Below are 110,672 nucleotides of genomic sequence, written 5' to 3' on the forward strand. Positions count from 1 at the left end.
TCTTCGAGACCGACCCCGACCGGCTCCACGAGCGCAGTCCCGTCTACCTGGGGAACGAGGAACTGGTCGACCGGATCGAAGCGAAGCTGTCGTAGAACCGAACCGCGCTTCTCACCCGTTCGCGCTATCGCCGCCGCCGACCTTTCCGAGGACGAACCGCAACAGCACCACGACGAGCCCCAGCCCGAGCAACCCGCCGAGCGCCATGCCGATGAGGCGCAGCGGGAGGACGGACAAGAACGACAGGAACGAGAGCAGGCCGCCGCCCGCGCCGACGACGACGGGGCCGGCCTGGGTTCCGTTGACCATCACGGTGTGGTTGCCGGTCGTCGAGAAGTTCGTGGTGAACTGCGCCCCGCGTCGCTCGCCCGCGGGCACCGCGACGGTCTCCGTGCCGACGAACGAGACGTTCGTGCCCTGGAGCGTCTGGAGTCCGGCCGTGTAGGTGCCGTCGGCGTCGCCCTCGTTCGCCAGCGTGACGTTGACCGCGACGGACTCGTTGACCGCGACGGCCGTCCGGTTGACGGTGACGTTGCTGACGAATATCGTCGCCTCGCCCGACGGCTCGCCGTCGCCCGACGCCGTCCCGTTTCCGGCCGTCCCGTCGGCGGCGGTGCCGTTTCCGGCGGTCCCGTCGCCGTCGGTGCCGTTCGCGGTCGTTCCGTTGCCGTCGGTGCCGTTCGCGTCGGCCAGCGCCGGGTCGGTCGACAGCGAGAACACCGACAGTCCCGGGGAGTCGACGCGGTAGCGGACGTGCGCCTCGTCGCTCTCGGCGACGCTGGTCCCGATCGCCGACCAGTTGCCCGCCGAGAGGCGGTAGACCGTGAGGTTCGCCGGATCGAGACCGTGTGCGTCGAGGTACGGTCGGCGGACCGACAGGTCGTATGTCACGCCGTCGACGGCGTCGTCGGTGACCGAGTGCTGGACGGTGACGGTCGCGGCGGTCGTCGCCCCGTCGGGACCGCTCAGGGCCGCGCCGGCCCGCTCGCGCGCGACGACGGTCGCCGTGAGGTTCGTGTCGGCGGCGGCGTCGAAGCGCAGGCGCTCGACGGAGACGTTCGTCGTCGCCACGACCGCCCGGGACGCGTTGTCGGGGACGGTCACGGTCGTCCCCGCGGCGGCGCGACGGACCGTGACCGACGAACTCGCCGTCCCCGTCCGCCCGTCCTGCAGCGATTCGACGCCGACCGTCGGCCAGTCGGTCTCGTTCCCGTCGCCCTCCGCGTCGGGTTCGGACTCGTCGACGAACGTCTCGCGGGCGGCGCCGTCGACGGCGAACTCCTCCGTGTGTTCGACGCCGTCGGCGTCGGTCGCGCGGACGATCACAGTCGTGCGGTTGTCGGCGATGGCGACCTCGCGGTCGAACTCGACCCGCTGGCGGCGCGAGCCCGAATGGACGACCTGGTAGTCGAGAGTCTCGCCGGTGGCCGCCAGCCGCGTCTCGACGACGAGGCGCTCGGTGACGCCCTCGAAGGCGGTGCCGGCGAGGAAGAGCCGCCCGTCGTTCAACACGACGGTGCGGTCGCGGTCGACGGCGATCGTCGGCGCCACGTCGCGCTCGGACCGGGGGACCCGCTCGATCTCGACCGTCCGGGTCGTCGTCTTCCCCGTCGCGTCCGTGACCGAGACCGTCGCCTCGTAGGTGCCCGGGTAGAGCGTGTACAGCGACTCGTTGAACGGCACCGAGAGCCGGTCGGAGTCGAGCGCCCGCGAGCGCTCGGCGGCGATCGTCGACTCGCCGGTGACGTTGCCGTCGGGGCCGCGCAGCGTCAGGTTGGCCGACCGCACTCGCACGTCGTCGCCGACGGTCCCGGCGAGGAAGACGCGGTTGCGGGCCGTCTCGTTGGGGAACGGTTCGGTCGAGACCGAGGGAGCGCGACGGTCCGCGACGGCGATTTCGAAATCGTAGATCCGGACGTTGCCGAACTCGTCGGTCGCGGTGAGTCTGAACTCGTTGGTCGCGTTGCCGCCCTCGGCGTAGCCCAGCAGCATCTCGACGGAGAAGTTCTCGCCCACGTCGCGAAGCGCGCGAGTCGAGCGGTCGTCGCCGAACTCTCGGGTGATCCGCAGTTTCTCGACGCCGGTGGACTCGATGACGTTCCCGGCGATCGTGACCCGCGAGCCGTTGGCCGTCCCGTCGTCGATGGGCTTCCACGGCGCCGTCTGATACGGGCTCGTCAGGTAGACGTGGGGCGCCTCGGCGTCCTTCTCGACCGTGAACGCCGTCGCGTCGACCGCCCCGGCGTCGTCGGTGACGATGACCCGGATCTCGTTCTCACCGTTCGACAGCGACGGCTCGACCGTCTCCGTCACGTTCGTCCCGTCGACGGCGATCGACTCGGCGAGGTCGCCGTTGACTCGGACCACGATGTCCGAGAGTCCGGTCCCGTCCGCGGCGGCGTCGCCGACGCTCGCGTCGATCGTCAGGTCCACGTCCGTTCCGGCCTCGTAGGTGTCGCCCTCGCCGATGTCGGTCGACCGGATCGTGACGTCGACCGACGGGTTCGCGCTGGCCGCGCCGGCGGCGACGACCGTCGGCGCCGCGACCGACACGAGAACCAGCACCACCAGCGAGAGTGACCGGTAACGCATTGGCGCGACCTTCGCCGTTGTCCTACTTACCCGTTCGTCCGCGGCTATCAAGTTTGAAATCCCGGTGAGCGCCCCGCCGCCGCTCCGAACGAGGGTCGCAGGTTCCACCCCCGGATGGGGCGGCATATTTTACCGCTAGCGTGCGACGGGGCTGGTATGCGAGTTCGAATCGCCCAGGACGCGAGCGTCGAGGAGGCCGAAGCGATCGCCTCGGCGCTCGAACGGACGGTCCCGGGGGACGGTCGCGTGGAGGTGTACGTCGGCGACGCCGACGAGCCGGCCGTCGTCCACGAGTCCGACGGAGACGGGGCCGCTGGTAGCGTCTCCGGTGGCGGCGAGCCGTCGGGAGCCACGCCGGCGGAGGACCTCGGGCCGACCGCCCGCGAGCGGGCCCTCCGCGAGGAGATCGCGGACATCCGGCGGGGCGGCCCGGAGAAGTACCGCCGGCGCCTGGCCGAGCAGGGGAAGCTGTTCGTCCGCGACCGACTGGAACTGTGGTTCGGCGACACCGACCCGGTACCCGGCGAGGCGTCCGGTGCCGACTACGACCGGACCGCCGACCCCTCGGGGCTGCGGTTCGAGGACGGCACGTTCGCCAACTTCGACGCGTGGCACCCCGACTCGCCCGAGACCGACGGTGCGGAGGACTCGGACGGCTCTGCGGGGGACGGCGACCGACTGCCCGCGGACGGCCTCATCACCGGCGCCGCGGCGTTCGCGGGGCGGGACGTACACTTCATGGCCAACGACTTCACGGTGAAAGCGGGGTCGATGGCCGAACACGGCGTCGAGAAGTTCCTCCGGATGCAACAGCGGGCGCTGAAGACCGCGCGACCCGTCCTCTACCTGATGGACTCCTCGGGCGGGCGGATCGACCGCCAGACCGGCTTCTTCGCCAACCGCGAGGGCATCGGCAAGTACTACTACAACCACTCGATGCTGTCGGGCCGCGTCCCGCAGATCTGCGTCCTCTACGGCCCCTGCATCGCCGGCGCCGCCTACACTCCCGTCTTCGCCGACTTCACCGTCATGGTCCGGGACATGTCGGCGATGGCCATCGCCAGCCCGCGGATGGTCGAGATGGTCACCGGCGAGGAGATCGACCTCGACGAGCTGGGCGGCCCCGACGTACACGCCCGCCACTCGGGCTCGGCGGATCTCGTCGCCGAGGACGAACACCACGCGCGCGACCTGGTCGCCCAGCTGGTCTCGTATCTCCCGGACAACAGCGACGAGAAGCCCCCGCAGACGGAGGGGCGCCCACCGGCGAAGTCGCCCGAGGGAATCGACGGCGTCGTCCCCGAGAAGCCCAACAGGGGCTACGACATGGAGCGGTTGATCGAGCGAGTCGTCGACGGGGATTCCTTCTTCGAACTCCAGCCGGAGTTCGGTCCGGAGATCCTCACCGGTTTCGCCAGGATCGACGGCCGGCCGGTCGGCGTCGTGGCCAACCAGCCCGCACAGCGAGCGGGCGCGATCTTCCCCGACGCCGCCCGCAAGGCCGCCGAGTTCGTCTGGAAGTGCGACGCCTTCGAGGTCCCCCTGCTCTATCTCTGCGACACGCCGGGCTTCATGGCCGGCTCCGGCGTCGAGAAGGAGGGGATCCTCGAAGCGGGCAAGAAGATGATCTACGCCACCTCCGCCGCGACGGTGCCCAAGCAGTGCGTCGTCGTCAGGAAGGCCTACGGCGCCGGTATCTACGCCATGTCCGGGCCCGCCTACGACCCCGAGTCGACCGTCGGCCTTCCGTCCGGCGAGATCGCCATCATGGGTCCCGAGGCGGCGATCAACGCCGTCTACGCGAACAAGCTCGACGACATCGACGACCCCGAGGAGCGCGAGCGCCGCGAGCGGGAGCTCCGGGAGGCGTACCGCGAGGACATCGACGTGCATCGGATGGCCAGCGAAGTCGTCATCGACGAGATCGTCCCACCGAGCGACCTGCGCGAGGAGTTGGCCGCCCGGTTCGCCTTCTACGAGTCCGTCGAGAAGGAGCGACCGGACAAGAAACACGGCACGGTCCTCTGACTCCCGGGGATCGCCCGGTCGCTTGCGCGCGGTCAGTCGTCGGCGGGGTCGCCGAGCAGGCCCAGGTCCTCCGCGACCAGGTCGCGGACCTGGTCGGCGAGCGCCGGGTCGACGCTGGCGACCTGTTCGCCGTCGTGGAGCCCGTCGTTGTGACGCGCGACCGCGTCGGCCACGTCGTCGATCGCGACCGCCGTCTCGGTCTCGCACTCCGAACACACCACCGGCACCGTCGGCTCTGTCTCGTCTGCCATCGGTTCTCGACCCGCTATTGACCGCCCCCCGTGATACATCTCTCGGGTCGCGACCGCGCCGGCCGCCGCCCGCGGCCGCGCCGGTGTCCGATCCCGAACGGCTTACGTCCGGGGTTCGATATCGGGGTATGCGACGCGTCATCGTGGACACGGACACGGCCGGCGACGACACGCAGGCGCTGGCGCTGTCGGTGTTGACCGACCGGCTGTCCGTCGAGGCCGTCACGGTCGTCGCCGGCAACGCCCCCTTCGACCGGCAGGTCGAGAACGCCAAGTACACGCTCTCGCTCGTCGATTCGACCGACGTTCCCGTCTACGAGGGCGCCCGCTCGCCGCTGGTCAAGTCCCACGAACACGCCACCGAGATCCACGGCGAGGGCGGCCTCGGCGGCGATCTCTTCCCCGAGACCGGCGTCGACTCCGCCGAGGGGTTCGCGCCCGAGGAGATCGTCGCCCGCTGTCGCGAGGAACCGGGCGAGATCACCCTGCTCTGTATCGGCCCGCTCACGAACCTCGCGCTCGCGCACGCCCGCGAAGAAGATCTTCCGGCCCTCGTCGACGAGGTGTGGGTGATGGGCGGCGCGGTCGAGCGCCGGGGGAACGTCACGCCCGCCGCGGAGTTCAACGTCTGGGCCGACCCCGACGCCGCGAAACGCGTCCTCGACGCCTTCGACGTGACGCTCGTCGACTGGGGACTCTGTCTGCGGACCGCGCTCGGCCCCGACACGCTGGCGGCGATCGACGCCATCGACACCGACCTCGCCGACTTCTTCCGCGAAGTGACGAAAGTCGTCCGCGACCGCGGCGAAGCCGCAGGTCTCGACGGCATCACCCAGCCCGACGGCCTGACCGCGGCGCTACTCGCGTATCCGGAACTCCGCGAGCGCGTCGGATCGTACGCCGTCGCGGTGGACGAACGCGAGGGGCTCACCCGTGGCTACACCAGCGTCGACTTCGAGGGGGTGACCGGCGAACCGGCCGATACGCGGGTGGTCGAAGCTGCCGATGCCGAGCGGTTCGCCGCGGTGATGCTGGGGATGTTGCGGGAGCGTGAGCCCGACGGCGTCTTCGAGTGACTGCGACTTCACGTTCCATTACTGTTCCACTTTCACTCCGGTCACCTGTCGTTTAATACCCGTCCGAGAAACGAACTGTACAGTGTGGTATGTAACCGAGACAGACGGTACGGGACAGTGAGATGCGCCTGCTGACGGAGCTGTCCGCGCGAGCGGACGCGGCGTTCACGAACGACCACCACCCGAAGATCTGCGGGCGGATCTGGAGCGCACTGGACGGGACCGACTACGACGAGCGTCACGAGAGCGACGAGCCGCCGGGATTCTCGTATTCGCTCGTCTTCCCGCCGCGGGACATGCGCGAGGGCGACGACCGCTATCTGCTCGTCGCCTCGCCCGACGAGGAACTGCTCGCGCACGTCGCGGAGGACCTGCAGGACGAGCGCGAACTCAACGTCGGCGAGATGCCGTTCCGCGTCGAGGACGTGACGGCGCTGGACCCCGACGTGGGCGAACCCGGGACGAGCGGGACGCTCGAATCCGGGACGGGCGTGCTCGTCCGCATCCCGCCGTGGCAGCGCGAGCGCTACGACATCGACGGCGGCCACGGCGATTCGGCGACGTTCTGGCGGCCCGAGCACACGATGGAGCCGTTCCGCACGCAGATCCGGGCGAACCTCGACCGCAAACACGGCCTGTTCGCGCCGGAGTACCTCCCCGGTCCGAGCGACTGCGACGGCGAGTTGTTCGACGGCTACGACCTGCTGAAGACGTACGCGCTCCCGGTCGAGGTGACCGAGGGCCAGCGGATGACCTACGTCCTCAGTAAATGGAAATTGAACTACACAGTCCGAGACGACGACCACCGGCGCCACCTGAATCTCGCGCTCGACTGCGGGATCGGAGAGCGCAACGCGCTCGGATTCGGGTTTCTGAACCTTCAGGAGGACGATGCTGGACGCTGAAGCGCTCCGGAATCTGGACGACGGAACTATCGACGCGGCGCTTCCGGACCGGCCGGTCACGTCGGTTCGAGACCTGCAGTCGCTGTACGGGCGGCTGTACGCGCTCGGTCGCGGCCTGACCGGCGAGTACGGTCCGTTCCTGTCGCCGGACGCCGCGGCGGACTTGGTCGGAGAGGAACGGCTCGTCGTCGTCCGCGTCGAACTCGCGGACGACGAGGTGGCGCTCGCCGACGACCCGGTTCGAGTCGTCCCCTACGTCGAGGAGCGGTCGGGTCCGACGGGTGACGGACTCGTTCCGGACCTGTCCCACGTCGCGCACGCGAAGTTCGAGGCCGCCCGCGGGGTCGACCACAGTATCACGCACCTCTCGGGGCAGACCAACGGTCCCGAGAAGCACGCCGACCACGCGGTCGAGCGGTTCACCCGCTGGCCGAGCGAGGACGCCGTGCGCGAGGAAGCGAGCGACCACGACGACGGCTGGCTGCTCGACGCGCTCGACGAACTCGGAGGGGACGACGACGCGATGGAGCGAGTCGCCGAGGCGGTCGCGGAGGTGACCCGGGAGGGCCAGTACCTCCACACCGTCGCGTTCGGATTCGAGGGCGACGCCGTCGCGACGACCGACCGGTTCGACGCCGACGCGACGTGGCACTTGCCCGGGGAGGTCGAAGTCCTCCAGGAGGCGATGGTTCGCCGCAAGACGACGAAGTTCCGCGCGAAGAACGAGGCCGAGGACGCCAGCGGTGACGGCACCTGTTACGTCGGCGATACCGACGAGGAAGTGTACGGCGTCGTCGACGACCCGCTGAAGTGGTACCTCTCCAAGCAGATGGAGCGGTTCCCGCGGTTCGACCCCGACCAGTCGTGGCGGACGCAGGGGTTGGGCCGCGAGGCGGCCATCGCCGCCCAGAACGCGACGACGTTCCTCGACGCCTGTGCGGAACCGGCGCCCGGTGTGTCGGCGTTCTACTTCCCGTACTTCGAGCGAACACCGACCGTCGGGGACGCAGACGAACTGTACTCGACGCTCGTCAGGCAGACGGAGGGGATCGACGAGAACGCCGTCGCGTCGCTGTACGACGACCTACAGGACGAACCGGGTGAGCCGGCCGAGGACCTCCGCTTCGTTCTCATGGTCGTCGAGAAGTACCAGAAAGACCGGTGGCGACTCCTGGCGTTCGAGCCGAACGGGACGGTCCACTACGGGCTGGAACTCGCAGAGAAGCACCAGGACGCCCTGAACAGTCCACTGTTCGGTGAGGACGGTCCACTGCCGGTCCGCGAGGAGTTCGCCCTGCTCGCACCGGGACGGAATCGCTTGGAGTGGCTGAACGTCGTCACCGGCGTCGGCTACTTCGCGCGGACCTGCGCGCCGCCGGACGACGACGACGAACCGAGCAGCGACGACCTCCGGTTCCGCGCGACCGCGGACGTGGTCGGTGGCCACCGGATCGAGGCGGCGTCGTTGCTCTCGGCGTACGTCGACCGCATCGCGGAGCGGTTCGACCCAGACGACGACTTCCCGTTCCCGGGGACGGCCGTCGCCGAGCAACACGCTCAGCTCACCGCGCTCGCCAACGGCGACCTGTTGGCGACCGACGCGGACACCGACTACACCGTAGACACCACGATGACAGAGACAACGACGGACGACGGCGGAGAACCGAGCCGAACCGAGCGGCTGGACGAGTTCATCGAGCGCCACGACGCGCTGGCCGACGGGGAGCGTCAGGGGGTGTTCGCCCTCGGCGCGCTCGTCGGCCGGATCAGCCGGTACCAGCGGAGCAAAAACCGGAGCATGACCGCCGTCACGCGCCATCCGATCGACAAGATCAGTCGCCACAACGTCACGCAGGTGGCGACCGAGGTGATCGACGCGAACGTCGTCTACTCCGAGGAGGAGGGGTACAACGGGACGATGTACGCGGAACTGATGGACGAAGTCGTCGACGGGTTGCTCGACCGCGACCCGGACGACTGGGACCTGGACACCGCCGACCTCCGGTATCACTACGCGATGGGCATCGCCTACGGACTGAACGACCGCAGCACTTCCGAGTACGACAATGAGTGACGAGACCACCGTCGAGCACCGATCCGAGATCGTCTTCCTGTACGACGCCGTCGACGCCAATCCGAACGGCAACCCCCTCAGCGGAGCGAACCGACCGCGGAAGGACCCCGTGACCGACCAGGCGATCGTCACGGACGTGCGCCTGAAGCGGTACCTCCGCGACCAGCTGGAAGCGGACGGCCACGGCGTCTACATCACGAGCAGCCGCGACGACGGCTACGCGAAGACCCGCGAGCAGATGCTGAAAGACTCCCTCGGTGTCACCGACCCCGAAGACGTGGGCGAGGACGCGTTCGACGGCTTCCTCGACAACGCCGTCGACGCCCGCTATTTCGGCGCGACGCTGAGCATCGACACCGACGACGACGGGATCATCGCCGCCGTCGAGGACCAACTGCCCGACCACCTCACGGGGCCGGTGCAGTTCTCGCCGGGCAAGAGCCTCCATCCGGTCGTCGAGAACGAGGAGTACAACAGCCTCACGAGCGTCATCGGGACCCAGGACGAGAAACAGCAGGGCGGGTTCGACCTCGACGACCACCGGATCAAGTACGCGCTCATCGGCTTTCACGGACTGGTCGACGAGCACGCGGCCGAGGACACGAACCTCACCGAGTCGGACGTTCGTCGGCTCGACACACTCTGCTGGCGTGCCGTCAAGAACCAGACGATCACCCGGAGCAAGGTCGGACAGGAGCCGCGGCTCTACCTCCGCGTCGAGTACGCCGACGAGCGGTTCCACGTCGGCGGACTGACTCACTACCTCGACACGGCCGGCGACGAGTCGGACGCGCGGGCGTACCGGAACGTTCGCGACGTGACCCTCGACGCGACCGACCTGCTCGACAGGCTCGCCGACCACGCCGAGCACGTCGAACGCGTCCACATCGTCGCCGACGGCGCGCTCGACGTCGTGGCCGGCGGCGAGCCGATCGACCTCCCCGCGGCGCTGTCCGACCGACTCGGCTCCGATCGGGTCCGCGAGGTAGACGTGTACGACGAGTCCGAGGCGACGCGGCCCTGAGATGCAGACGGAATTGACCGAACACGAGACGGCGGAGCAGTCGGACGGAGAGTCGCGCGAGCGGTCGGCACGGACGCCACCCGACCGGTGTCTGTCGCTGACCGTCGAGGGTCCGTGGGGCCACTTCCGCCGCGTCGACGGGAACACGATCAAGGCGACCTACCGGCTTCCGCCGCGGACGACGGTCGCCGGACTGCTCGCGGCCGTCGCGGGCTACGAGCGCGACGGCTACTACGACGTGTTCGACCGCGACCGGTCGGGCATCGCCGTCCAGCCCGTCGCCTCGGGCGACGACGCGAGCGAGACGGCGTCGATCCCGCGAACGATGAACCTGCCGGAGAACAGCCTGACGACCTCGAACGAGGGGATGAAGGCCGTCAACGCTCGGGGGAAAGTGAGCGTCCGCTATCCGGACCCCCAGGCCGATCGCCAGCGCGTCAACTACGAGGTGCTGGTCGAACCCGCCTACCGGCTCGATGTCTGGCTGGCGGACGACGCGGCCTACGACCGGCTTCACGACCGACTCGCGGACGGTCGCTCCGAGTACGTCCCGTCGCTCGGGCTCTCGGAGTTCCTCGCTTCGGTGACCTTCCACGGGGAGTTCTCTCCCGAGCAGTTGTCCGAAAGCGACGACCCCGTCGCCGTCGAGTCGGCGTTGCCCGCCCCCGACGGTATCGTTCCCTCGTCCGACCATCCGCACGGGACCGAGCGCTCGCCCGGAGACATGACGACGACCGAGCGCTCCGGGGAGTTCACCGGCCGGAAGACGACGGAGTATCTCCGCTGGGCGTACAGTCGCGATGGGACGGCGCTGAAAGCGACCGGCGTCGACGCGATGCGCGTCGACGGACGAACGGTGGTGTTCTCGTGACCTTGGACGCCGAGGACCCGAACTGGCCGGAGTTGCTGTCCCACCCCGTCGACGACGGCCGAGACGAGACGGTACTCGAACGACACCTTCTGACGGTCGCCGGCCGTGCGAGGGAGGTGACGCCCGAAGACACCGAGACGGCGTGTGGTCGTCCGCTTCACGACGCGGCGGCACTCGTCGGGCTGGCGCACGACTTCGGGAAGGCGACGACGATGTTCCAGACGCACATCGGGAACGACTCCGGCGACGAGGAGCCGTCCCACCACGCGCGCCTGGGCGGATTGATCGCCTACTACGCGCTGAGCCGAATGGGGTACGGTCCGAAGACGTGTTTCGCCGGTCTGGTCGCCGTCGCGAAACACCACGGAACGCTGCCGAACGCCGAGTCGTTCGTCTCGACCGGTCTGGAACAGGACGGGACGTGGGAGTGCTGGGACGACAACCGGGCGGGATACAACGGCCACGCGCGCCAACAGGCCGCGAACATCGAGGAGCATCACCCGGAGTTCGCCCGCGCGGTCGTCGATAGACTCGTCGGCGAAGAGGGGTGCTGGAGCGAGTTCCTCGGACTGCTGGGCGCCACCGAACCCGGCGACGCCGACGACCCTTCGGCGAGTCTCCGTGACTGTCTCCGAGAGCGGTTCATGTACGAGCGGCGTCGTTATCAACCCGATTCGAAACTGTTCGACGACGGGGAGACCTACCTCGACGCGCTGCGCCTGTACGGGACGCTCACCTTCGCCGACAAGACTCACGCCGCCGGCGTGACCGACGACGACGAACGGATCCACGCCGACCAGCTCGACCCCTCGCAGGTCTGGAACCACATCGAAACTCTGGGGGTCGACGACGCGGACCCCGACGCGCTCGAAGCGCGGCTCAACGAGGTTCGCAGCACCGTTCAGGATCACATCGGCGGACGCCGGGACGGCGGCGACCCGGTCGCGGAGTTCCTCGGTTCGGACCGGGACGTGGCGACGCTCACGCTCCCGACGGGATACGGCAAGACGCTCACCGGACTGCTCGCGGCGGCGCGCATCCGAGCGGCGACCGGCGGCGACCGCATCGTCTACGCCTTGCCGTTTACCTCGGTCATCGACCAGACAGCGGCTGTCTTCGACGGTCTGCTGGGAGGCGGTCCCGACGACTCGGACGCTGCCGACCTCGACGAGTCGGACCCGGCGACGGGCCGGCGACTGACCAAACACCACCACCTCTCGGAGGCGCTGACGCTTCCGAACGACGACGAAGACGAACCCACCACCGAAGAGCCGACGGACGAGGAGATGGCCCGGGCGACGATGCTCGCCGAGAGCTGGCGAGCGGGCGTCACGCTCACGACGTTCGTCCAGCTATTCGAGAGTCTCGCGGGACCGTCCAACACGCAGAGTATGAAGCTCCCGGCGCTGTACGACAGCGTCGTCATCGTCGACGAGCCGCAGGCGCTGCCGCTGCCGTGGTGGCCCCTCGTTGCCCGACTCGTCGAAGCGCTGGCCGACGAGTACGGTGCAACCGTCGTGTTGATGACCGCGACGCAGCCGCGCATCGTCGACGACGAGCGGACGGTCCCGCTGCTGGACAGCGAGACGCTCGCTACGCTCGAACGGGAGACCGACAGCGACCTCCCCGACCGCGTCGAGTACGAGTTCCACCCGACGGCGCTCGAGACCGGCGACGACGACGCCGATGTCGTCGACTACGAGACCGCGGCGACTTCGCTCGTCGAGCGCGTGACTGGGACGACCGAATCGGTGCTCGCGATCTGTAACACGATCGACAGCACGGGTGACCTGTTCGACGCCGTCACGGGCGAACTGGAGAACCGTTCCGAGACCGCTGCGACCGACGACGGATTCGTCGACGTCGCGACGCGGTTCGAAGCGGAGATCGTCCGCGACGACACCGACCGGATCGGCGTCCCGCCGACGGACGACGCCGAACGGTATCGAGCAGCGTTCGTTCGGGGGATCGCCGAGACAGCCGGAGGGGAGCGACCGGCCGTCCTGTTCCTCTCGACGCGGTTGCGGCCGTGCGACCGTCGGTTCCTGCTGACCGTCGCCGAGGAGCTGACGGCGGAGTCGATTCCGACGCTCCTGGTCTCGACGCAGCTCGTGGAAGCCGGCGTCGACGTGAGCTTCGACCGCGTGTACCGCGATTTCGCGCCGCTCGACAGCATCGTCCAGGCCGCCGGCCGGTGCAATCGGTCGTTCGAGCGCGCCCCCGAGGCCGGGGAAGTTTCCGTATGGCGTCTCGCCGTCCCGGAGGGCAGCGAGACGCTTCCCTCCGAAGCGGTGTACGCGCGTCGCGACCGGAAGACCGACATGGACCTGCTGGAGCGAACCCGGACGGCGCTCGCGGACGTTCCAGTCGGTGAGGCCGTCCCCGAGTCCGGAGTCGCCGAGGACGCCGTCGAGACGTATCACGACCTGGTCGGCGAGACGGTGGAGACGATGGCCGACGACAACGACCTGCTAACCCAGTTTCGACGCGCCGAGGGGGACGAACTCCGAACCGCGTCGCTCATCGATTCGCCGTTCTCCTTCGAAGTGTACGTCTGCCGGAACGAGGCGGAGTACGACCGAGTCGAGGAGTACCGAGTTGCCGAACGGAACTACGAGTTCGACGAGATGGAGCGACTGAAGTCACAGCTCGGAGAGATCCGCGTCTCGGTGCCGGCTTACCGGCGTGATTCGGACACGGCTCGGAAGTTGACCAACCTGAAACCCCTGTCCCACGACGGCGAGAAACGCGACGCGACCGAGCGGGTACTGCGCCCGGACGACGACCCGTCGTTTTTCGACGCGCAAACGGGGGTCGACGTGCCCGAGAGCACCGTCGACGCACGTATCCTATGAGCGAATCGATCGACCCCGTCGACCGCTTGCTCGCGACCGCACGCGGCGACGCCGCCGCGGACCCGTTCCGCGTCACGGGCGTCATGATGCAGTACTACCACGCCTGTGAACGCGAGCTGTGGTTCGCGAGCCGCCAGCTCGAGATCGACCGCGAGAATCCGGCCGTCGTCCGCGGCACCCGGGTGGACGAGACGGCCTACGGCGGCCGCGAGAGCAAACAGCTCGGGATGATCGCCATCGACCTGCTCGAGGACGGTCGCGTCGTCGAGGTCAAGCCCTCCTCGAAGCTGGTCGAACCGGCGCGGATGCAGCTGGCGTACTACCTCTGGTACCTCGACCGCGTCGCGGGCGTCCAGCGCGATGGCGTCCTCGCACACCCGCGTGAACGCGAGCGCGAGACGGTCGAGCTCACCGACGACCTCGCCGAGCGCGTCGAGGACGCTATCCGGGGCATTCACGATCTCGTCACCGAGGAATCCCCGCCACCGGCCGAGGAGAAGCCCTTCTGCGAGGCCTGTGCGTATCACGACTTCTGCTGGTGTTGACCATGGACAGAAACTACCACGTCTTCTCGAACGGCCGGCTGGAACGACACGAAGACACGCTCAGACTCGCGACCGAGGACGGCGAGAAGAAACACATCCCGATCGAGAACGCCGAAGCGGTCTACCTGCACGGCCAGATCGATTTCAACACGCGATTACTATCGTTCCTGAACGACAACGGCATCGCCGCGCACGTCTTCGGCTGGAACGACTACTACTCCGGGTCGGTGATGCCCGAGCGAGGCCAGACATCCGGTCGAACGGTCGTCTCCCAGGTCCGCGCGTACGACGACCCCGCACACCGGCGCGACCTCGCCGCCGCGTTCGTCCGCGGGAGTATCCACAACATGCGGGCGAACGTCGCCTACTACGACGGGCGGTCGGCCGACCTCGACGCGACGCTAGAGCGTCTCGATACGGTGGCCGACAGCGTCGCCGAGGCCGACGACGTCGAGGAACTCATGGGTGTCGAGGCGACGGCGCGAAAGGCGTACTACGGGACCTTCGACAGCGTCCTCCGGGACGAGTTCGAACTCGGGACGCGGGAGTACAATCCGCCGCCCAACGAGGTGAACAGTCTGCTCTCGTTCGGGAACGCGCTCGTCTACGCCAACTGCGTCTCGGCCATTCGCGCGACGGCGCTCGATCCCGCGGTGAGCTATCTCCACGAACCCGGTGAGCGACGCTACTCCCTGTCGCTCGACCTCGCGGACCTGTTCAAGCCGCTGCTCACTGACCGCGTCCTGTTTCGGCTGGTCAATCGCCGTCAGATCACGACTGACGACTTCGAGACCGAACTCGGGGAGTGTTTGCTCACCGAACGTGGGCGGCAGACGTTCTCGAAGGAGTTCGAGGAGACGCTCGAACGGACCGTCGAGCATCCGGAGCTGAACCGAAAAGTGAGTTACCAGTACCTCCTGCGGCTGGAGGCGTACAAGTTGAAGAAACATCTGCTCGCCGGAGAGGCCTACGAGCCGTTCCGACGGTGGTGGTGACGTGTACGTCGTCCTCGTCTACGATATGGAGGCCGACCGCACCCAGCGGATGCTGAGACTCTGTCGTCGGTATCTCACCCACGTTCAAAACTCCGTCCTCGAGGGGGAAATCTCCGAAGGCGACCTGGCAACACTCCGCGGCGAGATCGAAGACACCCTGATAGCTGGCGAATCCGTCATCGTCTACGAACTCTCGTCGGACACACTCCTCGACCGCACCGTCTACGGTGACGACCCGACCGAGGACAGCCGCTTCCTCTGAGCCGTCGACCCCCCGGGGGGTAGCGGGGTATCGATGGTCGACGGAAACACTGAACTGTGAACGGCCCATAGACCCACTTAGTGCCCGGTTTCGGGCATGGTTCCAGACGAACCCTTGTGGGGTTGAAGCCCGACCCGGTCGAGAGCGTCGCGCCGGGCCGACTGGTTCCAGACGAACCCTTGTGGGGTTGAAGCAAAGCGGCAGAGCCTCGCAGACGCCGGGTTTGAGGGGTTCCAGACGAACCCTTGTGGGGTTGAAGCGTACCGCCCTCCTTGAACGCGACGTAAAGCGGGTCGTCGTTCCAGACGAACCCTTGTGGGGTTGAAGCCCCTGCTCGTCGGTGTGTTCGGTCTCGCCGGTCGGTTCCAGACGAACCCTTGTGGGGTTGAAGCATGTCGATGTTCGTCGGTGACACCGACAATGGTAGTTCCAGACGAACCCTTGTGGGGTTGAAGCCTCTAACTCGGATTCCTCGGTATCGATGAACCACGTTCCAGACGAACCCTTGTGGGGTTGAAGCGTCCCGCGGGGGTGGACGCAGTCGTACCAGTCCGCCGTTCCAGACGAACCCTTGTGGGGTTGAAGCAACTGGGGTCCGAATCAAGAAGCGTGCGGGCCGTGGTTCCAGACGAACCCTTGTGGGGTTGAAGCGCCATCGCGGGCGGCGGCAAGCGCGCGGGCGAACAGTTCCAGACGAACCCTTGTGGGGTTGAAGCACTACGGCGACCACGAGGACGCGAAGCTCGCCGGCTGTTCCAGACGAACCCTTGTAAGGTCGAAAATCACCCAGGAAGGGACAGGTCTAGAGTATCCAGCCCGTGTCCGTCGTTCGATTTACTGCGTTCACGGGATCGGACCTCTCGTCCCATCCGAGCGAGCAGCTATGAACGCACAGTAGCATCTCACCGGTCGATCCTGCAAGAAGTGGGTTGGGGCGGATTTGAACCGCCGGCCTCCTCCATGTCAAGGAGGTGTCATAACCAACCTAGACCACCAACCCGCGCTTGCCTGCTACACTCTCGAATTGAGGACAGGGATAATTGAAGGTTTCGAAGACGGCCCGCGAGCAGGGGTCGATCCGCGGGAGGGCACCCGAGTCCCGCCGGTAGTCGAACCGAGCGCGGACGACCGGGTCCAGCCGGGTGGGAGCGACCTCGGCACGGCCCTCAGAACGAGAAGTCGTCGTCCTCTTCGCGCATCCCCGGGTCCTCGGCGGTGTCCCACATGTCGTCGGCGAACTCGTCGGCCATGTCCGTCTCGGCGACCTCCTCGCCGGTGTCGCGGGTGTAGGCGTCCAGCCCCATCGAGAGTAACTCCTCGACGGCGGCCTCGCGGCTGACGAACTCCTCCTCGGTCATGCGTTCGAGCTTCGTGAATACGTCCTCCGGAAGTGAGACTTCGACGGTGGGCATGGGTTGTCGGTTTACACTCGGGAGTGAAGTGTTTTGAGTATTTGGGCTCTGGGTGCAGATCGAACCCCTCCGTGCCCGGGTAGTGTCGGTCGCGTTACTGACCGGCGGTGATCGACAGTTCGACGGTGGCAGTCGCGCCGCTCGCACCACCGGAAGAGTCGGTCGACTCCGACTCGCCGCTCGTCGAGTCGGTCTCCATCGACTCCGTCGCCGTCGAGTCCCCGCTCGAATCGGTCGAATCGGGCGTCGCCGTCGGGGTCGCCGTCGGCGTCGGTTCGGGCGTCGGCGGCTGAGCACGGCCCATCTCGGAGTTGTCGAAGGTGAGGAAGTACGTCCCCTCGCTGATCCCGGCCGACGAGGACCCCTCCATGTTCTCCTGAACCGTATGCGCGGAGTTGTAGTTGACCTGGTACCCCTGCTCGAAGTAGTTGAACTCGCCGTCGCGGATCATCAGCACGTCGATCGCCGGCCCGCTCGTAACGGTGAAGTTGTACTTGAGGGCGCCGCCGTTCGGGAACGAGAGTTCGTACGCCTTGTGCTCCCCCGTGGGGATCTCGATGGTCTCCTCGATCTCCTCGAAGATATCGGTAACGTCGGTGTTCTCCGGGAACGGACCCGAATTACCGCCGTCGCCACCGCCGCCACCGCCCCCACCACCGCCGCCACCGCCGCCACCGCCACTGCCGCCCCCGCCCCCACCGTTTCCACACCCTGCGAGCGCCGAGAGACTTGCTGCACCCATTGCCAGGACTGCACGACGTGTTCGAACCATGGGGCCAGATACCGCCTTCCATTACAAATATGTGTCGACCACTACCACACGAGTTGGCGGTCGCGGTCGACGGGCCGCCCGCGCGAATATGGTCGCGCTACCGCCACCCCCGAGCGAGGGACCGCGCGTTCGGAGTCGGCTACCGCGGCCGGCGCGGCCCGAACCGGACAGCACGCGGTTCTGGTTAGATATCGAATACTTCACGTGCGAATGGTCGCTAAACAGCTATGTCGGGCGTTTTAGCGGTTTTTCGGGGCCGTTTTCAGCGTTCGTTACTACCGTTCAACCCGGGCTTGAACGGCGAAACCTCCGGTTGAACGGGCGGTTCGGGGAAAACGCAACCCCGGGTTTATGTGGGTAAGCCGGGACTACTCGGGTAGCATCTCGCAGGGGTGTGCGTGTCAGCGCGCCAGAAGAGATGCGGTGAATACACATGGATATCAAGCAACTCTTCGACGACGACGACGCGGTGTCGCCGGTTATCGGCGTCATCCTGATGGTCGCGATCACGGTCATCCTCGCGGCCGTCATCGCGTCGTTCGTCCTCGGTCTCGGGAATCAGGCACAGCAAGGCGCACCGACTGCAACCATCGGCTTCGACTACGAGCAGGTCGACGAGAATCCGACAACTAATTGGGGCGTTCTCTCGATCTCCCACGACGGTGGTGACTCCGTCTCCGATCAGGAACTGTACGTGCGTGGGAGCGGATTCAACGGGACGGATATACATGGTACGGATGTCCCCGCTGTCTCTAAAGATTTAGGGACCTACGTCCGGGACAACGGTGGCTCGCAGATCCACCACAGCAGCGCGGGCCTCTGGAATGGTACCAAGAGCGGTGACGACAGCGCCATCGTCTCGGGCGACCGCGCGAACGTCTACGTCAGCTCGGACTACGAGGTCAGCGTCGTCTATCAGGCTCAGGAGGGCGACACCTCCTCGACCCTGAACGAGCAGGAAGGCCCCGACGCCTAACTCGCGTCACTCTCTTTCCGTTTTATCACACCACGTAGCCGCGGCTCTCGCCGTCGAGAACCGTCCGTTCCGTCGCTACGGAACTCCAAGCCCGGCTTGAACGCGATAAATGTCTCCTGATCGGCCGGTACGCGCGAAAACGGCGTCGTGGACTTATGTACGTAACCGGGAAGCATCCGGATAGCACTGCGCAACGGCGCGGGTGCTGGTGGACACATGCACATCACAGGGCTTCTCTCGGACGACGACGCGGTGTCGCCGGTCATCGGCGTCGTACTGATGGTCGCGATCACGGTGATTCTCGCGGCCGTCATCGCGTCGCTCGTCCTCGGGTACGGGAACCAGACCGGGCCGCAGACACCGACGACGAGCTTCGACGACGAGTACACGCCGGTCCCCGACCACGCCGGGTCGGGCTACGCGACGATCTCTCATCGGGGCGGCGACTCGATCGACTTCGACGCGCTGTACGTCCGCGGGTCGGGCTTCAACGCCTCCGACACCGCCCACGGGAACGTACAGTCGTCGGACTCGCTGGACGTACAGGACGAGTTCTACGAGGACGGCGAGACCGTGGGGCTCCACGTCAACGAGACCGGGTTCTGGCCCGCCGACCGAACCTCCGGCGAGGAGAGCCGAATCGTCACCGAAGACTCGATCAACGTCCCCGTCGACCGCGACTACGAGCTGACGCTGGTGTATCGATCGCCGCACGACGAGTCCTCGTCGGTCGTCTACACGGCCGAGGGTCCCGGCGCCTGACCGCGACACCCGCTTCCGTCGACGATACCGCCGTCGGTTCGCGTGCTGTGCTCCGACAGATGGCGCTCCGTCGGGTAGTGCGTGTAGAAACTGAGTGGGCCAACGCGGGTTCGGCGGATTCGGCGATTGGCGTGCTCTGCGTCTCGTTTTCGGAGGTATTTGCACTCATGATGTTGCCTCAGTTTCGCAGGTACTCGCGTCGCTGTTCCATCTTCTCGCGCTCGGTGCGCCGGTCGTAGTGCTTGTCCAGCACTTTCTGACTCACGTCCATCCGGTCGCTCACGATCTCGACTGGCACCTCGTCGAGCAGGTGGGACGTGATCGCGCCGGAACGCACGTCGTGCGGTGACCGCGACGAAGGGCACTTGCTTGCCAGCGAGTGCTCGGTCGCGTCGCAGTCCTCCGGCTTCCGGTCGTGTGGGCAGGGACCGTACTCGCATGGCCGAGTGACGCCGTACACCGCATTGCGGACACAGGATGTCGAGACTCGGCCCTGCGCAGTGGTCAGTAGCGGCTCGCGGTCGTACTCGTCACGCGTGTCGGCGCGCGGACCGTCGATATAGTCCTCCAGAATCTCGGCCGTCTCCGGTCGGAGAGCAACCCACCGTTCGCCGTGCTCCTTGTTTTTTAGCGGGGTTTCCTGCCCAGGGCGGTGGACCAGCTCGACGCCGGGCGCGTCGCGGTCGAAGTCCTCCAGGTCGATAGCGCGGGCACTGCCCATGCGGATACCGGTACACCAAAGCAACCGCAGGACCACATGGTCGCGACTCGCGTACTGATACTTGCGGAGATGTTCGAGGATATCTGCCGCGCGGTCCTCGTCGAGCGTCGTTCGACTGGCCTGCTCGCTCTCCGGGACCGACGGGAGAAGAATCTTCTCCGCCAGTCCCTCGTGTACCGCGTCGACAGACGCGCAAAACCGGAGGAACATCCGCAGGGTCGATAGCTGGCCCTGGAGGGTCACGGGCTTGATGTCGTCTTCCTGGCGCCGGTAGACGCGGTACGTGTGGAGTTTCCGGCCGGTCAAGTCGTTGAGATTGTGGATCCCTTCGACTTCCTCGCACCACTCCACGAACTGCTCTAGGCGGTAGCCGTGCGAACTGAGCGTTTGCTCCGATACCTCGCCCTTGCGCTGGTCGAGATACAGCTCTACAGCGGGCTCGGGAGCGAGCGGCTCCAAGTTGCTCACGCCGATCCCCTCCGGTCGAGATCTCGGTCGTAGGGTCCGGCGGGCGTCAGAAGCTGCACCTCGTCGCGTGCGTAGTGGTCACCGTTCGTCTTGTCGCGAAGTTCGTGGAACACCCCATCCACACCCTCGGCGCGGGCGCAGGATACACACCAGAAGTGGTGATTCGTGGGCTCCCAGTCGCGATGGCCGCGGGGACAGGTGAATCGCCAACGGTCGTTCTCGTCTTCAATTCGGACGGTCTTCTTCTCGTCTACCGACATAGCCGGGTCGGGCTGACGGACTGGGAGGTAAAAGGGGAAATCCACGGACGCACAGTGAAAGTAAAGTGCCGGAATCCCGCAACTGACCCCTCCGACCGGCGACGTATCGGACGGCTGAACGGCCGAGCCGCCGGTGAAAGTAGTTCCTGCTCGATACCGCTCGCCACCTGGCTTATGCCAGCGTGCATATCTCGTCGTCATGTGTTCGCTCACAGAGCGGACCCGGCCGGCGCGTAGGGGCGTCGGTCGACGACTCTTTCTCGCAACCAACTCGCACCTGACCGGTATCCGCTTCTATCACCACCGTTGTGACGACCTAACTTAAGCTTTGATGCAAGAATTGTAGTCATAGAATGCATGAAAGTTGTTTGAAAACGTGCCACCGGTCAAACTATGAGTAACCCATCTGACAGCGAAAACGAGATGCACCGCCGAGTTGAGTGGCTCAAGCCATCAGACCGCGTAATAGTGTCTGAACTGGCGGATTACGGTGGCTGGATGAAATCGGCGAGCTTGGCCCTGAACATCCCATATACTAACCGTCACATCTCCCGGCGGTGCAAAATCCTCGCTGAACACGGACTACTGGAACGCCACGAGGATACGGCAGGATACCGGATAACAGACTTCGGCCAGCAATTCCTGAACGATGAACTCGATGCTGACGATCTCCGGCTTGACGACGAGTGAGGTTGTCCGGATAAATTTTAGTTCACTGAGATAAGACCTTGATTTGCACCGCGACTGCCGACGGGCAATAGCGTGGGTGGCGTCCGCGTAACTGACACCAACCCCGTCACTGGCGTTCCGCTCTGGTGCGAAGAGATTCACCGCATCTCTCCGGGCCTTGCCCGGTTTTCGGAGATATAAACAATCTCGACAGCATTCAATAGACCCTTGATCTGTTTGTCCCACTGTGTAATTGCCCGATAAGTGTGCTTGAATGGCTCGTGTCGAGAAACAGCAAGTACCCTTTAAGATACTATCCGGATACTGGCCAGTCGCACATGGATCTGAAGCAGTTACTGAACGACGACGACGCGGTGTCGCCGGTCATCGGCGTCATCCTGATGGTCGCGATCACGGTCATCCTCGCGGCCGTCATCGCGTCGTTCGTCCTTGGGCTGGGTAATCAGGCACAGCAGGGTTCACCGACCGCGACGATCGGTTTCGACTATCAAGAGGTCCACGAATTCAGTGATCAAGATAATGTGGGCGTGACCACAGTGTCGCATGATGGTGGCGATTCAGTTAACTCCGAAGAGTTGTACATTCGCGGCAGCGGATTCTTCGACATCAATTCGCTGGGTGATTCGGCGCGTAATGATTGGAGTGACTGGCTCAAAGCGAATGCCAGCGCACCAACCATCGACCACCGCAATGCATCGTTGAACAGTGGTCAGTGGAATGGTACAGCCAGCGGAGATGACAGCGCAGTCGTTTCGGGCGACCGAGCGTACGTCGCGGCCAATTCCACCTACGAATTCAGTGTTGTCTATCAGGCTCAGGAGGGCGACACCTCCTCGACGCTGAACGAGCAGGAAGGCCCCGACGCCTAATCGGAACTTCGATTTTCGCGGTTTTTATCGTCTGACGCACGCTACTTCTGAGCGCTTCGCCAGCCGCACCAGCGGTGACTCACCGCTCATCGGTCGACACCTCGCTCGACCGCGACCGTCTCGTCGACCCGCAGCTCGTAGGTGCCGGGAATTGTGAGCGTCTCCGCGATCTCCCGCTTCTGCGCGACCGTCAGGTCGTCACGAGCGAGAACAGTTCGGATTCGCTCGTCGATTCGCCGGGCGAAGTCCGCTGACCGCATCAATGCGGTGGTCTTGTTGCACCCCCAGAACTCGGCAGCCTGTTCGATGGTGTCCGTCCGGTGCGCGTGCTTGCCGTCTTCGCGGATTCGCATACCGACCGTTCGTGAACACGAAGCCAAAAAGCAGGTCTGAGCGAGTGACTGGAACCCCGATTACTCTTAAAGCTCATACTGGCCCACGGCCCACAGCGTTCGATACCCAGGTTCGGAGCCCTCCCCGGGCACCGAATATGCACACGACCGATTCGCGCTCGTGTGCATATCGCGGCGAGCGTATCTCTCGACGCGCGACCCCTGGGGTTTACGCATAATCATCGAGGCGCTTGACCTGCAGCTCTGTACCTGACTCATTTTCAGCCGGATCTTCATCTACATCTGTAGCCCGTTCATCCTCAGAGGGCATGAAAAGGCCAACTGCCACAAAAAGAAAAAGTTCGACAAAAATGAAGAACGTCAGTTCCCAGACTGAGATTGTCTGCCCGACCGACGAAACTACTGTCCCTGAAGCAATTCCTGCAATGAAGGAATATGTCACTTGCACCGCCCCACTCCGGTTAAAATCAATCTTATCTGTGATCTGGTCCCAAATCTGTGTCATACCCTACACAAAATCTGACAGCACAAGAGTGTTATTGGGAAGTATTCTGGACAGACCTGGCTTTTACTAGACCGTCGCCGAGCGTCGGCCGTCCGCCTGCGTAGGGCGGCTGACCACTATGGTATCCAGAAAGATGGACGCGGTCGACAGTGCGGTTGGTACAGGTTTCGCATTCGCCAGCGGCGCCGGGACGGGCATCGCCGACGTGTCGCTGTTCGGCGTCTCGCTCTCGGACCCGCTGATCACCCTCGGCGCGACGGAGGTCTCCTTCGCGTTCGTGGTCGCTCTCGGGGCGCTGCTGTTCGCCTGGGTCACTAACGACCACGACCTCGGGCAGATGGACCAGCGCCAGATCGTCCTCGTCTTCGGGACGGCCTTCGTGCTGGTCGTGACCACCTTCGTCCCCGGCGCTCGCGAGGCGGTCATCGGCAGCGCCGTCCTGGGGACGCTCGTGGTCATCGTCGAGGCCGTCGGCTACGGCTTCGTCGCCTACTGGGGGTAAGAGAGATGGCTCGACCCAGAGCGCTCGCGCTCGGCATCATGCTGTTGCTCGCGAGCATCCAGGCGCCGCTCGCGCCCGCGCTCGGCCCATCCAGCCCACAGCCCACGGCTGAAACCGACCCCGCCGTCGACGTCATCGCGACGGCGGAAGGTGCCGAGGCCAACGTCTGTTCGCCGTCCGCAGAGTCGCACCAACTGGCGTACATGCTCCTCGGTCCCGGCGTCGGTGTCGCAGGCGCGGCTATCGAGGAGGGCGCCGAGTGGGCGGCCTGTCAGTTGGCCGGGACTCGCGGGGTCAACACGACCCAGACCGACGCCAACCAGACCAAGCTCGACATCTACCAGAGCGCACAAAACTCGAAGGCCAACTACGAGGTGTACAACGCCTCGCTCAACAACTACCTGCAGGATACGCTCTCTATCGCGCTGATGGAGGGCAAGAACGCCTACATCCGCGCGCTCAACAACCAGACCAGCGAGGCCGCCGCGACCACCGCGGCGAAAGAACAGCAAGACGAGTACTACAGCGTCAAAGAGTACAATCTGGTCAACCGCTGGAACAACCAGATCGCGAATCTCGACTACCTGCGGACCAAGGCCATCGAGGAAAAAGGCGTACCCGACTGGTACATCTCCGTTCTCCCTGACCGCGAGCTGTCCGACCCGGGTTACTACACCAGTCCCGGTTCGCCTAAGGAGGCGTACATGAACATCACCGGCTTCGGCAACACCACCTTCACCCTCCAGAACGGGACGAGCGTTCAGGTGCGGACGGTGGATATCCAAGTCGGGTCCTACAACCCCAACTACGGTCCTTGGACCGAAACGGTCACCGTTGACACCGGCGCGGTAGCCGTCGACGGTGTCGACGGTCACAGTAGTTACAAGTACGGCTTCGACGAGTTCGTCGCCTTCCCGCCGAAACCCCAAGACTACAACCGGGTCAACATCACCTCGCTCAGTTCCTACGAGCGCAAGCTCTCCAAGATCGACTCCCAGACCAGCGAGGCACACACCGAAGTCGAGAACTTCGTCGCCAACACCTACGACCAGTACATCGCCGGCGAGATCAACAACTCCGACCTCGTCGACCCGTACCTCGCCAAGCGCGAGTACTCCCCCGGCGGGAGCTTCCAGGCGTGGGCGACCACCTCGCTCACCCTGATGGGCAGTAACACTCCCGAGAACATCGACGAGGTGGGGAAGTTCAAGGTTGTTACCGGTTCCGCGAGTTACGAGGGGATGCTCCTCTCGGACGAGAACCCCACCAGCGGCAAGTTCGCCGCCGGCAACACCTACAACCCCGACACGATCGGCGGTGAACAGATGCTCGTTACGGACTCGCGGATGCTCGAACTCACCCGCAACTTCACCGTCGCCAACATCACGAACGCGCGGGGCGAGCAAGTCCGCAACGTCACCGTCCGCGAGGTCGACTACCAGACCGCCAACACCACCGAGTACAACGAGGTGATGCAGGAACTCGCGGAGATCCGCACGGAAGTCGAAGCCCGCGAGCAACGCCGCGGCGGTGGCGGCGGCGGCCTGTTCGGCGGCTGGGGCGGCGCGAAGGCCGCTCTCGGCGGCAGCGCCCTCGGCATCGTCGTCGGCGCCGGCGCGGTCATCCTCATCCTCGTCGGCCTACTCTCGGGCGGCGGAGGCGGCGGCATGGTCATCCGCGAAGTGAACAACCGCAGAAAGGGGAAGTAACCACACCCATGCGCTATTTTTTGCTCACCGCGACGGTAGTGCTGACGCTCGCGCTCGCCGCTGGCGCAGCTGCGCCCGCGGCGGCCGATCCCGGCGAGTGCGACGACCTCCGCAACTACACGTCCGTCGGCGAGTACCGCGAATGTCTCGTCGACCACACCAGCAAGGCCGACGTACTCACCTACGTCGAGCGCGACCGGGCGAACCTCACACAGAAACAGGTCGATTCCGTCTACGCGGTCTACCCCTCCCACGCCGACGAGTACGGCTTCACGATTGGCGAGGAACGGGAGATCACCGCCTGGATGATGGAGTGGGCGAACGTCTCGATTCCCGAGGCGAACGTCTCCGTCCCGCGGCTGAACACGACGCTCCCCGACGCGAACGTCTCGGTCAACCCCCCGAACGTCACGCTTCCGAACCCCTCCCAGCCCACGCCCACGCCGACCCCGACGCCGACCAGCGAGACGGTCGACGACGCCCCCGACCGCCCGAACGGGACGACCGTCGACGACCATACCACGCTCGTCCGGACGAACTACCACGACGAGCGAGAGACGGTCACCGTCGTCCTCCACTCGGAGACCCGTCAGGTCATCACGGTCAACGACGCGGGCGCGCTCGTCGCCGGCGGGAGCGGCCAGATTCCCCGCCGCGTCGACGCCGTCGAGCCCGGCGAGACGATTCGCGTCACGCTCCCGGTCACTCGCCACGAGGGGTACGTCGGCGTCGCGATCTCCACCGACAACGCGCTGTACGGGCACACTATCGCGGCCGAGTCCGACGCCTTCGAGCGCATCTCGAAGACGACCCCGCAGAAGGCACTCCTCATCGGCGTCGTCGTCGCGCTGTCGTGGGTGGTCATCGCGGGCGTGTCTGAACTCCGTCGCGAGGGCGGCGAACCGGTGGTGGCCTCATGAGTACGTCGAACCCGCTCCCGACGTTCGGCGGCCGCTGGGACCGCCTCACCTACCTGCTGGCCGCCTACAAGTGGCTCGTCTCGGGGTTGATCCTCGGGGTCATCGCCCTGGTCATCTACATCCGTCCGTCGATGCCCGACTTCCCGCCGTGGGTCGGTGCCGGCCTGATGGCCTGGGTCCTCCTAGCCTTCCCCTGCTACCTCGCCGGGTTGCTCATCGTCCGGTGGCTCCGAAAGTGGCGATATCACACGGTTTACCACATCAACGCGGTGACCGACACCCGCGAGAAGTGGCAGGTCCCGCCCGATATCTGGGACGAGAAGACCGTCGACGGCCCGCCGCCGTACCCGGTCAACGACAACCAGGACTTCGAGGTCCGCGAGTTCGAATGGCTCGAAGACATCGGCGAACTCCGAGTCCGCGGGACGTGGATGGGCGAAGCCTCCGACTCCGAACTCGTCACCTCCAAGAGCCACATGAAGAGCATCCACAGCTACCTCCTCGATGCCTTCGAGCAGCTCGTCGAGGCGCGGGCGCTGTGGCACGAGTCGAGTGTCGAACTCGAACAGGAGATCGTCAACGAACACGCCGAGGCGCGCGAGCGTGGGCTGATGGTCGACCAGTCCGCCGCGAAAGAGGTCTGGGAGAACAAGGTCGACGGCATTGAGATTGACGAGAGCGACAAGCCCGAACTCTCGCCGGAAGACCTCCCCGACGACCACACCCCCGCTCGCCCGCCCGAGAATCGCTCGGAAACCAACGCCGATAGCAACTCCGACACCAGCAATGAGTGACGACAACGACGTGTACACGCCCGCACAGTACCGCGAACATCAGGCCGGCTACGGCGTCCGCGACCCCGACGCCGCAGCACACGCCGGCATCGTCCGCGACCCGAAGGTGTCCCGCTACCTCGCGGTTCAGGCCGAACACTACGACCCGGAGAAGGCCGACGACCCCAGCGAGATGCCCGGTCAGGCCCGAGACCTCCGCGAAGTCCAGAAGATCCGCGGCATCGAAGCGACCGAGACGGCCCGCTCGGCGCTTGAGAACGGCGACATGCCGACGCTCAAGCACCTCACGGGCGACCAGAACCAGCGGGCCGACGTGTCCGGTATCCGGGCCATCGGCCAGGTCGACGACATCCTCACCGCGCCGGCGCCGGTCATCGTCATCCTCGGCGAGACGGGCATGGGCAAGACCGACCTCTCGGGCCTCCTCGGCCAGCGCAAGGTCGCGCTCAACGACGGGAAGACGCTCGTCGCCTCGAACATCAAGACCCTCCAAGAAACCGACGAGTGGACCGACCAAGACGGCGAGACGCGCGACGGCTGGGTGCGGGACTTCCCGACGTTCAAAGAGTGGATGGAACAGGACGGCGACCCCGTCCACAACGACCAGACCCACAAGCTGTTCATCGGCGACGAGTTCTCGGTGAGCGCCGGCGGCGTCGGCAGCCAAGGCTACCAGACCCAGACGAAGCTCGCCAAGGCGATCTACCTCGCCCGGAAGTACGGCGTGATGCTCATCATCATCGCCCACGGCCCGCGGTCGGTACACCCGCTGGCCTGGCGTGTCGGCACGATCATCAAGAAGACGAGCAAGAAGTCGGCGGTCCTCGCCGAGCGAGTCAAGCAAGACCGCATCGCGGGGAAAATCGCTGAGATAGACGGTATCCCGCCGACTGACTGGCGATTCGACACCGCCGACACCGCACCCTGGGCGTGGTCCCGATCCGCCGACAGTGACGAGGAACGCGAGCCCGACGAGGTGGCCCGCAACCTCGCTATCTGGACGGTGCGAGAGTGCAAGCACGACAACCTGAGCCACCGCGAGACGGCCCGATACGTCCCCTACGGGAAGGACTGGGTTGGCTCTCGATGGCGCGAGATTCAGGACGGCCAGCACCAGGCGGCCATCGACACCGTGGAGGCACTAACCGCATGACGACGCGGCGGTGTCTGTCTGTCGGCGTCTACACACCCCCCTTTACACACAGCCCATGGCGCCCGCTCGCCGGGTGCGAGCGGACGCGAGTCATGGGCGCCAGGCGGAGAGCGGGCGGCGGAGTCGATATATATGACGCGCGACGGGCGCGTTGTGTGGCTTCGGAGGTAACAGAAAAATGACCGCTTCGAAAAATCGTTCGCATCGCGCGAACCACTACGGAACGCTCTGCGAGCGGAAGGCCGCGAACCGCTACGGCCTCGACCTCGACCGCGCCTCCTGGCGCGACGCGCGGCGGCCGGGCGGCGACCCGGTCGAAATCAAATCGACGATGGCGAACCACGCGGACGGCCAGCCTGGAAACTTTAAGATATACGAGGCGTACCACCGGAAACTCCGCGACGCGAACGGTTGGTACGTGTTCGTCGTCTACCGGCCGCAGGGCCGCGGTGTCACGGTGCTGAACATGGAGATGCGCCACTCGTCGCGACTCCCGCTGCTGACGTGGCACGGCGGCGGCGCCCACCGCGACACCCAGCAGGCGAAGCTCGCCATCGACGACGTGATCGGCTGACCCACCCCCCGATTTTTTCGCGCGCTCCCAAGGGGGCGGAAATCTCGCGCGCTCCGCAAAAGGCGTGCGGTGTATTTTGGACAAGTGGCCTTAGCCACACGACTAAGGGGAAACCGGAAGGCGGTGTTCCGGTTTCCCCTTGGTCGCGCGGCTCGGGTCGCTTGCGATTTGAGCGACCCGAGCCGCGCGCACCTGGGGGTTCGAGGGGAAAATCGGCCAATTTGACCGCAAAAACAGGGTGAACGACAGTGATGCCTCTCGCCAGGCGAGCGCTTACCCGCCGCTACCCCACTCGTCGGCCGGCGGGCACCCGGCTTCCTTCCACGCTTCGAAGTCGAAGATCTCCCGCGCCTGGCGGTTGTGTTTCTCCTGGCGAGACTGGCGCTCGACGGACTTCTGGAAGGCGTCACGCAGGTCTCGCCACCGCTTGCGCGTCCCGTCGGCCAGGGACACCGCGACGTGAACGCCGAAGACGCTCCGCTCGACGCACTCCTGGTAGGTCGTCTTGATCTCCCGAACGATGCTCCGCGCCTCATCCTCGTCGGTCGGTTGGTATCCGACCTTCAACATCTTCCGGCAGTCGTCGCGGTCGACGACACTGATAGCGTACTCGCGGCGGAGACGCGCCCACTCACTGTTCTGACGCTCGTCGGCCGCGTCGGCAAGGTCCATGGCGGCGGTCTCGATGGACTGTTCGAAGCGGTCTCCGGCCGCTCGCACCCGCTTCAGTAACTCCTGCTGGACCTTCTTCGATGTCAGTTCCATCTCGCCGTAGGTGTGGCGAATCAGCCCCTCCATCCGCTCGATGACCGTCCGGACCGTCCGGTAGGTGTTGCCCGTCCGCTCGGCGGCCTCCTGGGGCGAGACCTTCCCGCCGTCGGTCAACAGCAACTCGGTCACGTCGCGGTCGGCGTCGGTCATCTCGCCCCACAGCTGCATCACGCGGTGTTCCTGCTCGCTCTCGATCTCCGGCAGGGGGCACTTGACGAGCTTCCGCGCCTCGTGGGTATCGCCGAGCGTCCAGTACGGGTCGAACGGAACGAACGCGTCGCTCTCGGCGCTGGTCGCGAGTCCGCACCATTCGAGGCAGTTCAATAGCGTCTCCTCAAGCTCTCGGCGAGTGTCCTTCAGGTCCGACCACCGGACGGTCTCGTCGGTGCGAGCGGTCTGATAGGACACCTCGAATTTCGGATGATACGGCGCCTCGTCGGCGTCGAACTCGTCGGGTTCATCTGGGTAGTAGTGCTTGAGTTCCTTCCCCAGCCCATGCCCACGGACGAGTTCGCCGGCCTTCTCGTCCTCGACAGTGGTGGTGACGTAGTAGCCGGGAATCTTGGTGTGGTCTTCGACGTGCTTGCGGTAGCCGCTCCGGTCGCCCTGGATGAGCGTGTGGGTGCGGGCTATCGGACCGTCCGGTGCGTACAGCGGACCGCTCTCGCCGCGGAACAACCGCACGTAGTACGCCAGGTCGTCGATGTGGCTGTCCGGGTGGGGCTGGTCGAAGTACCGCGCAGCGATACCGTAGGCGTCCATCACGCGCTTCACCAGTGTCAGGTACTCCTCGTGTGGGAAATTCGATGCCTGCACTTGCACGTCGATATACGGGGCACCGTAGTCGGGGACTGACACGGGCTTGCCGTCGGAGGTGAGGTCGGGCCACCGCGGGCGCACCGTGATCGTCCCGCCTTTCACGCGGTCGTCGTGGTCGGCGCGCTCGCCGCTGTAGTGGGGCGAGTCCTTCGCGACGAAATAAAACTGGAACTCGCGCACCTGTTCGATTTCGAACTCAGGATTCTCCCAGGGATCGAGACCACTTTTCGAGTAGTCGAAACAGGTGGCCCACGTCTCGCCCATGAACTGGATGTCTTCGGTCGGCTTCCCGTCGGTTTCCCAGCGGTCACCCCAATCTTTGATGAGACTGTCCATCGCATAGTAAGGTGCGAGCCCGTGGTCGGTCACGTGCTCGTCGGGATGGACACCGACCGTGAACCGGATGTCGCCCTCGTGCGGGGCTGCTTTGACGTATCGGGACACGGGTCACCGCTCCCGTTCGGCTGTGGCGACGGCGCGCTGGACCCGCGCCTCGCTTTCTGCGACCGGTTGCTGACCGCCCCAGTCCCAACGGACGCGCTCGCCCGCCTCTACGTCGTACAGACGGGAGGCGCGGACGAACCCGGTCACGACGCCTCACCTCCGTCGAGACGCCGGCGAGCCCGACGTAGGAGGTTCCCGACGGTGCCGGGGGAGCGACCGGTCTTACGGGCGTACTCGCGCATCCCGTAGCCGTCCTGTTCGACCGCCTCGTACACCTCTCGCTGAGCGTCCGACAACTCCGACAGGTCTTTCTCGTAGTGGAACAGCGACGACTGGAACGTCACCGGTCGTCACCTCCGACGCGCTCGACGGTCAGCCGGCCGCGCTTGATCCCGCCCCGAGTGAGCGCGTCCTTCAGTTGCTCGGCGGAGATATCAGCCCGTTCGAGAACGATTCGGTACTCCGAATCGTCCGCAGACTGCTTCCCCGTCACCACCACTCACTCCCGAAACACTCCGGGTTCCCGCACAGACTGTAGTGGGGGTACGCCGCGACGGGAACGTCGGTGAACTCGGCGTCCGAACGGTACTCCGCTTCAACACAGGCCGGCTCGGGCTCGTCGGCGTCGGGGTCGAGCCGGTGGAGCGTGTCGGCGTACTGCGACCGGTTCCGCACGGCCGTCTCCACCTCGGCGCGCGAGTCCGCGGAAGCCGGCTGACTCACGCGGAAACACCTCCGGCTAACGCGAACCGCAAGACGGCGGGGTGGCCGATAGGAAACCTGTTGAACTCCGAATTTTCGCGCTGGTCTCGAACTTGCGCAACGCCAGAATCTCGAACGCTACGGGTCGTTACAGCCGAAACTCTCTCGGACAGTAAACGACCGGTAGCAAGATGGGCCAACGCGGATTTGAACCGCGGACCTCCCGGTTATCAGCCGAGCGCTCAACCTAACTGAGCTATTGGCCCGTGCTGAACGCATCCATACGTTTCCGATGGGGGACTTTAACAGTTACCCTTCGGCCTCGATAGCTCCGCCGTGTGGCGGTTCTGTGGTACCGTCACACAGGGTGGTCCGTCGAGGCGGCGGTCGTCGCTCAGTCGAACCCGCGGCGGTCGTCGCGGTCGCCGTCCTCGAAGTCGATGTCGTAGGCGTCCTCGTCGAGGTCGTAGGCGTCGCCGTCGGAGGGCCCCGCGGGGCCGGGGCCTTGACCCCTGCCGTCGGGTCCCTGGCCGCCGACGTTGGGACCGCCGTCGCCGCCGAACGGGAAGCCGCCGATGTAGACGTTGCCGGTGGCGAACCCGCCGCTCTTGTTGTCCATGTAGGGGACGAGTATCTTCTCGCGGACGAACCAGCGGACGGGCGCCCGGGTGAACGGGACGAGCAGCAGGATGCCGATGGCGTCCGTCACCAGGCCGGGCGTGAGCGTCAGCGCGCCGGCGACGAGCAGGAAGGCGCCGTCGAGCAGTTCGTTCGTCGGGAGTTCGCCCGCGGCGAGCTTCCGCTGTATCTTGCGGATGGTGTGGCGACTCTCGGCGCGGACGAGCAACAGTCCCAGGAGGGCGGTCAGGACGACGAGCAGGATCGTCAGCGGGGCGCCGATCTGGGTCGCGACGAAGACGAGGAACAGCGAGTCCAGCAGCGGCACCAGCAACAGCAACCCCACATACCGGAGCATACCCCGACTTGTTACCGACGCCTCAAACACTTTTCGAGCGGAGCGATTCGATCCTCGACGGCGCTGTTCGTCAGCAGTACCGCGACCAGTGAGGCGACAGCGCGCGCTACGGCGGCCGCTGGTGCGTCTCAGATGTAGTCTTGGCCGCGGAAGTAGCTGAGCATGACGAGCGCGACGAGGAGCATCCCGACCATGACGGCGGGGTAGGCGTAGGGCCAGGCGAGTTCGGGCATGTTGTAGGGGCTCGACCCGAAGTTCATGCCGTAGACGCCGACGACGAAGGTGAGCGGGATGAAGATGGTCGCGACGACGGTGAGGACTTTCATCACCTCGTTGGTGGATTGGGAGAGGGTGTTGAGGTAGATATCGCGCGCGCCGGAGGCCAGATCGCGGTAGGTCTCGGTGAGGTCGACGAGCTGGACGAGGTGGTCGTACACGTCGCGGAAGTACTTCTCCGTCTCCTCGTCGACCTGGGCGGGGTCGCCGCGGGCGAGGACGCCGACGGCCTCGCGGGTGGGCCAGGCGAGCTTTCGGAAGGAGAGCAGCTCGCGGCGGACGCTGTTGATGGCTTCGAGCGTCTCGATGTCGGTGGCGGTCGTCACGGCGTCCTCGACGGTCTCGATGTCGTCCTCGATCTCGTCGAGCAGGGCGAAGTACTCGTCGACGATCACGTCGATGATCCGGTAGGCGGTGAAGTCGGCCCCGCGGTGGAGCAGGCGCTCGTCGCCCGAGTGGACGGCCTGGCGGACCCGGTCGATCGGATCGGCCGGACCGGGCGTGAGCGTGACCAGCCAGTCGCTCCCGACGAAGACGCCGACGGGTACGTCGCTGATCTCCTCGTCGAAGGTGGTCTCGCCGCCGCGGAGCGTGGCGCGCTTGACGACGACGAGGGTGTAGTCGTCGTACTCTTCGGTCTTGGGTCGGACGCCGTTGAACACGTCTTCGACCGACAGCGAGTGGATGCCGAAGGCGTCGGCGACCCGCTCCATCTCGGCGCGATCGACGCCCGCGGCGTGGACCCAGGTCGTCCCCCGTGCGGCGCGGGCCGCCGCGAGGTCGTCGTACTCGGTGACCTCGTCGGCGCGGTAGACGAGCGCGGTCGTCACGATCCGCCCTCCGGCGGCTTCGACCGGCCGATCGCCGCGAGCGTGACGCCGACCATGACGGCGGTCACGGACAGCGACCGCCCGGGATAGGGCGTCCAGACCCCGACGGCGTACCCCACGGTCCCGACCGCCGTGAGCGCGAGACCGACCGGCAGTGCCGCTTTCATGTCCACCTCCGACGACCGCGACCGACAAAAGCGTATGCCGATGGGTCCGTCCGCGCCGACCGTCGGCCGTCACCTGGCTCTCCCGGCGGGACAAGACACTTATCGAACCCCTCGGTGTAGCCGAGCGTATGGTTCACTGCCCTGAATGCGAGACGGAACTCGCGGAGAAGGAAGACGTGGAGTTCGTCGACATGGACGCGAAGATGGCCGGACTGTTCCGCTCCTCCAAGCGCTTCTACGTGGTCGGCTGCGCCGACTGCGGCGCCGCGATCGGCAGCGGCGTCGCCGGCGGCGGCGGCTGATCGAGGCGAGAACCGAGCCGAGACACGACCCGAGCGCGGCCGTCGGCGAGCCCGTCAGGCCGGCGGATGGCGGAGGCCGGCCAGCAGCGCGTCGACTCGCGAGCGCTCGTCGACCGCCTCGGGGTGGACGGCGACGACGGTCACGAAGTCGCCGTCGTGTTCGACGGTCGCGAGGTGGACCGTCGCGTTGGTCTGCACGCCGCCCATCGACCGGGTGGCGGCGTACTCCGAGACCGTCCGGGAGTCACCGAGGAACTCGACCGAGCGGTTCGACCGGAACTCGACGTTCGAGAGGCCCGAGGAGGTGCCGACGAACCGGCGGACGAGCCGCTCGTCGGAGAGCGACCCGATGGGGTTGACCGAGGTGCCACCGACCGTCGCCGCGGGCGAGGTGAAGACGGTCGTCCGCGCGAAGTCGCCCTCGATGCCCTCGGCCAGCGTGACGGTGCGGTTGTACCGCCGGAGCTCGCTGGAGACGACCACCTGGCGAGTCTGGCCCGCCACCGTGATGTTCTGCGTGCTGTTGGGCGAGGCGCTGTGGGCGAGCCGATAGTCGGTCTCCTCCAGCGTCGCGTCGTCGACCGCCGTCGCGTTCGCGGCGAACCCGAGCGGTTCGCTCCCGGTGAGAAAGCCGATGCAGCCGGCGGTCGCCAGCAAGAGGACGAGCGCGATTCCGATACCCGCGTCGCGTGACCGTCTCATGTCACCGACGTTATCGCGACGAGGGATAAACCCGCCGGCACCCCTGTTAGGGGACCGAACGGGAGCTACTCGAAGCGGTAGGTCGGGCCGTCGTCGCCGTCCTCGACCTCGACGCCGATCTCGTCGAGGCGGTCGCGCAGTTCGTCCGCCCGTTCGTAGTTGCCGGCCTCGCGCTCGCGCTCGCGCAGGTCGAGGACGAGTTCGGCCAGCTCCTCCGCGACCCGCACCTCGCCGCCGTCGGCCGTCCCGAACGAGAGGCCGAACACGTCGCCGCCGAGTTCCTCGAAGGCGTCGATAGCGCGCTTGAGCGCGGGGAAGTCGTAGCGCTCGCGCTCGTCGACGTGAGCGTTGACCGCCGACGCGAGTTCGAGCAGCGCCGCCATCGCCTCGCGGGTGTTGAGGTCGTCGTTCATCGCCGCCTCGAAGTCGACGCGGGCGGCGTCGACGGCCGCGTCGAGGTCCGAGTCCGGCGCGTCCGAGTAGGCGTCGACGCTGTCGGCCGCCTCGACCGCCCGCTCGTAGCCGCGTTCGAGTCGCTCCCAGCGCTCCTCGGCCTCGGCCAGCGTCTCCTCCGAGAAGGTCGGGTCCGCCGAGTAGACCGTCGAGACGAAGAACGTGCGGAGCACGTCGACGCCGAACTCCTCGATGGCGCCCCGGGCGGTCGTGAAGTTCCGCAGGCTCGAAGACATCTTCTCGTCTTCGACCTGAACCATCCCCGTGTGGAGCCAGTAGCGCGAGAACTCCCGACCCGTCGCGCACTCGGCCTGTGCGATCTCGTTTTCGTTGTGCGGGAAGACGAGATCCGAGCCCGCGACGTGGATGTCGAAGGTGTCGCCGAGATGCGTCGTCGACATCGCCGAGCACTCGATGTGCCAGCCGGGCCGACCTTCGCCCCACGGCGACTCCCAGGTCTGGGCGCGCTGGGCGGCCTCTTCGGCGGGGGCCGCGTCGTCGTGGCGGTGTTCGGCGATGTCCTCGGGGTCGACGCCGCCGGCCTTCCACAGCGCGAAGTCGGCGGGGTGGCGCTTCTCGGCGAGTTCGTCCTCGTCGCCCTGGACCTCCGACTCGTCGAGGTCCTGGTTCGAGAGCTTGCCGTAGTCGTCGTCGGCGGTCACGTCGAAGTACACCGACCCCTCGGACTCGTAGGCGTAGCCCGCCTCGACGAGCGTCTCGACCATCGCGATTATCTCGTCGACGTGCTCGGAGACCCGCGGGTAGACGTCCGCGCGCTTCAGATTCAGCGCCCGCATGACGCCGACGAACTCCTCGGTGTAGTGGCGGGCGACGCTTTCCTCGTCGTCGCCGACCTCGCCGACGCGGGCGACGATCTTCTCGTTCACGTCGGTGAAGTTCTCGACGTGGCGCACGTCGTAGCCGAGGTACGCCAGCCACCGGTGGACCACGTCGGTGTGGGTCCACGTGCGAGCGTGGCCGACGTGGGCCGGGTCCGAAGTCGTCAGGCCACAGAGGTAGAGGGAGACCTCGTCGTCGTCGACCGGCTCGAAGTCCTCCCGCTCGCCCGTGAGCGTGTTCGTCACCTGAAGCGTCATTACCGGCATCTACGCGGCCCGGCGTTTCAACTTGGCGGATGGCCGTCGGACGGTGGCACGGTCGCCGCGGCGCGGCGGTCCGGCTGTCGCGACGCGGTCGTCGGCGCGCCACCAGTCCTCAAGAGCTTACCCGGAGCCACCACAGCCGAGCGTATGGACGGGGACCCGAGAGGCGTCGTCGGGGAGCGAACCGAGACCGCCAAGCAGGCCGGTCGGTCTATCGGGAGGCGCTCGACGTGCTGCTGACCGAAGTCGTCGTCATCCTCCCGCTCGTTGCGACGGTCTACATCCTCAAGGCCGCGCTGGGCTTCATCGCCGGCGCGCTCCGGCCGTTCATCAAGTTCCTCCAGTCGGCCGGTCTCATCGAGGGCGTCAAACAGGTCGGGTTCGTCGACCTGCTGATCACCGTCGGGATCTACAGCAACGTCGTCGACTTCCTCACGACCATCATCGCGGTCATGATCCTCACGGCTATCGTCGTCAGCGTCGGACTGCTCGCCCGTTTCCGCTACGGCGAGCGGGTGATCGACTACTTCGACTACTTCGTCGGCAACATCCCCGGCGCCGGCTCGATCTATCAGAGCTTCCGGCAGATGGGCGAAGTGGTGCTGGAGAGCGGCGTCGAGAACTTCCAGTCGGTGAAACTCGTCGAGTTCCCCTTCGACGACGTGTACGTCATCGGCTTCGAGACCAGCCGCTCGGCGCCCGCGGTGATGTCCTCCGCCGGCAACGGGGACATGGTCACGCTCTTTCTCCCGCTGGCTCCCAACCCCGTGATGGGCGGCTTCCTCACCCACATCCCGCGCGGCCAGGTCAACGACGTGGACATGACCGTCGAGGAGGCGGTCCAGATCATCATCACCAGCGGTATCGCGACCGAAGACGTCGAGAGCGGGGAGTTTCGCGAACTGGACCCGGGCGAACGCTCGGAGCTGGGCGACGCGACCGTCGCCGGGACGAGAATCCCTCCTCCGGCCGCTCGTGGGCCGCGCGCCGTGACCCGACCGTCCGCGACGCGATCGGTGCCGCCGTCCGGTGACACGGGTGTCACCGGTCGCTTTTGCCGCTGCGGCCGCAACCGGGGAGCATGAACGACGCCGAGCCCGACGCTGGCACCGACGCCGAGACCGCCCGGCCGATCGGGATCTACTCCGACTACGTCTGCCCGTTCTGCTACCTCGGCCGGGCCGCCCTGTCGCAGTACCAGGCCGAGCGCGACGAACCCCTGGAGATCGACTGGTACCCCTTCGACCTGCGGGCGGACAAGCGCCGGCCCGACGGCTCTATCGACCACGCCGTCGACGACGGCAAGGACGCGGACTACTTCGAGCAGGCGAGGGAGAACGTCGAACGCCTCCAGGAGGAGTACGGCGTCGAGATGAGCCTCGCCCTCTCCCGGGAGGTCGACTCGCTGCCCGCGCAGGTCGCCTCCTACTACGTCAAGGAGTCGTACCCCTACGAGCGGTGGCTCGCCTTCGACGAAGCGATCCTCGACGCGCTCTGGAAAGACGAGCGGGACATCGGCGACGCGGACGTGCTCGCGGACCTCGCCGGCGATGTCGACCTCGATTCCGAGGAGATCCGCGACGTGCTCGACGACGAGGAGTGGCGCGACGCGGTCACCGAGCGGTTCGACGCGGCCCGCCGCGAGGGCGTGACTGGCGTCCCGACGTTCACCTACGGCGAGTACGCCGCCCGCGGCGCCGTCCCACCGGAGCACCTCCGGCGGCTGGTCGAGGGGCGCTGAGCGGGGTCGACCGACGGGATCTGAGTGGAGCCGACCGACGGGAGCCGAGCGGGACCGACCGACGGACGACCTCGTCCCCGGGCCCGCCAGTACTTACTACCGGGGGCCCGGAGACGGTGGTAATGCCCGTCAGGGAGCACGCGTCGAGACACGACCGGATCGCCGAGCTGCCGCTGGTGACCGAGTCGGCGACGGTCGTCGAGCGGGAGGCGATGGACCGCGACCGGACGGAGGAGGTCCGTAGGGCCGTCGACCACTGGTTCGAGCGGGAGGGGCTGGCCGACCGCTACGAGAGCGTCACCGACTACGACGACTGGGGAACGCTCGTCGAGGAGCTGCGCGCCGACGGCTACTCGGGGTTCGCGCGCCGCTGTGCGACGCTGCTGGAGCGATTCGAGCGACCCCACCCGATGCTCGTTCGGGTCGCGCTCGAACCCGACGACACCTTCGAATATCTGGCCGGCCAGTACGTCGGCCTGCGCTACTGCGGGGAGTCCCGAGCCTACTCGCTGGCGAGTTCGCCCACCCGCGACAGGGTCGAGATCTGCGTCCGACGCGTCCCGGGCGGGGATCTGTCGCCGCGGCTCTGTCGCGACCTCGCGGTCGGCGACGAGGTGACGATGCGGGGGCCGCGGGGCGAACTCGTCCTCGACGAGCCCTCCGATCGGGATCTCGTCTTCATGGCGACCGGGACCGGCGTCGCGCCGCTGAAGGGCATGATCGACTACGTCTTCGACACCGGCGCCGACGAGGTCGACGGCGAGCGCCGGGACGTGTGGCTGTTCCTCGGCTCCGCCTGGGAGGACGACCTGCCCTACCGCGAGGCGTTTCGCGCGTACGGCCGCGAGCGCGAGAACTTCCACTTCGTCCCCTGTCTCAGCCGCGAGTCCTATCTCAGCGAGTGGGCGGGCGAGACCGACTACGTCCAGCACGCCTTCGTCAAACACGTCGACGAATCTGCCGTGAGCGCACCGCTCGGCCGGGAACTGGAGCGGTGGCTCGACGAGGCGCCCGCCTCCGGGGTCGAGGCGCGTATCGACCCCGGGAGCGCCGAGGTGTACGCCTGCGGGATCAACGTGATGGTCAACAGCCTCGTCGACGCCGCCGAGTCCGTCGGCGTGCCCGGTCGGTACATCGAGGCCGAGGGGTTCGGGTGAGTCGGTGTCGGCAGGTGCGGCGCGCGGTCACCGAAACATTCGTGTGACCGAGCCGAGAGATGTCGGTATGGCGACCGCCCTCTCCAGCCCTCTCAGCCAACGGGTCCGCCGCGTCGACGTGCTCGCGTACGTCTTCGGTCTCATGGGGATCCTGTACGTCGGCGAGTTCGCGGTCGCGGTTCTCACCGCCGGCGCGACGACCTACGAGGCCGGCATGGCCGCCCTCGGCGGGTTCGCGCTCCTCGGGGCCGTCCAGATGTACCGGAACCCGGGCACCCTCCGGAACGGTCTCGAACCCGCTCCCGCGTATCTGTACGTCCTTCCCGTCGTCTCGACCGGGGCGTCTCTCGTTCTGGTCGTCGGCTGGGTTGCGACCCTCGCGTAGCCCGTCGGCCGGGCGGCGACTCTCGCGCTGGGCCACCGTTTCCGAGTCCGAACGCGTGTAGTCCGTTTTATAAGCTCGCCGGTAGAATCGTGGATCGATGGCAGCCGGTCAGGATCCCGAGGAATCGGGGGTGATCTCGTTGCTCGACGACGAGTACGCCCGCGAGATCCTGGTCGAGTCGAGCCGCGAGGCGCTGTCGGCCTCGGCGCTGGCCGAGCGCTGCGACGCCTCGGAGCCGACGGTCTACCGGCGCATCGAACAGCTCCGCGAGTACGACCTCGTCGTCGAACAGCAGCAGCTGGACCCCGACGGCCACCACTACAAGACGTATCGGACACGCGTCGAGCGCGTCACCGTCGAGATCGAGGACGGCGAGTACACGATCGACGTGTCCCGGCGCGAGGTGGACGCGGCCGACCGGTTCACGCGGCTGTTCGAGGGACTCACAGAACCATGATACCCGCGACCTCCCCTCCCGCACTCGTTCCCGCCCCGGACCTCGCTCTGCAGGTCTCGGCGACCGGCGGGTCCGCGGTGCTCGCGGCGCTGGCCCTGCTGAGCCTGGCGGTCGCCGCCGGCCTGTCGCTGCTGATCGCCTACGAGGCGCTGAAGGGCTACCGCGGCACCCGCGACCGGGCGATGCTGTTCCTGGCGGTCGGGATCGTCCTCCTGACCGGCGGGCCCATCGCCCTGCGCATCGCCCTCCCGACGCTCACCGACACGCCCGAGTCCGTCCGGCTGCTCTCGACGACCGTCAGCGAACTGCTCGGCCTCGGCTGCATCCTCTACGCCATCTACGGACGACCATGACCGGACGCACCCCTCACCCCCACGAGCGCGACTCCGACGCCGGCCGCGGCGCCACTCCCAGCGCCCCGGCTCCCCGAGCCCGCGGCCCGAATCAGGAGGTGACGCGATGAGCGATCCGTTCGCTGGGGTCGCGCAGCCGGCGCTCGCACCCCTCCAGGGCGCGGTGAGCGTCACGCCGGCGACGTTCACCGGGGCGCTGACCGCCGCGGTCGGCCTGTTCGTCGCCTACCAGGCCTACCGCGGCTACCGGCGCAACGACAGCCGCCCGATGCTGTTCCTCGGGATCGGCATCTTCCTCGTAACCGTCGCCCCGTTCGTCGTCACGACGCTGCTGGTCTCCGTGTTGCTCGCCAGCGACGCCGCCGGCATCCTCGCGTGGGCGACCCTCGAGATCGTCGGTCTCGGGTCGATCCTCTACGCGCTCACGGGCGCGTGACTCGGGCCCCGGAGGAGTCCGTCCGTCGGAATCGGGGAGTGAGTCGACGGGAGGGGTCGCCCTCGCGGCGGTACGGTCAGTTTTACTACGCCGGCGGGCGAGGCGTCGACAATGAGCCGACTGGTCTCCGACCTCCGGTTCTCGGCCGGACCGCGCGCCCTCCTCCGGCGGTTCCTCGGCGTCCCCCTCCGCCCCCAGACGTACGCGAACCTGCTGTACCTCTCGGCGCTGTTCCCGTTGGGGATCACGTACGTGATACTGCTCCCGCTCGGTTTCGGACTCGGGATCGGGCTGTCGGTGATACTCGTCGGCCTCCCCCTGTTCGTCGCGACGCTGCTGGGCGTCCGGGAGCTGACCGCGCTCGAACGATACGCGGCCGACCGACTGCTCGTCGCCGACGCGCCCGCCGGCGACGCCGAGGTGCCGCCGCTAACCGAACCGGTCGCCCACCTGAAACACGCGCTCACGACCCTCTCGACGTGGAAGGGCGTCGCCTTCCTCCTGAGCAAGGTCTTCGTCGGGACCGCCGCGTTCACGCTGCTGGTCGTCCTCGGAACGCTCTCGCTGTCCCTGCTGCTCGTGCCGCTGTACTACCGGTCGGTCAACGTCGGCGTCCGCCCGGTCTCCGGGGAGATGAACGTCGCGCCCTCGGTCGAGTTCGCGCTCCAGACCTGGGAGATCGGGCTCACGATCCCCTTCCGGCTGACGACGTGGTACGTCACGACGCTGCCGGAGGCGCTGGCCGTCTCGGCGTTCGGGCTGGTCGCGACGCTGGTCTCGCTGCACGTCTGCAACTTCGCCGCGCGGGCCGCCGGCTGGTACGCGTCGCTGCTGGTCGGGGGGACCGACCGGTCGGCGATCCGTCGGACCCTCGACGCGTAGCGCGGTAACCGCCGGACCCCCCGAATCGCTCGACGGCCCCCGGGCCTTATTTACTTGCACCGCCTACGGTGTGGGTAACATCCCGATGAGCCACCTCCTGGCGGACCCGACTGTCGCCCTCGTCGTCGGCGGATCCGCCGACGACCGGGACCGCGTCCGCACCGCTATATCCGACGGCGACGGCGGAACCGTCGCCGGCGTCGTCGTGGACCGCGCCGACCTGGCTGAGACGCTCTCCGAGCGGGACGACGCCGGCTGTATCGTCGCCGTCGACATCGGCGAAGCCGAGTTCGAGGACGTGTACGAGACCGCCAGGGCGGACGGCGACCGCTTGCCGGTCGTCGTCTACGCGGACGGCGAGGCGGTCGCGGCGGTCGTCGCGGAGCGGGCCGACTGCCGGTACCTGCCGCGGTCGGCCTCGCCCGCGACGCTCGCTCGCGTCGTCGACGACGCGGTCGCCACCTTCCGGGAACGGCGACAGACGGCGGCGGACAGCGCCGTCTTCCGGACGCTTCTCGAGGACGGACAGATGACGATGTTCGCCAAGGACGACGAGGGCCGCTACGTCCGGATGGCGGACGTGCCGCACACACCCGGCCCGGAGGCGTTCATCGGCAACACCGACCCGGAGGCGTTCGACCACCGCACGGACGCCGACCGGGAAGCCTACGAGGACGACCTGCGCGTCGCCGAGACCGGCGACCCGATCCGGGGCCAGATCGAGCACTTCGAGACGCAGGGCGGCGACTACTGGTCCGAGGTGACGAAACTCCCCTGGCGCGACGACGACGGCCGCGTGCTGGGGGTGGTCGGGTACGCGATCGACGTGACCGACCGGATGCAGCTCCAGCACCGGCTGGAGGAGCAACAGCGGCGATTCGACCAGTTCGCCAGCTACGTCTCTCACGACCTGCGGACGCCTCTGCAGATATCGGTCGGTGCCCTCGAACGCGCCCGGGAGGGCCACGAGTCCGCGTTCGACCGGATCGAGCGGGCCAACGAGCGCATCGAGGAGATCCTCGAGGACCTCAGCGCGCTCTCGAAGGGCGACCGCTCGGTCGACCTCTCCGAGGAGGTGCTCGACGTGCTCGACGTGGGCGTGTCGTCGACGGCGCTGGGCCCGCTCGTCGAGCAGGTCTGGAGCGTCCACGGGACCGACGAGGCGACGCTCGACGTGGCGGTCCCCGAGGGGACGGAGATCATCGCCGAGACGGAGTCGGTCCGGCCGCTGGTCGAGAACCTGCTGAAGAACGCGCTGGACCACGCCGGCCCCGACGTGACCGTCCGCGTCGGGACGACCGATCGGGGCTTCTACGTCGAGGACGACGGCCCCGGTATCCCCGAGGCGGAGCGCGAGAAGGTCCTCGAAGCCGGGTACACGACGGCCGAGGACGGCACCGGGACCGGGCTGGCGATCGTCACCGAGACCGTCGACCAGCAGGGCTGGGACATCGACATCGGCGAGAGCGAGACCGGCGGGTCGCCGGGCGCGCGCTTCGAGTTCGACGAGTGTCCGGTCGTCGTCCCCGAACCGGTCGAACCGACCGACCCGGTCGCGCTCACCGAGAGCGTCGACGTGGGCGAGGTGTCCGTCCCCGGGTCCGCCGAGACCGGCACGTCCGATCGGTCCTGGCGGGTCGTCGGCAACGGCCGGGACATCTGGCACGACATCGACGAGTTCCACTTCCGCCACGGAGAGGTCAGCGGCCCCGTTAGGATCCAGGGGCGGCTGGCCGACCTGGAGTCCGTCCACGAGTACAGCAAAGCGGGACTGATGGTCAGGGACACCCTCGCCGAGGACGCCGCGTTCGCGTTCGTCGGTGCGACGGCCGACCACGGGACCGAGACGATGTGGCGCGACGAGGTCGGCGCCGCCGCCGGGAGCGACCAGTTCGAGGAGCCGTACGACGCCTATCCGTGGTACCGGCTCGACGCCGTCGACGGCACGGTGACGCTGTCGTCGTCGACCGACGGACGGGAGTGGCAACCCATCGACCAGCGCCGGATCGACCTCGCCGACCCGGTGGTCGTCGGCCTCGCCGTCTGCAGCCACAGCGTCGACGAGACCAGCGAGGCCCGCTTCGAGGACGTGACTGTGACGGAACTCGACCCCGTCGACTGAGTTCGACCGCGCCGACGGCGAGACGCGGTCGGGTCGCTGTACCGTCGACCGACGGGTCAGTCGCCGTCCGCGACGAACGCCTGCACTTCCTCGACGGCGAGGACCCCGTCTTCGCGCGTCGCGGCCAAGGCACCGTCGACGAACAGGAGGAGTTTCGGGACGCTCCGTACGTCGTACTCGTCGACCAGTTCCGGATCGTCGCGGGGGTTCATCGTCGCGACGACCGCTTCGGTCGAGCGGGCGACCGCGCTCAGGACCGGTTCCATCGCCGCGCACTTCCCGCAGCCCTCCGTGTGGAACTCGACGAGGACCCGGTCGTGACTCGCGACCAGGTCGTCCAGTTCGGCCCGGGTCGACGGCGTGACCGGCCGGTCGTGTGTCGCAGCCATGAACGGGGAAACGGGACCGAGCGGTGTAAGCCTCTCGACGGAGCCAACCGAGATCCCGCATCGGATCGACCGGGCCGAACTGAGCAGCGGTCGCGAGGCGAAAGCCAACCCGCTCGCGGGAGGGGTGAAGCCGACTCCGGATACCGTCGAGTTTCCCCACCCAAAGTCACTTTCTCCGGGCGCCCGTACCGTCGGGCGTCATGGTCGCACTCGACTCCGAGGAGGACGCGCTCGACCGCGGCGACGCCGCACCGGCCTTCGAACTACCGGGCGTCGACGGCGAGACCCACGCCCTCGACGACTTCGCCGACAACGAGGCGCTGCTGGTCGTGTTCACCTGTAACCACTGCCCGTACGCCCAGGCGAAGTTCGACGAACTGAACGCGCTGGCCGCGGCGTACGACGACGCCGCGGTCGTCGGGATCAACCCCAACGACGCCGAGGAGTACCCCGAGGACTCCTTCGAGAAGATGGTCGAGTACGTCGAGAGCGGGCGGGTCCAGTACGACGCCTACCTGCGCGACGAGAGCCAGGAAGTCGCCGCCGAGTACGGCGCCGCCTGCACGCCGGACCCGTTCCTGTTCGCCCGCGAGGACGGCGAGTTCCGCCTGGCGTACCACGGCCGGCTCGACGACGCGACGAACCCCGACGACGAGCCCACCGAGCGGGAGATGAAGGAACTCGTCGACCGCGTGCTCGCGGGCGAGGAAATCGACGACGAGTTCAAACCCAGCCGGGGCTGCTCGATCAAGTGGACCGAGGAGTAGGCGGAACTCGTCGTCTTTCGCGCGGTCTCAGGACAGTTCGAGCGGCGCGGCGGCGTAGCGGATCTCGCAGCGGCCGTCGTCAACGTGCGTCGAGGTCAGCTGCAGCAGTTCCGAGCCGTCGGCCGAGGGAAGCAGCGGCGTCGTCCAGCCGACGGTCCCGTGGCCGGTGTCGAACTCGTCGGCGAACGACAGCGGCGCCGCCACCGGTTCCCAGTCGGCGAACTCCGCGAAGTCGGTCGTCGCCAGGAGCGTCCGACCGCTCCCGGGCGCCTGGCCGCCGTCTTCGGTCCGGAGCGTCTTCGCCGACGCGACGACGGCCCCGTCGGGACCGCCCGACTCGTCGGCCTCGTCGAGACCGCCCGCGGGCGTCCACGTGACGTACGGTCCGTTCGTGAGCCGGTGGCCCTCGGCGGTCTCGACGGCCGACCCGAGGGCTTCGGGGTCGCCCCAGTCCCGACCGTCGGGCGAGGTCTTGACGAAGAGGGCGCCCTCGTGGGTCGGCCCGACGACCTCGAACGTGAGCACGTAGCGGCCGTCCGGCAGGCGCGTGACGACGGGCATCCCCGGTCGGTCCGCGCCGTTGGGGACGGCCGCGTCGAACACCTCCTCGTCCCAGGTCCGGCCGCCGTCGACCGAGCGCCGGTGGCCGACGAGCTGGTCGTACCCCTCCTCGCGGTGGCGCTCGTCCGCGAAGTAACAGACGAGTTCGCGGTCGGCGTCCAGCGCGAGTTCGGGTTCCCAGACGGGCGTCTCGTCGGCCTGCGGGACGGCGCGACCGCCCGCGGCGACCGTGCTGACGTACGACCACGAGCGGCCGCCGTCCTCGCTCGCGTACACGTCGATCTTCGTCCGCGAGCGGTCGTCGGGGATCGAGTTGCCGGCGGCGAGCACCGTGCCCGCATCCCACGGGCCGACGGCCTCCGGGAGTTCGAACAGGACCGGCTGGTAGCGCAGCCCCCAGCCGTTCTCGGTGTCCCGTATCGCCGAGAACGCGTCCCACGTCTCGCCGCCGTCCGTACTGCGGTATATCGGGAAGTACGGCCGATCCGCCGGGACGGCCCCGTCGAACTCGTCGGCGAACGGGTCGGCGCAGTCGGGGTCGGCGCTCGCGTAGTGCTCGAAGGTCGCCAGCAGCGTCTCGCCGTCGGCGTCGTCGTGCAGCAATCGCTCGACGCGCGGGTACATGGCTCCCGCGCCCGGCGCGTCCGCCGGCGGCGTGTACAGCGCGTCTCCGTCGCGTGATCGACTCATACCGGCTCGTCCGCCGCCGGCCACATAGAGCCGGGTGATCCGGAGCGGAAAGCTACAAAGGAGTCCGCCGCGGGAGTCGACGTATGGGAACCGCGAACTACGATTTCTCCGACGAGACAGTCATCGTGACCGGCGGCACCTCGGGCATTGGCCGCGAGGTCGCGCTGCGCTACGGCGAGGCGGGCGCGACCGTCGTCGTCGCCGACCTGCGCGAGGAACCGAAAGAGGACGACGTCTCGGCGCCGACGCACGAGGCCATCGAGGACGCCGGCGGCGACGCGACCTTCGTCGAGACGGACGTGTCCGACCCCGAGCAGGTCGGGTCGGTCGTCGAGGGCGCCCGCGACCTGGGCGGCGTCGACGTGATGGTCAACAACGCCGGCATCTATCGCGAGGCCGCCCTGACCGAGACCGACGCCGACGCCTTCGACCAGGTGATGGCGATCAACGTCCGCGGCGTCTTCGCCGGCTGTCGCGCTGCCGCCCGCGACATGCTCGACCGCGGCGTCTCCGGGAACATCGTCAACACCGCCTCGATCAGCTCCGAGTACGCCCAGCTGGGCCACACGATGTACGACGCATCCAAGGGCGCGGTGATGATGATCACCCGCGTCGCCGCGCTGGAACTCGCCCGCCACGACATCCGCGTCAACGCCGTCGCACCGGGCATCATCCGCACCACCTTCGGCCAGGGCAACCCCGACTACGACCGCGATATCGGCGACGGGTTCCTGCTCTCGGACGCCGACCTCCCGGACCTGCGCGACCAGGAGATTGAACCCACCATCCCGATGGGCCGGATGGCGACCCCCGACGAAGTCGCCGGCGCCTACCTCTTCCTCGCCTCCGAGGACGCCTCCTACGTCAACGGCCACCTGCTGTACGTCGACGGCGGCTATCAGATCATCTGAGGACCGTCTTTTTCGCTCGGGGGTTTCCTCGCTCGCTTCGCTCACGGCTCACTTCGTTCGCCGTTCGCATCGAGGTGCTCCCGTCGGTCGCACCTCGCACCGCTCCCTGCGGGGAACCCGGCCGGCAAAAACATGGGTGAAAAAGCGCGGCTCGTTCGCTTCGCTCACTCGCCGCGAAGAACCGCGCGCCGCAGGCGCGCGGATGCTCAGTTGCCTGCGAGGTCCGCCGTCACCACATTTCCGCCCCGCTTACAGGTCGAGTTCGACGCGCCGGCCGCTCTCGGCGGATTCGTAGAGCGCCTCGATGGTGTGCATGTCGACCATGCTGTGTTCGCCGTCGGGTTCGGGGTCGAGCCCGCGCTGGAGGTAGTTGGCGAAGTAGTCGAACTCCTCGCGCATCTGGTCGACCGGTTCCGGTCGGTACTCGCCCTCGATGCCCGGGCCGGACACCCGCAGCACCTTCCGGGTGTTCGGGAAGAACAGCCCCTCGATGGTCAACTCGCCCTCGGTACCGACGAACCGGAGGCTGGAGGTCACCGTCGCGCTGTGGGAGACCGTACACGAGGCGAGCTTGCCGTCGGAGAACTCAAGCTGGAACGCTCCGTGCTCGTCGGTTCCCTCGTAGGCCGGCTGTTCGGACTCCGCGCGGGCGTAGACCGCCTGGGGGTCCTCCTCCAGGATGAACCGGATGGTGTTGGTCGGGTAGATCCCGATGTCGTTGAGCGTCGTCCCGCCGGCCAGGTCGGGGTCGAACCGCCAGCTGTCCTCGCCGACGGCGTCGAGGATGTTGTCTGACATGTGCCCGACTATCGAGACGACATCGCCGATGGCGCCGTCCTGGATCAGTTCTCGGGCGCGACGGGCGGCCGGTTCGGTCTGGAGCCGGTAGGCGACCATCAGCGGCACGTCCGCCTCGCGACAGGCGTCGACGGTCGCACGGGCGTCCTCGACGGTCGCCTCCAGGGGCTTCTCACAGAGGACCGCCTTGTCGTGTTCGGCCGCCGCCTCGACGTTGCCGCGATGGAGGCCGTTCGGCGTGCAGATGTACACCGCGTCGTAGGCGTCGGTCGCCGCGCCGTCGGCCCACTCGTCGTAGGTGAGCGTCGCCTCGATCCCATCCATGTCGGCCGCCACGTCTTCGGCCTTCTCCGTGCTGGAACTGACCAGCGCCGTCGTCGTGCAGTAGTCGGCGTCTTCGACGGCGGGGATCGCCTGCTCGCGCGTCCACCACCCGAGTCCGACCATGGCGAACCGGATCGGGTCGGCGTCGGTCGGCTCCTCCCAGTCGCGGGCACTGAAGCTGTCGAGATCGACTTCCATGCGCGAGGGTTCCTGCCCGCAATAGATAATATTCACGCACGAGATGCCACCGCTGCTACACTCACAGGGGCGACGGAACACTGCCCGACGGACCGGAGCCACAACAGCAAAGTGGAGACCCGCGGATTCCCCGGTATGAAGGCGACAGCGAAGGCCCACCCGATCCAGGGGCTGGTCAAGTACCACGGGATGCGCGACGAGGAGCTGCGCCACCCCTACCACGACTCCATCAGCCTCTGCACCGCGCCGAGCCACACGAAGACGACAGTCGAGTTCGACCCCGAACTCGACGAGGACGAGTACGTCGTCGACGGCGACCCCGTCGAGGGGAGCGGCGCCGACCGCATCCGCACCGTCGTCGACGAGGTGCGCGACCGCGCGGGCGTCGACCACCGCGTCCGCTTCGTCTCCGAGAACTCCTTCCCGACGAACATCGGCTTCGGCTCCTCCGCCTCCGGGTTCGCGGCGGCGGCGATGGCCCTCTCGGAGGCCGCGGGGCTGGACCTCTCGCGGCCGGAGGTATCGGCGATCGCCCGCCGCGGGTCCGCCTCGGCCGCCCGCGCCGTCACGGGCGCCTACTCGCACCTCCGGACGGGCACCGACGACGAGGACTGCCGCTCCGAGCGCATCGAGGTCGCCGACGAGCTGGAAGACGACGTGCGTGTCGTCGCCGGGATGGTCCCCAGCTACAAGGAGACCGACTCCGCCCACGCCGAAGCCGCCGAGAGCCACATGTTCGAGGGGCGGATGGCTCACATCCACGGCCAGATCGCGAAGATGCGCGGCGAACTCCGCGAGGGCGACTTCGACGCCGCCTTCGAGCGCGCGGAACACGACTCGCTGTCGCTGGCGGCGACGACGATGACCGGGCCCTCCGGGTGGGTGTACTGGCAACCGCGGACCATCGAGATCTTCAACGCCGTCCGCGAACTGCGCGAGGAAGGCGTCCCCGTCTACTTCTCCGTCGACACCGGCGCCAGCACCTACGTCAACACCACCGCCGAACACGTCGACCGCGTCGAGGAGGCCGTCGCCGACTGCGGCGTCGACACCCGCGTCTGGGAGGTCGGCGGTCCCGCCGAAGTTCTGGACGAGAGCGAGGCGCTGTTCTGAGTCGTCGGGGATTCACTCCGCCCCGTCGTCTTCGCTCGCCCGGACCGACAGCACGGGAACGGAGACGTTGCGCATCGTCCGTTCGGTCGTGCTCCCCAGCAGCACTCGGTCGAGACCGGTGTGGCCGTGGGTGCCCATGGTCACGAAGTCGACGTCCTCCTCGTCGACGTAGTCGACCAGCATCGACCCGGGCGACCCCTCGCCGACGTCGGTGACCGCGTCGAGCCCCTCGGCGCGGGCGCGCTCGGCGACGCGTTCGGTCGCCTCCTCGCCGTTCTCGATCATGGGTTGCAGTAGGTCGCTGCCGACGGTGCCCGCCGTTCCCGCTCCGCCGGCGCCGGCCGCGACGCCCGCGCCGCCCGCGACCGCGCTCACGTCGACGACGTTGACCGCGTGGACCGTCGCGTCGAAGGCCTCGGCGACGGCGATCCCGTGGTCGACGGCGGCCTCGGCCGCGTCGCTCCCGTCGGTCGGTACCAGCACGTCGTCGTACCCGAGTGGCGACTCGTCGTCGGTCGCCTCCGCATCGCCGGCCGTCGACTCCTCGCCGGCCGCCGACTCGCCCTCGTCGCTCCTGACCGTGACGACCGGAGCCGGCGACTCGCGGACGACCTGCGCGCTCGTGCTGCCGGTGAGCACGCGGTCGATGGCCGACCGGCCGTGCGTCCCGAGGACGACGAGGTCGTGGTCGGCGGCGCGGTCGACGATGGTCTCGGCGGGATCACCTTCGACGACGGTCCCGTCGACGGGAACGTCGCCCGCCCGCTCGGTCACGCCGTCGACGGACCGCCGTGCCTCGGTCTCCAGTCGGTCGAGGAACTCGTCGTCGACGCCGCCGGCGTCGAACGGCCCCGCCGCTTGCGCCGCGTCGACGACGCCGAGCGCCGTCACGGACGCGTCGAACGCCGCGGCCAGCGCGAGCGCGTGGTCGGCGGCCAGGTCGGCCGTCGCACTCCCGTCGGTCGGCGCGAGGATGGACTCGTACATACGCCCGGTTGGGTCGCGAGCCGTTTCAATGACAGGTGGGCGCCGACGCGCCGAGCGTGCCCGTCGAACCGCTCCCGGCTCAGACCGCGTCGCGGCCGTCGAGACTGGCCGTCAGTTGCTGGTGGGTCTCCAGACCGACGTCGAACCGCCGGAGGATCTGCGACTGGTGGTCCGGACAGGCGGTGAGGACGACCATCCCGTCCTCGACGGAGACCATCGGACGGCTCGTGTCGTAGCGGGCGTTCCGGCAGGCGGGGCAGGCGACCCCGCCGGCCGGGTAGTGGTCGAGCACGCGGGCGGAGTCCTCGGTCGTCAGCCCGCAGATCGTCGAGAAGCGGTCCAGGTGCGTCTCGCAGCTCCTGACCGGGATCGTGAGGTGGTCGAGCAACAGGAAGGAGACGGTCCGGTCGCTCTCGTCGTCGATCACCGACTGGCAGGCCTCGCAGTCGACGACCGACCGTTCGCCGCGACCGTCCGGTTCCGACCACGGGAGCTCCTCGTCCGGCATCTACCCCGATCGGAGTCCTCCAGACGGGTAAGTGGTCGGTTGCCGGAATCGGTCCGGCGGGTCGGGTCGAACTCACTCGGAGTCGGGGTGGACGGCCAGCACCGGCACGGACGACCGGGAGAGGATCCGTTCGGTCGTGCTCCCGAGGAGGACGCGGTCGATCCCGGTCCGGCCGTGGGTCCCCATCGTCACGAGGTCGACGCTCGCCTCGCCGACGTAGTCGAGCAGGTCGGCGCCCGGGAAACCGTGTTCGACGGCCGTCACCGCGTCGAGCCCCTCGGCGCGGGCGCGCTCGGCGACGGCCTCGACGGCCGCCTCGCCGGCCTCGGTGTAGCGTTCGAGCTGGCTGGTCGGCGGTTCGACGCCGGAGCCGGCGGCCATCCCGCTCAGGTCGACGACGTGGACGGCGTGGACGGTCGCGTCGAAGGCGTCTGCGACGGCGAGCCCGTGGTCGACGGCCGCCTCGGCCGCGTCGCTGCCGTCCGTGGGCACCAGTACGTCGTCGTAGTCGGTGACGAGGTCGGCGTCGGTCTCACGGGCGGTCAGGACCGGTCGCGTCGTCCGCCTGACGACGTAGCGCGCGACGCTCCCGAAGACGAGCCGCGAGAGCCCGCGCCGGCCGTGGGTCCCCATCGCGATGGCGTCGAACTCGCCCTCGTCGGCGTACTCGACGATAGCCTTCGCCGGGTCGCCGTCGACGACGGCCGTCTCCACCGGCACGCGGTCGTCCGCCAGCGCCGCCGTGTCCTCGACCGCCGACTCGGACGTTCCCCGGACGCGCTCGCGGAACTCGTCGTCGATGCCGCCGGCGCTGAACGCCCCGGCCGCCCGGTTCAGGTCCGCGACGCCGAGTACCGTCACGGTCGCGCCGAACGCCTCGGCCAGCGAGACGGCGTGGCGGGCCGCTCGCTCGGCGTGTGCGCTGCCGTCGGTCGGCACCAGGATCGTCTCGTACATAGGTGACAGTTCGATCCGGTGGTATTTGAAACCGAGTGACGGTTCCCGGCGGACGGGGACCGGTCGTCACGCTGGGGGCCGCCGTCAGTGGGCTTTTCTCGATTCGGCCCGCAGTCCCGGCATGCGCGTCGCCGTCTTCGGCGCCGGATACGCCGGCCTGACACTCGCCCGCAAGCTCGAATCGTCGCTCCCCGAGGCGGTGGACCTCGTCGTCGTCGACGAGGACGCCAGCCACCTCGTCCAGCACGAACTCCACCGCGTCGTCCGGCGACCGAACCTGGCCGAGGAGATCGTCGTCGACCTCGACGACGTGCTGGAGCGCGCGACCGTCCGCGAGGCGACCGTCACCGACATCGACACCGACGCGGGCGTCGCCGCGCTCGACGAGGGCGGGGACGGCGAGGGCGGCGGAGACAGCGGGGACGGGACCGCGGAGCTGTCCTACGACGTGGGCGCAGTCTGTCTCGGCGCCGAGACCAACTACTACGACTTGCCCGGCCTCGCGGACCACACGACGCCGCTCAAGCGACTGGCCGACGCCGAGGCGGTCCGCTCGGACTTCCTCGACGCCGTCGACGCCGGGACGGGCGACGACCCCGCTCGCGTCGTCGTCGGCGGCGCGGGGCTGTCGGGCGTGCAGGTCGCCGGCGAACTCGCCGCGCTCGCCCGCGACGAGGGCGCCCGCGACGAGGGCGCCCGCGACGCCGTCGAGGTCGTGCTGCTCGAACAGGAGGACAGCGTCGCGCCGAACTTCCCCGAGAACTTCCAGCGCGCGGTCCGCGAGGAACTCGACGCCCGCGACGTGCGCGTCGAAACGGGTCGCGCCGTCGCGAGCGCGGACGAGGAGACCATCAGCTTCGCCGACGGCGCGACGGAGGACTACGACGTGTTCGTCTGGACGGGCGGCATCCGCGGCCCGGACGCCCTCCGCGGCGAGCGCCCGGTCGTCCGCGGGGACCTGCGCTACGAGGACGGCACCTTCGTCGTCGGCGACGCCGGCCGGGTCGTCGACACCGACGGCGAGGCCGTCCCCGCCAGCGCCCAGGCGGCCATCCGCGAGGCCGGCGTCGCCGCGGACAACATCGAACGGCTGGTCGACCACGAACTGTCCGGCGAGGGCGGCTTCGAACCCCGCCTCGACGGCTACCGCTTCGACTCGCTGGGCTGGCTCGTCAGCATCGGCGACGGCGCCATCGCGCAGGTCGGCCCCAAAGTGCTGCGCGGCCGGTCGGCCAAGGCGCTGAAGACCACCGTCGGCGCCGGCTACCTCTCCAGCGTCGGCGCCGTCGAGAACGCGGCCGACCTCGTGCGGGAGGAGGTGGGGTGGCCCGACGAGGAATCGGCGCCGGACTCCCCCGGAGCAGACGATTCCGGCCGGATCGAGAAGTGACTGAGGCGCGAACGGACGGGTAGTGTTCGGTACAGAGGAACTACTGAACACTTGTTCCAACGATTCACACGAGCCGAAACAGCGCAATACACCGGTTCCAGTCCGAAGTCTCAGGGCTCGGAACGCTGATTCCTGCTGTGTACGTCCCTGCATCTACAGTCGCCCTCTCGTTGATAGCGTCTACAACCTCTTCAAACGTCCACGAATGAGTCTTTCCGGGAGCGAGTGTGAGTCGCCCGTCACCGGCTGTGCGTTTCTTAATCGGGTTCAATCCTGCAGATTTCCTTTTCATGATAGATCATTGATATGGGTTAAACTCCAGTTCGGCCGATGAGTTGTTGTAAAGCGTCAGGTCAACTGTCCCCGTTGATACGTCCACGGTCGTGTCCGATGGGAGGAGATAGACACTCGCAGTGTCCGTATCAACAGTATGCGAGCAGACAGCGGGGTTTGGAGCGGAATCATGTGGTGGACAATCGAACTCTGAAAGCGGAGTCGATGTAGGTATCACCCCATTCGGTGAGTCGGTGGTTCGGTTTTCCGACCCTGTACCACCGCCTGAACAGCCCGTAAATCCGGCCATTGCTGCAGCGATGGCGGCTAACAATCCTCTACGTTTCATACTCAATACCAATCTCTTAGATACAAAATACTATGCGAGACTAAACGAACCGTTTGAGCGATACGCACATCGAACCGAACGCACTGGAGACGCCCGATACCGTCGACGGAGTCGGGGACGGGAAGCCGATGGATATAACCCGAGCGACCCGCTCTCACACACCCATGGATGCGGCACTGGGTGCGCCGGCGAAGATGGCCGAACGGGAAGACGACCTGACGCCGATGATGGCCCAGTACTTCGAACTCTGCCGGGAGTACGACGACTCGCTCGTGCTCTTTCAGGTGGGCGACTTCTACGAAGCGTTCTGCGAAGCGGCGGAACGGGTGGCTCGCATCTGCGAGATCACGCTGACGAAGCGGGAGGACTCGACGGGGGAGTACGCGATGTCGGGGATCCCGATCGACAACGCCGAGTCGTACATCGAGCGGCTGCTGGAGGCGGGGTATCGGGTCGCCGTGGCCGACCAGGTCGAGGACCCCGACGAAGTGAGCGGCGTCGTCGACCGGGCGGTCACCCGCGTCGTGACGCCGGGGACGCTCACCGAGGACGAACTCTTGCGGAGCGCCGACAACAACTACGTCGCCTGTCTCACCGCGGACGGCCCGGGCGGCGACACCGCGACCCGGGACGCCGGCCGCGCCGGCGGCGGTGCGGGCGCCGAGGGCGACGAGCACGGTCCCTACGGCCTCGCGCTGCTGGACGTGTCGACGGGCGACTGCTACGCGACGGGCGCCGACCGGCTGGACTCGATCGCGGACGAACTCGGGCGGTTCGCGCCCGCGGAGGCCATCGTCGGCCCGGACGCGCCCGCGGACGTGTTCGACGGCGACTGCATGGTCTCGCCGTACGAGCGGACGGCCTTCGACGCCGAGCGGGCGCGCGAGCGGGTCGAAGCGTACTTCGGCGACCTCGGGCTGGCCGACGAAGCCGAGGTCCGGGCCTGCGGCGCCCTGCTGGCCTACGCCGAGTACACCCGCGGCGGCAACCCCGACGCGGGCGATATCGGCGACGACTCGACGGCGGCGGTGGCCGGTCCGGGTGCGACCGCCGGGGGCGACACCGCGGCGGACGACCCGGACGCGAGCGCCGACACCGCGGACGGCACCACCGCGCTCGACTACATCAACGCCCTCACGCGCTACGACCCGCGGGAGTACATGCTGCTGGACCGCGTCGCGCTGGAGAGTCTCGAACTGTTCGACCGGCGGGCGGTTCACGGCGACCGGGCGCTCACCCTCGTCGACGCGCTCGACGAGACGGCCTGCGCGCTCGGCCGGCGGAAGCTCGACGACTGGCTGCGCCGACCCCTCCTGGACGAGGACCGTATCGCCGCCCGTCACGACGCCGTCGCCGAGTTGACCGGCGACGTGACGCTGCGCGAGGAGCTGCACCGCCTGCTCGACGACGTGTACGACATCGAGCGGCTCGTCTCCCGGGTCGCCCGCGGGCGAGCCACCGCGCGGGACCTGCGCTCGCTGCACGACACGCTCGCGGTCGTCCCCGACGTACGAGCGGCTCTGGCTGACGCCGACTCGGCGACGCTGGTCGAGCTGCGCGAACACCTCGACCCCCTCGCCGACGTGCGCGAGTTGGTCGACGAGGCCATCCGGGAGGACCCGGACGCCGACCTCACCGAGGGCGGCATCGTCGAGCCCGACTTCGACGACGAACTGGCCGAGTTGCGGGCCACCGAACGCGAGGGCAAATCGTGGATCGACGACCTGGAGGCGGGCGAGCGCGAGCGGACGGGCATCGACTCGCTGAAGGTCGGCCACACCTCCGTCCACGGCTACTACATCGAGGTGACCGACCCGAACCTCGACGCTGTGCCCGACGACTACCAGCGTCGGCAGACGCTGAAGAACTCAGAGCGGTTCGTCACGCCGGAGCTCAAAGAGCGGGAAGACGAGATCATCCGCGCCGAGGGCCGCGCCGACGACCTCGAGTACGAACTGTTCTGCGAAGTTCGCCGCGACGTTGCAGAGGAGTCCGAGCGCGTGCAGGCGCTGGCCGACCGGCTCGCCCGGCTGGACGTGTTCGTCTCCTTCGCGAGCGTGGCGGCGAAGTTCGACTACACGCGGCCCTGCGTCGGGGCCGACGAGTTCGAAGTGGAAGCCGGACGCCACCCCGTCGTCGAGCGCACGGCGGAGCGGTTCGTCCCCAACGACGCCCACTTCGACGACGAGCACTTCTTCGCCGTGGTCACCGGCCCGAACATGAGCGGCAAGTCGACGTACATGCGCCAGGTGGCGCTCATCTCCGTGCTCGCCCAGGCCGGCAGCTTCGTCCCCGCCGCCGCGGCGCGCCTGCCCGTCGTCGACCGCGTGTTCACCCGCGTCGGCGCCAGCGACGACATCGCCGGCGGCCGCTCGACGTTCATGGTCGAGATGACCGAGCTCGCCGATATCCTTCAGAGCGCCACCGAGGACTCGCTGGTCCTCTTGGACGAGGTGGGTCGCGGCACCAGCACCGCCGACGGTCTCGCCATCGCCCGCGCGGTGACCGAACACGTCCACGACGAGGTGGGCGCGACGACCCTCTTCGCCACCCATCACCACGAGCTGACCGCTATCGCCGACGAGCTGTCGGGCGTGTTCAACCTCCACTTCGAGACCGAGCGCACCGGCGGCGAGGTGGCCTTCGAACACGAGGTCGCCCCCGGCGCCGCCGCCGCCTCCTACGGCATCGAGGTGGCGAAGCTGGCGGGCGTCCCCGCCGAGGTGGTCGACCGCTCGCGCGAGTTGCTCGACGGCAGCGATGCCGGCGAGCGCGGTGAATCCGCGGCCGATGCCGACGGCCACGACCTCGACGGGAACGTCCGCGTGAGCAGCACCGCCGACGGGGGGCCCAGCGGCGGCGACGGCGGTCCGACCTCTGACCTCGAACGGAAACTGGCGGCGCTCGACGTGGCGACGATGACGCCGCTGGAGGCGATGAACGCCCTCGCCGAGTTGAAGGAGTCACTGGACGAGTAGCGGCGAGTCGGTCCGGAGGACGGCGGCCGCTCAGTCGTCGGCGGCCGGCCCGCCGGTCGGCGTCAGCGGCACGAACTCCAGCCCGCGCTCGGCGAGCAGGCGACTGGCGCGGTCGGTGACCGACGGCGCGACGAGGATCCCGCGGATCCGTCGGTCGGCGTGCAGATCCCGCTCCAGCGCGTCGACGTACCGGCCCAGTTGCCCCACGGCGTCGGGGCCGACCCGACGGCGCTTGAGTTCGACGGCGACGGCCCGTTCGTCGGCGTCTTCGCCGTAGATGTCGACAGCGCCGGCGGGCGTCCCCCGCTCGGTCGCCAGCGGGACGAACCCCTCTTCGATCAGCGACGGCTCGTCCAGAATGCGCTGGCGGAGGTCCTCCTCGGTGCCCGAAAGCGAGAGGTCGCGCTCGTCTGTCAGGCCGTAGGCCGACACTTCCAGCACCGCCTCGAAGTCGACCCGGAGGTGTTCCTCGGGCGTCTCGCGGTGGCTCTCGACGACGAGGTGGCCATCCGCCAGGCGGGCCTCGTGGTCACAGTCCGGCGGCTGCCAGTTGACCGGCTGCTGGCCCTCGTCGGTGTGGACCAGCGCCGCGCCGTCGGGTTTGAGCATCACCAGCCGCTCGCCGGGGCCGAGCGTGCTCGACGCGCGGCCCTCGTAGTCGACGGTACAGCGGCCGACGACCGTCACGAGCGCGCCGGTATCGATGGCCTCGGACACGAGGTCCCGTGCTGTCTCGTGGCTCGGCCGCTCGCGCGTCTCCAGCCGGAGTCCGTCCTCGACGGCAGTCACGCCTCTCGATTGGGGGTCGGGGGTGAAAAACCGCGCGACACGGGACGGGTCAGCGCCTCGTGGCGCGCTCACCTCCGTCGATCCACAGGATCGCGTCTCCGTCGGGTGTATCGGGGTGGCGAGCGATCCGAACGGCGAGGTATCGCGTCGCCGCGGGAGCGGGCACCAGGCCGGCGTCGACGGCGTCGCCGAGCACGTCCTTCGCGGTGCGGACGAACCGACGGAGCCGCTCGGCGGCGGCCTCGCCCGGCCAGGGAACGAGCGCCGCCGCGTCGGCTACGGTGGGACCGTCTGCGTCGACGGTGGTGTCGGCGTCGGTGACGTCCCTGGCGACCGCGGTCGCGGCCTCCCGGCCGGTCTCGATGTCCAGCCGGCAGACCAGATACGCCTCGGTTCGGTCGTCGGCGACGACGAACGCCTCGTACTCCCGGGGGTCGAGCGAGTCGAGGAGTTCGTCGACCGACGCGCCCGCGCGGAACGGCTCCGGGTCGACGAGGTCGGGGGGCGCCTCGTCGACCCGGATGAGGTCGACCAGCCGGTCGACGTGCTCGCCGCCCCACTGCGAACGGTGCAGGTCGTACCCGCCAGCGTCGCGTTCGACCGCGACCAGCGTGCGCGCTCCCACGGCGAGGTGGAGTGGTCGCGGACTCCCTCATAAAGTGTCGCACGCGTCGGTCCGGCGGCCGAGCGCGGTCGCCGACGAGCGACCAGCGGTGGGCGCCGACTCAGCCGTCGAACTCGACCAGGCTCTCCAGCGGCACGAGACGGTGCTGGATCTCGGGTTTCGTGTAGCCGGAGGACTCTTCGGAGACGCCCGCGGTGTAGACGGTGACCTTCTGCTGGAGCACGTGCGGTTCCCCGTTGTTGTTCCGGACGACCTCCACCGACCGCCAGGCCTCGTCCTGCATACCCTCACCAGACGGGCCGTCGTTGACATCCTCCCCGCGCTGAAGCGCGAGGATTCCTCCGTTGGGGGTTCGGCTATGCCGATTCCACGGAGGCAACTTGCGGGTTTGTGCGCACTTCTTTGGGACTTTCGTGAGGGTGTGGTTTCCCCGACCAGTCGTGGTCGTCCCACTCGAATCGCACGGGCCGTGCCATCGGCCTGACTTCCGTATCACTGTGTTCTCGAAGGAACGTCTCTGACGCCGTGAGGTCGGCGTGCCCCTCGAAGCCACACGGACACGTCAGCGTATCCCCGTGGCGAACCGTCTCCTCGTGGTCGCCACATTTGGGACACGTCTGACTCGTCCACGCTTCTGACTCGGCTTCAAGGCTGATTCCGTACTCCTCACAGACACACGCGAGACGGTGGATGAACTTCTTGAACGCCCAGAAGTTGTGCGTCTTCTCGTTCACCCTGACCGACCAGTGCGTTTCCAGCACATCGGTCAAATCGCCCACGTACACCGTCGATACGCCCTCCTCGTACAGCCGTTCAACGAGGTCGCGCACTAGCGCGTTCTGTGCGTGGTCACGGCGTTTTGTCCGCTGTCGGTACAGCCGTCGAATCCGTTTGGAACTATAGCGTCTCTCACGTAGTTTCGACTGTAGGCGGGCGATTTCGTCAGTCGTTTCACGGAACCGTCCGAACAACTCCCGACCGTCGTAGAGGTACTGGGAACCAGTAGTCGTGGAACAGGCAACGAGATTGTTTGCGCCAACATCAAGGGCGGCTTCGTGAGAAGCCAGTGGTGAATCCAGTCGAGAATCAGGCACGGTGACTGGTTGAAAAGCCCTGAACGTGTCGCTCACCTCGTCGTACTCAAGTTCCAGACGACCTTGTTCGCCGTCCCACTTCGGGTTGCCTCGGACTCCGAGGCGGAGTCGTTCGTGGTAGCCGAGTCCGTATTCGTCTTTCAGTTCTTGCCCGACGGGGATTTCGAGACGCGACCGCTTGCCCCACTGAATCGTGTACTGGTTGCACCGAATATAGGTACGGAGTTCGTGTCCGTCCTCTTCGTTGCCCCAGTACGACGGTGGGTTAGCGCCCTCGCCTTTCTCTTTGAGGGCGAAGAACGACCGCCACGCTTCGCTGTTCTTGCGTGTGACCTGTTGGACGGTTGCGCTTCCGACGACGCCGTTGTAGCGTCCACGGTATTCGGAAGTGTCCCACACGTCGCCGTCACCGAAGTAGTTCTGACGGCGTTCGTAGGTCAGTTCGTTCCACAGAGAGGCGGACGCATCGAGTAGCCGTAGAAGGCACTCTTTGTCGTTTTCGGTCTGTGGCACCACCTCGAAGGTGTTGACTCGCTTCATTCGTCGCCACCTTCCTGTTCAGCGATGTATCGTTCAACAGCGTCTTTCGAGGTGCTTCCTGCTGTCCCGACATAGTAGGAACGAGTCCACTTCACGCGGTCGTCGTACCGCTGATTGTACTTCCGCGCCGAGATGCCCTTGACCCAGTTGACGATGAGTGAGGGGGCGTTCTTGGGTGGACTCCCGATGAATAGGTGTACGTGGTCAGGCATGACCTCGGACTCGGCCAGTTCGAGGTCTTTGTCCTCACAGATTTCCGCAAAGATGGTTTCGAGACGTTCCTTTGTCTTCCCCGTCAAGTGCGAACGCCGATATTTCGGCACGAACACTATGTGGTAGTAGAGTTCGTATTTCGCGTGACGGGTACTCTTTACCATCTATGTATACTATTGTGACCGAATGGCTTAACGATTGCGTTGGAACCCCGTCTATGCCGTAGTCGGTGGTTGAATACTATTGGTTGGCTTCATCCCCGCGCTGAAGCGCGAGGCTTTCGCCTTGAATTTCCGTAAATCGCTTTGGCGCCGAGCGGTCGTCCCCTGCCGACCCTGTCACTCCGCCGGCGGGCGTAGCGTGAGTCGCCGAAGCTCCCGGCCGGCGTCGTAGAACGCTCGCGCGAGTGTCTCCTCGTCGGCGAGGGCGCCCTCGCCGACCGTCCGGACGGGGACCGTCGCCTCCAGCGGAGCGGTCCCGAACGGATACGGGGCGACCCGGTACTCGCCGTCAGCGACCCGCGTCGGCGAGAGCGTCGCGTCGTCCCCGTCGGTCGTCGGGACGGCCCCGATCTCGCCGTAGCCGGGAGGCGTATCCGTGATACAGAACGACAGCGAGAGGGCGTCCCACGCCTGCAGCCGTCGGTAGTCCGCCCACAGGCGACCGTCGTATCCCTCGGGAACTCGCCTCGCGTGGTGGAGCGACCGCAGGAGGTCGCGGTCCGCGACCGTCACGGGGGCCGGCCCGTCGCGCTCGCCGTGGAGGAGCGCCCCGAGCAGGCGTCGCTGGCGCTCCGCCTCGCGGTCGACGAACTCGCGGTACTCCGGGGGCGTCTCGGGCCACTCCGGCGAGAGGCCGTACCGCCGGTTTCGCAGGCCGGCGCCGTGCATGGAGACGAGCAGACCGGCGTAGGCGTCCATCCCGGCGACGGCGTCGATCCCTTCGTCGTAGAGGCCGATCCACGGCTCGGCGGGCATCTCGCGGAAGTCGACCGGCTCGCCGTCGGTGAGGTGCGGGCGGCGGTCGTAGGCCCGCCAGCCCGTGTCGTGAGCGTACGCCGCGAGCGCGAGCGAGTCGAAGGGGTCGGGGCGGTCGACCGACTCGCCTCCCCAGGCGTCGGCGAACTGGCCCGCGAGGGCGGCGTGGTCGGGCTGGGTGACGAACTGATAGCCGTCGGCCGTCTCGGCGACGATCACGCGTCGAGTTGGGGCGGCGCGGTGAAAGGGGCGTCGGCGGCGGACGCGTCGGTCACCGCACGCCGGAGGCGTCCGCCGTTACCGGTCGCGGTGCCTGTAGTACGACGCCAGCCGCACCGGTATCGCGACCAGGAAGGCGACGAGCGCCGAGAGGACCGTCCAGCCGGGGAACAGCCGGAAGACGGCTTGCATCCCCACGATGAACGCGAAGAGCACGACGAGCCGGCGGCGGTAGTTCGCGGCCCAGAACGACCGCGCCCGCTCGCTCTCGACGGAGAGGACGACGATGGCGGTCCCGACGACCCCGCCGATCAGCGCCGATCCGGCGACGGTCGCCGGCGCCGGGTCGACCGCGACGAACAGCGGTTCGAAGACGGCGAGCGATCCGAAGACGAGGACGCCGGCGACCATCCAGCCGAGGTCGACGAGCGCCCCGTTCACCGATCCGGGTTCGGTCCGGTCCTCTGGGAGGGCGGCCATGCTGTCGGTCGTTCGAATACTCGACGGAAAACCGTTCGCATCGACTGCAGAAACGGAGAGAACGGAACCGCTACAGCAGGTCTTCGACGTTGTCGACGACTTCCTCGGGGGTGTCGCCGACGGGCGCGCCCGCGGATTCGAGCGCGTCGATCTTCGACTGGGCGGTGCCAGTACCGGAGCCGGAGACGATGGCGCCGGCGTGGCCCATGCGCTTGCCCGGCGGGGCGGTGCGGCCGGCGATGAAGCCGGCGACGGGCGTGGTCATGTACTCGTCGATGTAGGCGGCCGCTTCCTCCTCGTCCTCGCCGCCGATCTCGCCGCACATGACGACCGCGTCGGTCTTGTCGTCCTGCTCGAACAGCGCGAGCGCCTCGACGAACGAGGTGCCGATGATCGGGTCGCCGCCGATGCCGATGGCGGTCGACTGGCCGATACCGCGCTGGGTGAGACTGTCGACGACCTGGTAGGTCAGGGTGCCCGAGCGGGAGACGAGGCCGACGCGGCCGGCCTCGAAGATGTTGCCCGGGAGGATGCCGAGTTTGGCCTCGCCCGGCGTGATGACGCCGGGGCAGTTCGGGCCGACGAGGTAGGCGTCGGTCTCCTGCAGGCGGCGGTACACCCGCGAAACGTCCTGCGTCGGGATGCCCTCGGTGATGGTGACGACGAGGTCGAGTTCGTCGACGCCCAGGGCCTCGAAGCAGGCGTCGCCGGCGAACGCCGGCGGGACGAAGACGACGGAGGTGTCGGCGTCCTCGGCCTCGGCGGCCTCGGCGACGGTGTCGTAGACGGGGACGCCGGCGACTTCCTGCCCGCCCTTGCCCGGGACGGCGCCGGCGACGACGTTCGTCCCGTACTCGATCATCTGTTCGGTGTGGAACTTGCCCTCACCGCCGGTGATACCCTGCACGATAACGCGGCTGTCTTCGTCGACCAGGACACTCATGCTTCCACCTCCTCGGCGTAGTCGACCGCACGCTGGACCGCGGACTCCAGGGTCTTCTCGACGGTCACCAGGTCCTCGTTGAGGATCTCCATGCCCTCCTCCCAGTTCGTCCCGGCGAGGCGGACGACGACCGGCTTGGGGATCTCGTCGAACTGTTCGAGCGCCTGGTTGATCCCCTTGGCGACCTCGTCGCCGCGGGTGATCCCGCCGAAGATGTTGAACACGACGCTGTCGACGTTCTCGTCGGAGAACACCATGTCGAGCGCGTTGGCGATGCGGTCGGCCTTGGCGCCCCCGCCCACGTCGAGGAAGTTGGCGGGTTCGCCGCCGTAGTGGTCGACGAGGTCGAGCGTCGTCATGACGAGACCGGCGCCGTTGCCGATGATGCCGACGTTCCCGGAGAGGCGGACGTAGTCGAAGCCGTACTCGTCGGCCTTCTGGTCGAGTTCGCTCTCGGCGAACTCGCCTTCCTCCTCCATCTCCTGGAGCTCGGGCTGGCGGAACAGGGCGTCCTCGTCGACGTTGAAGACGGCGTCGGCGGCGATCACGTCGTCGTCGCTCGTGACCATCAGCGGGTTGATCTCGGCGTCGGCGCCGTCGCGGTCGTCCCACAGCTGGTAGAGCGTCGTCAGGACCGAGGCCACGTCGCGGGCGATCTCGCGGTCGACGCCGGCGTCGTAGACCGCCTTGCGGGCCTGGTAGGGGTGCATGCCGAAGGCGGGGTCGATGTGCTCGCGGGCGATGGCGTCGGGGTCCTCCTCGGCGACCTCCTCGATGTTGACGCCGCCGCGGGTCGAGACCATGGCGACGGGCTTGCCCTCGCCGCGGTCCATCGTCACGCCGACGTACAGCTCGTTGACGAAGTCGACGGCCTCCTCGACGAGGACGCGGTCGACGGTGTAGCCCTTCAGATCCATCCCGAGGATGTCCTCGGCGGCCTCCTCGGCCTCGTCGGCGTCGTCGACGAGCTTGATCCCGCCGGCTTTCCCGCGCCCACCGACGTGTACCTGTGCCTTGATGGCGACCGGATAGCCGATCTCCTCGGCCGCGGCGACCGCCTCGTCGACGGTCCCGGCCAGTTCCGAGGCCGGTGTCGGGATACCGGCGTCGGAGAAGACCTGCTTGGCCTGATATTCGTGCAGTCGCATGTCACTCGAATCCGCGGTCGGCGAGCGCTTAAATCCCGACCATATCGACCGGATCCGAAGTAAGTACACCGGCAAGTATCGTTCACGAAAATTGGCACACGAGGCATTTATCGCCGGCAGAACCGATCACGCGTGTCGGCGCCCGACGGCGCCGCACCCTGCCACCACCCACCCCACCTCATTCCATCCTTTCGTTCCACCGCATCCCCCTTCTTTCCGGGTCGAACTCGCTCGCCAGCGACGACACCGCGCCGTCGGTCAGGCCGTCGCCCGGTCCGCCCCGCCGACGCGGTGGCGGACGCGAACCGCGGCCGCACCGGCGACCAGGACGGCCTGGTGGAGGACCGCGCCGAGCGCGACCGCGGCGACCGCGAGCGCCACGACTGTCCACGCCGCCGCGCCTTCGACGATCAGCACCGCCACGACCAGCACCGCGGCGGCCAGTCCGTTGCGTAGCGCCGCCCGCCGCTCTTCCCGGAGGAGGTCACGGACCGACCGCTCGGCCGCCTCGCCGTTCAGCAGCGATTCGTAGCACATACGCTCCCCTCAGCAGCCGTCACACTTAGTCGTGCGGGCCACCGGGCCGGGTGACTTTTGCCCGTCTCGTCCCTCGGGGACTCCCATGGAACGCGACGACACGACCGGCGGCGTCGACGCGAATGGCGCGGCTGACGGTGCGAGGGCGGACGGCCCGGCAGGCGCCGTGGGACCGGACGACGCGGTACTGACGGCGCTGGCGTCCGAGATCGCCGACGCCGAACGGGTCGTCGCCCTCACGGGCGCGGGCGTGAGCGTCCCGTCGGGGATCCCGCCGTTCCGCGGCGACCCGAGCGACGACGGGCCGGATCCGGTCTGGGAGACTCACGACCCCGCCGACTTCCATCGGCGGCGCTTCGACGCCGACCCGGAGGGGTTCTGGACCGACCGCCTCTCGCTCCGGGAGACGATGTACGGCGACGGCGCCGAACCCAACGCGGCTCACGAGGCGCTGGCGACGCTCGAAACGCGGGGCCACCTCGACACGCTCCTCACGCAGAACGTCGACGGGCTGCACGCGGCGGCCGGCTCGAAGTCGGTGGTCGAACTCCACGGGACGAGCGCTCGCGTGGCGTGCGACCGCTGCGGCGCGACGCGGGCGGCCGACCCCGTCTGGGAACGCGCCCGTGACGGGGAGCGACCGCCGACCTGCGACTGCGGCGGCGTGCTCAGGCCGGACGTGGTGCTGTTCGGGGAACCGCTTCCGGACGAGGCGTTCGACCGGGCCCAGGCCGCCGCGCGGCGCGCCGACGTGTTCCTGGCCGTGGGGTCGTCGCTGACGGTGCGGCCGGCGGCGTTGCTGCCCGAGATCGCCGCGGAGTCGGGGGCGACGGTCGTCGTCTGCAACCTCGGCCCGACCGAGTACGACGAGCGAGCCGACTACGACCGCCGGGCGGACGCGACCGAGGCGCTGCCGGCGCTGGTCGCGGCGCTCGACGGGTAGGACGGTCGGTGGGCGGGAGCGAGATGACCCCTCACTGCCCGGAATCAGAAAACGACGGCTCGCTGGCGTGACGGTCCCGGGAGCGCCGGGATCACAGCTCGACGCCGCTGGGGATGAGGCTGTGCTGTCGGAGGAGACCCCCCTCGTCGTCGTAGACGAGCAGGGTCCGTTTCTCGTAGCTGGCGACCGCCTCGCCGTCGCGCTCGACGGCGACGCGGTAGCAGCCGTCGGCGTCGTCGGGGTCGTCGTCCCGACGGGCGGCGTCGACGAGGTCCCGCACCGACTCCGCGTCGGCGTTGACCTCGACGACGAACTCCCCGGTCATCCGGTTGGTGAGACTGAAGACGCCGGTCGCGTCGTCGTCGACGGTCCGCAGGCGGAATGCGACGTCGACGCGCTCGCGGTCCAGCGGGTCGCCCCCGGCGTCCGTGAGGCGCTCCTCGAGGAGGTCCGACGGGCCGTCGTAGGCCAACACGGCCGTCGGCAGGCGGTCGCCGTCCCGGTCGACGTGACGGAGGTCCAGCGTGACGTAATCGCGCCTCATTCGACACCCCCCACTAGGGAACGGGCGTGCATGAACCTGACGCCGAGCGCGTCCGGTGAGCGCCGGGACCGGCTGGCGACCGCGCCTCCTCTCCGCCCGGGCGTGCCCGCCGCCCGCTCGGCCGCGCCGCCCACCGACGTGCCGCTCGCGGAGCCGGTAGCTTTTATACCCGCCGCGACGCCGGGTCTCCCAGACCATGTGGGTCCGCTCGGAGTACGCCGGCGAACTGGCAGTCCTCGCGACGTGGCTGACCGCCCTCCTGCCGTGGTCGGTCTCGGTCCTGCGCGAGTCACCCTCGTGGGTCGACGGTACCTTCACCGTCGTCAACATCCGCTTCGTCTTCCTCCAGTTTCACTACCTGTTCGGGATCGCCCTGGGTCGGCAGTCGCTCGACGGCCTCGTCCAGTTCGTCTTCGAGGTCCCCGGGTTCGTCCCGACCAATCAGGTTCCCGAGGGACGGCTCTGGCTCGCGACCGCCGGCTTCTTCGGCTGCATGCTCCTGTTGAGTTTCGTCTACTACGCGCGCGACGAGTGGCTCGAAGCCGCCGCCGAGCGGGCCGAAGTGCGGATCGCGGACGCGGTTCCGGACGCGCTCGCGGGCGCCGTCCCGGCGGCCGTCGCGGCCCGTCTGACGCTCGACCCCGTCCGCGTGTTCGGCGCCTGCTTCGCGGTGCTCGCGGTCGCCTTTTCCGTCTCCACCGTCATGTTCTTCCAGCACCAGCCGACCGTCCCGGTCGGCGCCCTCTTCATGTGGGTGTTCGCCGCCGTGCTCCTGCGCGTCGAACGCGCCTGACCGTTCGATCCCGCGCTTCGCGGCTCGACGACACGACGGTCCCTCGCTCACCGACCCGCCGCGAAACCGCCGGAATACGGAGTGATTCCGCCGCTATCCTGTGATTTGTGATCGGCTCACACGCCCAGATCATCGAAATATTTAAGTAGTTTTCGGACTTACGTAGTGTTAGGAAGCGCGGCATCGGATTCTTATGGCTTTCGCCACCGGTGAGCCGCTCCGGAGACCAATCATGAGCGACACGACAATTCGAACCGGCGCCGAGGAACAGACCAGAGAACGACTGCAGGACGAGAACGAGCAGGAATCGACCGACGTACAGGTCTGTCCCGAGTGTGGCGGTCGGGTCGAGGCGGACACCGAGCACGGCGAGACCGTCTGTTCGGAGTGCGGACTGGTCGTCGAAGAGGACGAGATCGACCGCGGCCCCGAGTGGCGGGCGTTCAACCCCTCCGAGAAGGACGAGAAGTCCCGCGTCGGCGCACCGACGACGAACATGATGCACGACAAGGGTCTCTCGACCAACATCGGCTGGCAGAACAAGGACGCCTACGGCAACTCCCTGTCGTCGAACCAGCGCCAGAAGATGCAGCGCCTGCGCACCTGGAACGAGCGGTTCCGCACGCGCGACTCCAAGGAACGCAACCTCAAGCAGGCGCTGGGCGAGATCGACCGCATGGCCTCGGCCCTGGGCCTGCCGAAGACGGTCCGCGAGACGGCGTCGGTCATCTACCGCCGCGCGCTGGAGGAGAACCTCCTGCCGGGCCGCTCCATCGAGGGCGTCGCCACGTCGGCGCTGTACGCCGCCGCGCGGCAGGCCAACACGCCCCGCAGCCTCGACGAGATGACCGCCGTCTCCCGCGTCGAGAAGATGGAGCTCACCCGGACGTACCGCTACGTCGTCCGCGAGCTGAACCTGGAGATCAAGCCGGCCGACCCCGAGAGCTACCTCCCGCGGTTCGTCTCGGACCTCGCGCTCAGCGACGACACCGAGCGCCGGGCGCGCGAACTCATCGAGAGCGCGCGCGACCAGGGGATCCTCAGCGGGAAGAGCCCGGTCGGCCTCGCCGCCGCCGCGGTGTACGCCGCCGCCCTGCTGACCAACGAGAAGGTCACCCAGAGCGAGGTCAGCGAGGTGGCCAACATCTCCGAGGTCACCATCCGCAACCGCTACAAGGAGCTCCTCGAATCCGTCGACGCGCCGGCCTGACCGACCGGATCCTTCGGTTCGACCGCTCCCGTCGCTCGCCGCGCCCGCCGCACCAGTCTTTTTGTACTCGTCGTGTGTGTTGATACCACGCATGGAGGAAGCGTACGTCCGATTGCTCTGTCCCGAGTGTACCAAAGACTGGGAGTCGACGCCGACGGACCTCCCCGAACACACGGCCCTCTATCACTGTCCCAACTGCCACGCGAGCCGGCGGCTCGCGGAGTTCACGCGGACCGACCGCGACCTGCAGACGCTGAAGAGCCTCGGTTAGCCGCTCGTCGCCGACCGCGCGCCGCAGGCCTCACACCGCAGGAGGAGTACCCCGCCCTCGCGCTCGAAGTGCGTGTCGGGGAGCCCGCACTCCGAACAGAGGACGAACTCCTCGGCGTACTCGTCGATGGCGTTGGTGACCCGCCGGTCGCTGAACTCGCCGGTCAGCCGCGCGCGGCCGCTCTCGTCGATGTGCCCGCTGGTCCCCAGTTCGTTCTGGAGGAACTGCATGACGTGGTCGTCCTCGCGGCCGAGGCTGTCGCAGGTGTCCTGGAAGTTCTCGTAGACGGTCACGTTCCCTTCCTGGCGGATGTTCGGGTCGGGTACCTCGAACCGGTCGGAGCTCCCCTCGATCTCCGGCGTCTCCTCCATCGCCCGGTCGAGCATGTCGTCGTAGTCCATACCCGTGAGAAGCCCGTCCCCGCCTAAAAGTCTTTCAACCCCGCGGCCGCCCCGCGTGGACCGCGCGGTCGCCGCCGCGACGGCTTCGCGTCGGCCCGAAACCCGCCGCCGACCGCCACCGAAACTCCTCGTCGTCGAGCCCACCCCCGATCGGAGCCGACCCCCGAAACCGATATCGAGAGGCTGTTGTACACGGTTTTCAAGCAGATGTGTGTTAACGCGACTCAGGATACTACTATTAACCTCCAGTGGCTAGGACCGGTTGACTATGAAAAAGCAGGAGCTCATTCACCTTCACGGCCTGCTTGCTCAGGTGGAGAATCACTACGAGATGGACACAGGCGAGGAGGTAGAACACGACGAGTACACCTCTCTCGGGGTACGGCCGACCTCGATCCACAAATCGAAGACCGACCACAAAAACGCTGTTTTCGCCCTGGCGAAGGGCATCACCTCGGAGATGGAGACGGAGACGCGCGAGCGCGTTCCGGCCTCCGCCGACTGAACGAACCGACCCGTTCTGTCGTACTCGCGACCGTCCAGCCACCGCCCTCTCGCTCCCGTCCCGTCTCGCGCGCGCCGTCCGCGTCTCTCGAACCGCGAAAACAGTGAACTGCAGGCGCCGGGTCGCGCTACGACTCGTCGATGAGCTCCTCGAACTCCGGCAGCACGTCGTCGCCGCGGTCGTCGGTCGACCCCCCGTCACCGCGTTCCTCGGACGACCCGTCCCCGTCGGAGGCCGACTCGGTGTCGTCCGCCGAGGTGTCGTCTTCCTCGTCCTCGTCATCTTCGTCTTCGTCGTCGTCGATCTGCTCGATCTCGAGCACTTCGAGCGGGATGTTCTCGAGGCGCTGGCCGATCTCCTTGCGCGCGATCCGGGCGGCGTGCTCCTCGCGTTCGACGTTGAAGACCGTTATCTCGAGTTCGAGCGCGACGAGGCTCTCGTCGGCGGCGAGGAAGGCGGGTTCGAGCTCCTCGCCGCAGTGGGGACACGACCGCTCGCCCATGTTGATCTCGACGTAGTTGAGGTCCGGATTGAGCATCTCGCCCGTCTTCGAGATTGCGATCCGGACCGCCTCGTCCGCCGTCTCGACGTCGTAGACGGGGACGGCGGCCTCGACGACAACTCTGCAGTTCATGTGCCCGCCTTCGCCTCGCAGTGACATGAAGGTTCGCCTCGATAGCACGACACACACCCATCGAGCCGACGGCCGTCGTCGCGCCGCCGTCGGGCGCCCGTCGAGCGGGTCCCGTCGGGACGGTCTCGAAAGGTCGAAGACGGCCCGACGCCTGGCCCGGGTATGAGTGTGGAACGCGGCGCCGTCGCCCTCGCGGAGTTCCCGGGGCCCTTCGACCTGCAGTCGACCGTCGAGAGCGGCCAGTCGTACCTTTGGGACCGCGCCGACGGGCGGATGTACGAGGAGAGCGGCGCCTTCGGCGGCGACGCCTGGTACGAGACCGTCGTGCGCGTCGACGGCGACCCCGAGGTCGTCCGGGTCCGACAGGTCGACGACCGCCTGGAGTGGGAGTCGTCGGTCGACGCCGCGCCGGTCCTCCGCGAGCAACTGCGACTGGACGACGACCTGCCGGCCATCCGCGCGCTGGCGCCGGACGACGACGTGGTCGAGTCCGCCTTCGACGCCTACTGGGGGATGCGCCTCGTCGACGACCCGGCCTTCCCGTCGCTGATATCGTTCATCTGCTCGGCCCAGATGCGCGTCGCCCGCATCCACGGGATGCAGCGGGAACTCGAACGCGCGTTCGGCTCGACCGTCGAGTTCGACGGCCGGACCTACCACGCGTTCCCGACCGCCGAGCGACTGGCCGAGGCCAGCGAGGCCGACCTGCGCGACCTGGGACTGGGCTACCGGGCCCCGTACGTCCGCGACACCGCGCGGATGGTCGCCGACGGCGAGGCCCGCCCCCAGGAGGCGGTCGGGCTCGACTACGAGGCCGCCCGCGAGTCGCTCACCCGCTTCGTCGGCGTCGGCGACAAGGTGGCCGACTGCGTCCTGTTGTTCGCGCTCGACTACCTGGAGGCCGTCCCGCTGGACACCTGGATCCGGACGACCATCGAGGAGTACTACCCCGACTGCGACCGCGGCAACTACGCCGACACCTCCCGCGCCATCCGCGCGGCCTTCGGCGGCGAGTACGCGGGGTACACGCAGACGTACGTCTTCCACTACCTGCGGTAGCGCGGAGAGGCGGTGAGCGGCGAGCGCGCTATCGCTCGTCGACCGGCGTCCACGAGCGGTCGTGGTCGCCGACGTACGCCGAGAGCGGACGGATGAGTCGGTTGTCGTCGAGCTGTTCGAGCGCGTGGGCGGTCCAGCCGCCGACCCGCGAGACGGCGAAGCAGGCGGTGAACAGCTCCTTGGGGACGCCGACGCCGTCGAGCAGCGCCGCGGTGTAGAACTCGACGTTCGTCTCCAGGTCCCGTCCGGGCTTGTGCTCGGCGAGGGCCTCGACCGCGGTGTCCTCGAACGCCTTGATCGTCTCGAAAAAGTCGGAGTCACCGGCCTCGTCGTAGAACTCGGCGGCGGCGGCCTCCAGCACCGCGGCCCGCGGGTCGCGGACGCGGTAGACGCGGTGGCCGAAGCCCATCAGGCGCTCGCCGGCCTCCAGTTTCCCGCGGACGTACCCCTCGGGGTCGCCCGACTCGTGGATCGACCGGAGCATATCGAGGACGGGACCCGGCGCGCCCCCGTGGAGCGGCCCCTTCAGCGTCCCGACCGCCGCGGTCGCGGCCGAGACCACGTCCGACTCCGTCGAGACGACCGTTCGAGCGGTGAACGTCGAGGCGTTCAACCCGTGGTCGACGACCGTGTTGAGGTACGTCTCCAGCCCCCTGACGGCCGCCTCGTCGGGCTCCTCCCCGTTCAGCATGTAGAGGTAGTTCGCCGCGTGGCGCAGGTCCTCGCGGGGTTCGACCGGCTCCTCGCCCTCCCGGTAGCGCCAGTAGGTCGCGACGATGGTCGGGAAGACGGCGACGACCCGCCGGGCGTCGGCCTCGGGCTCGCTCTCGCCGGTACCGAGGTTCGCCGCCGCGGCGCCCATCCGGAGGGCGTCCATCGCCGGTTTGTCCTCCTCGGCCGCCCGCCGTAGGACCGCCCGCACTTCTTCGCCGATCGCTCGGCGCCCCGCCAGGTCGGCGCGGAACTCCGCGAGTTCCTCGCTCGACGGTAGCCGGTCCTCGAACAGCAGGAAGACGCTCTCCTCGTAGGTGGCGTTGCGCGCGAGGTCGTCGACGGGAAACCCGCCGATCGTGAGCACGCCCGCCTCGCCGTCGATATCGCTCAGTCGCGTCTCGGCGACCCTGATACCCTCCAGCCCGCGGTTCAGATCCTCGTCACTCATGCCCACGCCTGCGCGGGAGACCACCAAAGTACTGTTGGAACACGTCGGAGTTTTCCGCGATCGGACGCGAAGTTCGGACACTGTCCCGGCGAATCGGTGCGGTATTGTCCAGTTGTCGACGCCCATATCGACGTGTGTACAACCCTCGCCGCCGTTCCACTTCGAGGAGTCGCCGGTTCGTCGGCGCGGGGTCGACCGGAACGGGGCGGTCGGGTTTCGGCGAGGACGCGGCTTGGCGCGTATTTTTGAACGGGGGAGCCGTATCGGCGTGTATGGCAGACCGGACGCGAGCACACGTGTACGTCACGGGACGGGTACAGGGCGTCTTCTACCGGGCGACGACCCGCGACGAGGCCCGCGAGCGCGGAGTCGACGGCTGGGTGATGAACCTCGAGGACGGTCGCGTCGAAGCGGTCTTCGAGGGGCCGGCCGAGGCGGTCGAGGCGATGGTCGCGTGGTGTCACGAGGGCAGCGACCGGGCGCGCGTCGAGGACGTGGATGCGGAGTACGGCGACCCCGAGGGGCTCGACGGGTTCGAGATACGGCGGTGACCGACGGACGGCGGCCGGCCGCCGTCCGGGAGAACAGCCGGAACCGACGGCCGGTTGCCCCCACCCTTTTCCGGGGGGCGGGCGAACGCCCGTCCATGATTACGGGCAGCGAGATGGCCGTGGTCGACGAGAACGCCGCGGCGATGGGGGTCCCGCGCAAGCAGTTGATGGAGTCGAGCGGGCACGCGGTCGCGCGCGCGGTCCGCGAGGTCGTCGACGCCGGCGCGAGCGTCCGCGTCGTCGCCGGCCGGGGGAACAACGGCGGCGACGCCTTCGTCGCGGTCCGCTTTCTCGACGACCTCGACGTGACGACCAGCCTGCTGGGTCGCCCCGAGACCATCGCGACCGACATCGCCCGCGAGAACTGGGACGCGCTCGCGGTCGGCGAGTACGACACGGAGACCGTCCGCGACTCCGCCGGCTTCGAACTGGACGGGCCCGACGTGGTCGTCGACGCGATGCTCGGGACCGGCATCGCGGGCGACCTGCGCGAACCCGAACGAACCGCGGCCGCGGCGATCAACGACAGCGACGCGACCGTCGTCTCCGTCGACGTCCCCTCTGGGACGAACGCCGAGACGGGCGAGCTGGCCGACACCGCCGTCGAGGCCGACCGCGTGGTCACGTTCCACGACACCAAACCCGGGCTGGCCGCCCTCGACGCCGAGGTGACCGTCGCGGACATCGGTATCCCCGCGGCCGCCGAGCGGTTCGTCGAACGTGGCGACCTCGCTCGCCTCGACGACCGCGACCCGGGCAGTCACAAGGGCCAGAACGGCGAGGTGCTCGTCGTCGGTGGCGGCCCCTACGCCGGCGCGCCCGCGCTCTCGGCGAAGGCCGCGCTCCGCGCCGGCGCGGATCTGGTCCGCGTCGCCTGTCCGATGGTCGTCGGTCGCGAGCTCCAGGGGTTCGGCGAGGACCTGATCGTCCGCCCCTACCAGGGCAAACAGCTCGAACCCAAACAGGTGGGCTTTCTCCTCCAGATGGCCCGCCACCACGACACCGTCGTCATCGGCCCCGGTCTCGGCGACGAAGACGAGACCCTGGAGGCCGTCGAGGGGATCCTCTCCGGGTACTCGGGGACGGCCGTCGTCGACGCCGACGCCCTCTCGCGCGTTCCGAAGGTCGACACGGAGGCCGACCTGATCTGCACGCCCCATCAGGGGGAGTTCGCCGAGATGGGCGGGCGCGTCACTGACGACTGGGAGGAACGGACCGACATCGTCGAGCGATTCGCCGCGGATCTGGACCAGACGGTCCTCGTGAAGGGCGAGTACGACGTGGTCTCCGACGGCGAGACGACCCGGGTCAACCGTACCGGCAACGCCGGCATGACGGTCGGCGGCACCGGCGACGTACTCGCCGGGATCACCGCCGCGCTCGCGGCGACCCAGGAGCCGGTCCACGCCGCCGCGATGGCCGCCTACGCCAACGGCGAGGCGGGCGACCGCGTCTACGAGCGCCGAAACAACGGCCTCGTCGCCACCGACCTCCACGAGGAGATCCCGAGCGTCCTCTGGACCGACCGAGGTGGCGAGGCGTGAGTGGCGGCGGAGAGGGGGACGACAGTGGGTCCGACGGAGCCGACTCCGCGTCGGCGGCCGACCTCACTCACACCGACGAGTCGGGCGAGACGCAGATGGTCGACGTGGGGGACAAGGCCGACACCGCCCGCCGCGCCGTCGCGCGCGGGACCATCCGCCTGCAGTCCGCCACCGTCGACGCCGTCCGCGAGAACGCGATCGGCAAGGGCGGCGTGCTCGCGACTGCCCGGATCGGCGCGATCCAGGCGGTCAAACACACCTGGGAGACGATCCCGATGTGTCACCAGATCCCGATCACGAACGTCGACACCGACTTCGCCCTCGGCGACGAGACCGTCGAACTCACCGTCGCCGTCGAGACGACCGGCAAGACCGGTTGCGAGATGGAGGCCCTGGAGGGGACCACGACCGGGCTCAACGTCGTCTGGGACATGGTGAAGTCGGCGGAGAAGGACGCCGACGGCGACTACCCCGAGACGGCGATCGAGTCGGTCGAGGTCGTCGAGAAGACGAAGCGACCGCTGGAGTGACCGCCGGCCGCTGTCGAGAGGCGGTCGTAACTGGGCCCGAGTGTTCAAGTACGGGAACGCGACCAGCCCGTAGTATGCGCTGAGACCCGCCGCGCGGCGGCCAGCGGTCGCGCGACGCGACCGCCGCGCGGACTCCGCAGACGCGTCGCCTGCTCGCCACGGAACCCCGGGTCGTTCACCGGGTTCCGCCCACTTTTCACGGTCGTAGCCGTGTGTCCGACCATGCGCGCAGCAGTCTACCACGGCGAACGGGACGTACGCGTCGAGGACGTCGAGCGACCCGAGATCGAGGACCCGGGCGACGCGCTCGTACGCGTGACCCACACGGCCGTCTGCGGCTCCGATCTGTGGCCCTACCGCGGACAGAGCGACCGTGACACCCCCTCGCGTATCGGCCACGAGCCGATGGGGATCGTCGAGGAGGTGGGTGAGGACGTGCGGAGCGTCCAGCCCGGCGACCGCGTCTTCGCACCGTTCGTCGTCAGCTGCGGCGAGTGCGAGTTCTGTCGCCGCGGACTCCACACCTCCTGCGTGAACGGCGACGGCTGGGGCGGGGACAACGGCGGCGCACAGGGCGAGTACGTCCGCGCTCCCCACGCCGACGGGACCCTCGTTCGGATCCCCGACCGCTACGCCGACGACGAGGACTCCCTGCAAGCGGCCCTACCACTGACCGACGTGATGGGCACCGGCCACCACGCGGCGGTCAGCGCCGGCGTCGCGGCCGGCGACACTTGCGTCGTCGTCGGCGACGGCGCCGTCGGCCTCTGTGGCGTCCTCGCCGCGCGGCGACTCGGCGCCTCGCGGATCATCGCCGTGGGCCACCACGCCGACCGGCTCGACATCGCCGAGGAGTTCGGCGCGACCGAGACCGTCCTCGAAGGCGACGGCGGGGTCGACGACGCTGCCGAACACGTCGCCGATATCACGGGCGGCGGCGCCGAGCACGTCCTGGAGTGCGTCGGCGCCGCGGGCGCGATGGAGACGGCCGTCGGCGCCGCTCGCCCCGGCGGCACCGTCGGGTACGTCGGCGTCCCCCACGGCATGGGCGACGGCCTCGATCTCTTCCCCTTCTTCGGCGACAACGTCACCCTGTCGGGCGGCATCGCGCCGGTCCGCGCCTACGCCGACGAGCTGCTCGCGGACGTGCTCGGCGGCACGCTCGACCCCTCACCGATCTTCACGAAGACCGTCTCGCTCGACGATATCGCAGACGGCTACCGCGCGATGGACGAGCGCGAGGCGATCAAGGTGCTCGTGAAGCCGTAACCGGTCCGAACGGGAGGCTCGACCGGGCCGGTAGACCGACAAGCCTCCCGCCCGTCGGTCAGGATATGCCGAACATCAGCGAGACGTACCTGGAGAACCGCTGGCGCGTCCAGCCGAACCACGCCAACAACTACGGCACCGTCCACGGCGGCAACGTCATGAAGTGGATGGACGAACTCGGCGCGATGTCGGCGATGCGCTTCGCCGGCGAACCCTGTGTCACCGCCTCGATCGACCGCATGGACTTCCACCGGCCGATCCCCACCGGCGAGGTGGCCGTCATCGAGTCGTTCGTCTTCGACGAGGGCCGTTCCAGCGTCAACGTCCACCTCCGCGCGACCCGTGAGAACCCCCGGACCGGCGAGCAGGAGATGACCACCGAGTCGCAGTTCGTCTTCGTCGCCATCGACGAGGACGGCTCGCCGGTTCCCGTCCCGGACCTGACCGTCGAGGGCGAGCGCTGCCGGGAACTCCGCGAGCGCGCGCTCGCCTGGCGGGAGGCGAACGACGGAGAGCACTGACTCGCTGCCCGGCACCCCCCCGCTTCAGGCCGAGGCCCCGACGAGTTCGCCCGCCTTCGAGCGCGAGCGCTCGACGACCGCGGGGCGAGCCTCGAACTCGATGACGACTTGGTCGCCGTAGTCGACCGAGTCGACCTGGGCGTTGTCGTGGATCCACGAGACGACCGACATCGTGTCGTCGGTCATCGGCAGGACGAGCCGCTCGCGCTCGTAATCGGGAAGCTCCGCGTGGATCCGTTCGCGGAGGTCGTCGACGCGTTCGCCGGTCCGGGCCGACACCGCGACCGGGTTGGGCGCCAGCGCCGACAGCGCCTCGCGCTTGCGCTGGACCTCTTCGGCGTCGACCGTGTCGACCTTGTTCAGCACCGTCACGATGGGCGCTTCGTTACGCTCGGCGAGCGTGTCGTGACACGTGACGAGCTTCTCGCGGATCTCCTCGACCGGCTCGCTCACGTCGACGACCAACAGGACGAGATCCGCCCGGTAGACCGAGTCCAGCGTCGACTTGAACGACTCGACGAGCCAGTGGGGCAGGTCCGAGATGAACCCGACGGTGTCGGTCACGAGCACGTCCCGCTGGTCCATGTCCGCTCGCCGGGTCGTCGTCCCGAGCGTCGTGAACAGCCGGTCTTCGGACTCGGCGGTCGCGTCCAGGTCGGGGTGGAGGTCCTCGTTCTCGTCCACGTCGACGTCCTCGGCGAGCCGGCGGAGCAGCGTCGACTTCCCGGCGTTCGTGTAGCCGGCAAGCGCCACCAGGTCGAACCCGGACTCGCGGCGCTGCGCGCGGCGGTGTTCCTCGGTCTCCTCGATCCGTTCGAGTTCGTCTCGGATGCGGGAGATCTGGGCTTTGATGTCCCGCTCGCGGCTCTCGTCGTACTCGCCTAGCCCCATGAACCCCGGCCGCTCGTCGCGCCGGGCGAGGCTGGCCTTGGCCTCTGCGCGCGGGAGTTCGTACCGCAGCTCCGCGAGCTCGACCTGTAGCTGGGCCTTGCGGGTCTGGGCACGTTGGCCGAAGATCTCGAGGATGAGCCGGAAGCGGTCGACCAGTTTGACTCCCTCTGGGAGTTCGTTGCCGATGTTGTACGTCTGATACGGCCCGAGCTGGTTGTCGAAGACGACGACCGTCGCCTCCGTCTCCGCAACCGTGCGCGCGAGCGTGGCGACCTTCCCCTCCCCGATGTGGGTCGCCGGGTCCTCTTTCCTCGTCTGGGTCACCTCGCCGACCACGTCGTAGCCGGCCGCGCGCGCCAGATCGCGGATCTCCGTCGTGTCGGGCCGTCCGCTGTCGACGCGTTTGGCGACGACAGCCCGGCGGTGGGTTCCTGTCTCCGTCACTCGCGCGTGGCTACGGCGCCCGCGTATTTAAACTCTGGTCGGACGCGACGGCCGACCCCGGCGAACGGCTCCGACAGCCGTTCTCCCCAGATATCCGGGGCTACGTCGCCGCTCGCGTTCGAGTAAGTCGGGGTTACTCGACACGACCGGAGGGCACAAGAGCCTTATCCCGCGGTCGTTACCGGGACGGATATGGTAGACATCGGCTTGCAACAGATCGGGCTGGAGCTGGGCTCGGGCGCGGTGATCGGGGGCCTGATCGGCTTCGCGGCCAAGAAAGTCGCGAAGATCATCGCGATTCTGGTCGGCGTCGAACTCGCGCTGTTCAAGTTTCTGGAGTCGCAGGGCATCCTCGCCGTCGACTGGGAGCGCCTCTCCGCGGGGCTGGTCAACGCGAGCAGCGCCGCGACGGACGCCGCGACCGGGAGCCAGCCGCCGGGCATCGTCGTGAGCCTGCTGTCGGTCATCCCCGTCAGCGCCGGCTTCGCGGGCGGGTTCCTCGTCGGCTTCAAGAAGGGGTAGTCCGGCGGAGGCGGGCGAATTCGCGGTCGCGGATTTTCGACGAACGCCACTGGCCAGCAGCGCGGTCGCTGGTCGGTCGTGAGAGAGCGGAGGGCCGGTCCGGTTTACGGCGACTGACCGGAGCCGCCGGACGGACCGCTGCCCTGGGGCACGTCGTCGTCCTTGTCGCCGGAGACGAGGAACTCCAGGAGGTTGCCGGCGAACTGCTCGTTGTCCATGTCGTACAGCTCGGAGGACTTGAGGAAGGAGGTGTCGGCGACCAGCACCAGGTTGTCGTTCTGCGCGGCGACGGGGTACTGGCCCGCCTGCCGCCGTTCGAGGGTTCGCGTCCCGGAGATAGCGCGCATCCGGACCTGCGCGTCGTCGCCGGTCGAAACGACGTAGCCGGCCGAGTCGAACGTGACGTTGGAGACGCCCTCGGTCAGCGCGCTCGACCCGTCGGGACTCGCGATGATGCTCTCGTAGTTGTTGTCGTTGCCGCCGTCCTCGATGTTGTAGAGGCCCTCGGTCCCCATCCGGAGGCCGAACTCGCCGACGAGGTCTTGAGCGCCGAAGCGGACCTGTGTGATCTGTGCGTTCAGGCCGCTCCCGACCGACAGCTGGGGCGGCTCGGCGAGCACGCCGATGCGGCCGCCGCCGTCGGCGTAGGCGGTCAGGCCCGCGATCTCGGCGTCGGAGAACGCGGCGGTCGGCTGGACGATCAGCACGGCGTCGTACTGACGCAGCGTCGCGTTGTAGCTGCTCTCGCCGAACCCGCCGTCGTCGCCGGCCGCGCTCGGCGTGAAGTCGACCTCGTGACCGGCCCGGGCCAGCGCCTCGACGAGCGGCGCCAGATCCGACTGGGAGTATCGGTTGCTGTGGTCGCTATCGACGAGAACGCGCTTGCTCTCGCCGCCGCTGTCGAGCGATATCTCGCCGTCTTCGGGCGCGCTGGTCGCGAGCACGTTCTCCGGCGCGAACTGGCCGGGCGACTGTCCCTCTATCTCCTCACCGTCGGCCGGTCCCGCGGAGCCGGACCCGCCGAGGACGCCGAGGAGTGCCGTGCCCGCGAGGATGACCGCGATCACGACGACGAAGACGCCGAGCGGTTTGAGTACCTCACTCGCTTTCATTGTTCACCTCCGGAGCGTCCTCGGTGACCGGGACGCCCCAGACCGCGTGGAACTCGTAGGGCTGCTGGAACTCCGTTCCCCCGTCGTCGGAGCCGTCGACGTAGACGACGTTCCCGTCCACCCTCGCGGGGTCTTCCGAGAGGACGATACTGCCGCCCGAGGGGCTGACGGGCTCGTTGTAGTCGACGTTGTACTGGTCGCCGTCGATGCCGTCCGCCCGCGTCGCGGCTTCCGCGATGGCCGAGTTGAGGTCGCCCATCTCGTCGGCGAAGCCGTTCCGGAGCGCAGCCGGGCCGATGTACGCCTCGCCGTGGGCGACGCCGCTCCGGTTCATCGAGAGGTTGGCGCCGCGGTGTTTCACGATCGTGTCGACGAAGGCGTTGTGGAGCGTCTCCATCTGCTCGCGCAGTTGGTCTTTCTCCGTCGTCGCCTTGTCCGGGCCCGTCCGAAGGTAGGCCTTGCTCTGGGCCTCGGACTGTTCGACCGTGCTCAGCGGCGCGCTGACGATGACGCCGATGGAGCCGACGGTCGAACTCGGTTTGACGAAGATCCGGTCGGCGGGCGCGATCCCGAAGTAGCCGCCGGAGGCGGCCGTCCCCTCGACGTAGGCGACGACCGGCATCTGCGCGGCGGTCCGGTTGACCGCGAGATAGAACTCCTCGCTCGACGCGACGGCGCCGCCGGGGCTGTCGATCCGCAACACGACCGCCTCGACGGACTCGTTGGTTCTCGCTTGTCTGAGGTCTTCCTTGATGTCGTTCACCGGGCCGGCGTCTGTCCCGGCCCGCAGCGTGATGACCGACACGGTCGGGTCCCCCGAGTCGCCCGAAGAGGACTGCGTGGCACTCCAGACGACTGGCGCGAGTACGGTGCCAATCAGGACGGCGACGACCACGACGATCACGTACAGCACCGTGGTCGTCTTGGTCGAATCGGTTCTATCCACCATACACCTCGGGGAACGGACGACCCCCTCATGAAGGTTGGTCAATCTAAAACTCCGTTTGACATACGTGCCGGCCGAGACCGACTGGCGCAGTAGCGGCCCGTCCGCTTCGGTCTCGGCGGTAGCCGCGGCCTACTGCGGTTCGGCGACGCTCGACCGGTCGGGGCCGCTACTCTTCGACCAGGCGCTCGGCGCGCTCGCGGTCGGCTGGCGTGTTGACGTTGACCCGCTGGCCGGCGAACGCCACCGTCTCGACGCGGCGCTCGGCACGCAGGAAGAGGTCGATCGCGTCGGTCAGTTCGTACTCCCCGCGGTCCGAGGGCTGGACGAGGTGACAGGCGTGGAAGATGTCCGGGGAGAAGCCGAACAGCCCCGTCAGCACCTGCGTCGACGGCGGGTTCGACGGTTTCTCGACGACCGCGTCGAGGCGCCCGTCGTCGTCGGTGACGAACACGCCCGTGTCCGCGGCCTCGTCCCGGGAGACGTCGTCGACGAGCAGCGTCGCGTCCACGCCGTCGGTCCGCTGGCGTTCGACTACCTCGCCGAGGTTCCCCGTCATCACGTTGTCGGCGTTGAACACGAGGAAGTCCTCGTCGATCTCCGTTTCGGCGCGCAGGACGGCGTCGGCCAGGCCCTTCGGTTCGCGCTGGTGGACGTACGTGATCGGGACGCCGTCGAACGCGTCGCCGTAGCGGTCGATGATCGCCTCCTTCCGGTGGCCGACGACGATCACGAACTCCGTGACGCCCAGCGCGGCCAGTTCGTCGAGCCCGTGGGAGAGCAACGGGCGGTCGCCGACCGGGACGAGCGGCTTCGGCCGGTCCTCGGTGTGCGGCCGGAGGCGCGTGCCGCGCCCGGCCGCCGGGATGACTGCTTTCATCTGGTCTCGTTCGACCGCACGCTACCCGCCCACTAAACGGTGCCGCGGCCGCCGGATCCGCGACGGCGCCGTCCGCAGTCGCGCCGCACGCGTTCGCACCGCTCTCGACCGGCCTCGCCGAGCCGCTCCAGTGGTCGCGTCAGAAGATATCTTCGAGCGCTTGGAGTCGCGCGGTCAGGTCGTCGATGCCGTCGTTCATCCGGACGACGCGCTCGCCGAGCCCGTCGGCGGGGATCGCCCCGTTGGGCGTCGGCTCGATCAGTTCGTCGTCCTCCAGCATCCGCAGCGAGTACCGCACCTTGTGCTCGGGCACGTCCGTCTCCTCGGACAGCCGGACGATACCGATCGGTCCCGACTCGATCACCGCTTCCAGAATCCGCAGGTCCCGTTCCTCCTTCTCGACCTGTTTGGTCAGTCGTTCCACCATGAAATCCCACCGGGTCTATTCCCCCCGTCCGTAATAAATGTCGCAGGTGCCGACCCGGAGGCGACGCGCCCGACGCGACGACGGTCGCGTGCCCCCGCTTGCGGTCCCGGTCGCCAACACGCGCGGCCCTACTCGTCGCCGACGGGCGTCCGCCGGAGTTCGTCGATCTGGTCGCGCAGCCGGCCGAGTTCGCTCTCCAACTCCTCCTGGCGGTCGATGAGCGCGCCGAGTTCCTCGGTGTTGACCGAGTAGTCGTGGTCGAGCGCGCTGTCCAGCGAGTCCGTCGTCGCCTGGACGAGATACGAGGCGAACTGCAGCACCTCCTCGGGCGAGCCCTGGCCCTCGAACAGGTCCACTGCGCCCGATTTCGGCGTGTAGCTCACCACCGGGACCTCCGCCTCCCCGTGGTAGGTCGTCGTCGCTTCGAGCTCCGTCACCGGGTTGCGCCGCTCGCGGGTCTGCTCGGTGCGGACGACGCCGAACGGTTCGGCCAGCGCCGGGTAGGTGTCGCCCAGGTCCCGCAGTACGTCGGCGGCCTCGACGCCCAGCTGGGCCTCCACGTCGCCGTAGAACTGCTTGGAGCCGGACAGCGACAGCGCCACCGCGTAGAAGACGTGCTGGTTGTTCTCCGCCAGGTCGCGGATGCGCTCGCGGACCGCCTCGTGGTCCCCCTCCAGCGTCGCCCGCTCCAGGTCGTCGAGCAGGGCGCGGGTCCCCTCCTCGCGTTCGAGGAACTCCTCGACGAGCACGCGGGGCATCGCCTGACTGTCGATCTCGTCCATACCAGCCCATTCGCAGCCAGCCATATCGCTCTGGCGGACCCGCTACCCGAAGTCACCGCCCTCGACGCTCCCCCGCGAGAGGACGTGGACCGCCGCGAACACCGCTACCGCCAGGAACACACCGCTCGACAGTCCGGACAGAATCGCCTGCGAGACGCCGACCACACCTCCGGCGACCCAGGCCCGTTGCAGTCTCGCGAGGGCTGGACGGGCGAGCGCGGCGAGGGCTACGGCGCTCACCGACGGTGCAACCGCCGGGGAATCGACGGCTACGGAAGACGCCCGAGGCGGGACAGAGCGAGCGCGGCGCGTTCGCGAGGATCGAGAGACGCCGCCGGCGTCTCTCGGGATTTGAACCCGAGCGAGACTCGCTGTCGCTCGTCTCGCGTGGTTCGAATCCCGTACTGCCGCTCCCCGATTTCGGGAGAGACGCGGAGACGAGACTCCGTGTCGTGGAAATCGAAGAAGCGCCCGAGGCGGGATTTGAACCGGAATCAGACGTGCTCGCTCACGCCGTTCGCTGCGCGCGACTGATAGGGTTCAAATCCGCCGTGAGGGAACTTTCGGAACCAACGGGCCGCTCGGCGATGAAACGCCTCGCTGGCCGTGTTGGTTCCGAAAAGACGCCCGAGGCGGGATTTGAACCCGCGTCACGACCGTGACAGGGTCGTATGATGGGCCACTACACCACCCGGGCTACACTCACGTCTGGGAGGAACACACGGAAAAGGCTTTCCAGTTACGACGGCGCCTTCGCCCGATCGGACCGGATCGCGCGTGCCAATACCACCCGTACCCCAACACCTATGAAGGACTTCCGCGTATCCTGTGGCACGAACCGACAACGCCGCTGTCCCACGACGATTGCTCGCGATGCGAGTAGCTCCGCTCGGGAGACTTGGTAAGCGTTTTATAGCTCGCGGTTATAGGCGCCTGTAGTATCTCGTGACAGCAACTTCTCTCAGACAGGCCAACACATGGTAGACGTAAGCCAACACGAACTCGTCCCCGACCACACGGCCCTCGACGGCGATGAGATCGAGGGCGTACTCGAGGAGTACAACATCAAGAAAACCGACCTGCCGAAGATCAAGCGCACCGACCCCGCGATCCGCGACCTCGAAGCGGACGTCGAGGCCGGCGACGTGGTCAAGGTGACACGGGACTCGCGAACGACCGACCGGGCAGTCGTATACCGACTCGTCGTAGAATAACATGAACATTCAGGACAGACGCGAGATATCGCGTGAGTATTTCTCGAGGGAACGGCTCGCAGAACACCACTTCCGCTCGTTCAACGCGTTCCTCAACCGGGGGATGCAGGAGGTCGTCGACGAGAAGGCGACCATCGAGACGGACATCGGCGACAAGGAGGGCGAGGAGCCCGTCTACGTCGAACTCGGCGACGTTCGGGTGGTCACCCCGCGCGTCCGGGAGGCGGACGGCTCCGAGGAGCTGCTCTACCCCCAGGAGGCCCGGCTCCGGAACATCACCTACGCCGCGCCCGTCTTCATGGAGATGGCGATCATCAAGGGCGGCGAGGAAGAAGAGGAGCGGGTCGTCGACCAGACCGAGACCAAGATCGGCCGCATGCCGGTCATGGTCGGCTCCGACAAGTGTAACATCGCCGGGTTCACGCGCGAGGAGCTGATCGACATCGGCGAGGACCCCGCCGACCCCGGCGGCTACTTCATCGTCAACGGCTCCGAGCGGGTGTTGATGACCAGCGAGGACCTCGCACCGAACAAGATCCTCGCCGAGACCGACACGAAGTACGGCGACACCATCGAGGTCGCCAAGACCTTCTCCCAGCGCCGGGGTTACCGCGCGCTGGTGCTCGTCGAGCGGACCCGCGACGGGCTGCTCGAAGTGTCGTTCCCGTCGGTGTCGGGGAGCATCAACTTCGTGACGCTGATCCGAGCGCTCGGGTTGGAATCGGACGAGGAGATCGTCCACCGCGTCTCCGAGGACCCGGAGATCGTGAAGTTCATGCTCGAGAACCTGGAGGCCGCCGAGGTCCAGACGACCGAGGAAGCCATCGAGGAACTCGGCAAGCGCGTCGCCTCCGGCCAGGGCAAGAACTACCAGCTCAAGCGCGCCAACTACGTCATCGACCGCTATCTCCTCCCGCACCTCCACGAGGACGGCGTCGAGGAGGAGGACGTGCGCATCAACAAGGCGTACTACCTCTGCCGGATGGCCGAGGCGTGTTTCGAACTCGCCCTCGACCGCCGGGACGCCGACGACAAGGACCACTACGCCAACAAGCGCCTGAAGGTCAGCGGCGACCTGATGAAGGACCTGTTCCGGACGGCGCTGAACAAGCTCGCCCGGGACGTGAAGTACCAGCTCGAACGCGCGAACATGCGCAACCGCCAGCTCTCCGTCTCGACGGTCGTTCGGTCGGACGTGCTGACCGAGCGCCTCGAGCACCCGATCGCGACGGGCAACTGGGTCGGCGGCCGCTCCGGCGTGAGCCAGCTGGTCGACCGGACCGACTACATGGGCGTGCTGTCGCACCTGCGGCGGCTTCGCTCGCCGCTCTCGCGCTCGCAACCGCACTTCGAGGCGCGGGACCTGCACGCGACCCAGTGGGGTCGCATCTGTCCCTCGGAGACGCCCGAGGGACCCAACTGTGGCCTGGTGAAGAACTTCGCGCAGGCGATGGAGCTCTCCCAGAACGTCGAGGACGAACAGGGACTGAAACAGGAACTGGCGGCGATGGGCGTCTCGGGCATCCCGGGCATCGAGTCCATCGACCAGCAGCCAGCGGACGACTAACATGAGCCAGCAACGAGAAGCCAAAGTCTACGTCAACGGGAGCCTGGTCGGGACACACCCCGACCCGCATCAGCTCGCAGACCAGATCCGACAGGCCCGCCGCCGCGGCGACGTGAGCGAGATGGTCAACGTCTCGGTCAAGAACCGCACGCGCGAGGTCATCGTCAACGCCGACGCCGGCCGCGCCCGGCGGCCCCTCCTCGTCATCGAGGACGGCGAACCGCTCGTCTCCGACGAGGAGGTCGAGGCCGTCACGGACGGCGACATCGAGTTCGAGGACCTCGTCGAACGCGGCTACATCGAGTTCATCGACGCCGAGGAGGAGGAGGACATCTACGTCGCGGTCAACGAGGAGGAACTCGACGAGGACCACACCCACCTCGAAGTCGACCCGCAGCTGATGTTCGGTATCGGCGCGGGGATGATTCCCTACCCCGAACACAACGCCTCGCCCCGCATTACGATGGGGTCGGGGATGATCAAGCAGTCGCTGGGTCTGCCGAGCGCGAACTACCGGATCCGACCGGACACGCGCCAGCACCTGCTGCACTACCCGCAGCTGTCGCTGGTCAAGACTCAGACCACCGAGCAGATCGGGTACGACGACCGCCCGGCCGCACAGAACTTCGTCGTCGCGGTCATGTCCTACGAGGGGTTCAACATCGAGGACGCCCTGGTCATGAACAAGGGGTCGGTCGACCGGGGCCTCTCCCGGTCGCACTTCTTCCGCACCTACGAGGGCGAGGAGCGACGCTACCCCGGCGGCCAGGAGGACCACTTCGAGATCCCCGACGACGAGGTGCGGGGCGCCCGCGGCGAGGAGGCCTACACCCACCTCGACGAGGACGGCCTCGTCAACCCCGAGACCCACGTCGGCGAGAACGACGTGCTGCTCGGGAAGACCTCCCCGCCCCGGTTCCTCGAGGAGCCGGACGACATGGGCGGTCTCTCCCCGCAGAAACGGCGTGAGACCTCCGTGACGATGCGCTCGGGCGAATCGGGCGTCGTCGACACGGTGACGCTGATGGAGGGCGAGGACGGCTCGAAGCTCTCGAAGGTCTCGGTGCGCGACGAGCGCATCCCGGAACTGGGCGACAAGTTCGCCTCCCGGCACGGCCAGAAGGGCGTCGTCGGCCACATCGCGCCCCAGGAGGACATGCCCTTCACCGAACAGGGCGTCGTGCCGGACCTCATCATCAACCCGCACGCGCTGCCGTCGCGCATGACCGTCGGCCACATCCTCGAGATGATCGGCGGGAAGGTCGGATCGCTGGAAGGCCGGCGCGTCGACGGGACCGCCTTCACCGGCGAGGACGAGGACGAACTCCGCGGCTCGCTGGAAGAGCACGGCTTCATGTCCAGCGGCAAGGAGATCATGTACTCGGGCATCACGGGCGAGCAGATCGAGGCCGAGATCTTCCTCGGGACCATCTTCTACCAGAAGCTCTACCACATGGTCTCGAACAAGATCCACGCTCGCTCGCGCGGTCCGGTGCAGGTGCTGACCCGCCAGCCGACCGAGGGGCGCGCCCGCGAGGGCGGCCTCCGCGTCGGCGAGATGGAACGGGACGTGCTCATCGGCCACGGCGCCGCGATGGCGCTGAAGGAGCGACTGCTCGACGAGTCCGACCGCGAGTTCATCAACGTCTGCGGCGAGTGCGGGATGACGGCGGTCGAGAACGTCGAGCAACGGCGCGTCTACTGCCCCAACTGCGACGAGGAGACCGAGATTCACGAGGTCGAGATGAGCTACGCGTTCAAGCTCCTGCTCGACGAGATGAAGGCGCTCGGCATCGCGCCGCGCATCGAACTGGAGGACGCAGTCTAACATGTCCGAGCAAGGAACACCCCAGGAGATCGGTCAGATCAGCTTCGGGCTGATGGACCCCGAGGAGTACCGCGAGATGTCGGCCACGAAGGTCATCACGGCCGACACCTACGACGACGACGGCTTCCCCATCGACATGGGTCTGATGGACCCCCGCCTGGGCGTCATCGACCCCGGGCTGGAGTGCAAGACCTGCGGCAAGCACTCCGGGTCCTGTAACGGCCACTTCGGCCACATCGAGCTGGCGGCGCCGGTCATCCACGTCGGCTTCGCGAAGCTCATCCGTCGCCTGCTGCGCGGGACCTGCCGCGAGTGTTCGCGCCTGACCCCCGTCGACGGCCGCCGCGAGGCCGACGCCGAGGACAAGGCCGAACAGCGCAAACGGGAGTATCGCGAGAAGCTCGAGCGGACCGCCGAGCTCAACGAGGACATGTCGGACGTGCTCAAGTCGGCCATCCGCGAGTGCCGCAAGGTCGACTACTGCCCGTACTGCGGCGCCAAGCAGTTCGACATCAAACACGAGAAGCCGACCACCTACTACGAGATCATCGAGGTGCCCCACGGCGAGCTCTCCAAGCGCCTCGAACGCGCGATGGACCCGCCTGAGGGCGAGGCCGTCCGGCCGAGCGACATCGCCGAGGAGCTCGACGACGGCGACTTCGAGGCCGACCGCATCCGCGAGCTGCTCTCGGGCACCTACCGGCCCGACCGCAACGACATCGAGCGCCTGAAGAATCTCGGGCGTGCGCTGGGTCGGCTCAACGACCTCGACGAACTCGAGGAGGACGTCAGCTCCGCGGCCGAGTACCTCGTCGAGGAGGACATGGACAAGCTGATGCCCTCGGACATCCGCGACTGGTTCGAGGAGATCCCCGACGAGGACATCGAAGCGATCGGCATCAACCCCGACCGCTCCCGGCCGGAGTGGATGATCCTCACCGTCCTGCCGGTCCCGCCGGTGACGGCCCGTCCCTCCATCACGCTGGACAACGGCCAGCGCTCCGAGGACGACCTGACACACAAGCTGGTCGACATCATCCGCATCAACCAGCGGTTCATGGAGAACCGTGAGGCGGGTGCGCCCCAGCTGATCATCGAGGACCTCTGGGAACTGCTGCAGTACCACGTCACGACGTTCATGGACAACGAGATCTCGGGTACGCCGCCGGCCCGGCACCGCTCGGGCCGCCCGCTGAAGACGCTCTCCCAGCGCCTGAAGGGCAAGGAGGGTCGCTTCCGCGGCTCGCTCTCGGGCAAGCGCGTCAACTTCTCCGCGCGAACGGTCATCTCGCCGGACCCGACGCTGTCGCTCAACGAGGTCGGCGTCCCCGATCGCGTGGCGACCGAGATGACCCAGACGATGAACGTCAACGAGCGCAACCTAGAGGAGGCCCAGCGCTACGTGTCGAACGGGCCCGAGGTCCACCCGGGCGCCAATTACGTCCGCCGCCACGACGGTCGTCGCCTGAAGGTCACCGAGAAGAACTGCGAGGAGCTCGCCGAGAAGGTCGAGCCCGGCTGGGAAGTGTCCCGCCACCTCATCGACGGCGACATCGTGATCTTCAACCGGCAGCCGTCGCTGCACCGGATGTCCATCATGGCCCACGAGGTCGTGGTGATGCCGTACAAGACGTTCCGGCTGAACACGACGGTCTGCCCGCCGTACAACGCCGACTTCGACGGCGACGAGATGAACATGCACGCCCTGCAGAACGAGGAGGCCCGCGCGGAGGCGCGCGTTCTCATGCGCGTGCAGGAACAGATGCTCTCGCCGCGGTTCGGCGAGAACATCATCGGTGCCATCCAGGACCACATCACCGGGACCTACCTGCTGACCCACACGAACCCGCACTTCAACGAGACGCAGGCGCTGGACCTGCTGCGGGCGACCCGGATCGACGAGCTGCCCGAGGCGGACGGCGTCGACGACGGCGGCGCGGAGTACTGGACGGGCCGGACGCTGTTCTCGGAGCTGCTGCCAGACGACCTGAACGCGGAGTTCACCTCCTCGGCGGGCGACGAGGTCGTCATCGAGGACGGCCAGCTGCTCTCGGGGACCATCGACGAGGACGCGGTCGGCGGCTTCGGCGGCGAGGTCGTCGACACCATCGCCAAGGAGTACTCGAAGACCCGCGCGCGCATCTTCGTCAACGAGGTGTCGACGCTGGCGATGCGCTCGATCATGCACTTCGGGTTCTCCATCAGTATCGACGACGAGTCGATCCCGGCCGAAGCCGAGGGCCAGATCGACGAGGCCATCGACGACGCCTACAGCCGCGTCCAGAAGCTCATCGAGACCTACGAGGCCGGCGAGCTGGAGTCGCTGCCCGGCCGGTCGGTCGACGAGACCCTGGAGATGAAGATCATGTCGACGCTCTCGAAGGCCCGTGACACCGCAGGGGACATCGCCGAGGACCACTTCGGCGACGCGAACCCGGCGGTCGTCATGGCCGACTCGGGGGCGCGTGGCTCGATGCTGAACCTCACCCAGATGGCCGGCTGCGTCGGCCAGCAGGCGGTCCGCGGCGAGCGGATCAACCGCGGGTACGAGGACCGCACGCTTTCCCACTACAAGCCCAACGACCTCTCGGCGGAGGCCCACGGCTTCGTCGAGCACTCCTACCGCAGCGGGCTCGAACCGCGGGAGTTCTTCTTCCACGCGATGGGCGGCCGCGAGGGGCTGGTCGACACGGCAGTCCGCACCTCGAAGTCCGGCTACCTGCAGCGCCGGCTCATCAACGCCCTGTCCGAGCTCGAAACGCAGTACGACGGGACGGTTCGCGACACCAGCGACACGATCGTCCAGTTCGAGTTCGGCGAGGACGGTACCTCCCCGGTCGAGGTCTCCTCGAACCAGGAGGGTCCGGCCGTCGACGTGGACCAGATCGTCGACCGCGTGGTCGACGCGGAGTTCGACTCCGAGGCCGACAAGGCGAAGTTCATCGAACGCGAGCCGGAGCCGACGAACATCTCCGAGCACGCCGACGACTGGTGGATGGAAGCGGCCGGGGGTGACTGACCATGGAGATCACCGAGGACGTGCGAGCCCTGGTCGAGGACACCGAGCTGCCGCGCCGGCTGAAAGACGACGTGTACGAGCGCCTCGAATCGCACGGCGACCTGACGCTCGAACAGGTTGACGACATCTCGAAGGCGGTCGAGAGCAAGTACGTCGACACCCGCGTCGACCCGCTCGACCCCGTCGGGACCGTCAGCGCCCAGTCCATCGGGGAACCCGGGACGCAGATGACGATGAACACCTTCCACTACGCGGGGGTCGCCGAGATCGACGTGACCCAGGGGCTGCCCCGGCTCATCGAGCTGGTCGACGCCCGGAAGGAGCCCGACACCCCGATGATGACGATCCACCTCGAGGACGAGTACGCCGAGGAGCGCGAGCGCGCTCACGAGGTCGTCTGGGGGATCGAGTCGACGAAGATCCTCCAGCTGGGGGACGTGTCGACGAACGTCGCCGACATGCTCGTCCAGGTCGACCTCAACGAGGACACTTTGGAGGAGCGGTGGCCGACCGCCGACAACCTCGAATCGGTCGTCACCGACATCGCCTCGACAATCGAGTCGAAGCTCGGCGTCGAGGTCCAGACCCCGGCGCCGACGGTCGTCCAGTTCGGCCCCGACGAGCCCAGCTACCGCGACCTGCTCCAGTTGGTCGAGGAGCTGCGCGACATCGTCTTCAAGGGGATCGAGGAGGTCTCCCGCGTCGTCATCCGCAAGGAGGAGACCGACGAGGGCGAGGAGTTCGTCCTCTACACCGAGGGGTCGGCCCTGGGCGACGTGCTCGGGCTCGACGGCGTGGACGCCTCGCGGACGACGTGTAACAACATCCACGAGATCCACCGCCAGCTCGGCATCGAGGCCGCCCGGGAGGCGATCATCAACGAGACGATGAACACGCTCGAAGAGCAGGGGCTCGACGACGTGAACATCCGCCACCTGATGCTCGTCGCGGACATCATGACCAACCGCGGCTCCATCGAGTCGATCGGTCGCCACGGCATCTCCGGCAACAAGGAGTCCGTGCTCGCCCGCGCGGCGTTCGAGGTGACGGTCAACCACCTGCTCGACGCCGCCATCCACGGCGAGGTCGACGACCTCAACGGCGTGACCGAGAACGTCATCGTCGGCAAGCCGATCAAGCTGGGCACCGGCGACGTGGACCTGCGGATGGCACCGGGGCGCGGCGACGGGGCCGAAGAGGCCGACTGATGACGGACCGGGACGCATGACCGTCACCCTCTCCGACGAGGCGATGCGACTCATCGCGCTGTTCGAGGACGAGACCGGCGCGACGGCCCGGGACTGCGTCGTCGACGAGGAGTACGACCGGCTGGTCTTCCTCGTCGCCGCCGGCGAGATGGGCGAGGCCATCGGCCCGGGCGGCCAGCACGTCCAGTCGCTCGAAGGGCAGCTCGACCGCGAAATAAAGCTCGTCGAGGACGCGCCGACGGCGGAGGACTTCGTCGCCAGCGCGCTCTCGCCCGCGGCGGTGTACAACGTCACCATCAGCCAGAACGACTCCACCGTCGCCTACGCCGAGGTGGCCGACGAGGACCGGGGCGCCGCCATCGGCAAGGGCGGCCGCAACATCGACGCCGCCCGCGAACTCGCCGCCCGTCACTTCGACATCGACGAGATCGAGCTGACGTAGGGCAGCGTCTCTTTTCCGCGAATCGCTTCACCGCTCGGATCTGACGACCGCCACGGCGAAGCACCCGCGACGGTCCGCCGGTTCGCCGACTCCGGTTCCTCGGTTCGGAGACCCCGTTCACCGGCGCCCGGACACCCTCCGTGTGGACCGGTCGTCGGCACGGGACCCGCTCTCGGTGGGGCCGCCCGAGTCCAGCGACACCGGGCCACGTGGGAGCGTCACAGGCCACGCGCCGAAAGAGGACGCTTAAGTACCTCCGTCGGGTATCCACGGCCACTATGGCGAACGGCAAATACGCCGCCCGCAAACTGAAGAAGGACCGCCAACAGCATCGGTGGTCCGACTCCGACTACGCGCGCCGCGAGCGGGGTCTCGGACAGAAGTCCGACCCGCTGGAGGGCGCGCCCCAGGGGCGTGGCATCGTCCTGGAGAAGGTCGGTATCGAAGCGAAACAGCCCAACTCCGCGATCCGGAAGTGCGTCCGGGTCCAGCTCATCAAGAACGGGAAGCAGGTCACCGCGTTCTGTCCCGGTGACGGCGCCATCTCCTTCATCGACGAGCACGACGAGGTCACCATCGCCGGCATCGGCGGTGCGAAGGGCCGCGCGATGGGCGACCTCTCGGGTGTCAACTACAAGGTCGAGAAGGTCAACGGCGTCTCGATGATCGAACTCGTTCGCGGCAACGCGGAGAAACCGGTCCGATAATCATGAGTGCTGACGACGAAGCCCCGGAGCCGGACGCCCCGGCCGGGACAGACGACGAGGACGCGCCCGCCAAGCTCTTCGGCGAGTGGGAGGTCACCGACATCGACTACACCGACCCCTCGACCGAGCGCTACATCACCGTCACGCCCATCGCCCACACGATGGGTCGCCACGCCGGCAAGCAGTTCCAGAAGTCGGAGATCAGCGTCGTCGAACGGCTGATCAACCGCCTCATGCAGACCGAGGAGAACACCGGCGACAAGCAGAAGGTCATGCGCATCACGCGCGACGCCTTCGACATCATCCACGAGCGCACCGACGAGAACCCCGTCCAGGTCCTCGTCGCCGCCGTGGAGAACGCCGCCCCGCGCGAGGAGACCGTCCGCCTGAAGTACGGTGGGATCAGTGTCCCGAAGGCCGTCGACGTCGCGCCCCAGCGCCGCGTCGACCAGGCCCTGAAGTTCATCGCCGAGGGCGTCTACAGCGACTCGTTCAAGACGCCGACCGACGCCGAGGAGGCGCTGGCCAACCAGCTCGCTTCGGCCGCCAACGACGACGTCTCCGCCTACGCCGTCAACCAGAAAGAGGAGAAGGAACGCGTCGCCGCCGCCGCCCGGTAATCTCTGCGGGATTCTCCGCTTTTCCGTCTTCGCTCGGTCGTGAGTCGTGACTCTGTGAGTGGCGAAGTCCGTAACGTCAAAGTGCTAAACAGTTCCACGGCCGACAATGGTTCCCCTCTAGTCCGGCGGCAGTGCGGAACTGCTGACCATTCTCGTGTTCGCGGCCGTTATCTCGGTCCCGGTCGTGCTCGTCGTCGGCGTCTTCCTGAAGCGCGCGTTTCGTCGGGATCGGGAGATCGACGACCTGCAGGACCGAGTGGAGGAGTTGGAGTCCGAGCGCGAGTAAGAGAGTCCAATACGTCCGGTTTTTAAATCCTGAACGCTCCGGCCCGCTCGCTAGCTGGATCGGCTACTGCACTCGACAGCAGACGTTGAAAGCCCTCGACCCGCTCGCGGTCGCTGAGGCGGGATATCCGCGCTCTCCGCACCGCCCGCGCGGATAGTGGCCCGCTCAGACGACTAAACTGAACGCGAGCGCGCCTCGCCCTTTCAGTCCGCCAGGAAACCACCCCGCACAGCGCCGCAGACGGCCTCATACCTCCCCACCCTCTTGCGCTTCTCGGCCTGCGGCCTGCGATGCTCGTCCCTCGCACGGTGTCGTCGCGCGCACGAGAGCGCGCGACAGCGCGCGCCACGGCAGATTCGGTCGGTTTGCTGTCCCTCAAATACCCATCTCGTTGCGGAGGAAGAGGCCGGCGGACTTCAGGTAGGAGGGGCGACTGATCCGGTCGCGTTCGTCGTCGGTGAGTTCGAAGTCGAAGACCTCGATGTTCTGGCGGAGGTGCTCGCGGGAGGTGGTCTTGGGGACGGTGGCGACGTTCTCGAAGCCGGTGACCCACCGGAGCGCGACCTGGACGGGCGTCTTGTCGTAGCGCTCGCCGATCTCGGCGAGGACGGGGTCGTCGAGCAGGCCGCCGTGGGCGAGCGGGCTGTACGCGGTCAGCATGGTGTCGACCTTCGCGCAGTACTCCCGGAGCGCGCCGTGGGTGTAGAAGGGGTGAAAGCGCACCTGATCGGCGAGGATCGGGACGGTGGACTTCTCGCGGGCGCGGCGGAGGCGCCAGCGGCGGAAGTTGCTGACGCCGGCGTGACGGATGCGGCCGTCGTCGCGCAACTCGGCCATGCCGCGGGCGGTGTCGCGGAAGGAGACGAGGGGGTTGGGCCAGTGGAGCAGGAGCAGGTCGACGTAGTCGGTCCCCAGTCTCTCGAGGCTCTCCTCCGTGCTCTCGACGACGTCCGCCCGGCGGGCGTTGCCCGGCGTGACCTTCGTCGTGATCCACACGTCGTCGCGGTCCACGTCCGAGTCGGCGACGGCGCGGCCGACCTGCGCTTCGTTTTCGTACATCTGTGCGGTGTCGACGTGACGGTAGCCGAGTTCGAGCGCGGCCGAGACCGTCTCGTAGCACTCCTCGCCGGTGAGCTGCCACGTCCCGAGGCCGACGGCGGGAACCTCGACGCCCTGAACGGTGACGTGTTCCATGGGCCGACTGCGAACGGGCGGGTGGTAAATCCCCGCCTCGGGGCGGTCGAAACCGGGACGGCCCCGCGAAGCGGACCGATACGGGGTCGCGTAAACCAGTGTCTATTTACCGGTTGACGGGCCAGGGAGGCGCATGGCACAGGAGTACGAATCGGTCGACCTCGTGGGCGACGACACGGTGCGGAACCTGGCGGGGGCGGCGGTGCTGGCGGCGCTGACGGCGGCGCTCGCGCAGCTGTCGATCCCGATCCCGAGCGTCGGGGTACCGTTCTCGCTGCAACCGTTCGGCCCCTTCTTCGCGGGCCTGCTCCTCGGACCGCTGTGGGGCGGGTTCGCGATGGCGCTGTACCTCGCGGCGGGGACGGCGGGCGCGCCGGTGTTCGCCAACGGCGGCGCGGGCATCGGCTACTTCGGCAGTCGAACGGGCGGCTTCCTCGTCGGGTTCGCCCTGTCGGCGGTCGTCGTGGGCGCGGTCGCCCATCGACGGGTCGAGCCGCGACCGGTGTCGGAACTCTCACCGGCGGTCGAACTCGCCGCGGTGTTCGCCGGACTCGTCGTCGTCTACGCGGTCGGCCTCCCGTGGATGGCCGAGGTGCTCGGCATCTCCGTCGGCGCGGCGGCCGCCGCCATGGCACCGTTCGCCGTGCCGGACGTGGTGAAGGTGTTCGTCGCCGTCGCCGTCGTCGAGAGCGGCGCCGTCGCGCTCCGGGGATGATCGAGACCGAGGGGCTCGTCCACCGCTACAGCGAGGTCGCGGCCGTCGACGGCGTCTCGCTGGCCATCGGCGACGGCGAGGCCGTCGCGGTCGTCGGCGCGAACGGCAGCGGCAAGACGACGCTGGTCCGCCACTTCGACGCCCTGCTGGAGCCCGACGAGGGGACCGTCCGCGTCGACGGTCGGGACGTGACCGAGGAGCCGGTGTACGCGCGGACCCGCGTCGGGATGGTGTTCCAGAACCCACGGGACCAGTTCGTCGCCGGGACCGTCGGCGCCGACGTGGCGTTCGGCCCGGAGAACCTCGGCCTCGATCGGGCGGAGATCGACAGCCGCGTCGACGATGCGCTGGCCGCGGTCGACATGGCCGGCCGCGACGACGAGCGGATCGACCGCCTTTCCGGGGGCGAACGGGCCAGAGTCGCCATCGCGGGCGCGCTGGCGATGGACCCCGACCACCTCGTGCTGGACGAACCGCTGGTCGGGCTCGACCGGTCGGCCCGCGAGTCGGTGCTGGCCCGCCTCGACGAGCTGTCGGCGGACGGAACCGGCCTCGTGGTCGTCACCCACGACCTGCGCGACGTGGTCGAACTGGTCGACCGCGTGGTCGGGATGGCCGACGGCCGCGTCGCGCTGGACGAGCCGACCCCCGCGGCGCTGGACCGGCTGGACGAGGTGGGCGTCCGCGACCCCCGATGCTGACCTACGAGCCGGGCGACTCGTTCGCCCACGGCCTCGACCCGCGGGCGAAACTCGCCGTCCAGTTCGGCCTCGCGGTCGCGGTGTTCGCCTACCCGACCGTCCGCGGGTTCGCGGTCGGCGGCGCGGTCGCTCTCGGCGCGCTGGCGGCCGGTCGGCTCTCACCGTTCCGGGTAATTCGCACCTACTGGGCGGTGTTCCTGTTCCTCGCGGTCGGGCCGCTGCTGGGCGGCGCGGCGCTGGGCGAGCCGTGGTTCCGGGTCGGCCCGGCGGTCGAGTCCCTGCGGTCGGTCGCGCGGGTCATTCCGGTCGTGTTCGTCGGCGCGGTCTACGTGCGGACGACGCCGGTCCGCGAGACGCGGGCGGCGATCCAGCGACTCGTCCCGGGGACGGTCGGGCGGCTGTTCGGCGTCGGCGTCGGGCTGGTCTTCCGGCTGTTCCCGGTCGTGCTGGCGGACCTGCGGGCGACCCGCCGTGCGGTCCACGCCAGGGCGGGCCAGCGCCGGCCGCTGCGCGAGCGCGTCCGGCGGGTCCTGGCCCGGGGACTCCAGCGGTCGTTCCTGCGAGCCGACCGGCTGACCCTCGCGCTGCGGGCGCGCTGTTTCGCCTGGAACCCGACGCTCCCCGCGCTCGTCTTCCGGCGGCGGGACTACCCGGTCGCGGCGCTGGGGCTGGCGCTGGCCGCGTCGCCGCTGCTGGCGCTGATCCCTTGAGGGCCGTCGTCGCTCCCGAGGGTCGAGGGCCGAAACGATAGCGCCGTCGCCGAAGCCATCGAGGTTGCGGGCGACGGCGGTGTCGGTCGCCGCGGTCGCGCCCGACCGTCGACCGCGAGTCCCGGAAGATTCATTCCGGTCGGGTAATAGGAGTCGGACATGCAAAGCGACTCGACGGACCGCGCCGCGAGCTCGCGGGGGCGGTCGCGCCGGCGGTTCCTCGCCCTGACCGCCGCCGGCGTCGCCGGGCTGGCGGGCTGTTCGACCGAGACCGCGACGCCGACCGGGGGCGGCGCCAGCGATCCGGCAGACGGGAACGGCGACGGAAGCGACGGGTCCGGTAGCGGCTCGGACGGCGGATCCACGGCCGACACGCCCACGGCGGAGTCCGTCGTCGGCCGCCCCCTCGAATCGTGGTCCGGGTACGACCCCGAGTGGGAACCGCCGACGAGTTCGCCCCTGGAGGCGACGCTCGGGACGGAAGTCCTCGTCGAGAACCTGGAGGTCCCCTGGGACATCGCCTTTGCCCCCGACGGGGACATGTTCGTCACCGAGCGCGTCGGCCGCGTGCTCCGGTTCGACGGGGAGAACGTCAGCACCGTCGCCGAGCCCACCGAGGCCATCGACGCCGGCTCCATCGAACCGGGGTCGGACAAACGGCCCTGGTGGGTCAAGGGCGGCGAGGGCGGCACCCTCGGCGTCGCCGTCCACCCGACGTTTCCGGACCCCGCGCGCATCTTCGTCTACTACACCTACACGAACGGCGAGGGGACGAAGTACAACAAGGTCGCCGCCTTCGACGTGGACTCGGAGAACCCGGGCGAACCGGTCGGGACGGTCGTCGACGGCATCCCGGCGAACAACTACCACAACGGCGGCCGGATCACCTTCGGCCCGCGCAACTACCTCTGGATCACCTGCGGCGACGGCGGCCAGCCCGACGACGCCCAGGACCCCGGTAGCCTCGCCGGCACGATCCTCCGCGTGACGCCTGCGGGCGACCCCGCGCCGGACAATCCCGACCTGGGCGACGGCGCCGACCCGCGGGTGTTCACCTACGGCCATCGCAACCCCCAGGGGATCGTCTGGCTGCCCGACGGCACGCCGGTCAACTCCGAGCACGGGCCCACGGGTCGCGACGAGATCAACCGGCTCGTCGCCGGCGACAACTACAGCTGGAACGAGGTACACGAGCCCGAGGACTACCCCGGCAGCGGGTTCCACCCGCCGCTGTTCAACACGCGCGCCACGAGTTTCGCGCCGACCGGCTCGCTCTTTTACACCGGCGACGCGGTCCCCGCGCTGCGCAACCGGATGGTCACGGGCGGGCTCGTCAGCCAGCAGCTGATCGTCACGACGCTCACGCCGGAGGGGGGCACGCTCCCGCCGGCCGAGGACGCCTACGCCCAGGTCACCGACGACTGGTCCGATCAGGCGTACACCGCGACGGTCCACACGACGATGCAGAACGAACTCGGCCGCATCCGCCACGTCGAGCAGTCGCCCGACGGGGACATCTACGTCGTCACCTCCAACCGCGACGGCCGCGCCGAGGGGAAGTTCCCCACCGAGCGCGACGACGTACTCGTCCGGCTGACCCAGGAGTAACGAAACGCGGCCGCGCTCGCTTCAGTCCGCGGCCCGCTCGCCGCCGGTCGCGTACGCCCGGGTCACGTCCACCAGCGCCTTGCGGTACTCGCTGTCGTCGGGGTTTCGCGCCAGCGTCCGGAAGCGCCGGGTGAACGCGGCCACGTCGATCTCGGGCGCGTCCTGAGCGGCGGCGTGCGCCAGGTCGTAGATCCGGTGGTCGTCGTCGACGAGGCCGTGCCGTTCGACCAGTCCCAGCGCGAACGCGGCGTTGACCGCCGTGATGTCCGGATCGGCCGCGGGAGTGAGACGGTCCCAGGCCGGTGGGTCCCGGGGGCGGTCCGCGACCGCGGCGGCGAGGCTGGATTCGAGGAAGGCCACCAGTTTGTCCGCCGGTGCGACCTCCAGCCAGACGTCGTCGGCGTAGATGTCTTTCATGTGGTTGGCGATCTGGTAGCAGTGGGTGAGTTTCCGCCGTTCGACCGAGCGACCCGCGAGCGCGAGGAAGATGACCTCTTCCATCGACTGGGTGTGAGAGGGGTGGTCGCGCTCGTAGTGGTGCATGTGCGCGAACTCGTGGAGCGCGAGTTCGCGGGCCATCGCCGACGTGGCCGCCTGCCGGGAGATGACGAACAGGTGCCCCTCCTCGTCGTGGCTCACCCGTGTCCGCTCGTCCGGGTCTTCGCGGATCTCGACGGTGACCGGTCGCTTCAGCGTCCGTTCGGTCTCGAACAGGTCGCGCGCCCCGAGAATCGCGCCGTCCGGGCCGGGACCGCGTACTCGCACGTCCATACGCTCACTGCCAGGGTTTCGGCGAGTATTACTCTTGCGGGGGTCTGGCATGGAAGACGGAATATTTCCTCTACAGAACAGATCCTCCCGAAATCGTCCCAACACTTCCACCATCTTATAAATAGATGGATTGTCGAACAATTTCCAATGGACAGGCAAGATGTAGGTGAGTATGTTGACCGGAGTCAGCAACTCATCGAAGCGTCTCCCCAGATGGACGAGGCGAATACGAAGGCCGCTGTCCTTCGAGATTTTCTCGATCTGCTTGACTGGGAGATCCCGATCAATACGCAACTCGAATACTCGGTCAAGGCGTTCGGCCAGACATACAAGGTCGATTACGCTTTGATTCTGGAAGGGACACCGGTCGCATTTCTCGAAGCGAAGGGAGCCGATACAGCCCTGACATCGGACCACGAGGAGCAGTTATCCTCGTACATGATGAATAAGAACGTCAACTATGGGATACTCAGCAATGGGAAGCAATACCGATTCTTTCAGCGGCACGTTGATGCTACGAACGTAAACGTACAGAGAGTTATTGACACACATTTGGAAGTCCTTCCAGAGAAGGTGTCAGTACTGAAGGCCTATACGAGATCAGCAATTGAATCCGGAGAGTCCGGTAAAATTCTCGGTCGGATCAACGAATTGCGAGAAGCACGGCGAACTCTCGAAGCTGAAAAAGACGATATTTCAGAGGAATTGGCCACCGTACTGGGTGGACAAGTTTCGGATGCAATCTACTCATTTGCCGAAGCTCAATCAAAAGAGCTAGTTGATAGACTGATCGAAGACATAGATTCTGAGATCGACGCTGGCGGGACAAAGACTACTCGAACCAAAACAGAGCGCCCAAATCCTACTGGTGTAAAATCAGCCGAAAATAAGATTGCAGGGGTAATCAATCGGGCCGAGATTAATGGTGATGACGACGCCAAAGTCGCTGTATTTCCGACTAAGGAATCAGGCGTGCCGTTTTTAGAAGAAAACAACGCATGGGGATTTGTCCGAGTCGGGAGCGAGTTTGACTACGTAGCGATGTACGTGACTGGGGACCTGCGTCAAGTCCAATATTTTGCGGAAGTGAAAGATGTCGTTTCACCGGACGAAGCAGAATTGGCCCGGCCACCTGAAGAGTATGCTGACGGTGCAAAGATAGCCGAGGACAAAGTGGTGATACGGTTTGAACCAGGGAAGTTATACGAATTAGCGGATCCGGTCCCATTTGAGACGAAGTATCCACAAGGGCTTCGGTATACGACCCTCGGAGCGCTGAAATTAGCAGAAACGACCGACGACATGCTGTAAAATAGAACGAGAGATCGGAAACAGCGTGAAATCTCCGGTCGTCTACACTCCCGCGGCTCGCTGCGGTCCTCGCCTCACTTCGTTCGGCTGTGGTCCTTGTTTGGGGAGAACTCGTTTTCCCAGCGTTCGCCTTGCTCCGCTCGGCTCACCGTCGTTGAGGTTCGTGCAGATGACCGCCCCTTTCATTCCACTCCGCGACTGCACGACACCGCAGACGGCCACACACCTCCCCAGCCGATTCCTTCGCTCCCGGTGGTCGCTTAGTCATCCCTCGCACGATGTCGTCGTGCGCATGAAAGCGCGCTCCAGCGAGCGCCGGCCAGTACGTTCCGGATCCTGTGCCCCAGTCTATCGCACGCGAATGGAAACACCGCCAGACGGCTCCCTGTCGTCGCCGTCTGCCGACCTTCGAATTTCGTGCTCCTTACTATCGCACGAAATTCGAAACAGCACCCTTTTGACGCCCCCATTGATAGAGTGCCGTATAATGGGCCGACGTAAGAAAATCGTACAGGAATGCGAGACACTGATGGACAAGCCGGAGAACATCCGGAATATCGCCATCGCGGCGCACGTCGACCACGGGAAGACGACGCTGACGGACAACCTGCTCGCCGGTGCGGGCATGATCTCCGACGACACCGCGGGCGAACAGCTCGCGATGGACACCGAGGAGGACGAGCAGGAGCGCGGCATCACTATCGACGCCGCGAACGTCTCGATGACCCACGAGTACGAGGACACGAACCACCTCATCAACCTCATCGACACGCCGGGCCACGTCGACTTCGGCGGGGACGTGACACGCGCGATGCGCGCCGTCGACGGCGCGCTCGTGGTCGTCGACGCCGTCGAGGGCGCGATGCCCCAGACCGAGACGGTGCTGCGACAGGCGCTCCGCGAGGGCGTCAAGCCGACCCTGTTCATCAACAAGGTCGACCGCCTCATCTCCGAGCTCCAGGAGGGGCCCGAGGAGATGCAGGAACGACTCCTGGCCGTCATCCGCGACGTGAACGAGCTCATCCGCGGCATGACCGAGGAGATGGACGACATCGACGAGGACTGGACGGTCGGCGTCGAGGAAGGCACCGTCGGCTTCGGGTCCGCGCTGTACAAGTGGGGCGTCTCGATGCCCTCGATGCAGCGGACGGGCATGGACTTCGGCGAGATCATGGAGCTCGAACGCGCGGACAAGCGCCAGGAGCTCCACGACCGGACGCCCCTGTCGGACGTCGTCCTCGACATGGTCTGTGAGCACTTCCCGAACCCCATCGACGCTCAGCCCCGTCGTATCCCGCGCATCTGGCGCGGCGACGCCGACTCCGACGTGGCAGAGACGATGCAGTTGGTCGACGAGGAGGGCGAGGTCGTCCTGATGGTCACCGACATCGGGATCGACCCCCACGCCGGCGAGATCGCCGCCGGACGCGTCTTCTCGGGCACGCTCGAGAAGGGCCAGGAACTCTACGTCTCCGGGACCGCGGGCAAGAACCGCGTCCAGTCCGTCGGTATCTACATGGGCGGCGAGCGCCAGGAAGTCGACCGCGTCCCCGCCGGGAACATCGCCGCCGTCACCGGTCTCAAGGACGCTATCGCCGGCTCGACGGTCTCCTCGGTCGAGATGACGCCGTTCGAGTCCATCGAGCACATCTCGGAGCCGGTCATCACGAAGTCCGTCGAGGCCCAGAACATGGACGACCTGCCGAAGCTCATCGAGACGCTCCAGCAGGTCGCCAAGGAGGACCCGACCATCCAGATCGAGATCAACGAGGACACCGGCGAGCACCTCATCTCCGGCCAGGGTGAGCTCCACCTCGAAGTCATCGGTCAGCGCATCGAGCGCAACCAGGGCATCCCGATCAACACCGGCGAACCGATCGTCGTCTTCCGCGAGGCGCCACAGGGCGACTCCCGCGAGGTCGAGGGTATCTCCCCGAACCGTCACAACCGCTTCTACATCACCGTGACGCCGCTCGACGAGGACATCGTCGAGGCCATCCAGCACGGCGAGGCCTCCATGGACATGCCCGAACTGGAACGCCGCGAGGCGCTCCAGGACGCCGGCATGGACAAGGACACCTCCCAGAACGTCGAGCACATCCACAACACGAACGTCATCATCGACGACACGAAGGGTATCCAGCACCTCAACGAGACGATGGAGCTGGTCCTCGAAGGGATGGAAGAGGCGCTCAACGACGGCCCGCTCGCCGCCGAGCCGGTTCAGGGCTCGCTCATCCGTCTCCACGACGCCCGGCTCCACGAGGACGCCATCCACCGCGGCCCGGCCCAGGTCATCCCGGCGACCCGCCAGGCCATCCACAACGCCCTCATCGACGCCGAGGTGCGCCTGCTGGAGCCGATCCAGGAGGTCCGCATCGACGTGCCCAACGACCACATGGGCGCCGCCTCGGGCGAGATCCAGGGTCGTCGTGGCCGCGTCGACGACATGTACCAGGAAGGCGATCTGATGGTCGTCGAGGGCGTCGCGCCCGTCGACGAGATGATCGGCTTCTCCAGCGACATCCGCAGCGCCACGGAGGGCCGCGCCTCCTGGAACACCGAGAACGCCGGCTTCCAGGTCATGGCCGACAACCTCCAGCGCGAGACGATCATGGAGATCCGAGAGCGCAAGGGCATGAAGCAGGAACTCCACGAAGCGATCGGCTACTTCTAAGCCGTCTCGTCTCCGTCTTTTCGCCGCTCGGTCTTCCCCGCGAGCCGACGGCTCGTCGCGCGTCTCCGCGTCGGCTCGGTGACTCGCCGCAGGAACAGTCCGTGTCGCGGGGGTTAGGTATCTCTCTCGCGATCCAAGCGGACCTCGCGAGCGTTCGAACGGCCGCCGGGTGTCACTCGACCAGGTCGCGATAGATCGCGCGGTAGTCGTCGCTCCCGTCGACGCGCTCGTCGAAGCGCACGTCGCCGTCGGCGAGGACGGTCAGCCGGTCGAGCGACGGGCCGAAGGCGTCGAGGTGATGCGTCGAGACGACCACGGTCCGGTCGCCCTCGCAGTAATCGGCGACGAACGCGACGACGCGCTCGCGGGCGGCGTCGTCGAGTTCGTCCAGCGGTTCGTCGAGCAGGACGAACGCGGGGCGGCGGACGAACGCCAGCGCCACGTCGACCAGGCGCTGATACCCGCCGGAGAGGTCGGCGACGACGCGGTCGCGTACCTCGTCCAGTTCGAGGCCCGAGCGGACGCTGGCGAGCCAGTCGTCGCCGGCCTCGCCCATCGCGGCGAACACCCGCAGGTTCTCGTCGACGGTCAGGTCGGGGTAGACGCTCGGCGTCTGGAAGCCACAGCCGATCCGCCCTTCCGGACGGGCGATCGTTCCCGAAGTCGGCCGGTCGAGGCCGAGCACGAGCGACAGCAGCGTCGACTTCCCGGAGCCGTTCGGGCCGACCAGCGCGTGCAGGTCGCCGGCCTCGATCCGCAGGTCGACCCCGGCGAGCGCGGTGACGCCGTCGTAGCGCCGGACCACGCCGTCGAGGCGGATCTCGCGGGCGCCCTCGCGGTCGGCCGTTCCGTCGGGGTCAGCCATCGCGACCCCTCCGTTCGTAGACGAAGACGGTCGCCGCGAGCCAGCAGCCCGCCGCCGCGGCGACGCCGCCGAGCAGGAGCAAGCGGTCGGCGAACAGCCCGGGGGAGAGGTCCTTCAGCGCGACGGCGCGGACGACGACCGTCGCGTGGTACACCGGACTCCAGCCGGCGATACTCCGGCGGGCCGCCGAGAAGAACCCGGTGGGGTAGACGGGGTTCGAGAAGGCGACGATCCCGCCGAGGAGCGCGACGTTGACGAACCGGCCGGCGACGGAGAACCGGGTCGCGAAGGTGACCCCGAGGCTCACCGCGACGAGCGCGGCGCCCGTCAGCGCGACGACGCCGAGCGCCGCGGGGTCGGCGACCGACACGCGATAGCCGAGCGCGACGCCGGCCAGTCCCATGCTCGCGACCGCGGCGGCGCCCAGCGCGGCGAACAGCGCGGCCTTCGCGGCGAGCAGCGCCCACAGCGACGACTCGACGCGCACGCGGTCGAACACCCGCCGCTCGCGGGCCAGGTGGTAGGGGACGTAGGTGAACGCGTAGATCGCGAGCAGATAGACGAGCCCGGTCGCGAAGAGGAACTCCGGGAGCGTCCGCTGGGGGCCGACGATCCGCCGCTCGACGGTGACCGTTGACGGGAACACGCCCGCGCGGTCGCGGAGCGTCCCCGTCACCGCCAGCGACGGGTCGACGTAGGTCACCATCCCGCCGTCGACGGCCAGCGAGAGGGTGGCGTTCGCACCGCTCTCGTAGAGCCCGTGGTCGACCGTGAGGACGCCGTACACCCGCTCCCGACGGAGCGCGGTCCGCGCGGCGTCGGTCGAGTCGTAGCTCCGCGGGGCCGAGACCGTCTGCGCGAGCCCGGCGACGGCCTGCAGTTCGTCTTCCGTCACGGCGTCGTCGGCGGGCACGACCGCGACCGGCACGTCCTGGGGGACGGTCCGGTCGAAGGAGGTCGTGGCGACACCGAACAGCGCGGGCGCGAGCAGGAAGACGACGGCGACGGCTCGCCAGTTGCGGCGGAGCCAGAACAGTTCCTTCTGGAGGAGCGGTGCGTCCATTCGAGAACAGTGAGACGGGGGGTCGCCTTAAGCGATCCCTGCTGCGGTCGATCCCGTCGCGACGCCGGTCGCCGTCGAACTCTGGCCGCCGGTCAGGATCGAACCGTACCAGCGGATGAGCGTCTCGGCGGTCTCGATGTCCGTCTCCCGCGAGACGGTCACCGTCGTACCGTCACGGGTCACGTCGGTCTCGCGGAGCTCGGTCTCCAGGGTCTCGTTCTGGATGGCGCCCGCCTGGATGGAGATGAACCCCTGCGCGAGGTCCGTCACGTCCCGGGCGGTGTCCGTGGAGTTCGTCAGGATGCGCGACTCGGTGCCGAGGGCCTCGCCGTCCTCGGTGATGTAGTAGGTCCCCGAGGTGATGTGGAGGTCGTTGTAGGCCTCGGCGTACGCGGTGACGTTCAGGCCTGTGGACTGGCCCATCGTCCGGTTGATCTGCGTGACGTTGACGTTCTGGGAGCTCTGGGCGTACCGGAAGTAGCCGTCGCGGGTGTCGTCGAACGCGCGGCGGAGGTCGCCGTCGACGGGTTCGGCGTTGCCGGCCTCGACGTCGACGGCGTCGGCGACGGCCTGCTCGGTGCCGAAGACGTACTCGTTCTCGTCGAGGACTGCGACCCACTGGTCGGGCTCGGGCGGCCCGAAGCTCGTGACGTTGTCTTCCTCCTCCTGCGGCTCGGGCTTGTAGACGGTCACACCGTCGACGGTCGTGTTACGGTACGACCGGTTGGTGTTCTCCGAGACCGCGTCGACCACGTCGGATTTGTCCCAGTCGGCCTCGACGATGGCGCCCTGGTAGGGCGGCGACGTGAAGTTCGCCTGTCGCTGGCTGTAGACGATGACCTGCTCGGCCGCGCGCGCGTCGAGCCCGCTCTCGTTTTCGACCTCGTCGAGCGCGCCCGTCAGGTTCGCCGGGATCATCTCGGCGGGCGAAGTCGTGGAGACCATCTCGCCGTCGGTCTCGTTGGCCATCTCGTCGTCGGTCTCGTTGGCCTCGCCCGGATCCGTGGTGTTGATCGAGCCGGCCGTGGCGTTGTACCCCGTCGCGTAGAGGCGCTCGGCCGTGTCGGACTCGATGACGCTCGCGTCGAAGACGGCGACGCTGTCGACGCCGTCGGGCACCGGTTCGAGCAGGGCCGAATCCTGCGAATCCGTGACGCCGTCGAGAGCGCCCATCTGTGCCGCGGCGACGCCGCCGACCGCGAGGAACGCGACGACGACGACCGCCTTGGCCGCTGTGCTGCTAATCGTGCCTGTCGGTATGGAGGGCATTCCGTCTTCCCCTACTCGAACATGTCAGTAATAAGTGTCGGTTTCGGCGACGAGCCCCGCGGCCGTCCGGCGGTCCGTCGCGAGGGCCGATCCGACGACCGGAATGGCCGGATTGATATAGCCGCCCCCTGTGAGTCTCCCCTAATGAGCGCACGCGAGCGCACCAGGGAGGTGATCGGGCGATGAGCGACTCGACCGACGAGGTACGCGCATACACAGTTCGGCTCGAACTCGTCGACGAGCCGGGCGAGCTCCTGCGGGCGCTGCACCCGATCGCCGACAACGGCGGGAACCTCCTCTCGATCTTCCACGAACGGGGGAATCTCACCCCGCGGGGCCACATCCCCGTCGAGGTCGACCTGGAGGCGACCCCCGAGCGCTTCGACGAGATCGTCGACGCGCTCCGCGAGGCCGGCATCAACGTCATCCAGGCCGGCACGCAACACTACAGCGAGTCGCTGACGATCGTCGTCTCCGGCCACATCGTCGACAGCGACCTCTCACACACCCTCTCGCGCATCCGCGAGACGACCGACGCCACGGTGACCGACCTCTCGCTGTCGGCACCCGAGGGGACGGAAGACGTGTCGAGCGCGCGCCTGCGGCTGGCCACCGAGGAGGGGGAGGCCGACTCGACGCTGGCGGCCCTGCGGGACATCGCCGCGGCGAAGGACCTGCGTCTGGTCGAGCCGCTCACGGTGGGTGATGCGGCGTGAGACTCGCAGTCCTGGGCGCCGGCGCCGTCGGCGCCTCGGTCGCGGATCTGGCCGCGGACTACGGCCACACCGTCACCGCGCTGGCCGACTCCTCGTCGGCCGCCGTCGACCCCGAGGGGATCGACGTGGCGACCGCGCTGGAGTCAAAGCGGACCGACGGCGCCGTCGGGAGCGACGACCCCGAGGCCGCGCTGGACGGCGAGTACGACGTTCTCGTCGAGGCGACGCCGACGACGCTCGGCGACGCCCAGCCCGGCTTCGGCCACGTCCGAACCGCGCTCGAACGGGACCGACACGTCGTCCTCGCCAACAAGGGACCGGTCGCCGAGCGCTACGCCGACGTGCGCGAACTCGAACGCGAGAGCAACGGCGAGGTGCTGTTCGAGGCGACCGTCGGCGGCGCGATGCCGGTCCTCTCGACGATCGCCGACTTCGACTCCGACCACATCACGGCCGCCCGCGGCGTCCTCAACGGGACCGCGAACTTCATCCTGACGCGGATGGCCGCCGAGGGACTGGACTACGAGCACGTCCTCGCGGAGGCCCAGGATCTGGGCGTCGCCGAGGCCGACCCCGCCTTCGACGTGGAGGGGACCGACGCCGCGCTGAAGTGCGTCATCGTCGCGAACGTCCTCGCGGGGAACGGCCGCGAGTACACCCTCGAGGACGCAGCGGTGCAGGGAATCGAGGAGATCCCCGGGAGCGCGCTCGACCTGGCGACCGAGGACGGCCGCACCGTCCGGCTCATCGGCGAAGTCACGCCGCAGGGCAGGGTGCGCGTCGGCCCGCGGCTCGTCCCCGCCAACGGCACGCTCGCCGTGACGGGCACCGAGAACATCGTCCAGCTGGAGACCGAGCACGCCGGGCAACTCAACATCTCCGGGCGCGGCGCGGGCGGGCCCGAGACCGCGAGCGCGGTGCTGGCCGACGTGGGACGGCTGCCCGAGCGATAGCCGAGGGCTCTCGGTCTCGCCGTGTGACTCTGTGGGACCGAAACGCCCTATGCGGACCCGTCTGTTCTGGCGGACATGAACTCGCGGATCCCGGGATTCTACGCCCGAGACCGTTCCGAGCGACTGTCGACGGTGGCGAACCGGTGTGACCTCGACGCCGACGCCGTCGACGCGCTCGACGCCGACGGCGCGGTCGGCGAGACGGTCGACGGGCTGAGCGAGAACGTCGTCGGCAGCGTCTCCTACCCGTTGAGCGTCGCGACGAACTTCGTTGTCGACGACGAGGACGTGCTGGTGCCGATGGCCGTCGAGGAGTCGAGCGTGGTCGCCGCGGCCTCGAAGGGCGCGCTCCTGGCGCGTTCGACTGGAGGGTTCACGACCGATACGGACGGGCCGTACATGACCGGTCAGGTTCAGGTCGCGGACGTGGCCGACCCGACCGCCGCACGGCTTCGAATCCTCGAACGCGCCGAGGAGATCGCCGCCGTCGCCAACGACCAGGGCGTCCTCGTCAGCCACGGCGGCGGGTGCGAGACCGTGACCGCGCGCGTCGTCGACACGCCGGCCGGCGAGATGGTCGTCGTCCACCTGCTCGTCGACGTCCGCGACGCGATGGGTGCGAACGCGGTGAACACGATGTGCGAAGCCGTGGCTCCGGTCGTGTCCGACGCGGCCGGCGGCCGCGTCTCGTTGCGGGTCCTGTCGAACCTGGCCGACTGCCGGCTCGCACGCGCGAGGTGTCGTGTTGATCCCGACGCGCTCGTCGACAGCGGAGACGACCCCGAGGAATCGAGCGGGATCGGCGGCGTGACCGTCCGCGAGCGCATCGTCGAGGCGTGGGCGTTCGCCGCGGGCGACCCGTACCGGGCGGCCACCCACAACAAGGGGATCATGAACGCCGTCGACGCGCTCGCGGTCGCGACGTGCAACGACTGGCGTGCGCTCGAAGCGGGCGCACACGCGTATGCCGCACGGGAGGGGTACGGTCCGCTGACGACTTACGAGGTCGGCGACGACGGGGACCTGATCTGCAGCATCGAACTCCCGGTCCAGGTCGGGACCGTCGGCGGTGCGAGCGCGGTCCATCCCGCCGGTCGGGCGGCGATGGATATCCTCGACATCGAGGGGGCCGACGAGTTCGCCCGGGTCGTCGCCGCGCTCGGTCTCGCGGAGAACCTGGCGAGCCTGCGCGCGCTCGTCGACGAGGGTATCCAGGCCGGCCATATGAAACTCCACGCCGAGAACGTCGCCCGGCAGGCCGGCGCCCCGGCGCGACTGGTCGCGGAGGTCGCGGCCCGCATGGTCGCCGAGGAGGACGTGCGGGAGAGCCGCGCCCGTGAACTGGTCGCCGAGTTGCAGTGACGACCACCTGTTCGGACCGTCCGCTTCCCGCACGCCCGTGATCCGTGGGAGCAGTTGCCAAATCGCAAGACGGCGGCGGGATCGTGTGGAGTCGCTATCGAAATGGTTTTAACACTAACCGCCAAAGGATTCCCACATAGCGCCTCTGCGCGTGAGATACACCAATGAGCGACAAACCGCACCAGAACCTGGCCATCATCGGCCACGTTGACCACGGGAAGAGCACACTCGTCGGACGACTGCTCTACGAGACGGGCAGCGTCCCCGAGCACGTAATCGAGCAGCACAAGGAAGAGGCCGAGGAGAAGGGCAAGGGCGGCTTCGAGTTCGCCTACGTCATGGACAACCTCGCCGAGGAGCGAGAGCGCGGTGTCACCATCGACATCGCCCACCAGGAGTTCGACACCGACGAGTACTTCTTCACCATCGTCGACTGTCCGGGCCACCGCGACTTCGTCAAGAACATGATCACGGGCGCCTCGCAGGCGGACAACGCCGTGCTCGTGGTCGCCGCGGACGACGGCGTCCAGCCCCAGACCCAGGAGCACGTCTTCCTGGCCCGCACGCTGGGCATCGGCGAGATGATCGTCGCCATCAACAAGATGGACCTCGTCGACTACGAGGAAGGCCGCTACCACGAAGCCGTCGACGAAGTCACCGACCTGCTCAACCAGGTCCGCTTCGACACGGAGAACGCGAAGTTCATCCCGGTCTCGGCATTCGAGGGCGACAACATCGCCAGCGAGTCCGAGAACACCGATTGGTACGACGGCGAGATCCTGCTCGAGGCGCTCAACGCGCTGCCCGAGCCGGAGCCGCCGACGGACGCGCCGCTGCGCCTCCCGATCCAGGACGTCTACACCATCTCCGGTATCGGGACCGTCCCGGTCGGACGCGTCGAGACGGGCATGCTCAACACGGGCGACAACGTGAGCTTCCAGCCCTCGGACGTCGGTGGCGAGGTCAAGACCATCGAGATGCACCACGAAGAGGTGCCCCAGGCCGGCCCCGGTGACAACGTCGGGTTCAACGTCCGCGGCATCGGTCAGGACGACATCCGCCGTGGCGACGTCTGTGGTCCCGCCGACGACCCGCCGTCGGTCGCCGAGACCTTCCAGGCTCGCATCGTCGTGATGCAGCACCCGTCGGTCATCACGGCCGGCTACACCCC

Annotated in this window: 117 protein-coding genes, 3 tRNA genes and 1 CRISPR repeat array (2 of these 121 cut by a window edge); of the genes, 67 read left to right on the forward strand and 53 right to left on the reverse strand. The window is 67.9% G+C overall.

The features are described 5' to 3' along the window. Nucleotides 1-95, forward strand: partial view of a class 1 fructose-bisphosphatase gene (locus tag HZS55_RS09675; protein WP_179911476.1) — the end only. Its footprint begins 823 nt before the window's first position; the window shows 95 of its 918 coding nt (coding positions 824-918); its start codon lies off the left edge, out of view; it ends in the stop codon at nt 93-95. Nucleotides 96-111: 16 nt separating this feature from the next. Here the strand turns inward: HZS55_RS09675 and HZS55_RS09680 are convergent, their stop codons facing one another. Further along, nucleotides 112-2,592: a hypothetical protein gene (locus HZS55_RS09680; protein ID WP_179911477.1), complete on the reverse strand. Its 2,481-nt coding sequence runs from the start codon at nt 2,590-2,592 to the stop codon at nt 112-114. A 156-nt stretch (nt 2,593-2,748) separates the two neighbouring features. Here HZS55_RS09680 and HZS55_RS09685 point away from each other — a divergent pair, with 156 nt between their 5' ends. Further along, nucleotides 2,749-4,620, forward strand: a complete 1,872-nt coding sequence (locus tag HZS55_RS09685; protein WP_179911478.1) for an acyl-CoA carboxylase subunit beta — start codon at nt 2,749-2,751, stop codon at nt 4,618-4,620. A gap of 32 nt (nt 4,621-4,652) precedes the next feature. Here the strand turns inward: HZS55_RS09685 and HZS55_RS09690 are convergent, their stop codons facing one another. Continuing rightward, nucleotides 4,653-4,871: a hypothetical protein gene (locus HZS55_RS09690; RefSeq protein WP_179911479.1), complete on the reverse strand. Its 219-nt coding sequence runs from the start codon at nt 4,869-4,871 to the stop codon at nt 4,653-4,655. A gap of 128 nt (nt 4,872-4,999) precedes the next feature. On the opposite strand from HZS55_RS09690, the gene HZS55_RS09695 reads away from it, so the two are divergent. The 9 genes from HZS55_RS09695 to cas2 all read left to right on the forward strand — a co-directional run bounded on the left by HZS55_RS09695 (nt 5,000) and on the right by cas2 (nt 15,478). After that, nucleotides 5,000-5,947 (forward strand): nucleoside hydrolase, encoded by a 948-nt coding sequence (locus HZS55_RS09695; protein ID WP_179911480.1) that lies wholly within the window; start codon nt 5,000-5,002, stop codon nt 5,945-5,947. Between the two features lie 122 nt (nt 5,948-6,069). Continuing rightward, nucleotides 6,070-6,852 (forward strand): CRISPR-associated endoribonuclease Cas6, encoded by a 783-nt coding sequence (cas6, locus tag HZS55_RS09700; protein WP_179911481.1) that lies wholly within the window; start codon nt 6,070-6,072, stop codon nt 6,850-6,852. Then, the gene (locus HZS55_RS09705; protein ID WP_179911482.1) at nt 6,839-8,926 is read left to right on the forward strand and encodes a TM1802 family CRISPR-associated protein; all 2,088 of its coding nucleotides are present in this window, start codon (nt 6,839-6,841) and stop codon (nt 8,924-8,926) included. The genes cas6 and HZS55_RS09705 overlap by 14 nt, the downstream gene beginning before the upstream one ends. Next, on the forward strand, nt 8,919-9,950 hold the full coding sequence (gene cas7b / locus HZS55_RS09710; RefSeq protein ID WP_179911483.1) for a type I-B CRISPR-associated protein Cas7/Csh2: 1,032 nt from the start codon (nt 8,919-8,921) through the stop codon (nt 9,948-9,950). The genes HZS55_RS09705 and cas7b overlap by 8 nt, the downstream gene beginning before the upstream one ends. Before the next feature lies 1 nt (nt 9,951). Continuing rightward, entirely contained in the window at nt 9,952-10,821 is an 870-nt protein-coding gene (gene cas5b / locus HZS55_RS09715) for a type I-B CRISPR-associated protein Cas5b (RefSeq protein ID WP_179911484.1), read from the forward strand. Further along, the gene (locus HZS55_RS09720) at nt 10,818-13,676 is read left to right on the forward strand and encodes a CRISPR-associated endonuclease Cas3'' (RefSeq protein ID WP_179911485.1); all 2,859 of its coding nucleotides are present in this window, start codon (nt 10,818-10,820) and stop codon (nt 13,674-13,676) included. Before cas5b ends, HZS55_RS09720 begins: the two co-directional genes overlap by 4 nt. Next, nucleotides 13,673-14,221, forward strand: a complete 549-nt coding sequence (cas4, locus tag HZS55_RS09725; protein ID WP_179911486.1) for a CRISPR-associated protein Cas4 — start codon at nt 13,673-13,675, stop codon at nt 14,219-14,221. Before HZS55_RS09720 ends, cas4 begins: the two co-directional genes overlap by 4 nt. Nucleotides 14,222-14,223: 2 nt before the next feature. Next, nucleotides 14,224-15,216, forward strand: a complete 993-nt coding sequence (gene cas1b, locus HZS55_RS09730) for a type I-B CRISPR-associated endonuclease Cas1b (RefSeq protein ID WP_179911487.1) — start codon at nt 14,224-14,226, stop codon at nt 15,214-15,216. Between the two features lies 1 nt (nt 15,217). Beyond that, on the forward strand, nt 15,218-15,478 hold the full coding sequence (gene cas2, locus HZS55_RS09735; RefSeq protein ID WP_179911488.1) for a CRISPR-associated endonuclease Cas2: 261 nt from the start codon (nt 15,218-15,220) through the stop codon (nt 15,476-15,478). A gap of 99 nt (nt 15,479-15,577) precedes the next feature. Beyond that, a CRISPR array of direct repeats spans nt 15,578-16,260; the repeat unit is 30 nt; unit sequence GTTCCAGACGAACCCTTGTGGGGTTGAAGC. A gap of 143 nt (nt 16,261-16,403) precedes the next feature. On the opposite strand, the gene HZS55_RS09740 is transcribed toward cas2, so the two are convergent. The 3 genes from HZS55_RS09740 to HZS55_RS09750 all read right to left on the reverse strand — a co-directional run bounded on the left by HZS55_RS09740 (nt 16,404) and on the right by HZS55_RS09750 (nt 17,662). Next, a tRNA-Val gene (locus HZS55_RS09740) sits at nt 16,404-16,478 on the reverse strand. Between the two features lie 166 nt (nt 16,479-16,644). Then, nucleotides 16,645-16,890: a DUF7120 family protein gene (locus HZS55_RS09745; RefSeq protein ID WP_006885692.1), complete on the reverse strand. Its 246-nt coding sequence runs from the start codon at nt 16,888-16,890 to the stop codon at nt 16,645-16,647. A gap of 94 nt (nt 16,891-16,984) precedes the next feature. Further along, nucleotides 16,985-17,662, reverse strand: a complete 678-nt coding sequence (locus HZS55_RS09750; protein ID WP_179911489.1) for a hypothetical protein — start codon at nt 17,660-17,662, stop codon at nt 16,985-16,987. A gap of 433 nt (nt 17,663-18,095) precedes the next feature. On the opposite strand from HZS55_RS09750, the gene HZS55_RS09755 reads away from it, so the two are divergent. Beyond that, nucleotides 18,096-18,638, forward strand: coding sequence for a type IV pilin (locus HZS55_RS09755; RefSeq protein WP_179911490.1), 543 nt, complete (start codon nt 18,096-18,098; stop codon nt 18,636-18,638). A 216-nt stretch (nt 18,639-18,854) separates the two neighbouring features. Then, entirely contained in the window at nt 18,855-19,400 is a 546-nt protein-coding gene (locus HZS55_RS09760; RefSeq protein WP_179911491.1) for a type IV pilin, read from the forward strand. Between the two features lie 178 nt (nt 19,401-19,578). Here HZS55_RS09760 and HZS55_RS09765 read toward each other — a convergent pair whose 3' ends face one another. Continuing rightward, nucleotides 19,579-20,589 carry a tyrosine-type recombinase/integrase gene (locus HZS55_RS09765; protein WP_246308405.1) on the reverse strand — a complete coding sequence of 337 codons (1,011 nt, stop codon included), beginning with the start codon at nt 20,587-20,589 and terminating at the stop codon, nt 19,579-19,581. After that, a complete protein-coding gene (locus HZS55_RS09770) occupies nt 20,586-20,849 on the reverse strand; it encodes a hypothetical protein (RefSeq protein ID WP_179911492.1) in 264 nt (87 codons plus the stop codon). Before HZS55_RS09770 ends, HZS55_RS09765 begins: the two co-directional genes overlap by 4 nt. Nucleotides 20,850-21,242: 393 nt before the next feature. Here HZS55_RS09770 and HZS55_RS09775 point away from each other — a divergent pair, with 393 nt between their 5' ends. Both HZS55_RS09775 and HZS55_RS09780 read left to right on the forward strand, forming a co-directional pair. Further along, on the forward strand, nt 21,243-21,539 hold the full coding sequence (locus HZS55_RS09775) for a phage repressor protein (protein WP_218927293.1): 297 nt from the start codon (nt 21,243-21,245) through the stop codon (nt 21,537-21,539). A gap of 317 nt (nt 21,540-21,856) precedes the next feature. After that, nucleotides 21,857-22,408 (forward strand): type IV pilin, encoded by a 552-nt coding sequence (locus tag HZS55_RS09780; RefSeq protein WP_179911493.1) that lies wholly within the window; start codon nt 21,857-21,859, stop codon nt 22,406-22,408. Nucleotides 22,409-22,494: 86 nt separating this feature from the next. Here the strand turns inward: HZS55_RS09780 and HZS55_RS09785 are convergent, their stop codons facing one another. Both HZS55_RS09785 and HZS55_RS09790 read right to left on the reverse strand, forming a co-directional pair. Further along, a complete protein-coding gene (locus HZS55_RS09785) occupies nt 22,495-22,761 on the reverse strand; it encodes a DUF7692 domain-containing protein (RefSeq protein ID WP_179911494.1) in 267 nt (88 codons plus the stop codon). 208 nt (nt 22,762-22,969) lie between these two features. After that, the gene (locus HZS55_RS09790) at nt 22,970-23,266 is read right to left on the reverse strand and encodes a hypothetical protein (RefSeq protein WP_179911495.1); all 297 of its coding nucleotides are present in this window, start codon (nt 23,264-23,266) and stop codon (nt 22,970-22,972) included. A gap of 118 nt (nt 23,267-23,384) precedes the next feature. On the opposite strand from HZS55_RS09790, the gene HZS55_RS09795 reads away from it, so the two are divergent. The 6 genes from HZS55_RS09795 (at nt 23,385) to HZS55_RS09820 (ending at nt 28,918) form a co-directional block, all read left to right on the forward strand. Continuing rightward, complete coding sequence (locus tag HZS55_RS09795) at nt 23,385-23,768, forward strand: hypothetical protein (RefSeq protein WP_179911496.1); 384 nt, start codon at nt 23,385-23,387, stop codon at nt 23,766-23,768. Between the two features lie 5 nt (nt 23,769-23,773). Further along, nucleotides 23,774-25,477 (forward strand): hypothetical protein, encoded by a 1,704-nt coding sequence (locus HZS55_RS09800; protein WP_179911497.1) that lies wholly within the window; start codon nt 23,774-23,776, stop codon nt 25,475-25,477. Between the two features lie 38 nt (nt 25,478-25,515). Next, nucleotides 25,516-26,397 carry a hypothetical protein gene (locus HZS55_RS09805; protein ID WP_218927294.1) on the forward strand — a complete coding sequence of 294 codons (882 nt, stop codon included), beginning with the start codon at nt 25,516-25,518 and terminating at the stop codon, nt 26,395-26,397. Continuing rightward, on the forward strand, nt 26,394-27,191 hold the full coding sequence (locus HZS55_RS09810) for a hypothetical protein (protein ID WP_179911499.1): 798 nt from the start codon (nt 26,394-26,396) through the stop codon (nt 27,189-27,191). The genes HZS55_RS09805 and HZS55_RS09810 overlap by 4 nt, the downstream gene beginning before the upstream one ends. After that, nucleotides 27,184-28,344 (forward strand): hypothetical protein, encoded by a 1,161-nt coding sequence (locus HZS55_RS09815; RefSeq protein ID WP_179911500.1) that lies wholly within the window; start codon nt 27,184-27,186, stop codon nt 28,342-28,344. The genes HZS55_RS09810 and HZS55_RS09815 overlap by 8 nt, the downstream gene beginning before the upstream one ends. A 178-nt stretch (nt 28,345-28,522) precedes the next feature. After that, nucleotides 28,523-28,918 (forward strand): hypothetical protein, encoded by a 396-nt coding sequence (locus tag HZS55_RS09820; protein ID WP_179911501.1) that lies wholly within the window; start codon nt 28,523-28,525, stop codon nt 28,916-28,918. A gap of 273 nt (nt 28,919-29,191) precedes the next feature. Here HZS55_RS09820 and HZS55_RS09825 read toward each other — a convergent pair whose 3' ends face one another. From HZS55_RS09825 to HZS55_RS09865, 9 genes are all read right to left on the reverse strand, one after another. Continuing rightward, on the reverse strand, nt 29,192-30,952 hold the full coding sequence (locus tag HZS55_RS09825) for a DUF7845 domain-containing protein (RefSeq protein WP_179911502.1): 1,761 nt from the start codon (nt 30,950-30,952) through the stop codon (nt 29,192-29,194). A gap of 3 nt (nt 30,953-30,955) precedes the next feature. Beyond that, the gene (locus HZS55_RS09830; protein WP_179911503.1) at nt 30,956-31,099 is read right to left on the reverse strand and encodes a hypothetical protein; all 144 of its coding nucleotides are present in this window, start codon (nt 31,097-31,099) and stop codon (nt 30,956-30,958) included. Then, a complete protein-coding gene (locus tag HZS55_RS09835; protein ID WP_179911504.1) occupies nt 31,096-31,296 on the reverse strand; it encodes a sigma factor-like helix-turn-helix DNA-binding protein in 201 nt (66 codons plus the stop codon). Before HZS55_RS09835 ends, HZS55_RS09830 begins: the two co-directional genes overlap by 4 nt. After that, nucleotides 31,293-31,445, reverse strand: coding sequence for a hypothetical protein (locus HZS55_RS09840; RefSeq protein WP_179911505.1), 153 nt, complete (start codon nt 31,443-31,445; stop codon nt 31,293-31,295). Before HZS55_RS09840 ends, HZS55_RS09835 begins: the two co-directional genes overlap by 4 nt. Further along, a complete protein-coding gene (locus HZS55_RS09845; protein ID WP_246308406.1) occupies nt 31,442-31,675 on the reverse strand; it encodes a hypothetical protein in 234 nt (77 codons plus the stop codon). Before HZS55_RS09845 ends, HZS55_RS09840 begins: the two co-directional genes overlap by 4 nt. 171 nt (nt 31,676-31,846) lie before the next feature. After that, a tRNA-Ile gene (locus tag HZS55_RS09850) sits at nt 31,847-31,920 on the reverse strand. A gap of 128 nt (nt 31,921-32,048) precedes the next feature. Further along, on the reverse strand, nt 32,049-32,630 hold the full coding sequence (locus HZS55_RS09855) for an FxsA family protein (RefSeq protein WP_179911506.1): 582 nt from the start codon (nt 32,628-32,630) through the stop codon (nt 32,049-32,051). A 128-nt stretch (nt 32,631-32,758) separates the two neighbouring features. Beyond that, nucleotides 32,759-33,736: a magnesium/cobalt transporter CorA gene (gene corA, locus HZS55_RS09860; RefSeq protein WP_179911507.1), complete on the reverse strand. Its 978-nt coding sequence runs from the start codon at nt 33,734-33,736 to the stop codon at nt 32,759-32,761. Then, nucleotides 33,733-33,903: a hypothetical protein gene (locus HZS55_RS09865; protein ID WP_179911508.1), complete on the reverse strand. Its 171-nt coding sequence runs from the start codon at nt 33,901-33,903 to the stop codon at nt 33,733-33,735. The genes corA and HZS55_RS09865 overlap by 4 nt, the downstream gene beginning before the upstream one ends. Before the next feature lie 128 nt (nt 33,904-34,031). Between HZS55_RS09865 and HZS55_RS09870 the strand changes: the two genes are divergently transcribed. Continuing rightward, entirely contained in the window at nt 34,032-34,205 is a 174-nt protein-coding gene (locus HZS55_RS09870; RefSeq protein WP_179911509.1) for a hypothetical protein, read from the forward strand. 54 nt (nt 34,206-34,259) lie between these two features. Here the strand turns inward: HZS55_RS09870 and HZS55_RS09875 are convergent, their stop codons facing one another. Then, complete coding sequence (locus tag HZS55_RS09875) at nt 34,260-34,907, reverse strand: DUF6517 family protein (protein ID WP_179911510.1); 648 nt, start codon at nt 34,905-34,907, stop codon at nt 34,260-34,262. A 65-nt stretch (nt 34,908-34,972) separates the two neighbouring features. Beyond that, nucleotides 34,973-36,457: a cysteine--tRNA ligase gene (gene cysS, locus HZS55_RS09880; RefSeq protein WP_179911511.1), complete on the reverse strand. Its 1,485-nt coding sequence runs from the start codon at nt 36,455-36,457 to the stop codon at nt 34,973-34,975. A 236-nt stretch (nt 36,458-36,693) separates the two neighbouring features. Between cysS and HZS55_RS09885 the strand changes: the two genes are divergently transcribed. From HZS55_RS09885 to HZS55_RS09925, 9 genes are all read left to right on the forward strand, one after another. Then, nucleotides 36,694-37,548: a DUF502 domain-containing protein gene (locus tag HZS55_RS09885; protein ID WP_179911512.1), complete on the forward strand. Its 855-nt coding sequence runs from the start codon at nt 36,694-36,696 to the stop codon at nt 37,546-37,548. Next, on the forward strand, nt 37,545-38,204 hold the full coding sequence (locus HZS55_RS09890; RefSeq protein WP_179911513.1) for a DsbA family oxidoreductase: 660 nt from the start codon (nt 37,545-37,547) through the stop codon (nt 38,202-38,204). Before HZS55_RS09885 ends, HZS55_RS09890 begins: the two co-directional genes overlap by 4 nt. Nucleotides 38,205-38,326: 122 nt before the next feature. Next, on the forward strand, nt 38,327-39,361 hold the full coding sequence (locus HZS55_RS09895; protein ID WP_179911514.1) for a ferredoxin--NADP reductase: 1,035 nt from the start codon (nt 38,327-38,329) through the stop codon (nt 39,359-39,361). A 67-nt stretch (nt 39,362-39,428) separates the two neighbouring features. Beyond that, nucleotides 39,429-39,746: a hypothetical protein gene (locus tag HZS55_RS09900; RefSeq protein ID WP_179911515.1), complete on the forward strand. Its 318-nt coding sequence runs from the start codon at nt 39,429-39,431 to the stop codon at nt 39,744-39,746. Nucleotides 39,747-39,843: 97 nt separating this feature from the next. Further along, entirely contained in the window at nt 39,844-40,203 is a 360-nt protein-coding gene (locus HZS55_RS09905) for a winged helix-turn-helix domain-containing protein (protein WP_179911516.1), read from the forward strand. After that, nucleotides 40,200-40,556, forward strand: coding sequence for a DUF7521 family protein (locus HZS55_RS09910; RefSeq protein WP_179911517.1), 357 nt, complete (start codon nt 40,200-40,202; stop codon nt 40,554-40,556). The genes HZS55_RS09905 and HZS55_RS09910 overlap by 4 nt, the downstream gene beginning before the upstream one ends. Before the next feature lie 106 nt (nt 40,557-40,662). Beyond that, nucleotides 40,663-40,992, forward strand: coding sequence for a DUF7521 family protein (locus HZS55_RS09915; RefSeq protein ID WP_218927295.1), 330 nt, complete (start codon nt 40,663-40,665; stop codon nt 40,990-40,992). A 111-nt stretch (nt 40,993-41,103) separates the two neighbouring features. Further along, on the forward strand, nt 41,104-41,874 hold the full coding sequence (locus tag HZS55_RS09920) for a sensor domain-containing protein (protein ID WP_179911518.1): 771 nt from the start codon (nt 41,104-41,106) through the stop codon (nt 41,872-41,874). Between the two features lie 85 nt (nt 41,875-41,959). Further along, nucleotides 41,960-43,996, forward strand: a complete 2,037-nt coding sequence (locus HZS55_RS09925; RefSeq protein ID WP_179911519.1) for an ATP-binding protein — start codon at nt 41,960-41,962, stop codon at nt 43,994-43,996. Between the two features lie 56 nt (nt 43,997-44,052). Here the strand turns inward: HZS55_RS09925 and HZS55_RS09930 are convergent, their stop codons facing one another. Further along, nucleotides 44,053-44,385 carry a thioredoxin family protein gene (locus HZS55_RS09930; RefSeq protein ID WP_179911520.1) on the reverse strand — a complete coding sequence of 111 codons (333 nt, stop codon included), beginning with the start codon at nt 44,383-44,385 and terminating at the stop codon, nt 44,053-44,055. A 200-nt stretch (nt 44,386-44,585) separates the two neighbouring features. On the opposite strand from HZS55_RS09930, the gene HZS55_RS09935 reads away from it, so the two are divergent. Then, nucleotides 44,586-45,152: a thioredoxin family protein gene (locus HZS55_RS09935; protein WP_179911521.1), complete on the forward strand. Its 567-nt coding sequence runs from the start codon at nt 44,586-44,588 to the stop codon at nt 45,150-45,152. A gap of 27 nt (nt 45,153-45,179) precedes the next feature. Here HZS55_RS09935 and HZS55_RS09940 read toward each other — a convergent pair whose 3' ends face one another. Then, nucleotides 45,180-46,403: a sialidase family protein gene (locus tag HZS55_RS09940; protein WP_179911522.1), complete on the reverse strand. Its 1,224-nt coding sequence runs from the start codon at nt 46,401-46,403 to the stop codon at nt 45,180-45,182. An 83-nt stretch (nt 46,404-46,486) separates the two neighbouring features. Here HZS55_RS09940 and HZS55_RS09945 point away from each other — a divergent pair, with 83 nt between their 5' ends. Then, on the forward strand, nt 46,487-47,314 hold the full coding sequence (locus tag HZS55_RS09945) for an SDR family NAD(P)-dependent oxidoreductase (RefSeq protein WP_179911523.1): 828 nt from the start codon (nt 46,487-46,489) through the stop codon (nt 47,312-47,314). A gap of 249 nt (nt 47,315-47,563) precedes the next feature. Here the strand turns inward: HZS55_RS09945 and gfo6 are convergent, their stop codons facing one another. After that, the gene (gene gfo6 / locus HZS55_RS09950) at nt 47,564-48,634 is read right to left on the reverse strand and encodes a D-xylose 1-dehydrogenase Gfo6 (protein ID WP_179911524.1); all 1,071 of its coding nucleotides are present in this window, start codon (nt 48,632-48,634) and stop codon (nt 47,564-47,566) included. Nucleotides 48,635-48,769: 135 nt separating this feature from the next. Here gfo6 and mvaD point away from each other — a divergent pair, with 135 nt between their 5' ends. Next, entirely contained in the window at nt 48,770-49,747 is a 978-nt protein-coding gene (gene mvaD / locus HZS55_RS09955; protein ID WP_179911525.1) for a phosphomevalonate decarboxylase MvaD, read from the forward strand. 12 nt (nt 49,748-49,759) lie between these two features. Here mvaD and HZS55_RS09960 read toward each other — a convergent pair whose 3' ends face one another. From HZS55_RS09960 to HZS55_RS09970, 3 genes are all read right to left on the reverse strand, one after another. Further along, a complete protein-coding gene (locus HZS55_RS09960; RefSeq protein ID WP_179911526.1) occupies nt 49,760-50,734 on the reverse strand; it encodes a universal stress protein in 975 nt (324 codons plus the stop codon). A 79-nt stretch (nt 50,735-50,813) separates the two neighbouring features. Next, on the reverse strand, nt 50,814-51,242 hold the full coding sequence (locus tag HZS55_RS09965) for a hypothetical protein (RefSeq protein WP_179911527.1): 429 nt from the start codon (nt 51,240-51,242) through the stop codon (nt 50,814-50,816). Nucleotides 51,243-51,314: 72 nt separating this feature from the next. Next, complete coding sequence (locus HZS55_RS09970) at nt 51,315-52,199, reverse strand: universal stress protein (protein WP_179911528.1); 885 nt, start codon at nt 52,197-52,199, stop codon at nt 51,315-51,317. Between the two features lie 121 nt (nt 52,200-52,320). On the opposite strand from HZS55_RS09970, the gene HZS55_RS09975 reads away from it, so the two are divergent. Both HZS55_RS09975 and mutS read left to right on the forward strand, forming a co-directional pair. Beyond that, nucleotides 52,321-53,589 (forward strand): NAD(P)/FAD-dependent oxidoreductase, encoded by a 1,269-nt coding sequence (locus tag HZS55_RS09975; RefSeq protein ID WP_179911529.1) that lies wholly within the window; start codon nt 52,321-52,323, stop codon nt 53,587-53,589. A gap of 786 nt (nt 53,590-54,375) precedes the next feature. Beyond that, a complete protein-coding gene (gene mutS / locus HZS55_RS09980) occupies nt 54,376-57,189 on the forward strand; it encodes a DNA mismatch repair protein MutS (protein WP_179911530.1) in 2,814 nt (937 codons plus the stop codon). 30 nt (nt 57,190-57,219) lie between these two features. On the opposite strand, the gene nucS is transcribed toward mutS, so the two are convergent. From nucS to HZS55_RS10030, 10 genes are all read right to left on the reverse strand, one after another. Next, nucleotides 57,220-57,978, reverse strand: coding sequence for an endonuclease NucS (gene nucS, locus HZS55_RS09985; protein WP_179911531.1), 759 nt, complete (start codon nt 57,976-57,978; stop codon nt 57,220-57,222). 49 nt (nt 57,979-58,027) lie between these two features. Beyond that, nucleotides 58,028-58,603, reverse strand: coding sequence for a DUF6735 family protein (locus HZS55_RS09990; RefSeq protein ID WP_179911532.1), 576 nt, complete (start codon nt 58,601-58,603; stop codon nt 58,028-58,030). A gap of 100 nt (nt 58,604-58,703) precedes the next feature. After that, nucleotides 58,704-58,886 (reverse strand): hypothetical protein, encoded by a 183-nt coding sequence (locus HZS55_RS09995; RefSeq protein ID WP_179911533.1) that lies wholly within the window; start codon nt 58,884-58,886, stop codon nt 58,704-58,706. Nucleotides 58,887-58,959: 73 nt separating this feature from the next. Then, nucleotides 58,960-60,237: an RNA-guided endonuclease InsQ/TnpB family protein gene (locus HZS55_RS10000; RefSeq protein ID WP_179909834.1), complete on the reverse strand. Its 1,278-nt coding sequence runs from the start codon at nt 60,235-60,237 to the stop codon at nt 58,960-58,962. Next, nucleotides 60,234-60,614, reverse strand: a complete 381-nt coding sequence (gene tnpA, locus HZS55_RS10005; protein WP_179909835.1) for an IS200/IS605 family transposase — start codon at nt 60,612-60,614, stop codon at nt 60,234-60,236. Before tnpA ends, HZS55_RS10000 begins: the two co-directional genes overlap by 4 nt. A 174-nt stretch (nt 60,615-60,788) precedes the next feature. Then, a complete protein-coding gene (locus HZS55_RS10010) occupies nt 60,789-61,646 on the reverse strand; it encodes a DUF3891 family protein (protein WP_179911534.1) in 858 nt (285 codons plus the stop codon). Nucleotides 61,647-61,724: 78 nt separating this feature from the next. Further along, complete coding sequence (locus tag HZS55_RS10015) at nt 61,725-62,126, reverse strand: hypothetical protein (RefSeq protein WP_179911535.1); 402 nt, start codon at nt 62,124-62,126, stop codon at nt 61,725-61,727. Between the two features lie 70 nt (nt 62,127-62,196). Next, a complete protein-coding gene (sucD, locus tag HZS55_RS10020; protein ID WP_179911536.1) occupies nt 62,197-63,069 on the reverse strand; it encodes a succinate--CoA ligase subunit alpha in 873 nt (290 codons plus the stop codon). Further along, complete coding sequence (sucC, locus tag HZS55_RS10025; RefSeq protein ID WP_179911537.1) at nt 63,066-64,217, reverse strand: ADP-forming succinate--CoA ligase subunit beta; 1,152 nt, start codon at nt 64,215-64,217, stop codon at nt 63,066-63,068. The genes sucD and sucC overlap by 4 nt, the downstream gene beginning before the upstream one ends. Before the next feature lie 258 nt (nt 64,218-64,475). Beyond that, nucleotides 64,476-64,754, reverse strand: coding sequence for a hypothetical protein (locus HZS55_RS10030; RefSeq protein WP_179911538.1), 279 nt, complete (start codon nt 64,752-64,754; stop codon nt 64,476-64,478). Between the two features lie 85 nt (nt 64,755-64,839). On the opposite strand from HZS55_RS10030, the gene HZS55_RS10035 reads away from it, so the two are divergent. Beyond that, nucleotides 64,840-65,697: an NAD-dependent protein deacylase gene (locus tag HZS55_RS10035; RefSeq protein ID WP_179911539.1), complete on the forward strand. Its 858-nt coding sequence runs from the start codon at nt 64,840-64,842 to the stop codon at nt 65,695-65,697. A gap of 91 nt (nt 65,698-65,788) precedes the next feature. Here HZS55_RS10035 and HZS55_RS10040 read toward each other — a convergent pair whose 3' ends face one another. Next, entirely contained in the window at nt 65,789-66,241 is a 453-nt protein-coding gene (locus tag HZS55_RS10040) for a DUF5793 family protein (protein WP_179911540.1), read from the reverse strand. 196 nt (nt 66,242-66,437) lie between these two features. Between HZS55_RS10040 and HZS55_RS10045 the strand changes: the two genes are divergently transcribed. The 3 genes from HZS55_RS10045 to HZS55_RS10055 all read left to right on the forward strand — a co-directional run bounded on the left by HZS55_RS10045 (nt 66,438) and on the right by HZS55_RS10055 (nt 68,515). Then, entirely contained in the window at nt 66,438-67,034 is a 597-nt protein-coding gene (locus tag HZS55_RS10045) for a DUF7549 family protein (RefSeq protein WP_179911541.1), read from the forward strand. A gap of 232 nt (nt 67,035-67,266) precedes the next feature. Next, a complete protein-coding gene (locus HZS55_RS10050) occupies nt 67,267-68,244 on the forward strand; it encodes a transcription initiation factor IIB (RefSeq protein ID WP_179911542.1) in 978 nt (325 codons plus the stop codon). Between the two features lie 91 nt (nt 68,245-68,335). Beyond that, entirely contained in the window at nt 68,336-68,515 is a 180-nt protein-coding gene (locus HZS55_RS10055) for a DUF7836 family putative zinc-binding protein (RefSeq protein ID WP_179911543.1), read from the forward strand. Here the strand turns inward: HZS55_RS10055 and HZS55_RS10060 are convergent. Next, nucleotides 68,512-68,916 (reverse strand): translation initiation factor IF-2 subunit beta, encoded by a 405-nt coding sequence (locus tag HZS55_RS10060; RefSeq protein WP_179911544.1) that lies wholly within the window; start codon nt 68,914-68,916, stop codon nt 68,512-68,514. The genes HZS55_RS10055 and HZS55_RS10060 overlap by 4 nt on opposite strands. A 268-nt stretch (nt 68,917-69,184) precedes the next feature. Here HZS55_RS10060 and HZS55_RS10065 point away from each other — a divergent pair, with 268 nt between their 5' ends. Beyond that, a complete protein-coding gene (locus tag HZS55_RS10065; protein WP_179911545.1) occupies nt 69,185-69,421 on the forward strand; it encodes a UPF0058 family protein in 237 nt (78 codons plus the stop codon). A 127-nt stretch (nt 69,422-69,548) separates the two neighbouring features. On the opposite strand, the gene HZS55_RS10070 is transcribed toward HZS55_RS10065, so the two are convergent. After that, nucleotides 69,549-70,055, reverse strand: coding sequence for a DUF555 domain-containing protein (locus tag HZS55_RS10070; RefSeq protein ID WP_179911546.1), 507 nt, complete (start codon nt 70,053-70,055; stop codon nt 69,549-69,551). A 162-nt stretch (nt 70,056-70,217) separates the two neighbouring features. Between HZS55_RS10070 and HZS55_RS10075 the strand changes: the two genes are divergently transcribed. Further along, complete coding sequence (locus HZS55_RS10075; protein WP_179911547.1) at nt 70,218-71,114, forward strand: DNA-3-methyladenine glycosylase family protein; 897 nt, start codon at nt 70,218-70,220, stop codon at nt 71,112-71,114. Between the two features lie 28 nt (nt 71,115-71,142). Here HZS55_RS10075 and HZS55_RS10080 read toward each other — a convergent pair whose 3' ends face one another. Further along, a complete protein-coding gene (locus tag HZS55_RS10080) occupies nt 71,143-72,276 on the reverse strand; it encodes a citrate synthase (RefSeq protein ID WP_179911548.1) in 1,134 nt (377 codons plus the stop codon). A gap of 272 nt (nt 72,277-72,548) precedes the next feature. Here HZS55_RS10080 and HZS55_RS10085 point away from each other — a divergent pair, with 272 nt between their 5' ends. The 5 genes from HZS55_RS10085 to HZS55_RS10105 all read left to right on the forward strand — a co-directional run bounded on the left by HZS55_RS10085 (nt 72,549) and on the right by HZS55_RS10105 (nt 76,691). Beyond that, nucleotides 72,549-72,827: an acylphosphatase gene (locus HZS55_RS10085; protein ID WP_179911549.1), complete on the forward strand. Its 279-nt coding sequence runs from the start codon at nt 72,549-72,551 to the stop codon at nt 72,825-72,827. A 95-nt stretch (nt 72,828-72,922) separates the two neighbouring features. After that, nucleotides 72,923-74,371 (forward strand): NAD(P)H-hydrate dehydratase, encoded by a 1,449-nt coding sequence (locus HZS55_RS10090; protein ID WP_179911550.1) that lies wholly within the window; start codon nt 72,923-72,925, stop codon nt 74,369-74,371. Then, nucleotides 74,368-74,901 carry a cyclic pyranopterin monophosphate synthase MoaC gene (gene moaC, locus HZS55_RS10095; RefSeq protein WP_179911551.1) on the forward strand — a complete coding sequence of 178 codons (534 nt, stop codon included), beginning with the start codon at nt 74,368-74,370 and terminating at the stop codon, nt 74,899-74,901. The genes HZS55_RS10090 and moaC overlap by 4 nt, the downstream gene beginning before the upstream one ends. 222 nt (nt 74,902-75,123) lie before the next feature. Next, nucleotides 75,124-76,170, forward strand: coding sequence for an alcohol dehydrogenase catalytic domain-containing protein (locus tag HZS55_RS10100; protein ID WP_179911552.1), 1,047 nt, complete (start codon nt 75,124-75,126; stop codon nt 76,168-76,170). A gap of 65 nt (nt 76,171-76,235) precedes the next feature. Further along, nucleotides 76,236-76,691 carry an acyl-CoA thioesterase gene (locus HZS55_RS10105; protein ID WP_179911553.1) on the forward strand — a complete coding sequence of 152 codons (456 nt, stop codon included), beginning with the start codon at nt 76,236-76,238 and terminating at the stop codon, nt 76,689-76,691. A gap of 24 nt (nt 76,692-76,715) precedes the next feature. Here the strand turns inward: HZS55_RS10105 and hflX are convergent, their stop codons facing one another. After that, complete coding sequence (gene hflX, locus HZS55_RS10110; RefSeq protein WP_179911554.1) at nt 76,716-78,026, reverse strand: GTPase HflX; 1,311 nt, start codon at nt 78,024-78,026, stop codon at nt 76,716-76,718. A gap of 192 nt (nt 78,027-78,218) precedes the next feature. Between hflX and HZS55_RS10115 the strand changes: the two genes are divergently transcribed. After that, a complete protein-coding gene (locus HZS55_RS10115; RefSeq protein WP_179911555.1) occupies nt 78,219-78,548 on the forward strand; it encodes an FUN14 domain-containing protein in 330 nt (109 codons plus the stop codon). A gap of 104 nt (nt 78,549-78,652) precedes the next feature. On the opposite strand, the gene HZS55_RS10120 is transcribed toward HZS55_RS10115, so the two are convergent. The 7 genes from HZS55_RS10120 to HZS55_RS10150 form a co-directional block, all read right to left on the reverse strand. Then, nucleotides 78,653-79,660, reverse strand: coding sequence for a motility-associated ABC transporter substrate-binding family protein (locus HZS55_RS10120; RefSeq protein WP_179911556.1), 1,008 nt, complete (start codon nt 79,658-79,660; stop codon nt 78,653-78,655). Then, nucleotides 79,647-80,609: a S49 family peptidase gene (locus HZS55_RS10125; protein ID WP_179911557.1), complete on the reverse strand. Its 963-nt coding sequence runs from the start codon at nt 80,607-80,609 to the stop codon at nt 79,647-79,649. Before HZS55_RS10125 ends, HZS55_RS10120 begins: the two co-directional genes overlap by 14 nt. Before the next feature lie 166 nt (nt 80,610-80,775). Beyond that, a complete protein-coding gene (locus HZS55_RS10130; protein WP_179911558.1) occupies nt 80,776-81,486 on the reverse strand; it encodes a sugar phosphate nucleotidyltransferase in 711 nt (236 codons plus the stop codon). Between the two features lie 139 nt (nt 81,487-81,625). Beyond that, nucleotides 81,626-81,913, reverse strand: coding sequence for a winged helix-turn-helix transcriptional regulator (locus HZS55_RS10135; RefSeq protein ID WP_179911559.1), 288 nt, complete (start codon nt 81,911-81,913; stop codon nt 81,626-81,628). A 128-nt stretch (nt 81,914-82,041) separates the two neighbouring features. Beyond that, nucleotides 82,042-82,695, reverse strand: coding sequence for a hypothetical protein (locus HZS55_RS10140; RefSeq protein ID WP_179911560.1), 654 nt, complete (start codon nt 82,693-82,695; stop codon nt 82,042-82,044). 42 nt (nt 82,696-82,737) lie between these two features. Further along, on the reverse strand, nt 82,738-82,935 hold the full coding sequence (locus tag HZS55_RS10145; RefSeq protein ID WP_179911561.1) for a hypothetical protein: 198 nt from the start codon (nt 82,933-82,935) through the stop codon (nt 82,738-82,740). A gap of 384 nt (nt 82,936-83,319) precedes the next feature. Next, nucleotides 83,320-83,392: transfer RNA gene (locus HZS55_RS10150), tRNA-Asp, on the reverse strand. A 280-nt stretch (nt 83,393-83,672) separates the two neighbouring features. Here HZS55_RS10150 and HZS55_RS10155 point away from each other — a divergent pair. The 9 genes from HZS55_RS10155 to HZS55_RS22815 all read left to right on the forward strand — a co-directional run bounded on the left by HZS55_RS10155 (nt 83,673) and on the right by HZS55_RS22815 (nt 93,586). Next, nucleotides 83,673-83,909, forward strand: a complete 237-nt coding sequence (locus HZS55_RS10155) for a DNA-directed RNA polymerase subunit H (protein WP_179911562.1) — start codon at nt 83,673-83,675, stop codon at nt 83,907-83,909. A gap of 1 nt (nt 83,910) precedes the next feature. Continuing rightward, nucleotides 83,911-85,476, forward strand: coding sequence for a DNA-directed RNA polymerase subunit B'' (locus HZS55_RS10160; protein WP_179911563.1), 1,566 nt, complete (start codon nt 83,911-83,913; stop codon nt 85,474-85,476). Nucleotide 85,477: 1 nt separating this feature from the next. Further along, a complete protein-coding gene (gene rpoB / locus HZS55_RS10165; RefSeq protein ID WP_179911564.1) occupies nt 85,478-87,304 on the forward strand; it encodes a DNA-directed RNA polymerase subunit B in 1,827 nt (608 codons plus the stop codon). 52 nt (nt 87,305-87,356) lie between these two features. Beyond that, complete coding sequence (locus HZS55_RS10170; protein ID WP_394353564.1) at nt 87,357-90,323, forward strand: DNA-directed RNA polymerase subunit A'; 2,967 nt, start codon at nt 87,357-87,359, stop codon at nt 90,321-90,323. Nucleotides 90,324-90,325: 2 nt separating this feature from the next. Next, nucleotides 90,326-91,531: a DNA-directed RNA polymerase subunit A'' gene (gene rpoA2, locus HZS55_RS10175; protein ID WP_179911566.1), complete on the forward strand. Its 1,206-nt coding sequence runs from the start codon at nt 90,326-90,328 to the stop codon at nt 91,529-91,531. Nucleotides 91,532-91,547: 16 nt separating this feature from the next. Continuing rightward, complete coding sequence (locus HZS55_RS10180) at nt 91,548-91,973, forward strand: NusA-like transcription termination signal-binding factor (RefSeq protein WP_179911567.1); 426 nt, start codon at nt 91,548-91,550, stop codon at nt 91,971-91,973. Nucleotides 91,974-92,251: 278 nt separating this feature from the next. After that, nucleotides 92,252-92,680, forward strand: a complete 429-nt coding sequence (locus HZS55_RS10185) for a 30S ribosomal protein S12 (RefSeq protein ID WP_006885266.1) — start codon at nt 92,252-92,254, stop codon at nt 92,678-92,680. 2 nt (nt 92,681-92,682) lie between these two features. Beyond that, a complete protein-coding gene (locus tag HZS55_RS10190) occupies nt 92,683-93,300 on the forward strand; it encodes a 30S ribosomal protein S7 (RefSeq protein WP_179911568.1) in 618 nt (205 codons plus the stop codon). A gap of 154 nt (nt 93,301-93,454) precedes the next feature. Continuing rightward, the gene (locus HZS55_RS22815) at nt 93,455-93,586 is read left to right on the forward strand and encodes a hypothetical protein (RefSeq protein ID WP_281373128.1); all 132 of its coding nucleotides are present in this window, start codon (nt 93,455-93,457) and stop codon (nt 93,584-93,586) included. A gap of 375 nt (nt 93,587-93,961) precedes the next feature. On the opposite strand, the gene HZS55_RS10195 is transcribed toward HZS55_RS22815, so the two are convergent. Beyond that, nucleotides 93,962-94,780, reverse strand: coding sequence for an aldo/keto reductase (locus HZS55_RS10195; protein ID WP_179911569.1), 819 nt, complete (start codon nt 94,778-94,780; stop codon nt 93,962-93,964). Nucleotides 94,781-94,913: 133 nt separating this feature from the next. On the opposite strand from HZS55_RS10195, the gene HZS55_RS10200 reads away from it, so the two are divergent. The 4 genes from HZS55_RS10200 (at nt 94,914) to HZS55_RS10215 (ending at nt 98,514) form a co-directional block, all read left to right on the forward strand. Next, nucleotides 94,914-95,495: a biotin transporter BioY gene (locus HZS55_RS10200; RefSeq protein ID WP_179911570.1), complete on the forward strand. Its 582-nt coding sequence runs from the start codon at nt 94,914-94,916 to the stop codon at nt 95,493-95,495. Continuing rightward, a complete protein-coding gene (locus HZS55_RS10205; protein WP_179911571.1) occupies nt 95,492-96,196 on the forward strand; it encodes an energy-coupling factor ABC transporter ATP-binding protein in 705 nt (234 codons plus the stop codon). The genes HZS55_RS10200 and HZS55_RS10205 overlap by 4 nt, the downstream gene beginning before the upstream one ends. Beyond that, nucleotides 96,190-96,906, forward strand: a complete 717-nt coding sequence (locus HZS55_RS10210) for an energy-coupling factor transporter transmembrane component T family protein (protein ID WP_179911572.1) — start codon at nt 96,190-96,192, stop codon at nt 96,904-96,906. The genes HZS55_RS10205 and HZS55_RS10210 overlap by 7 nt, the downstream gene beginning before the upstream one ends. Nucleotides 96,907-97,065: 159 nt before the next feature. Further along, nucleotides 97,066-98,514: a PQQ-dependent sugar dehydrogenase gene (locus tag HZS55_RS10215; protein WP_179911573.1), complete on the forward strand. Its 1,449-nt coding sequence runs from the start codon at nt 97,066-97,068 to the stop codon at nt 98,512-98,514. 21 nt (nt 98,515-98,535) lie between these two features. On the opposite strand, the gene HZS55_RS10220 is transcribed toward HZS55_RS10215, so the two are convergent. After that, the gene (locus tag HZS55_RS10220) at nt 98,536-99,285 is read right to left on the reverse strand and encodes a DUF5781 family protein (protein WP_179911574.1); all 750 of its coding nucleotides are present in this window, start codon (nt 99,283-99,285) and stop codon (nt 98,536-98,538) included. 147 nt (nt 99,286-99,432) lie between these two features. On the opposite strand from HZS55_RS10220, the gene HZS55_RS10225 reads away from it, so the two are divergent. Both HZS55_RS10225 and HZS55_RS10230 read left to right on the forward strand, forming a co-directional pair. After that, complete coding sequence (locus HZS55_RS10225) at nt 99,433-100,596, forward strand: type I restriction endonuclease (RefSeq protein ID WP_179911575.1); 1,164 nt, start codon at nt 99,433-99,435, stop codon at nt 100,594-100,596. A 487-nt stretch (nt 100,597-101,083) separates the two neighbouring features. Beyond that, the gene (locus HZS55_RS10230; RefSeq protein WP_179911576.1) at nt 101,084-103,273 is read left to right on the forward strand and encodes an elongation factor EF-2; all 2,190 of its coding nucleotides are present in this window, start codon (nt 101,084-101,086) and stop codon (nt 103,271-103,273) included. A gap of 172 nt (nt 103,274-103,445) precedes the next feature. On the opposite strand, the gene HZS55_RS10235 is transcribed toward HZS55_RS10230, so the two are convergent. From HZS55_RS10235 to HZS55_RS10245, 3 genes are read right to left on the reverse strand one after another with little or no spacing between them, the layout of a single operon-like run. Continuing rightward, nucleotides 103,446-104,138 carry an ATP-binding cassette domain-containing protein gene (locus tag HZS55_RS10235; protein ID WP_179911577.1) on the reverse strand — a complete coding sequence of 231 codons (693 nt, stop codon included), beginning with the start codon at nt 104,136-104,138 and terminating at the stop codon, nt 103,446-103,448. Continuing rightward, a complete protein-coding gene (locus tag HZS55_RS10240; RefSeq protein ID WP_179911578.1) occupies nt 104,131-105,201 on the reverse strand; it encodes an ABC transporter permease in 1,071 nt (356 codons plus the stop codon). The genes HZS55_RS10235 and HZS55_RS10240 overlap by 8 nt, the downstream gene beginning before the upstream one ends. 27 nt (nt 105,202-105,228) lie before the next feature. Next, the gene (locus tag HZS55_RS10245; protein WP_179911579.1) at nt 105,229-106,470 is read right to left on the reverse strand and encodes a hypothetical protein; all 1,242 of its coding nucleotides are present in this window, start codon (nt 106,468-106,470) and stop codon (nt 105,229-105,231) included. A 182-nt stretch (nt 106,471-106,652) separates the two neighbouring features. Here HZS55_RS10245 and HZS55_RS10250 point away from each other — a divergent pair, with 182 nt between their 5' ends. The 4 genes from HZS55_RS10250 to tuf form a co-directional block, all read left to right on the forward strand. Continuing rightward, entirely contained in the window at nt 106,653-107,186 is a 534-nt protein-coding gene (locus HZS55_RS10250; protein WP_179911580.1) for an amino acid-binding protein, read from the forward strand. Continuing rightward, complete coding sequence (locus tag HZS55_RS10255; protein ID WP_179911581.1) at nt 107,183-108,139, forward strand: homoserine dehydrogenase; 957 nt, start codon at nt 107,183-107,185, stop codon at nt 108,137-108,139. The genes HZS55_RS10250 and HZS55_RS10255 overlap by 4 nt, the downstream gene beginning before the upstream one ends. Before the next feature lie 75 nt (nt 108,140-108,214). Further along, on the forward strand, nt 108,215-109,501 hold the full coding sequence (locus HZS55_RS10260) for a hydroxymethylglutaryl-CoA reductase, degradative (RefSeq protein ID WP_179911582.1): 1,287 nt from the start codon (nt 108,215-108,217) through the stop codon (nt 109,499-109,501). Between the two features lie 164 nt (nt 109,502-109,665). Next, nucleotides 109,666-110,672: the 5' portion of a translation elongation factor EF-1 subunit alpha gene (gene tuf / locus HZS55_RS10265; RefSeq protein WP_179911583.1), read on the forward strand. 262 nt of this gene lie beyond the right edge of the window; the window shows 1,007 of its 1,269 coding nt (coding positions 1-1,007); its start codon is at nt 109,666-109,668; its stop codon lies off the right edge, out of view.

The sequence above is a fragment of the Halosimplex rubrum genome (genome assembly GCF_013415885.1).
In the GTDB taxonomy this organism is placed as follows: Archaea; Halobacteriota; Halobacteria; order Halobacteriales; family Haloarculaceae; genus Halosimplex; species Halosimplex rubrum.

Coding starts and splice junctions, on each gene's coding strand:
- HZS55_RS09680 (WP_179911477.1), bottom strand. CDS start 2,592: ATGCGTTACCGGTCACTCTCGCTGGTGGTGCTGGTTCTCGTGTCGGTC.
- HZS55_RS09685 (WP_179911478.1), top strand. CDS start 2,749: ATGCGAGTTCGAATCGCCCAGGACGCGAGCGTCGAGGAGGCCGAAGCG.
- HZS55_RS09690 (WP_179911479.1), bottom strand. CDS start 4,871: ATGGCAGACGAGACAGAGCCGACGGTGCCGGTGGTGTGTTCGGAGTGC.
- HZS55_RS09695 (WP_179911480.1), top strand. CDS start 5,000: ATGCGACGCGTCATCGTGGACACGGACACGGCCGGCGACGACACGCAG.
- cas6 (WP_179911481.1), top strand. CDS start 6,070: ATGCGCCTGCTGACGGAGCTGTCCGCGCGAGCGGACGCGGCGTTCACG.
- HZS55_RS09705 (WP_179911482.1), top strand. CDS start 6,839: ATGCTGGACGCTGAAGCGCTCCGGAATCTGGACGACGGAACTATCGAC.
- cas7b (WP_179911483.1), top strand. CDS start 8,919: ATGAGTGACGAGACCACCGTCGAGCACCGATCCGAGATCGTCTTCCTG.
- cas5b (WP_179911484.1), top strand. CDS start 9,952: ATGCAGACGGAATTGACCGAACACGAGACGGCGGAGCAGTCGGACGGA.
- cas4 (WP_179911486.1), top strand. CDS start 13,673: ATGAGCGAATCGATCGACCCCGTCGACCGCTTGCTCGCGACCGCACGC.
- cas1b (WP_179911487.1), top strand. CDS start 14,224: ATGGACAGAAACTACCACGTCTTCTCGAACGGCCGGCTGGAACGACAC.
- HZS55_RS09745 (WP_006885692.1), bottom strand. CDS start 16,890: ATGCCCACCGTCGAAGTCTCACTTCCGGAGGACGTATTCACGAAGCTC.
- HZS55_RS09750 (WP_179911489.1), bottom strand. CDS start 17,662: ATGGTTCGAACACGTCGTGCAGTCCTGGCAATGGGTGCAGCAAGTCTC.
- HZS55_RS09755 (WP_179911490.1), top strand. CDS start 18,096: ATGGATATCAAGCAACTCTTCGACGACGACGACGCGGTGTCGCCGGTT.
- HZS55_RS09760 (WP_179911491.1), top strand. CDS start 18,855: ATGCACATCACAGGGCTTCTCTCGGACGACGACGCGGTGTCGCCGGTC.
- HZS55_RS09770 (WP_179911492.1), bottom strand. CDS start 20,849: ATGTCGGTAGACGAGAAGAAGACCGTCCGAATTGAAGACGAGAACGAC.
- HZS55_RS09775 (WP_218927293.1), top strand. CDS start 21,243: ATGAGTAACCCATCTGACAGCGAAAACGAGATGCACCGCCGAGTTGAG.
- HZS55_RS09780 (WP_179911493.1), top strand. CDS start 21,857: ATGGATCTGAAGCAGTTACTGAACGACGACGACGCGGTGTCGCCGGTC.
- HZS55_RS09785 (WP_179911494.1), bottom strand. CDS start 22,761: ATGCGAATCCGCGAAGACGGCAAGCACGCGCACCGGACGGACACCATC.
- HZS55_RS09790 (WP_179911495.1), bottom strand. CDS start 23,266: ATGACACAGATTTGGGACCAGATCACAGATAAGATTGATTTTAACCGG.
- HZS55_RS09795 (WP_179911496.1), top strand. CDS start 23,385: ATGGTATCCAGAAAGATGGACGCGGTCGACAGTGCGGTTGGTACAGGT.
- HZS55_RS09800 (WP_179911497.1), top strand. CDS start 23,774: ATGGCTCGACCCAGAGCGCTCGCGCTCGGCATCATGCTGTTGCTCGCG.
- HZS55_RS09810 (WP_179911499.1), top strand. CDS start 26,394: ATGAGTACGTCGAACCCGCTCCCGACGTTCGGCGGCCGCTGGGACCGC.
- HZS55_RS09815 (WP_179911500.1), top strand. CDS start 27,184: ATGAGTGACGACAACGACGTGTACACGCCCGCACAGTACCGCGAACAT.
- HZS55_RS09820 (WP_179911501.1), top strand. CDS start 28,523: ATGACCGCTTCGAAAAATCGTTCGCATCGCGCGAACCACTACGGAACG.
- HZS55_RS09855 (WP_179911506.1), bottom strand. CDS start 32,630: ATGCTCCGGTATGTGGGGTTGCTGTTGCTGGTGCCGCTGCTGGACTCG.
- HZS55_RS09865 (WP_179911508.1), bottom strand. CDS start 33,903: ATGAAAGCGGCACTGCCGGTCGGTCTCGCGCTCACGGCGGTCGGGACC.
- HZS55_RS09870 (WP_179911509.1), top strand. CDS start 34,032: ATGGTTCACTGCCCTGAATGCGAGACGGAACTCGCGGAGAAGGAAGAC.
- HZS55_RS09875 (WP_179911510.1), bottom strand. CDS start 34,907: ATGAGACGGTCACGCGACGCGGGTATCGGAATCGCGCTCGTCCTCTTG.
- cysS (WP_179911511.1), bottom strand. CDS start 36,457: ATGACGCTTCAGGTGACGAACACGCTCACGGGCGAGCGGGAGGACTTC.
- HZS55_RS09890 (WP_179911513.1), top strand. CDS start 37,545: ATGAACGACGCCGAGCCCGACGCTGGCACCGACGCCGAGACCGCCCGG.
- HZS55_RS09895 (WP_179911514.1), top strand. CDS start 38,327: ATGCCCGTCAGGGAGCACGCGTCGAGACACGACCGGATCGCCGAGCTG.
- HZS55_RS09900 (WP_179911515.1), top strand. CDS start 39,429: ATGGCGACCGCCCTCTCCAGCCCTCTCAGCCAACGGGTCCGCCGCGTC.
- HZS55_RS09905 (WP_179911516.1), top strand. CDS start 39,844: ATGGCAGCCGGTCAGGATCCCGAGGAATCGGGGGTGATCTCGTTGCTC.
- HZS55_RS09910 (WP_179911517.1), top strand. CDS start 40,200: ATGATACCCGCGACCTCCCCTCCCGCACTCGTTCCCGCCCCGGACCTC.
- HZS55_RS09915 (WP_218927295.1), top strand. CDS start 40,663: ATGAGCGATCCGTTCGCTGGGGTCGCGCAGCCGGCGCTCGCACCCCTC.
- HZS55_RS09920 (WP_179911518.1), top strand. CDS start 41,104: ATGAGCCGACTGGTCTCCGACCTCCGGTTCTCGGCCGGACCGCGCGCC.
- HZS55_RS09925 (WP_179911519.1), top strand. CDS start 41,960: ATGAGCCACCTCCTGGCGGACCCGACTGTCGCCCTCGTCGTCGGCGGA.
- HZS55_RS09930 (WP_179911520.1), bottom strand. CDS start 44,385: ATGGCTGCGACACACGACCGGCCGGTCACGCCGTCGACCCGGGCCGAA.
- HZS55_RS09935 (WP_179911521.1), top strand. CDS start 44,586: ATGGTCGCACTCGACTCCGAGGAGGACGCGCTCGACCGCGGCGACGCC.
- HZS55_RS09940 (WP_179911522.1), bottom strand. CDS start 46,403: ATGAGTCGATCACGCGACGGAGACGCGCTGTACACGCCGCCGGCGGAC.
- HZS55_RS09945 (WP_179911523.1), top strand. CDS start 46,487: ATGGGAACCGCGAACTACGATTTCTCCGACGAGACAGTCATCGTGACC.
- gfo6 (WP_179911524.1), bottom strand. CDS start 48,634: ATGGAAGTCGATCTCGACAGCTTCAGTGCCCGCGACTGGGAGGAGCCG.
- mvaD (WP_179911525.1), top strand. CDS start 48,770: ATGAAGGCGACAGCGAAGGCCCACCCGATCCAGGGGCTGGTCAAGTAC.
- HZS55_RS09960 (WP_179911526.1), bottom strand. CDS start 50,734: ATGTACGAGTCCATCCTCGCGCCGACCGACGGGAGTGCGACGGCCGAC.
- HZS55_RS09965 (WP_179911527.1), bottom strand. CDS start 51,242: ATGCCGGACGAGGAGCTCCCGTGGTCGGAACCGGACGGTCGCGGCGAA.
- HZS55_RS09970 (WP_179911528.1), bottom strand. CDS start 52,199: ATGTACGAGACGATCCTGGTGCCGACCGACGGCAGCGCACACGCCGAG.
- HZS55_RS09975 (WP_179911529.1), top strand. CDS start 52,321: ATGCGCGTCGCCGTCTTCGGCGCCGGATACGCCGGCCTGACACTCGCC.
- mutS (WP_179911530.1), top strand. CDS start 54,376: ATGGATGCGGCACTGGGTGCGCCGGCGAAGATGGCCGAACGGGAAGAC.
- HZS55_RS09995 (WP_179911533.1), bottom strand. CDS start 58,886: ATGCAGGACGAGGCCTGGCGGTCGGTGGAGGTCGTCCGGAACAACAAC.
- HZS55_RS10000 (WP_179909834.1), bottom strand. CDS start 60,237: ATGAAGCGAGTCAACACCTTCGAGGTGGTGCCACAGACCGAAAACGAC.
- tnpA (WP_179909835.1), bottom strand. CDS start 60,614: ATGGTAAAGAGTACCCGTCACGCGAAATACGAACTCTACTACCACATA.
- HZS55_RS10015 (WP_179911535.1), bottom strand. CDS start 62,126: ATGGCCGCCCTCCCAGAGGACCGGACCGAACCCGGATCGGTGAACGGG.
- sucD (WP_179911536.1), bottom strand. CDS start 63,069: ATGAGTGTCCTGGTCGACGAAGACAGCCGCGTTATCGTGCAGGGTATC.
- sucC (WP_179911537.1), bottom strand. CDS start 64,217: ATGCGACTGCACGAATATCAGGCCAAGCAGGTCTTCTCCGACGCCGGT.
- HZS55_RS10030 (WP_179911538.1), bottom strand. CDS start 64,754: ATGTGCTACGAATCGCTGCTGAACGGCGAGGCGGCCGAGCGGTCGGTC.
- HZS55_RS10035 (WP_179911539.1), top strand. CDS start 64,840: ATGGAACGCGACGACACGACCGGCGGCGTCGACGCGAATGGCGCGGCT.
- HZS55_RS10040 (WP_179911540.1), bottom strand. CDS start 66,241: ATGAGGCGCGATTACGTCACGCTGGACCTCCGTCACGTCGACCGGGAC.
- HZS55_RS10045 (WP_179911541.1), top strand. CDS start 66,438: ATGTGGGTCCGCTCGGAGTACGCCGGCGAACTGGCAGTCCTCGCGACG.
- HZS55_RS10050 (WP_179911542.1), top strand. CDS start 67,267: ATGAGCGACACGACAATTCGAACCGGCGCCGAGGAACAGACCAGAGAA.
- HZS55_RS10055 (WP_179911543.1), top strand. CDS start 68,336: ATGGAGGAAGCGTACGTCCGATTGCTCTGTCCCGAGTGTACCAAAGAC.
- HZS55_RS10060 (WP_179911544.1), bottom strand. CDS start 68,916: ATGGACTACGACGACATGCTCGACCGGGCGATGGAGGAGACGCCGGAG.
- HZS55_RS10065 (WP_179911545.1), top strand. CDS start 69,185: ATGAAAAAGCAGGAGCTCATTCACCTTCACGGCCTGCTTGCTCAGGTG.
- HZS55_RS10070 (WP_179911546.1), bottom strand. CDS start 70,055: ATGAACTGCAGAGTTGTCGTCGAGGCCGCCGTCCCCGTCTACGACGTC.
- HZS55_RS10075 (WP_179911547.1), top strand. CDS start 70,218: ATGAGTGTGGAACGCGGCGCCGTCGCCCTCGCGGAGTTCCCGGGGCCC.
- HZS55_RS10080 (WP_179911548.1), bottom strand. CDS start 72,276: ATGAGTGACGAGGATCTGAACCGCGGGCTGGAGGGTATCAGGGTCGCC.
- HZS55_RS10085 (WP_179911549.1), top strand. CDS start 72,549: ATGGCAGACCGGACGCGAGCACACGTGTACGTCACGGGACGGGTACAG.
- HZS55_RS10090 (WP_179911550.1), top strand. CDS start 72,923: ATGATTACGGGCAGCGAGATGGCCGTGGTCGACGAGAACGCCGCGGCG.
- HZS55_RS10100 (WP_179911552.1), top strand. CDS start 75,124: ATGCGCGCAGCAGTCTACCACGGCGAACGGGACGTACGCGTCGAGGAC.
- HZS55_RS10105 (WP_179911553.1), top strand. CDS start 76,236: ATGCCGAACATCAGCGAGACGTACCTGGAGAACCGCTGGCGCGTCCAG.
- HZS55_RS10115 (WP_179911555.1), top strand. CDS start 78,219: ATGGTAGACATCGGCTTGCAACAGATCGGGCTGGAGCTGGGCTCGGGC.
- HZS55_RS10120 (WP_179911556.1), bottom strand. CDS start 79,660: ATGAAAGCGAGTGAGGTACTCAAACCGCTCGGCGTCTTCGTCGTCGTG.
- HZS55_RS10125 (WP_179911557.1), bottom strand. CDS start 80,609: ATGGTGGATAGAACCGATTCGACCAAGACGACCACGGTGCTGTACGTG.
- HZS55_RS10130 (WP_179911558.1), bottom strand. CDS start 81,486: ATGAAAGCAGTCATCCCGGCGGCCGGGCGCGGCACGCGCCTCCGGCCG.
- HZS55_RS10135 (WP_179911559.1), bottom strand. CDS start 81,913: ATGGTGGAACGACTGACCAAACAGGTCGAGAAGGAGGAACGGGACCTG.
- HZS55_RS10140 (WP_179911560.1), bottom strand. CDS start 82,695: ATGGACGAGATCGACAGTCAGGCGATGCCCCGCGTGCTCGTCGAGGAG.
- HZS55_RS10155 (WP_179911562.1), top strand. CDS start 83,673: ATGGTAGACGTAAGCCAACACGAACTCGTCCCCGACCACACGGCCCTC.
- HZS55_RS10160 (WP_179911563.1), top strand. CDS start 83,911: ATGAACATTCAGGACAGACGCGAGATATCGCGTGAGTATTTCTCGAGG.
- rpoB (WP_179911564.1), top strand. CDS start 85,478: ATGAGCCAGCAACGAGAAGCCAAAGTCTACGTCAACGGGAGCCTGGTC.
- HZS55_RS10170 (WP_394353564.1), top strand. CDS start 87,357: ATGGACCCCGAGGAGTACCGCGAGATGTCGGCCACGAAGGTCATCACG.
- rpoA2 (WP_179911566.1), top strand. CDS start 90,326: ATGGAGATCACCGAGGACGTGCGAGCCCTGGTCGAGGACACCGAGCTG.
- HZS55_RS10180 (WP_179911567.1), top strand. CDS start 91,548: ATGACCGTCACCCTCTCCGACGAGGCGATGCGACTCATCGCGCTGTTC.
- HZS55_RS10185 (WP_006885266.1), top strand. CDS start 92,252: ATGGCGAACGGCAAATACGCCGCCCGCAAACTGAAGAAGGACCGCCAA.
- HZS55_RS10190 (WP_179911568.1), top strand. CDS start 92,683: ATGAGTGCTGACGACGAAGCCCCGGAGCCGGACGCCCCGGCCGGGACA.
- HZS55_RS10195 (WP_179911569.1), bottom strand. CDS start 94,780: ATGGAACACGTCACCGTTCAGGGCGTCGAGGTTCCCGCCGTCGGCCTC.
- HZS55_RS10200 (WP_179911570.1), top strand. CDS start 94,914: ATGGCACAGGAGTACGAATCGGTCGACCTCGTGGGCGACGACACGGTG.
- HZS55_RS10205 (WP_179911571.1), top strand. CDS start 95,492: ATGATCGAGACCGAGGGGCTCGTCCACCGCTACAGCGAGGTCGCGGCC.
- HZS55_RS10210 (WP_179911572.1), top strand. CDS start 96,190: ATGCTGACCTACGAGCCGGGCGACTCGTTCGCCCACGGCCTCGACCCG.
- HZS55_RS10215 (WP_179911573.1), top strand. CDS start 97,066: ATGCAAAGCGACTCGACGGACCGCGCCGCGAGCTCGCGGGGGCGGTCG.
- HZS55_RS10220 (WP_179911574.1), bottom strand. CDS start 99,285: ATGGACGTGCGAGTACGCGGTCCCGGCCCGGACGGCGCGATTCTCGGG.
- HZS55_RS10225 (WP_179911575.1), top strand. CDS start 99,433: ATGGACAGGCAAGATGTAGGTGAGTATGTTGACCGGAGTCAGCAACTC.
- HZS55_RS10230 (WP_179911576.1), top strand. CDS start 101,084: ATGGGCCGACGTAAGAAAATCGTACAGGAATGCGAGACACTGATGGAC.
- HZS55_RS10235 (WP_179911577.1), bottom strand. CDS start 104,138: ATGGCTGACCCCGACGGAACGGCCGACCGCGAGGGCGCCCGCGAGATC.
- HZS55_RS10240 (WP_179911578.1), bottom strand. CDS start 105,201: ATGGACGCACCGCTCCTCCAGAAGGAACTGTTCTGGCTCCGCCGCAAC.
- HZS55_RS10245 (WP_179911579.1), bottom strand. CDS start 106,470: ATGCCCTCCATACCGACAGGCACGATTAGCAGCACAGCGGCCAAGGCG.
- HZS55_RS10250 (WP_179911580.1), top strand. CDS start 106,653: ATGAGCGACTCGACCGACGAGGTACGCGCATACACAGTTCGGCTCGAA.
- HZS55_RS10260 (WP_179911582.1), top strand. CDS start 108,215: ATGAACTCGCGGATCCCGGGATTCTACGCCCGAGACCGTTCCGAGCGA.